Here is a 115,343-nt window from a genome sequence, read left to right as displayed (position 1 = left end):
ACCAGCTGGGACAAGCTTTACGAGGGTATCGAATACAGCAACAATGTAATCGAGCTCGTAAACAACTTCGACACACAGAGTGGCAATGAAACCAAGAGCAACATCAAACTGATGCATCGCTACCGTGCTGAGGCTATCACAGTAAGAGCACTCCTCTACTTCAACCTGGTAAGAAACTTCGGTGACGTGCCAATGAAGTTGGAAGGAACTAAGACAGACTTGAGCAACATCTACGTAGGCAAGACCGACCGTGATGAAATCATGGACAGCATGATCGTAGAGTTGGAGCGAGCTATCCCAGACCTTTGCTGGGTAGGCGAGAACTCATATACCACAGAGCGCATCACCAAGGGCTATGCTCATGGCTTGCTCGCACAGATTGCCTTGCAGCGTGCTGGATGGGCTATCCGCGAAAGTCAGAAAGACGGATATGAGACTGCTACAGAGAACAGCGACCCTACCTATCCTACACAGCGTCCAGGTGCAGCTGAGCGTACCAAGTATTATAAGTTGGCACAGACTCATCTCAATGAAATCATCAGTAAGGGCATTCACCAGTTGAACCCAAGCTATGAGAACGAGTGGTATCTCATCAACCAGAACAAGCTTGATGACAAGTACTACGAGAATCTCTTCGAAGTAGCACTGGGCGTTAACAGAAGTGGTGAGTTAGGCTATACCATCGGTGTTCGCATTAATGGTTCTTCTTCACGCTATGGTAAGAAGGGTAACTCATCTGGTAAGGTTAAGATGACAGCTCCTCTCTTCTGGTCATACGACCACAAAGATCAGCGTCGTGACATAACCTGTGTTCCTTACACCCTGAAGGAGACAGATGGTGTGATGAAAGAGTCATTCGACAAGAACGCACCATTCGGTATCTACTGCGGTAAGTGGGATATCCGTAAGATGAGTGAGGAATGGCGTCAGGCTGCCTTGGGAAGTACAGAAAAGGTATGTACAGGTATCAACTTCATTACCCTGCGCTACTCTCAGATTCTTCTGATGTATGCTGAAGTAATGAATGAGCTTAACGGCAATCCTGACGCTACTACAGGTGGCGTAAACGGATTAAGTGCCCGTGACGCTCTCGGCATGGTACACGAGCGTGCTTTCGCTGATGCCAACAAGGCTGATGCCAAGGCATACGTAGCTGGAATTTCTTCTGACAAGGATGCATTCTTCAATGCCATTGTTGACGAGAATGCCTGGGAGTTTGCAGGTGAGTGTGTACGTAAATATGAGTTGGAGCGCTGGAACCTCCTGAGCAAGAAGATAGACCAGTTTAAGGCTGACTATGAGGCTCAGATCAATGAGTATCCTGCTAAGCTCTATTACAAGACCATCAAGACTGCTACAGATGAAAAGATTGATATGAATTCTGTATGCTGGTATGAAGTTCCTGAGAATACAGCCGGCTACGAGAATGTAACCTGGTGGGGTGCAGAGGTAACCGATAAGGACCAGAAGAACCTTAAAGGCAAACTGCCATTCATCAGTTCATATCTCAATACAACTGTAAAGAACCGCTACCTACTCCCTATCGCTACATCAAGTATCGCCGATTCACAGGGCAAGTTGAGTAATTCTTATGGGTATTAATAAGCGATTGCTATAAAACAGCAATTCATCAACCATTCTAATAAAAGATAAAATTTGAATAATAATGAATTTATCTAAAATTAATAAAAGCGCAATCTCCGGAGCACTCATGCTCCTGGGATTTGCTTCATTGACATCTTGTACCGATGACAATGACTGGAGTGTTGACGCTAGCTACGACCGCTTGTTCCACTCTATCGAACTTTCGGTTACTCCTCTGGACGACCGCGCTGAGGTGAGCTTCAAGAAGATGCCAAACACCGACTATTACATCATTGAGTACAGCACAGACTCTTTGTACAACGATATTCCTATGGGCGGCACCGATCATAGCGTTGTTGACTCAACAATTGTAGATACTCCTGACAGCATCTACAATCTGGATGGAAACACAGAGTACTACATCCGTATCAAGGGTCGCAGCTTAGACGGAAAGTCTTCTAACTGGAAATACTTGGATAAGTTTAAGTTTAAGACCAAGGCTGAACAGATTATCACAGGTGTTGATGTTACATCAAGCACAGCTACCGTAAGCTTCATTGCAGGTAAGACCATCGATGCTGTTTACTATTACAAGAGTTCAGAAGATTCTACCAAGGTTGACTTCACTGCCGAGGACGTTGCAGCAGGTAAGCTGACCATTACTGGCTTGAAGGCTAACTCTTCATACAAGGTGAAGTTGTGGAACAAGGAGAATCTGAGAGGTACTTATTCATTCAAGACTACCGAAGCTTACCCTGAAGGCTTTGATGTCATGACTCTTGCCGAGGGCGAGGACCTGGGTACCATTTTGAAGGAAGCAACATCAGACAAGGTTGTCATTGTTATGCCTAAGAATGCAACTTACCAGATGACAAGTTCTGATACTGGCGAACAGAAGGGACTCACTATCCCAGCCAACATCAAGAGCATCTACTTCTGGGGAGCATCTGGTGCCGTTTCTACATGGAAGGTGAAGGAAATCAAGATTGAGGGCGAAAAAGATCTCATCCGTTTCTACAACCTCAACTTGGAGAATAAGGACAACAGCGCAGACTACATCCTCAACTTGAACACGGACGATAACATCGGTTCTATTCAGTTCGATAAGTGTAATATCAAGAATACCCGTGGTATTATCCGTCTGCAGAAGGAAATTAAACCTGCCATCGGTAGCATCAACTTCAACAACTGCTTAATCAATAAGATCGGTTCTTATGGTGTGTTGGCAGCAGGTAAAGATGCTCCAGAGGCACAGTTGGAAACAGTAAACCTCACCAACTCTACCATCACTAATCTCTCAGCAGGTTCTATGATTGCTGTAGCCAACAGCATGACAAAGGTAAATGTAGATCACTGTACATTGTATGACGCAGTTGTGGGCAGTAAGTATCTCATCGATACCAACAAGAACAACAATATTGTTCCTAACGTTAGCAACACCCTCATCGGTCAGAGTGCAGCGTTGGCAGATGCAACTGCAACAAGTTACAAGAACGCTCCATTCGTTGATGTATATTATACCAATGAATACACTTGGAAGTCAAAGTTGCATATTGGAGATCCTGCAGATATTTCATCTACAGAACTTTGGGTATCACCTTCAACAGGTGATTTCACTATCCAAGACAAATACCAGAGTAAGTATGGTAACTTCGGCGACCCACGCTGGATTGTACAGTAATAGTACTTACATCTGATAAATAATATGATTAAAGGTGCAATGTCCTCATCAAAAGTCGGGCATTGCACTTTTTTTTATTTTCTCTTATTCTCTATCTCATTTTTACAATTATTTTCTTGGAAGTTACGAAGAAAAAGCGTATCTTTGCAACGTGAACATAACATCGCAAAGATATGGCAAGATACATCAACCCATTCACAGACTGGTCGTTCAAACGAATCTTCGGCCAGGAATACAGCAAGGACTTGCTGATAGAATTCTTAAACCAGCTTCTCCTGGGAGAACAGCACATCAAGGATGTGAAGTTTAAGGACAAAGAGATGTTGCCAGAAACAAAAGACCAGCGAGGAATCATCTACGACGTCTTTTGCGAAACTGACACAGGTGAGCACATTATTGTTGAGATGCAAAACAAGAGTCAGCCCTACTTCATAGACCGTTCTCTTTACTATGCATCAAAAACGATAGTAGATCAAGGCGTAAAAGGACGATGGGATTATCATCTCACGCCTGTTTATGTAATCTGCTTCATGAACTTTAATGTAGATGAAAATACGCCAAAGAAGTTCAGAACAGATGTTGTGCTTGCAGATAAGGAAAGCGGAGAGGTTTATTCAAACAAAATCCGTTTTATCTACTTAGTGATGCCTCTTTTTAAAAAGAAAGAAGCAGAATGTACTACGTTTTTTGATTGTTGGATTTATAATTTAAAGCATATGGAGACTTTAGAACTAATGCCTTTTGAGGCTCAGCACAAGATATTCAAGAGATTGGCAGAAATCGCTGACTCCAAGACCCTGACAAAAGAAGAACAGGAGAAATATGATAACAGCATGATGGTCATGTGGGACAATTATGCAGCACTTGAGCATGCCGTTAACAAAGGCATAAAAGAGGGTATGGAGAAAGGTATGGAGAAAGGCATGGAGAAAGGCATGAAAGAAGGAGAAAAAAAGAAAAGCCTGGAAATTGCCAAGAAGCTTCTGACCTATAACACCCCTTTGGATATCATAGCTAATTCTACAGGCCTATCTATTGAAGAAATCAAGAAATTGAAATCATAAGAAATCTAGTGCAATGCTTATTTACTTGGAGCATTGCACTTTTTTGTTTCCTATTATAGTTCATAAAGATAAGGCTGATAAATTGCGTAATCGTTTTCGTGTTTTTTCTATACTGATTGCATCAGTAATCGAAAGAAAAGTAGTAACTTTGCCAAAAAGAAATTAAACCTAAAAAATATGAATAGAAAAATGATTAAAACCATCGTGCTCGCTGCACTCATGGCTGTGCCTTTCTTTGCCAAGGCACAAACTTTTGCCGGCATCACTGCTGAGCAGAACGCACAGAACACCCCTGCGGGTTGGACTGCAGTCAACTTACCTCAGTTGCCTGCTATCACTTCGGCAAATACGTTTAACATCAAGGATTATGGTGCCTCTACATCTGCTGCAGATAACACCAAGGCTATCCAGAAAGCTCTTGATGCGGTTCCTTCAACTGGCGGTATGGTCGTAATACCTGCAGGTACCTGGATGTTTGGTAGCACAGACCAGATGACCAGCAAGACCGAAGTGCTCAGCATCAAGGCGAAGACCATCCTCCACCTCTGCGCAGGTGCCACCCTGAAACTCGTGGAATATGGCAAGGCTCCTAATACCAAGACTGTCTTCATCGGCGGAAAGAACAAGGGCAAGAACGTTACCGACGTTGTTATCGAGGGTGAAGGAGAAACTTCCATCATCGACGGTCAGGGCGCACGCTGGTGGCTCGCAAGAGAGAATGGTGAAACCTTCAATCCTGGTGCCATGATTCGCTTCGAGCAGGGCAAGCGCTTCTTGCTCCGCAACTTCAAGATTCAGAATACTCCGGGTGTGAACATCACCATCAGCAACAGCGGTAAGGCTAGCCATGCAACCATCCATGATGTAACCATCAGTGAACCTTCATCTGAAGCTGGCAAGGGAAAGGCATCTCATAATACAGATGGTATCTCTATCTGGGGTCCATACGTTAATATCTACAACTGTAACATCAGCAACGGAGATGACAACGTAGTTTGCGACAACGATGCACAGTATATCCATGTATGGAACTGCTATTTCGGAACGGGTCACGGAGCTTCTATCGGCAGCTTCACCGAAAACATCAAGCATGTATGGTTTGATCAAATCACCATGAACGGTACTACTGCGGGCATCCGCATGAAGACTGGTCAAGATGTAGATAAAACAACTAACAAGGTAACTCTGCGTGGCGGTGGTGAGGAAGACTGGAAGTTCACCAACTTCACCATGACCAACGTGAAGAATCCATTCTCTATCGACTGCTTCTACGACAAGAACTACAACAGCGATCCTGCCGTAGATAAGGCAAATGCAAGAGCTTTGGATAGCACTACCCCAACCTACACCGACATTCTGCTTCAGAACGTGAAGACTACAGATGTTTGCGATGGCAATGCCATCTTCCTGGTAGGTCGCCCTGAGAGCCACATCAAGAACGTGACACTCGACAACGTGCAGATTTCAGCCAAGAAAGGCATCGATATCCGCTTTGTAGATAATCTCGTATTCAAGAACAACTCTAAGATTACCGTAAGCAGCGGTTCTATCTGGCTCAAGAAGTTTGATTCTACATGGGATGACCAGTGTGGTGCTACATCTACAGGTTCTACCGTAACAGACACAAAGGGTCCTTTCACTTTGAACTCAAAGACTTTGACTGATAAGAAAGCCGGTTCATTCAGCAATGGCTTCGCTATCAGCAACGAGAAGGGAAAGTCATACGATGTCGGTTCAGGTACTACTTATATCAAGTTTAGCGCCAACCAATACACCATCATCATTCCTGATGGAGTAAAGATAACCAAGATGGATATTGAGGGCCGTAACAACTATGATACTGCTGATGCCTATATCGGTGAAATTAATGGTACGAGCTATGATGCAGACACCTACATTTTCCCAAAGGACAAGAGCGTGAAGAACTATACTGTGGAGTTTAATTCACCAGTAGAACACACGCTTACTTTCACTCCAAAGGTAAAGCAGTGCATCTTGCAGTTCACTCTCTATACAGAAACATCTACAGGCATCAAGAATATAACAGCCATCACCCAGCCAGCCGACAACAACGTTTACGACTTGAGCGGCAGAGTGGTAAAGAGCAATGCTAAGGCTGATGATTTGAAGAGCCTCAACAAAGGTATCTACGTTTTCAACAACAAGAAATACGTAACTAAATAAGTTACTTAAAAATAGGTAACGGAATAGTTTACTTAAAAATTATCGGTAACAATGAAAATAAAATCTCATTCACTCTTGTGCCTTCTCGCAACCATCGCTCTGAGCTCTCCACTCACAGCGATGGGAGTAAACGCACAGAAGGCTGCTTCACATACATGGAATCCGAACGTGAAGAACGGAATGTATCGCAACCCGGTGATTGACGCCGACTACTCTGACCCAGATGTATGTCGCGTGGGTAATGATTACTATATGACTTCCTCTTCCTTCCAGTGTTTCCCAGGCTTGCAGATTCTGCACAGCACCGACTTGGTAAACTGGGAGATTATCGGAGCTGCCCTACTCAATGACTATCCTGTATTGCCAGAGTATCAGGGCACAGACTTGGACTGGCGCAAGAAAGTTCAGCATGGCAACTATGTGTGGGCACCCTCTATCCGCTATCACGACGGATGGTTCTACATCTATTGCGGCGATCCAGACCAGGGTCTCTTCATGACCAAGACACAAGATCCTCGTGGTCCTTGGGAGCCTATCACTTGGGTGATGAAGGGAAAAGGTTTGATAGACTGCTGCCCGCTGTGGGATGAAGACGGCAAAGCTTATCTTTCGCATGGCTGTGCCGGTTCAAGAGCCGGCATCAAATCGGTGCTCTTCGTGGCTCCTATGTCACCAGACGGCACCAAGGTGATTGGTCCTTCACGCATCGTATATGATGGTCACGAAGACCAGCCTACCATCGAAGGCACCAAGTTCTACAAGCGTAACGGCTACTATTACATCATGAGTCCTGCGGGCGGCGTGAAGTATGGCTGGCAGGTAGAACTGCGTTCAAAGAATCCATACGGTCCTTACGAGGAGTATGTGGGCATGGCACAGGGAAAGAACAAGAAGGTAAACGGTCCTCACCAGGGTGCCTGGGTAGATACACAGAACGGAGAGGACTGGTTCCTCCATTTCCAGGATAAGCATGCCTACGGACGTGTGGTGCATCTGCAACCAGCCAAATGGGTGAACGACTGGCTCGTTATCGGCGACGACAAGGATGGCGACGGCTGCGGCGACCCTGTTCAGCAATGGAAGAAGCCAAACTTGCCATCAAGCGGAAACTTCCAGCCTAAGGAATCGGATGATTTCAACAGCATAGATCTCGGTCTGCAATGGCAGTGGAATGGTCCTTACAGTCAGTACTGGTACTTCTGCGATGCCAAGAAATCCAAGTTGCGTCTCTATGGCGTGCAGCAGGCAGAAGATGTAAAGAACCTGTATGATCTGCCAAACCTGCTGCTCCAGAAGCTCCCTACAGAGAATTTCACAGCCACAGCGAAGGTTAAGTTCATTCCTAACCGTACAGAGGCTTACAAGGAGAAAGATAAGGTACTGGGCGAAAGCGCCGGTATGATTATGCAGGGCATGGACTATGCAGCCCTCAAGTTTGTTGATACCAAGGACGAAGGTGTTGTATTGCAATATGTAACCTGCGAGAAGGCTGAGAAGGGAAAAGCTGAGAAAGTGGTAGAACAGATTGCCATCAAGACCAGCAAGCAGCCTCAGCCTTACACGGTGAAATATGCCGTAGACGACATTCCTTCATCCCGCATCGCCACACAGGACGTATGGCTTCGTGTAAAGGTACACAGCAAGGGCATCGCCAACCAGATACAGGCTATCGCAGAATGGAGCTACAGCCTGGATGGCAAGAAGTTCATCAAGATAGGCAATCCGTTTACCGTGCGTGAAGGCAAGTGGATTGGAGCGAAACTCGGTTTCTTCAATACCCGCACAGCCAAGAAAAACGATGCAGCCTTCTTCGATATCGACTGGATTCACTTTGAAAAATAACGCTTCCTTCCGGATTCGTTATGATCAATGTATAATTTTTGGGAAATAAAAAATCCCCCTCACCGCAAACCAATGCAGCGAGGGGGATTAATAGTTATGAGTAATCTAAAATCTAATCCTTCTTTTCTTCTGTAGGCTCAGCCTTTGCTGTCTTCTTGGCTGGAGCCTTCTTGGCAGCAGGCTTTGCTGCAGGCTTCTTAGCTGAAGCCTTAGTCGCCTTCTCTCCACGGAGCTTAGCTACCTCTGCCTCAATCTTCTCAATCTTAGCCTGGAGACGGGTAATCTCCTTATCCTGCATCTCGATTTCCTGATCCTGGTTGGTAATGGTAGTCAGAAGTCCCTCCAACTGCTCATTATCCACCTCAGTAGGATAAAGGTTGTTTACTCGGGAGATGAAGTCACCAAGGATATTCATATAGTTGGTGAATGCATCGAATGGGCTAGAATAGATGCCACGATCCAAACCTACGTTGCTTGGCTTGGTGGTCATGAAGCGGAAGTTATTGCTTGCCTGCAGATAATCCCAGTCCTGATTGATTCGTGGGTCATTGGCAATGCGAACACGGTCGGCTACGCTATAGAGCTTGTTGAAAGCCTCACGCTGCATTGGGTTACCGAGCCAAGAGCTTACATCGCGTTCCTCATCTACCCAACTCAATGTATCAGGTACGTTGATCTCGCCAACAGACTTCATCTTCTGGCAAATCTCTGTAGGAGTAGAGAAGGTGATGCCACGATCCTTTGCACACTGAGGCAAAGCCTTCATAAACTCGAGGATATTGCTTGACAGAGGCTGAGCGATGCCCAAAGCAGACAACTCCATGAAGATATTGATTACCTGCTCCTCCTGTGGAGTGGCAGCAATTTCGTTCATGTAGTTATCAGCGAAGAGTGGATAGCCCTCCCAATCGCTGTTAGAGAAGCGGAGAGAGATATCGTCGCTCAAACGGATATCACGGAGCAAAAGCTTGAGTTTTGGATTCATCGCACAATGATAGACATAGTGAGGTGACTTCCAACCCAACACATGCTTAGCACCCTCGGTAAGCATACCGATGAAGCCCATATCAGCTACCTCGGCACCAATCTCATCGCTATAGATGAGAGAAGAGTTACGGAGCACAGTAGGTTTCTTGCCGAAATATTCCTCAATCTTGGTGCACTGGCGCTCTACCTCAGACTTGAAGCTCATCTCGTTGACCAAGGAAGCAAGACCATGAGAATAAGGCTCTGCAAGGAACTCCACGCAACCAGTCTTATTCAATTCCTGCAACTTCTCCAATACCTGAGGCGCATGGAGCTCCAACTGCTCCATACCCACACCAGAGAGAGAGAAGGCAACCTTGAAGTACTGGCCGTTCTTCTCAATCATCTCCTGAATGGCATTCAAGGCAGGCATATAGGAACGCTCCGCAATCTCATTGATACTACGATCATTCTCATAATCATCATAGTAATAATGATCAGTACCGATATCGAAGAAGCGGTAGCGTTTCAGATGGGTAATCTGATGTATCTCGAAATATAAACAAATTGTTTTCATAATTATTAATTATTAATTTTTGATTATTAATAGCCCACTATTTCCATCCCAATGTCTTGAGATAGAGATTCTTGATGCGAGCTCCCACTTTCTCCCAGGTAATCTGGTCTACCTCTTTTCTGCCTTCCTCCGAGAGATAGTCAAACAGGCTCTCGTTGTGGCAGATGCTGTAGATGGCATCAGCCAGGGCATGGATATCCCAGTAATCCACCTTGATACAGTTGGTGAGGATTTCTCCACAACCACTCTGCTTAGAGATAATGGTAGGTGTGCCACACTGCATCGCCTCCAGAGGAGAGATACCGAAAGGCTCACTCACAGATGGCATCACATAGACATCGCTATCCTTCAGGCACTCATATACCTGCTTACCACGCATGAAGCCTGGGAAGTGGAAACGGTCGGCAATGCCTCTTTCGGCAGCAAGATAAATCATCTGGTCCATCATATCGCCCGAACCTGCCATACAGAAACGCACGTTGCGGGTACGGTGCAATACCATATTGGCTGCCTCTACGAAATACTCAGGACCCTTCTGCATGGTGAGACGTCCCAGGAAGGTTACCACCTTCTCCTTACCCTTATGGTCAGGACGTGGGATATCCTGCCACTCCTGCTTCAATGGATACACTGCATTGTGCATGGCGAAGCACTTGCGTGGATCCTGGTGATACTGGTTAATCACGGTCTGGCGGGTCAACTCAGATACACACATGATGCAGTCGGCATTGTCCATACCATCCTTCTCTATAGAATACACGGTTGGGTTCACCTTACCACGGCTGCGGTCGAAATCAGTAGCATGCACGTGGATGCACAGAGGCTTGCCGCTCACTCTCTTGGCATGGATGCCGGCAGGGAATGTCAGCCAGTCGTGGGCATGTATAATATCAAATTCTTCGCTACGGGCTACAACACCAGCAATGATGCTGTAGTTGTTGATCTCGTCGTGGAGATTAGATGGATAACCACCGGCAAAGTCCATACAGCCGAGGTCATTCACATTCATATAGTTAAAGTCGGCATAGATGTGGTCACGATAGCGGAAATAGTCATCAGGATTCATGATGTTGCCCACACGCTGCTGCACATAGTCACGATTGACGTCGCGCCAGGCGATAGGCACACTGTTCATAGCCACAAATTTACATGCACTGCGGTCCTCATCGCCGAAAGGATGAGGCAGGCACAGTGTAATATCAACATCACCCTGGGCATGCAAGCCCTGAGTGATACCAAAGTTGGCAGTAGCCAAGCCACCAAATACATGAGGAGGATACTCCCAGCCAAACATTAAAACTTTCATATAGCGTCCTCCTTATATTAATATTGATACTTTTCTAGTAATTCGAGCGCACGGAGTATCTCTGCTACGTTCATAGCAAAAGATATGGCACCACGACCAGAGAATGGTGGATTGCCATCGAAGAGCTCGCTGATGGTACCGAGGCAGTGATAAGACATCTCATCCTCATAACCCACCATCTGGCGCTCTACGAAGCTCAAGCGAGTACGCTTGTACAGCTTCAAACTTGCCTCCATGTAGAAACCGCCGAGCCATGGCCATGCCGTACCCTGATGGTAAGCATAGTCGCGCTGAGTCTGAGGACCTACATAAATAGGATTGTAGCCACCGCTCTTAGGAGAGAGTGAACGCAATCCCTTAGGAGTCAGGAGTTCACGTGTACAGATATCAAGCACCTTCTTCTTCTGGTCTTGCGACAAAGGAGAATAGTCGAATGCTACAGGGAATATCATGTTTGGTCTAACACTCCAATCCATCATATTGCCATCCACGTAATCGTAGAGATAGCCATACTCATTGAGGAATGTATCTACAAACGACTTCTTGGTAACCTCTGCGCTAGCCAGCAATTCCTGCTGAGCAGCCTCATCACCTGCGGTTTCTGCCAAGGATGCACAGAAGCACAAGGCATTATACCACAGAGCATTAAACTCTACGATATAACCTGTACGAGGTACCACAGGGCGACCATTGGCAGTAGAGTTCATCCAAGTTACAGCCTTGTCTTTACCATTGGTATAAAGCAGACCGTTCTCCATCAGCTCCAGGTTAGGATGCTTGTTGTCTTGGATGAAATGAATTACGTCTTTGATAAACTGACCATACTTCTTGTAGCACTCCTCCTTAGAGGTCTCCTTGGCATACTGCTGCAGAGCCCAGATAGCCCAAAGAGGAACGTCAGGCATCTCGATTTCCGAGATATGAGCAGTAAGAGGCTTGCCCTCCATAAACTCATAGTAACCACGCATGGCAGTCTTCATCACCAACTCAAAGTAGTCGTTCTCCTCGATAGAGAGGGTAAGACCCGGCAGAGAGATGAATGTATCACGGGCACGACACTTGAACCAAGGATAGCCCGCCAAGATGTATCGGTCGTCGTTCTTTTCACGACGATGGAACTGATGCGCTGCATTCACCAGGCAATGGAAGAAATTATCACGTGGCGAACGCTCATCCACTTCTTCATCAAAGAGCTTCTTCAAGCTACTGGTCTTGATTTCAGAAGTAGAGGCAGCAAAGACGATAGTCTCACCCTTCTTGATACCCATCTCGAAATATCCTGGCACATAGAGGTCTTCGTTAGAAGCATAACCTCTCTCCTGCTCCTTAGGATATTCCACGCCACGATACCAATCTGGGCAGAATTTAAACTCGTTCTTCTTAGAGAACTGCATATAGAGATCTGGATAGCCAGCATACATGCAAGTCTTGATTCCGTTGTCTACTCCAGAATAGTCACGAGATGCAGTGGCATTCTCATGTGTAAACTGGCGGACGCTACGGAAAGCCAAGAATGGACGGAAACGAAGTGTAGTGGCTGAATGACCATCCACCAGCGTATAGCGAATCAGGATTCTGTTCTCATAATGCTGGAAAACTACCTCTTTCTTGAGGACTACACCACCCACGCGGTAAAGTGTTGTAGGCACCTTATCGCAATCAAACTCACGAATGTACTTATGACCCATCGGACTGTAGTTGTTGCCTTGGTACTTGTGCAATCCGAGATTGAACTCAGCGCCATGCTGAATCACTGTAACGTCGAGCGAACTTAAGAGCACGTGATTATCATCGTCCAGTTCTGGTACTGGAACGACAAGCAGTCCGTGATACTTTCGTGTATTACAGTCTACAATCGTTGAGCACGAATAAGCACCCGAGCGGTTTGTACGTAACAACTCTTTTGGCAATGACTCTTGCAAATTAGTCATCAGGGCCTTTTCGAATTTTAGATAACTCATAGATCTATATTAAGGTTTTGAATTTTTGTTGACCATTACTAATTGCATTCAAAGATACAACTTTTTTGCGTTATGACAAAAGAAAAGTCAATACTTTTTGGAAAAAAATGAGTTTTATATGTTATAAAACATATTTTTAGCCCTTTTTAGGAACGTATTTAATTTTTTTTGTGTAATTTTGCACCCGGAAATCCAAAATTGAACAAGTAAACATACCAGGATAATGGCCAAAAAGAAAGAAAGCAACAAGGAAAAAGCGGCTAAAGCAATAGCCAAACTATGGGGCGGTATCGAGGACGAACAGTTCGACTTACTGCTTGAGCATATTGAACTCAAAAAGTTCAAGAAGGGGGAACTCATCTATCAAAACGAGCAGCAGCCCACAGAAGCCATGTGCCTGCTCACGGGAAAGGTGAAGATCTTCAAGGATGGCATATCTGGCAAAAACCAGATTATTCGTGTCATCAAACCACTCGAGTTTTTCGGATTCAGAGCTTACTTCGCTGACGAAATCTACAAGACCGCAGCTATGTCATTAGACAATTGCGTGGTAGCTTCCTTCCCAATCGCAGTATTGATGAAGTTGTTGCAGAAAAGCTTCAACATTGGTCATTACTTCATCAAATACCTGAGCATAGAAATAGGAAAGTCGGATGATCGCACAGTGAACCTCACCCAAAAGCACATCCGTGCCCGCCTTGCCGAAGCCCTCCTGTTTCTACTCGACTCCTACGGGTTGGCAAAAGACGACAGCACCCTGGATTGCAGCCTGAGCCGAGAAGACCTGGCAAACATTGCAAACATGACAACGAGCAACTGCATCCGAACCCTTTCGGCATTCGTCAGCGAGGGCCTCATAGAGACGAACGTCAGAAAAATCAAGATTCTCAATGAAGAAGAGCTGAAGAAGATTGCAGATATGGGATAAAGAGATAAGAGATTAGAGATTAGAGATAAATACAAAACGGCAATGTGCCATAAGTCATTATTAGCATGACTTATGGCACATTATCATATTATACCCTTAATCTTATACCGGTATCAGGAAGTTAATGACTTCCTGGATAGCAGTCACCTTATAAGGCCCCACTGGCGTATTCATCAATCTTCCATCAATGCCTATCAAGGCATGCGGATCAGCCTGCACCTCCACTTCGCGGGTACGATAAGGATGCACACTCTTATGATTGAGGAACTTTCCCTTCACAAAGAGATAGATGCCTTCAAAAAGCTGCGTCATCTGCGGATGATAAACCACAGATACATCGAGCAATCCATTATACGGCACGGCATTTGGCGTCTGTCCATAGCCCGAAGCATTACCGATACACATGGTCATCACCCTGCGCTTAATCACATCCGCATTGATATGGATATTCATCTTGTAATCCAGACGCTGGAAAATCATCAGGATGAACGAGAGGACGAACGACAAGGTTCTGGAGCCGAAGGCATGATGAGTCTTGCGTCGCAAGTTCATGATATTGGCTATGAAGCCCACATTGATACAGTTCAGGAAATAGCGGATACACTTATCCCCCTTCTTGTTGGTATATCGGATGCACCCCAAGTCTATCTTTCTGATGCGGCGCTTCATGAGCCAACTCACAGTCTGCTCGATATTACTGTCGTCGAATCCCCAGAAATGAGCAAAGTCGTTCATCAAGCCGTTAGGTATCACTCCCAAAGCCACCTGATTACGCTCTTCCTCGTTTATCTGCATCAGGCAATTCACGGCATCATTGAGCGCAGAATCTCCGCCAACAATCACTATCGTCTTATAGCCATTGTTGACAAACATCTTCACCAGCCGCTCTACGCTTTTCTGGTTCTCGCTCTGCACAAAGTCGTAATCCACGCCTTGCTGCCTGAGCACCTTTTCTATCTTTTCCCAGCGCTTGTTGCTGCGCCAACCGCCTCGGGGACAGTAAAGAAGTCCCCACTTATTCTCATTAGCTGCCATGCTTTTTACTTTGAATTTTTAACTAATTCCATCACCTGCTCCACTTTCTGTTCCATCGGCTGCAAGGCATCTATCCAATGAATGGTGAAACCTCTCCGTTCCATACCCCTGAACCAAGTCATCTGACGCTTGGCAAACTGATGGATGGCTATCTCAAGACTCCGGAACATCTCTTCGTAAGAAGTCTTACCTATTACATATTCCGTAACAAACTTATATTCCAGCCCATAATAGAGAAGATTCTCGGAAGGAACACCTTTATCTAATAACGTAACGATTTCATCCACCATACCCTCTTTGAGGCGCTGCTTCAACCTGCGAGTAATCTTCTCTCGGCGCGCATCACGGTCAATACTTACACCAATGATGAGCGAATCCACTGCAGGAAGTTCACGTTCAGGCATCGGATGCTCCAAGTTAAAGGTTTCAATTTCGATAGCACGGATAGCTCGCTGCACCGTATCCACATCTGTGCGATTGTGCATATTCGAACCCGTCTTAGCCTTCAACTCCTTCAGCATCACGGTGAGTTCCCCCAGACTTTTATCTGCCAATCTATCTCTAAGTTCCTGGTTCTGAGGAACAGGAGACAAATGATATCCTTTGAGCACCGACTCAATATAAAGTCCTGTACCACCACAAAGTATCGGGAGTACTCCTCTTTTCTGAATATCAAGGTAGGCATTATAGAAGTCTTGCTGATATTCAAAGAGATTGTATTTCGTACCCGGCTCACAGATATCTATCAGATGATAAGGAATCTGTTTGCCATCAATGGTATAATCTTCCAGGTCTTTTCCTGTACCAATGTCCATGCCACGATACACCTGGCGACTATCAGCACTGATAATCTCCGCACCCTGCGTATCGCCTCCCCATGATGCAGCATCCAAGCTGTCGATCTTGGCGGCAAGGGCAGCGGCAAGACTCGTCTTTCCGCTCGCAGTAGGCCCCAATATGGTTATCATAGAATGTTTCATGCCGCAAAGATAAGGGAAATTATTGAGAAAACAAAATAAAACGAAAGGAATTTCTCACTTTATAACGTTATAAGCAGTTATTTGAGCCTTTTAGCACACAAGTTAAACCAGCGTAGGCATAAATACAAAAAGCCGCCCAGCATCAAAAATGCTAGGCGGCAATATCTTCTTAATCGTTAAGAGGCAACGAATTAACCGTTGTGCTTCTTCATGATCTTGATCAACTCAACAACCTTGTGTGAGTAACCAATCTCGTTGTCATACCAAGAAACAACCTTAACGAAGTTGTCTGTCAAGTAAACACCTGCGTTAGCGTCGAAGATAGATGTCAAAGCGCAACCCAAGAAGTCAGAAGAAACAACAGCATCCTCTGTGTAACCGAGTACACCCTTCAACTCACCCTCAGAAGCAGCCTTCATAGCAGCGCAGATAGCCTCCTTAGAAGCAGCCTTCTTCAAGTTAACAGTCAAGTCAACAACAGATACGTCCAAAGTAGGAACACGCATAGAGATACCTGTCAACTTACCGTTCAACTCAGGGATAACCTTACCTACAGCCTTAGCAGCACCTGTAGAAGAAGGGATGATGTTGCCAGCAGCAGCACGGCCACCACGCCAGTCCTTCATAGATGGACCGTCAACTGTCTTCTGTGTAGCAGTTGTAGAGTGAACAGTTGTCATCAAACCTGTCTCGATACCGAAGTTATCGTTCAATACCTTAGCGATAGGAGCCAAGCAGTTAGTTGTACAAGAAGCGTTAGAAACGATCTTCTGACCGTTGTACTTGTCAGTGTTTACACCGCAAACGAACATGTCAGCCTGGTTACCGTTAGCGTCAGCCTTAGAAGGAGCAGAAAGTACTACGTACTTAGCACCAGCCTTCAAGTGCTTCTCAGCCTTGTCGTAAGCGAGGAAGAGACCTGTAGACTCAACTACGTACTCAGCACCAACCTCATCCCACTTCAAGTTCTCAGGATCACGCTCAGCAGTAACACGGATGTGGTTACCGTTTACGATCAACTCGTTCTTCTCAACGTCAGCCTCGATAGTACCGTCGAACTGACCGTGCATTGTATCATACTTCAACATGTAAGCCATGTAATCAACTGGGCACAAGTCATTGATAGCTACTACCTGTACTTCCTTTGCGTTCTCAGCCTCAACTGTAGAACGGAATACGAAACGACCGATACGGCCAAATCCGTTAATACCAATCTTAATCATTGTTCTTAATATTTAAATTAATGGTTTAAAAATATTACTTTTTGTTTCAAAGAACGCCATCAAGCGAATCCGAAGGAGCTGATAACACCTTTTTTCTTCCCTATCAAGCTTTTTTCTTCTTTTCGAGCGCAAAGTTACAAAATTTTTTCTAACTTTGCAACTGGAACGAGTATTAAATAAGTTAAAAAAGAATGGTAATACTATAATATCACCTCATTTTTTACACTTATTATGACATAGTGCTAACTCCATATTGCAAAAAAGAAGTATTAATAAAAAAAACGATTGAGATTATGGGCAAATTTTTAAATGATTTCAAGCAGTTCGCCATGCGAGGAAACGTGCTCGACATGGCTGTCGGTGTCATCATTGGTGGCGCATTCGGCAAAATTGTAAGTTCCGTAGTAGATGACATCATCATGCCGCCTATCGGTTGGCTCATCGGTGGCGTGAACTTCTCTGATTTGAAATTCACACTTCCAACGGTAGAAGTAATAGGTGGAGAGAAGCTAGAGGCTGCTACCATTAATTATGGTAACTTCATCCAGACCACCCTCGACTTCCTCATCGTGGCATTCTGCGTGTTCATGCTGATTAAAGTGGTGAACAAACTTACTGCAAAGAAGAAGGAAGAGGAGAACAAGCCTGCCGAGACACCTAAGGCTCCGGAACCTAGCAATGAGGAGAAACTCCTGATGGAGATCCGCGACTTGCTGAAAGACAAGAAGGCATAAGAAAACGAGGAAACATAAGAAGATATAAGAAGACAAGCAGATATAAGAAGATGAAACAAGTCGCCCTGAAAAGGCTAAAGCTTCAAATTAACATAAGATGCTTTTGTCTTTTCAGGGCGACTTACTATATTTTGCATTTTATCCACGGCGTTCATACCTTATCTGCCCTGCCGTCCTCCGTTTCCATCTTTTTTCTGATGCCATCGCTTGGCAAAATGCTGCATATCCTGGCGTTCCAGGTCGTATACCCGCTGAATCTGCTTTGGCGTGAGGAACTTCGAATAAGCATAATAATACTTCTCGCGGATATCGAGCATCTTTCTGCCGTGCTTGAAATCTGCCTTGATAGCCTTATCCACTTCCGCATCGGTCATCTCTGATCTTTTTTTATGCGGATGACCTTTCATCGTTGCCGCCATCTCCTTGCGGCAATTGTAGAATGTCTGGATAAACCTCTTACTCTTCTCACCATCCAGGTTCAACGATTGGGCAATGCGGGTAGCCTGCGACTTCACGAATTGTTCCATGTTAGGGCGTGATCGCTTTCCGTCTCTAGGCTGTTCGCCATCGGCGGGGTTCTGCTGCACCAGCGCCATACAGGCAGTAGCCACCATGAGGAAGCATGCTACCATCATATACTTCAATTTCTGTACCATAACCTTTTATTTATTCATTCTTTTTTATACAAGCCTTCCAACATGCCACTACTCCATGCCGAGGAGCACATCGTTGGCATAGGTGGCATACACTTCCTGCTGTTCTTCCGCACTCAACTGGTCGTACGCCTTATCCACAGGAGCCATACTTGCCACTGGCTTCACCTCCTGAGAAGAATCATTGTCCCCAACAGCATTACCTATTAAGAGTAGCAAGGAAACGGAAGCCGCAACACTTGCCGCAGCCAGCCAGATTCGTCTCATCATCGCCTTGCGAGGATGCTTCTTCTTTTTCTGCTCCTCCAACGCCACTTGGGCTAGCACATTCGCCTGCACCTTGTCGAAGAAATCTTCCGGCATGGTAAAAGGCATCTTCTTGCCTACTCTATCCAAGTTGTATTCTCTATCCATATCTATCTTCTTTTAAAATTTTCTTTTAAATGTTCTAATTGTATTTCCACAGAATGAGAATTCTTTCATATTCCGCCTCTTATTCTATTGCGTTACGAATCGCTTCATCTGCTCTATTATCTTGGCTTTGGCAAAATGATAGTTAGCCTTGGCAGAACTTTCTGTCGTTTCATTGGCATCTGCTATTTCCCTGAAGCTCATCTCGTCGTAATAACGCATATTGAAAACCGCCTGCTGCTTGGGTGGCAGAGAATGGATGGCTTTCTGCAAAGCCACGGTCTCCTCATCACCAAACTCGAAATAGCGGTCAGACTCCACACCTCGAACTCCATCCAAAGGACAAGATTCCAGCTTCTGTACCCGAAGACTACTCAGCGTAACATTGGTTGCCACCCGATAGAGCCAGGAGAACAACGAGCTGTTGCCTTTGAAACTTGAGAACGAGCGATACACTTTCAGAAACGTTTCCTGCAGCAAATCCTGTGCGTCATCATGCGACACCACCAGACGCCGGATATGCCAGTAAAGCCTTTCCTGATATGTATCCATCAGCAATTTCATCCCCACGCCGGGATTCGATTGCATCTTCTCTATGATTTCCTGATCAGTACTATTCATTGTTCTCATTTTATAAGTTAGACTACCTAAATGTCAAAAGGTTAAATGGACAGGAATATTTTATCTACCCTTTTATATAATAAGGTGTAAATGTTTATACTTTTATGGTTCAACGAAATTGTTTTTAAGACTAGAAGAAAGTTCCGTTCAACGTCGCTGAACCTACATTCAACGTCGTTGAACGGACATTCAACGTCGCTGAACGGACATTCAACGTCGCTGAACGAAACTTTCAGCTAACTCTAGAAACATTTTCCTAAAAGTAAAATATAAAAGGAAAGGGGATTTGTTGACAACCAAGCTGTTACGTCAACGAATCCCCTAACTTATTGAGTTTAAATTAATTCATCTTTATTTGAGTGACTGCTTATCGTAAGCCATCGGTATTCCGACTATTCCCACTCAATTGTCGAAGGTGGCTTTGAAGAGATGTCATAGCAAACGCGGTTGACACCCTTCACCTTATTAATAATCTCGTTGCTTACCTTAGCCATGAAGTCGTATGGGAGATGTGCCCAGTCGGCTGTCATCGCATCAGTACTTGTTACGGCACGCAATGCAACAGGATGCTCGTATGTACGCTCATCACCCATCACACCTACTGAACGGACAGTAGAAAGCAATACGGTACCAGCCTGCCAGATCTGATCGTAGAGAGAAACCTCAATCTCACCATTCTGCATGTCAGCAGGAACACCGGCAGCCAAGACGCGGCGAGCTTCCTCACCACTCAGCTTCACCTTGTACTCACGCAAGCCACGGATATAGATATCATCAGCATCCTGAAGGATACGTACCTTCTCTGGAGTAATATCACCCAAGATACGAACTGCCAAACCAGGACCAGGGAATGGATGACGGGTAATCAGGTGCTCAGGCATACCCATAGAGCGACCTACTCGACGAACCTCGTCCTTGAATAACCACTTCAATGGCTCACACAACTGAAGGTTCATCTCCTTTGGAAGACCACCTACGTTATGATGGCTCTTGATTACCTTACCGGTGATATTCAAGCTCTCGATACGGTCTGGATAGATAGTACCCTGAGCCAACCACTTGGCACCTGTCTGCTTCTTAGCCTCAGCATTGAACACCTCAACGAAGTCGCGGCCGATAATTTTACGCTTCTCTTCTGGATCTGTAACACCAGCCAAGTCTGCAAAGAATTTCTCTGAAGCATCAACACCGATAACATTCAGACCCAAACACTTGTAATCCTCCATTACATCACGGAACTCATTCTTTCTGAGCATACCGTGATCCACGAAGATACAGGTAAGGTTCTTGCCGATAGCCTTGTTCAGGAGAACGGCAGCTACGCTGGAATCAACACCACCAGAAAGACCGAGGATGACCTTGTCATCACCCAACTGTTCCTTCAACTCTGCTACTGTAGTCTCAACGAAAGAGTCAGCACTCCAATCCTGCTTGCTACCGCAGATATCTACTACGAAGTTCTTCAGCAACTGTGTACCCTGCAAAGAGTGGAACACCTCTGGGTGGAACTGAACTGCCCATACAGGCTGCTTGGTAGAAGCATAAGCAGCATACTTCACATTGGCAGTAGAAGCGATGCACTTATAGTCCTCTGGAATCGCAGTGATGGTATCACCATGACTCATCCAAACCTGAGAGTTCTCGATGAATCCCTTGAACAAAGGATTCTCCTTGTCGAACTGCTCTAAGTTGGCACGACCATACTCACGGCTGTCAGCAGCCTCCACCTTACCGCCCTGAGCATAAGAGAGGAACTGAGCACCATAGCAGATGCCGAGCACAGGGATGCGACCGATAAACTGGCTCAGATCTACCTTGAAAGCTTCCGGATCATGAACGGAATAAGGGCTACCGCTCAAAATGACACCAATCACAGATGGGTCATCCTTTGGAAACTTGTTGTAAGGCATAATCTCGCAGAAGGTATCAAGCTCACGAACACGACGGCCAATCAGCTGTGTGGTCTGTGAACCGAAATCCAAAATAATAATCTTCTGTTGCATAATATCTAATTTTAATTTATAGTTTACAATTTATAGTTTATAGTTTATAGCAATCTTGCTATACGGCATAGCCGCTATTAACTATAAACTATCAACTAACGATTTTAGGAATGCTTCCGCCTCTTTCAGCGTCTCCTGCTTTCCCACATCCATCAGCTTGAGGTCGTTCTTTACATATCCCTCTATGCGCACCTTGTCGCAATGCTTCAGATAGAAGTCCATGATAGGGAACTTATCTGGCTCCTCCTCCATCAGCGGGAAGAGCGATGGGGCTACCATGTGAATGCCCGAGAAAGCATACATCTTATAATCTTTGGGATTGAGGTTCGGATAAGGACTCTTCACCTCGCCCGTCTCAATATTCGTCCATCCCACCAGTCGCATGCTGTCATCGAAGAGGAGATAACGTTTGGTCTTGCGCTCACTCACCATCAGTCGGGCAGCTATCATATCCTGGCTCTCCATCTGGTAGAACTTCTTCAGGTCCACGTTACTTAATATATCAACATTGTGGATGAGGATAGGCTCCGAAGATTCAAAGAGCGGCCATGCCTTCCTGATTCCTCCACCCGTTTCGAGAAGCTTGTCGCTTTCGTCGCTGATGCGGATGTCCATGCCGAAGTTATCGTTCTCTCGAAGATAATCGATGATTTGCTGGGAGAAATGATGCACGTTCACTACAATGCGAGTGAAACCTGCATCCTTCAACTGAAAGATGACACGTTTGAGCAAAGGTTCTCCTCCGACACTTACCAAAGCCTTCGGAATGCGATCGGTAAGTGGCTTAAGGCGAGTGCCCAAACCTGCTGCGAATATCATTGCTTGCATCATTGCTAAATAGCTATTTTAAAATGTGCGTGCAAATTTACTAACTTTTTGCGAGATAGCCAAATTTGCACGCTAAATATTATTGTTTTGCAGGCAAAACCTGCTCAATCTCTTGCTCACGGTGGCAAATTCGCACCTCCACGCCAAACTTTTCGTGAATGTGCTCTGCCAGATGCTGGGCTGAATAGACACTGCGATGCTGACCGCCGGTGCAACCGAAACAGAACATCAGCGAGGTGAATCCGCGCTGGATATATCGGTTTACATGATGATCAGCCAACGCATAGACATGTTCCAGGAACTGCAGTATCTCGCCATCATCCTCCAGGAATCGGATGACAGGCTCATCCAAACCGGTCAACTTCTTATAAGGCTCATACCTTCCAGGATTGTGGGTGCTTCTGCAATCAAACACATAACCACCTCCATTTCCTGATGGATCCTCCGGAATTCCCTTCTTGAAGGAGAAACTGAACACTCGCACCACCAGAGGACCCTTGCCGTCATACTTGGAATAAGTGGCAGGACCATCCTGCGGATGTGCCCGATAAATATTGTTATCCGTAATCCTAAAACCATCAGCACGGGTAACAGCCACGCTCTCAATACGCTTGAACTGCGGCAACTCGGTGAGTCGGCGCAGCATATCCATCATATAAGGATACGGGAACACCTTCTCGCCCATCTTCAGCAAATCGCGCAGGTTCTGAATGGCAGCCGGAATACTTTCCAGGAAATGCTTCTTGCGCTCAAAATAGCCACGGAATCCGTAGGCACCCAACACTTGCAGGGTACGGAAGAGCACAAACAGACTCAACCGATTCACGAAATGGCGGATAGATGGCACTTCTGTATAGTTTTTCAACGACTGATAGTACTCCCAAACCAGTTCACGGCGCAACTTGAACGGATACTTTGCCGAAGCCTGCCAGAGGAAAGAAGCCAGGTCGTAGTAGAACGGTCCCTTTCTGCCTCCCTGGAAATCGATGAAGAACGGATTGCCATCAGCATCGAGCATCACATTGCGTGCCTGGAAGTCGCGATAGAGGAAGCAGTCCATCTTTTCGGATGTCAGGTCCTTCGCAAACAGACGGAAGTTTGCCTCCAGTTTCAGCTCGTGGAAATCCAGATCGGTAGGCTTCAAAAAACAATACTTGAAGTAGTTGAGATCGAAGAGTACACTATCCACATCGAACTCCGGCTGCGGATAACAGTTTTCCCACTCCAGGCCACGAGCGCCACGCAATTGGATGTCAGGCAACTCACGAATGGTTTTCTTCAGGAGTTCCTTCTCCTTCTGGTTATATCTGCCACCAGCTTCCCGTCCACCTTTGATGGCATCAAAGAGGGATGTACCGCCCAGATCGGTCTGGATATAGCAGAGCTGATCCTCACTCACCGCCAAAACCTTAGGCACCGGCAACTGACGAAGATTGAAATGATTAGCCAGATAAATGAACGCATGATCCTCATCACGGCTCGTTCCGATGACACCTATCACGGTATCACCATCCTGCTTGATGATGCGGAAATACTGGCGGTTGCTTCCCTGCCCAGCCAATCTGATGACTTCGACAGGTTCCTCACCAGCCCATTGCTTATAAAGATTAATCAGCTTTTCCATCCTTATTCAATTTACGACGTTTTCTGTCATCATCTATTTTCTGTGCAAAGTTGTCACCGATAAATAGAATCAACAGCACACCTAGCGTAGTTAAGAATGAGTTTGTATTAGTCATTCCCAACTCAGCCTTTGTTATATAAATCAGTCCTCCTATAACTATCAGAAAGACCAAAGCTTTTTTCCAATCAATATTATTCATGCTATAAAAATGCTATTGTGGTGCAAAGATACAATAAAATTCTGATTTAGTGGAAAGAAAGAGAATTTATTTTAGCAGGAAAACGATGTATCCGCAAATCCTTAACTCCCTTTAACGCAGGACGCCTATAAACACAAAAAAATCGGATGTCTCACGACAACCGATTTTCAAAAACAAACTACTTAAAAACTAATCTACTAAAACAAATCAAAAAAAATATCTTTATCGACCTCTCGGTCGCTTTTATCAGCACTATTACTATTTCGATTGCAAAGTTACAAAAAAAGTCCAATACCACCAAACTATTTTGCTTTTTTTTGCAGCTTATAAACAAATTAAACACAAAAATAGGGATAATTCATTGAGAATCACCCCTATTTGTTATTTTCACTTTGCAAACCAGCACCTTTAGAGTATGCTTTGTTTGCACGAATCTGTAGAATTACCTACTATATTCTGCTAGATTACATCATGCCGCCCATGCCTGGAGCAGCAGCTGGCGCTGCAGGAGCTGGCTCTGGTTTATCAACCAATACGCACTCTGTAGTCAGGAACAAGCCTGCGATAGAAGCAGCGTTCTCCAAAGCTACACGCTCTACCTTGGCAGGGTCTACGATACCAGCCTGGCGCATATCCTCGTAAACATCCTTGCGGGCATTGTAACCGAAGTCACCCTCGCCCTCGCGTACCTTATTAACAACTACAGATCCCTCGCCACCAGCATTGGCAACAATCTGGCGTAAAGGCTCCTCGATGGCACGCTCTACAATGCGGATACCTGTTGTCTCATCAGCATTGTCACCCTTCATATCCTTCAATGCCTCAAGAGCACGGATATAAGTGGTACCACCACCAGCTACGATACCTTCCTCGATAGCTGCACGGGTAGCGCAGAGTGCATCGTCAACACGATCCTTCTTCTCCTTCATCTCAACCTCAGAGTTGGCACCTACATAGAGGACAGCTACACCACCGGCAAGCTTAGCCAAACGCTCCTGAAGTTTCTCCTTGTCGTATGAAGACTTGGTATTCTCAATCTCGTTCTTGATCTGAGCAACGCGATCCTGGATATTAGCCTTCTCTCCATGACCATTAACGATAGTTGTATTGTCCTTGTTAACAGTTACCTTGTCTGCAGAACCCAGCATATCCAAAGTAGCCTGCTCCAACTTCAAGCCCTTCTCCTCAGAAATAACAACACCGCCAGTCAACACTGCGATATCCTCCAACATAGCCTTGCGACGGTCGCCGAAGCCTGGAGCCTTTACAGCACAGATCTTCAAACCGCCACGCAAACGGTTAACTACCAATGTAGTCAAAGCCTCAGAATCTACGTCCTCAGCGATAACCAACAATGGACGACCGCTCTCTGCAGCAGGCTGCAGGATTGGCAAGAACTCCTTCAAGTTAGAAATCTTCTTATCGTAAAGAAGGATGTATGGATTATCCATTACACACTCCATCTTGTCTGCGTCTGTCATGAAGTAACCGCTCAGGTAACCACGGTCAAACTGCATACCCTCAACAACACCGATGTTGGTATCACGGCTCTTACTCTCCTCGATAGTGATGACACCATCCTTAGAAACCTTGCGCATAGCGTCAGCCAAGAGCTTACCAATCTCTGCATCGTTGTTGGCAGAAACAGTAGCCACCTGCTCAATCTTATCATAGTTGTCGTCTACCTGCTCAGCATGATCCTTGATGAAGGCAACGACAGCAGCTACAGCCTTGTCGATACCACGCTTCAAGTCCATTGGGTTAGCACCTGCAGTAACGTTCTTCAAGCCCTCTGTTACGATAGCCTGAGTCAGGATAGTAGCAGTTGTAGTACCATCACCGGCATCATCACCAGTCTTGCTGGCAACGCTCTTTACGAGCTGAGCACCAGTGTTCTCAAACTTATTCTCCAACTCTACTTCCTTAGCCACGGTAACACCATCTTTAGTAATCTGAGGAGCACCAAACTTCTTTTCGATTACCACGTTACGGCCCTTAGGACCGAGAGTTACCTTTACTGCATTTGCCAACTGATCAACACCCTTCTTCAAGAGGTCGCGGGCATCCATATTATATTTAATATCCTTAGCCATTTTCTTATCTATTAACTATTAACTGTTAACTATTAATTATCAATTACTCCTCCACTACAGCGAGTACGTCGCTCTGACGCATCATCATATACTTAGTACCATCAAACTCAAGTTCAGTACCAGCATACTTACCGTAGAGAACAGTATCACCTTCCTTGAGAATCATCTCCTCATCCTTGGTACCCTTGCCGGTAGCAACTACCTTACCGCGCTGTGGCTTCTCCTTGGCTGTATCAGGGATAATGATTCCACCTACTTTTTCTTCAGCTGGTGCAGGAAGTACCAGCACTCTGTCTGCTAATGGTTTAATATTCATGATTCTATATTTTTAAATTGTTATTATTCTTATCTTTTGTCTCTAGCGTAGCCAATGGTGGCATGCGTTCTCAACACCCACGCCCTATACGAAAAACGTGCCAAAGCATCAAGACTGACACTTTGGCACGTGTTTATACTGACAACCTTGTCAAGATTACTTTTTTTTAGCACCTTTTTTCTTGGCAGACTTCTTGGCTGCTGCCTTCAACTCCTTCTCTGGAGTAGTCAATGCCGTGTAGATAATATCTGCAATCTTACCGGCACCCTTGGCTGTAGGATGAATGCCATCACGCTGCATCATGTCTGCAAAAGTGAAAGCGGTATGCAAATCCACGAAACTGCACTTATTCTTCTTGGCAAGCTTCTGGATGACAGGCATTTCTCCATTTACGATGACACTGTCATTGATGGTCCAGGAATCCTTCAAGGCAGGAATCGGAGAACAGAGATAAATCTTCGGCTTGCTTGGCAACGCCTTCAAGGTATCAATCATCGCCTGCATGCTCTGCTTATATTCCTCTGCCCCCTTCGTCCAGTTATGGGTCTTGGTATCGTTGGTTCCCAACTTGATGATAACCACGCTAGGATTGAAAGCCTTGGCATCTCTCCAAGCCAACTCGTTCATATAAGGCAGATCGCCCTTGTTCATCATTGTACGGGCAGAGACACCAAAGTTCTTCACTTCATAGCCATCACCCAACTTTTTCTGCAACTGAGCAGGATATCCTTTAACCGGAGCCATTCCTATGCCAAAGCCATCAGTGATGGAATTACCAATGCAAGCCACACGGATGGCATCCTCCTTTGGAGCCTTGAAACCGTTGAGCCAACAGGTAAGGTCATTCAGCATCTGCTCATGATAAGGAAATCCATGGGCAGCATCACGGAAGCCCCAGCCATGACCGCAGGTTGGATAAACATGCATGGTGCACTCGTTGCCCTCGTTTCTCATCGCAGAATAATAAGCCACACCATTGGTTACCGGTGGAACCACCTCATCATCACTCGACATCAGGATGATGGCACGAGGAGTAAGATGGCGACGGACAGCCTTGTCGTTAGACCATTCCTTCACCAGCTGAGGATTGGTCTTGCGTTCCTCACCCAGGAAGTTGACGCAGGAGCCCTTATGGGTAATGCGCTCATCCATCGAAATCACAGGATAGAAGAGGATGGAGAAGTTAGGACGAACATCATATTCTGCATGGGTACTCACCGAAGAAGCCAGATGGCCGCCAGCCGAGAAGCCCATAATACCCACATCCTCCTTATTAATATGCCATACAGCAGCACTGTCTCTCACGGTACGCATCGCCTGATAGGCATCACCGAGCGGAATATTGCGGTCGCCATTCGGCATGCGATACTTCAGAACGAAGTAGGCAATGCCCTGCTTGTTGAAATATTCAGCCCACTGATGTCCCTCATGTTCCATGGCGAGATGAGAATATCCGCCTCCAGGACAGTCTACCACAGCACGACCGCTAGGATTCTGTGGCAGATAGCAGGTGAGTTCACTCTTACCATCCGCACTATTCTTAAGTACGAATTTGCGCGCTGTTGATTGCGCAAACATCGTCAAGGAGGCACAAGCCACCAATGACAAAGCTAAAAATCTTTTCATTACGTATTTAATTTTTAAGTTACGAGTGCAAAGTTACGCATTTTTTCGTTAATACAATGTTATATTTTCGCCAATTTTCGGTTATTTTGTTCAAAACCCTTTGCAGTTTGCTTCTTTTTTACTAAATTTGCAGAAAAATACAAAACTATTAGAATTATGAAGCAGTTTTTCAAAAATGTAGCAGCTACCATCATTGGTATTTTCGCCTCAGGAATCATCATGATGATCCTAGGATTCATCTGTCTGATGGGCATGGTGCTCAATGGCAGCAGCAAGCCTTCATTGGCTGACAACTCTGTGATGGTACTGAAACTGCAAGGTCAAATCGACGATAGAGCAGAAGACAACTGGTTGGGACAACTTACCGGCGACGACAAGTTCAACAACCTGGGTATGAACAATATTCTCTCAGCCATCAAAAAGGCTAAGACCGAAGATAAGATAAAGGGCATCTACCTGGAAACAGGTGATCTTGCCACTGATTACGCCACTCTACAGGAGATACGTGAAGCATTGGACGACTTCAAGAAGAGCGGCAAGTGGATCATCGCCTATGGAGACAGCTACTCACAGGGCGCCTACTACCTCGCTTCCATCGCCAACAAGGTGTATGTAAACCCAGAGGGACATATCGACTGGCATGGCATCGCTTCACAGTCACAATATATAAAAGATGTGGCAGCCAAGTTTGGCGTTCACTTCACCGTGGTAAAGGTGGGCAAATACAAGAGTTTCACCGAAACATATACCGAGGATAAGATGAGCGACGCCAACCGTGAGCAGGTAACCCGATACATCGGTGGACTCTGGAAGAAAGTACTCGCCGATGTAAGCCAGAGCCGTGGCATCGACAAGGATTCCCTGAATCACTATGCCGACGGACTGATGGTGTTTGACGATACCAGACAGCTGAAATCACGCAAGATGGTGGATGGATTCTGCTATTATGACGAGATTAAAAATGTGGTGAAGAAACAGCTCGGACTGAAAGAAGACGAGAAGATTCGCCAGGCATCTATGAATGATGTGAACGCAACTATCGACGATAGTAGTCTGATGGGCGAACAGATTGCCGTTTATTACTGCCAGGGAAGCATCGTAAGCACGGCTATTCCTAGCATCTACGGCAACGAACAGCAGATTGTGAGCACCGATGTCATCAAAGACCTGGAGGATTTGGGTAATGACGAGAGCGTGAAGGCAGTGGTTCTCCGCATCAATTCGGGTGGTGGAGATGCTTATGCTTCCGAACAGATTTGGCGTGCCGTAAGTCAGCTCAACAAGAAAAAGCCAGTTGTTGTTTCCATGGGAGGCATGGCTGCATCAGGCGCTTACTATATGAGCATGGGAGCCAGCTACATCATGGCACAGCCTACCACCCTGACGGGAAGCATCGGTATCTTTGGTGCCCTGCCAGACTTCAGCGAACTGATGACCAAGAAGTTGGGCTTCAAGTATGATGAAGTAAAGACCAACCGCAACAGCGGCTATACAGGAGCCGGATATTCCCGTCCTTGGAGTGCCGACGAACTTGCCAACCTGCAAGCCTACGTAAACCGTGGTTATGCCCTCTTCCGCCAACGTGTTGCTGATGGCAGAAAGATGAAGGTGGACGAAGTGGAGAAGATTGCGCAGGGACGCGTCTGGCTGGGAACAGATGCCAAGAACATCAAGCTGATTGATGGCTTCGGCAGTTTGAACGACGCAGTAGCCAAGGCAGCCCAACTAGCTAAGGTATCAGACTATGGCATGGTGGAATATCCTTTACCGGAAGATTGGACCACCCTGTTGCTGAAAGAAGTTTCAGACAATAGCGGCAACTATCTCGACGAGCAGTTGCGCCTTACATTGGGCGACCTCTACAAACCATTCATGCTGATTCGCAACATGAAGGAAAAGGAACCAGTACAGGCAGCCATGCCATTCGTACTGAACATCCAATAAGTGTGTGTGTATATATATAATAAGGTATAAGAAATAAAGGAGAGAGTGAAATGAGAACAGAAGGCGATCTTATCAAGATCAACGATTGGCTGCTACCACTCAGTTGGATATATGGTGGCATCGTGAGATTCCGCAACTGGCTCTTCGATATCGGATTGAAGAAAAGCCGGGCTTTCTCTATCCCCGTCATCTCGGTGGGCAATATCACCGTGGGCGGATCAGGAAAGACTCCGCATGTGGAGTATCTCATCAGATTATTACACGACAAGGGAAAAATTGCCGTGCTTTCTCGTGGCTACAAACGCAAGAGCCACGGCTATGTACTTGCCGACGAAAATACGGAAATGCCGGAGATTGGCGACGAGCCATTCCAGATGCACAAGAAATTCCCCGACATCTATGTGGCAGTAGATGCAAAAAGAGTAAGAGGTATCAACAACCTGCAGTGTGATGAAGCTACCAAAGACGTGGATGTGGTATTGCTCGATGACGCTTTCCAGCATCGCTACGTAAAACCGGGCATCAACATCCTGCTGGTAGATTACCACCGACTCATCATCTACGACAAGATGCTTCCGGCAGGAAGACTGCGCGAGCCTCTGAGCGGAAAGAACCGAGCCGACATCGTCATCATCACGAAATGTCCAAAGGATCTGAAGCCGATGGAATTCCGTGTGCTCACCAAGGCGATGAATCTCTACCCTTTCCAGAAACTCTACTTCACGTGCATTGACTACGATACACCTAAGGGAGTTTTTACGGAAGAACTGCTGCCTACCCAGAAAATCGAGACTACGGAAGAGGAAGAAATCATCGACCCGAATCTGGCAGGATTGAAAGATTATCACGTACTTCTCCTGACGGGCATTGCATCGCCTAAGCAGATGGAGCACGATCTCAAGCCGATGGTCAAGGATATGCAGTCACTCTCCTTCGGCGATCACCATCACTTCAAGAGCAAGGACATCGATCGCATCAACGAAACCTTCGAGGCAATGCCTCAACCTCGCATCATCATCACTACAGAAAAGGATGCCGTGAGACTGAGAGACTCTGAAGGACTCTACGAGAGTGTGAAAAAGAGCATGTACGAACTGCCTATCAAGGTAAGCTTCATGCTTGATCAACAAAATAACTTTAACGAAAAAATTATTAGCTATGTACGAAAAAATTCAAGAAACAGCATCCTGGCTAAAAGAAAGGATGACCACAAGTCCGAAGACTGCCATCATTCTGGGAACAGGCCTAGGACAATTAGCTTCAGAAATAACTGATAGTTACGAGTTTCCATACAGTGAGATACCAAACTTCCCTGTTTCCACAGTAGAAGGTCATGCCGGCAAGCTGATTTTCGGTAAGTTGGGTGGCAAGGATATCATGGCCATGGAAGGCCGCTTCCATTTCTACGAGGGATACAGCATGAAAGAGGTTACCTTCCCAGAACGTGTAATGTACGAGCTGGGCATCGAGACCCTCTTCGTAAGCAATGCTTCAGGCGGTATGAATCCGGATTTCGAGATTGGCGACCTGATGGTCATCGACGACCACATTAATTTCTTCCCAGAGCATCCACTGCATGGCAAGAACTTCCCTACCGGTCCTCGCTTCCCTGATATGCACGAGGCATACGACAAGCAGCTCCGCGACCTTGCCGACGAGATTGCCAAGGAGAAGGGTATCAATGCCAAGCATGGTGTATATGTGGGAGTACAGGGGCCAACCTTCGAGACTCCTGCCGAGTATCGCATGTATCGCATCCTTGGTGGCGACGCCGTAGGTATGAGCACTGTGCCAGAGGTTATCGTGGCTCGCCATTGCGGCATCAAGGTATTCGGTATCAGCATCATCACCGACCTCGGCGGCTTCGACGTACCTGTTGAGGTAAGCCATGAGGAAGTGCAGATTGCAGCCAATGCTGCCCAGCCAAAGATGACGGAGATTATGCGAGAGATGATTCGCAGAAGCTAATGGTCAAATATAAACTATAAACTATAAATTATAAATTATCTTGGATATAGCTAAGTTAGGTGAATTCGGTCTCATCGACCATCTCACCAAGGGATATGAAAACAAAAATGCCTCTACCGTCTATGGTGTGGGCGACGACTGTGCGGTGATGCACTATCCAGACAAGGAAGTGCTCATGACCACCGACATGCTCATGGAAGGTGTACACTTCGACCTTACCTATATCGACATGCAGCACTTGGGTTACAAGAGTGCCATGGTCAACATCAGCGACATCTTCGCCATGAACGGAACACCACGCCAGATGGTGGTAAGCATTGCCCTGAGCAAGCGCTTCAAGGTGGAAGACCTCGACGATTTCTACAAGGGTTTGCGAATGGCATGCGATAAATGGGGAGTTGACATCGTAGGTGGCGACACCACTTCTTCGCTCACCGGTCTTGCCATCAGCATCACCTGCATCGGTGAGGCTGCCAAGGAAGATATCGTGTATCGAAGCGGAGCCAAGGAAACCGACCTCATCTGCGTATCGGGCGATCTGGGCGGAGCCTACATGGGTCTGCAGCTCCTGGAGCGCGAAAAGGCTGTGTATTACGGACAGGTGGAAGACATCCGCAAGAAGATGGCAGAGGCTAAGGCAAACAACGATAGCCAGAAGCTTGCCGCTCTCAACAAGGACTTGCAGGAGATGCGCAATTTCCAGCCCGACTTTGCCGGAAAGGAATATCTGTTGCAGCGCCAGCTCCAGCCAGAAGCACGTGGCGACATCATGGCTCAGTTGAGAGAAGCCGGTATCCGCCCAACAGCCATGATGGATATCAGCGACGGTCTCAGCAGCGAACTGATGCACATCTGCGAGCAGAGCCATTGCGGTTGCCGTGTATATGAGAAGAACATTCCTATCGACTACCAGACAGCCGTACAGGCAGAGGAATTCAACATGAACCTCACCACCTGTGCGATGAATGGCGGCGAAGATTACGAACTTCTCTTCACGGTTCCTATCGGCGACCACGAGAAAATCGAGGCGATGGAAGGAGTGAAGCAGATTGGTTACATCACCAAGGAAAGCCTTGGCAAGTTCCTCATCACCCGCGATGGCCAGGAATTCGAGCTCAAGGCACAGGGATGGAATCCTTTAAAAGATTAGCTTAGCGCAACAGAAGCCCTTCAAGGAATCCTTCGAAAGATTGATTCACCCCATTTCGGGGGCGTTTTTAGTTAAAATACATTAAGCAAGAGAAAATATTTCGTTTTCTCTTGCTCAATTTAAAAATTTATTGTACCTTTGCAACCGCAAAAGAAAATGGTGCCATAGCTCAGTTGGTAGAGCAAAGGACTGAAAATCCTTGTGTCCCCGGTTCGATTCCTGGTGGTACCACTCCTCCTTTCATTTAGGCGGTTTCTAACTTCGGTTAGAGCCGCCTTTTTGGTATTTATATACCAAGGTAATAGGTGTTACAATCTCTAAATAGTATTATAACAAACAAACTAAACTTAAAAAGCTTATGAAGAAAATTTTAGTTTCTCTATTGGCATTCTTCGCCGTGACTACGGCTTTTGCCAACGATTACAGCAAGTATTATCAGAATTTGCCTGTGGCTATGCCGCAGCCTACTCTGCCAACCATCCCGAACAACCAGGTCAGCATTCTCGACTTTGGCGGCAATGGCGACGGACAGACTCTGAACACCCAGGCTTTCAACAAGGCTATCAGCAAACTCAGCAAGATGGGCGGTGGCCACCTCAATGTTCCTGCCGGCATCTATCTCACCGGTCTGATTTCCCTGAAAGATAACATCGATCTTCATCTGGAGAAGAATGCCATCATCGTATTCTCTGAAGATAAGAACGACCTTATCAAGATAGACGAGAAAACCGGCAAGAAGGAAGACCGCGCTACCGCTGCCATCAATGCCAGCAAGCGAAAGAACATCTCTATCACTGGCGAAGGTACCATCGACGGCAATGGCGAATGGTGGCGCCCTGTGAAGCGCAGCAAGGTGAGCGACGTGGAATGGAACCGCTTCAAGCAGATGGGTGGAACCCTGAACGAAAAGGGTGACATCTGGTATCCGCTCAACCTGAAGCATACACCTAATGTAGTAGACAATATCGATGCACAGGAGAAGGTACGCAACCACATGATTCGTTTCACCGATTGCGAGAACGTACTCGTCCAGGGTGTTACCCTGCTTAACAGTCCCCGTTTCCACCTCATCCCTACCAGATGCAAGAACGTGGTCATTGATGGTATCACCGTAAAATGCCCATGGAATGCACAGAATGGCGACGCTATCGACATCTCCAGCTGCAAGGACGTGCTTATCGTCAACAACATCGTTGATGCCGGTGATGACGGTATCTGCATGAAGGGTGGCGCAGGAGCAGCAGGAGTCAAGGCTGGCCCTTGCGAAAACATCAACATCCAGGACAACACCGTTTACCACGCTCATGGCGGTTTTGTTATCGGCAGCGAATTCAGCGGCGGCATGAAGAATATCCTGGTTCGCAACAACACCTTCCAGGGCACAGATGCCGGTCTGCGTTTCAAGAGTGCCGTAAAGCGAGGCGGAACATCAGAGAATATCTATATCGACCATATCTACATGACCGATATCACAGGTGATGCCATCACCTTCGAAACTACCTATTGGGACAACCACGTGGGAGCCAAGCAGCAGACACAGCCAGTAAAGCAGGAATACCTGCCAAATTTCCAGGACATCCACATCAGCGACGTCTATGTTCGTGGCTGCAAGAATGGCATCGTAGCCCACGGCGCAGAAGGTATGATTCACGATATAACCATCAAGAATACATACATCTTCTACGACAAGCAGGCACAGGACATCGACGCGACTTGCAAAATCAAGCTCGACAATGTTCACTTCGCCACTTTCAACAAGTAAGCCAGCGAAGACTATTATAGTAATCACTTCACCACAGTAAGCGTATGATCGCTCACAGAAAAGTGAATATCCATACCCTCATAAGGCATTCCATATACCTTATGAGGGTCTTTTTGATAACGAGGGCGAGGATCCTGAGCCAGCACCTCCTTCAATATCTCAATCTTACCATCCGTCAATCCTTGTTCTTTCAGATATTCATTCATCTCTTCCGATATCTCCACATCCAGTTTTGCCCATTTTCTATCATCCACGAATCCACTGCGGGCATCAGGATGACAATCGGCATAAACCACATAAGGCTTGATATCATAGATAGGTGTGCCATCCATCAGATCGGCTCCCTTCACATGAACCACAGGTCCCTTGCTGGTCTCCCACTCTATCCGGGAGATTCTCACGGAAGACAAGCCGATGTTGTTCGGACGAAACGGACTGCGGGTAGCGAATACACCCACCTTTTCATTGCCGCCCAAAACAGGAGGTCGAACCACCGGACTATTCGCCTTGTGCCTGTTTGCCGAAAATTCCCATATCAGCCACAAGAAGTCGAATCCCTCCATTCCCCTCAGGAAATCAGGATTTCGATATTCCGGTTCAAAAACTATCTGTCCTTCCAACTCAGCCACCAGTCCAGCCTGCTTGGGAATACCAAACTTGCTGCTGAATGGCGATCGAAATCTTGCTATCGGTTTTATTTCCATTCTATATACCTTATTTATATATTAACTTATTATAAGTACGCAAAAACTAGTTAATTATTTTGCCGTCTGCATAAAATAATGTACCTTTGCAGCCAAATTAGCAAAACAATACAATGAAAATAGAAAGACCAGAATATGAGATATGGCTCCAGAATCCTGGAGAACTCGGTGTCTATCAGCAGATAGAACGTGCCGGAAGAGTATGCTACAAGAGCGAGAATAACACCACAGAAGACTCTGCCAAACCTTTTGTGGAGCGCATGATTCAGAGCGAGCACTTCGCTATGCTGGAGCATGGCACCATCTATCTCGTCTGCAACCATGACGAACTCCCTCTCTACACCCACAACAAGTTCTCCCGCTGCAACACCATCGACGGCAAGGATTACATCACCACCAATCTCCGCGTATTGGCAGAGAACAAGGCGATGGACGACCTGAAGTATCTCAGCGATTACGAAGAGGGAAAGCACGAGCTCCGTATCACTGTGCACTTCACCACCCAGATTGCCATCACCCGAGAGTACAACCGCCATCGCGCCAATTCGATGGCAGAGCAGAGCACCCGCTACTGCAACTACTCAAAGAACAAGTTCGACAACGAGATTACCATCAACCTCCCTACCTGGGCAGAGGAAGCAGGGTTCGACGGTTCTCAGGATCCAGGCGATTACCGCCTGGAAGACATGTGTGCCGATATAGCAGAAGGCAGAGCGCAGGAGTGGAGCAAGCTCGACACCTGGATCTTTGCCAATCAGGCAGCGGAGTATGCCTACATGAAACTGATTGAAGCAGGCTGCAAGCCACAGGAAGCACGTGCCATCCTGCCATTGGATTGCAACACCGAGCTGGTACATACTGCCTTTATCAGCGACTGGAAGCATTTCTTCGATCTGCGTGCCTTAGGCACCACTGGTGCTCCTCATCCCGATGCCAAGGTTCTCGCCTTGCCATTGATGGAGGAATTCAAGAAGAAAGGTTATCTGAAATCAGAAGGATAACATTTAAAAAAAGTAAAAAATCGCAGTAGAAATGCAGATTTTCTGTTTTTTATACAAGACGAATGGATATATTTTGTATTTTTGCACTGTGTTTTTCATAGTATTAGATTTAAGGTTATCAAGGTTGGGGCTACGGCGGTAGCCCTTTTTTTATGCCTTTATCCGAGGATTTATAGCTATTTTCAAACATTCTACTGAGTTTACGCCATGAAAATCATCAAAAATCGACCATTTTCAAAAAAAACTTCCTTAAAAATTTGGTGGAATCAAAAAATAGTTGTACCTTTGCACCCGCTTAAGAAAACCAAGCTATAGTCATCCGACCGAATTTGGAGAGATGGTAGAGTGGTCGATTACAACGGTCTTGAAAACCGTCGTACCGAGAGGTACCGGGGGTTCGAATCCCTCTCTCTCCGCAAGAGCCTTCTGAAAGAAATTTCAGAAGGCTCTTTCTTTTATCCCCCTTCGTGATTATTTATCATAAAAAAGCAAAAACTAAAATTTTCCGAAAAAAAATCCCTAAAAATTTGGTGGAATCAAAAAATAGTCGTACCTTTGCACCCGCTTAAGAAAACCAAGCTATAGTCATCCGACCGAATTTGGAGAGATGGTAGAGTGGTCGATTACAACGGTCTTGAAAACCGTCGTACCGAGAGGTACCGGGGGTTCGAATCCCTCTCTCTCCGCAAGAGCCTTCTGAAAGAAATTTCAGAAGGCTTTTTCATTTATACAGCCGCCATTAGTATCAATCCATTCTTCTTTATTTATCCATCCTTCTTTATTTATCCATCCTTCTTTATTTATCCATCCTTCTTTATTTATCCATCCTTCTTTATTTATCCATCCTTCTTTATTTATCCATCCTTCCTTATTAACTGTTTATCCATTCTTGTTTTTCTCTCCTTCTTACAACTTTTAATCATTTCATTTGGTCAATTCGAATAAAAATTGTAACTTTGCAGCTATAAAAGCCGAATTATCGGCAAATTATACATTAATCATTTATAAAACATAATGAAAAAACTAATGACCATTATTGCCGCCATCTTCTGCATGGCGCAATTGTATGCAGCAAACCCTGTTAAGCAATGGGGACACCTGCAAGTAAAAGGTGCACAATTGTGCGACCAAAGTGGAAATCCTGTAGTATTGAGAGGCGTAAGCCTGGGATGGCACAACATCTGGCCACGATTCTACAACAAGCAAGCCGTGAAGTGGCTCGCTAACGATTGGCATGCCAACATTATTCGTGCAGCCATGGGCATTCAAATAGAAGACAACTATCTGGAGAATCCCGATTTTGCCATGAAATGCATCACCCAGGTAGTTGATGCAGCCATCAAGAACGACACTTACGTTATCATCGACTGGCATGCCCACAAGATGCACACCGAGGAAGCCAAGGCTTTCTTCGGAAAGATGGCACAGAAATACGGCAAGTATCCCAACGTTCTCTACGAACTCTACAACGAACCTATCGAGGACAAATGGGAAGATCTCAAAGTCTATGCCAAGACCATTATCTCAGAAATCAGAAAGTATGATCCCGACAACATCATCCTGATGGGCTGTCCTCATTGGGATCAGGACATCGACCTCGTGGCGCAGAGTCCTATAGAGGGAGTAAGCAATGTAATGTACACTCTTCATTTCTATGCTGCCACCCACAAGGATTATTTGCGCGACAAGTTGGAAGCTGCCGTCAAGAGCGGTCTTCCCGTATTTGTATCGGAGTGTGCTGGCATGGAGGCATCTGGCAATGGGCCTCTGGCACCCGAAGAATATCAGAAATGGCTTGATGTGATGGAGAAGTATAAGGTGAGCTGGGTAAACTGGTCGGTAAGCGATAAAGACGAAACCTGCTCCATGCTCCTTCCTCGTGCCAAAGCCACCGGCAACTGGACTCCAGACCTTATCAAGCCATGGGGCAAAATGGTGAAGGAAGCGCTGACAAGATACAATCAATAGAAATTATCACGCAGCATGAATGTTTAAACATCACGCACGACCAAAGCCTGAGCACTCTGTGAACAAGGTGTGAGCACTCAGTGAACAAAGCCTGGGCATCGAGAGACCAAAGCCTGGGCATCGAGAGACCAGGCTTTGGGCACATAGTGCCCATTGTACGGGCAACGAGTGCCCAAAACAAACTGCAAGAATTGGGCAATATCACTACATGAATTGAGTAATATCAGACTGTCTTTTCAGTAACTGTCTGTCCGGCTCTCCATTCAGTAGGAGTACAACCTTCCTTAGCCTTAAAAATACGGTACAGATAGGTGCGGGAAGAGAAGCCGCATTCCAGGGAAATGATGTCATTGCTATAGTCTGGCCTTTCCAGCATCATCTTCTTTGCCACATCGAAACGTATCTCACTGAGCCATGTTCTGAAAGTAGACTTCAGACAGTGCTCAAAGTAGAAAGACAAATCATACCTGGAAATACCAAGTTCACGGCTGAGAGTCAGTATATTCACCGTACAGTCCTTATATCCCAAATGCGCACACCATTCATCAAGCTTGTTCTGTATCAGAATTCTGCGCTCTTCAGTTCCCCCATAATTCATTTCTTCCATTTCCACCACCCCACTGCTTTCAACTTCCGCATCCAGAAGTTCGTCCGTAGGAATATAGCTGCAGCCGAGGGCTACGAACGTAAGGTTGAAGAACAATACGGCTAGCAATGCCAGAGGACCTACTATAAATAATAAGGAAGTAGACAGGATAGCAACCGGCATGATGAGAGATGCAAGCAAAAGAATGAAAACACCGACATGCGAAAATCTCACGTAGGGCAACATATCCGTTGCCGTCATTGTTTCCAGCATTTTCCTACGTCTTAGTATCTCTCTCATTATCATGGATATGCAATAGACTACACTTCCACCAAACAGGGCGAGCATCAGATAGAGTCCTTCTCGGATAAACAGACTTTGATGGAGATAGATACTCACGCAAAAGACCAGGAGGATGACAGCATAAATGCCACCGCATACCCGGTTCATCTTCCGGCAACTGATACGGGGAGCCTCTAAGTTATAGATACCCATCGAGATGAGCGAGAAACAGGGGGTATAGACGAGGATGTTGATGACCGCCCCCAGACCATCGTCTGCAGCACGGAAACCAAAAAACATCTGCATCATATATTGTATCGCCAGTCCTATCATGGCGGCAACAATCATCCAGCGTGAACGCTCATAACGCTCGCTCTCCCATTTTACATGCAGATGAGAGACTGCCACGATGGCGGCATTGAGGAGCATGAATATGAAACATGCAAACTGCAGTAGAAATAACGAATCCATACGCTTCTTATCTAAAAATTTATCTTAAATATACCAGCCTTTCTTAAAAAAACTTCTGCAAAAGTACAATAAAATTTTAAACTAAGAGTGAAAATCAATCAAAAAAGTTACAGAAACCACATAAAAAACGGGAATTTTACCCAAGTGCAACTACTCGGCACCCAATTATTTGGAGTTTACAAAAAAACAACGTATCTTTGCCAACAGATTTTAGATGAATCAAGGATTAGAAGAATAATCAAAGATAAATAAGTAAATCAAGGATAAAAAGGATAAAGATAAAGAAGATATGAAATACTATACAGCATTGACTATTGCCGGATCCGACAGTTGCGGAGGAGCCGGTATTCAGGCCGACATCAAGACGATGTCGGCTCTGGGCGTTTATGCCAGTTCGGCCATCACAGCCATCACCGTGCAGAACACCAAAGGAGTATATGGCATACAGAATGTAGAGCCGGAAATTGTAAAGGGACAGATTGAGGCAGTGATGGATGATATCCATCCCGATGCCATCAAGATTGGCATGGTGAACGACTGCAACACCATACGCGCCATCACCGAAACCCTCAAGAAATACGAGGACCAGTTCCAGCATCTCGTTATCGACCCCGTAATGGTATCTACCAGCGGATGCAGACTGATGCAGGAGGACGCCCTCAAAGTCTTCATCCACGACCTGCTGCCACTTGCCACCCTGCTCACCCCCAACATCCCGGAAGCAGAGATTCTTGCCGGCATCAAGATTCAGAATGTGGAAGATACCAAGAATGCAGCCTCAGCCATCAGTAAGCTGGGATGCAAATACGTGCTCATCAAGGGCGGACACTTCGAAGGAAACGAGAAGATTGACTATCTCTTCGAAGATGGAAAACTCATTACCAGCTATCGCGGCATGAACATTGATACCCGAAACACCCACGGCACCGGCTGCACCCTATCCTCTGCCATCACCTCTTATCTGACCAGAGAAATGGATATGAATACCGCTATTGCAATGGCGAAGACCTATCTTTCGGGCGCCATCCTTGCCGGAAAAGACGTAAAGATTGGAGAAGGACATGGACCTGTGAACCATTTCTACGAACCGAAAGCCCTATTCTTTAAATAATCATGAAATGGATTGTTATTACCATGCCTGATTTCATAGAGAATGAGGCAAACTACATCAACCAGCTCTTCGAGGCAGGACTCGAAGAGCTGCATCTGCGCAAGCCTGATTCCTGCATCGAAGACTGCGAGCGACTGCTGCAGGAAATCAACCCGAAATGGTATCCGGGAATCGTGGTTCACGACCACTTTTCGCTCTGCGGGAAATATCATCTCCACGGCATCCATCTGAATCGCCGAAACAATCAAGTGCCAGATGGCTTCCAGGGAAGCCTGTCACGTTCCTGCCACAGTTTCAAGGAAGTAACAGAAGCGCAGAATGAAGGAGTTTTCAGCTACGTTTTCCTCAGTCCTATCTTCGATAGCATCTCCAAAAAAGGCTACAAGCATTGCTTTTCAAACAAGGATTTGGAGGATGCCGGCAACAACGGCATCATCAACGAAAAGGTGATTGCCCTAGGTGGCGTTATTCCGCAATTCATCCCACAACTGCGAGTCTGGAACTTCGGCGGCGCAGCCTTCCTGGGGGATATCTGGAACCGCCGACAGGATGCCGACTGGGCAGAATATCTTACCAACGTAAGAAAATGCCTATTGCATGCTACGCGAAAAAATACACTTAAAGGCTCAAATATTTGGTAGTTAGCCAAAATAGTTGTAATTTTGCACCCATGATTTATCCAGATAATTTTGAAAATAAGATAGGGTTCAACGAAATCCGAAAAATGCTGCGCGAAAGATGCCTATCACCACTCGGCAAGGAACAGGTGGACAAGATGGCTTTCAGCAGCGACGCAGAACAGGTGAATGAGTGGCTCATGCAGGTGCGTGAGTTCAGACGACTGATGGAGGAAGTGGAAGACTTCCCCCTGCAATATTTCTATGACGTAAGAGAGAGCATCCTCCGTATACGTGTGGAGAATACCCACCTGGAAGAGGACGAACTGTTTGACCTGAGACGTTCGCTCGCCACCATCGCCGGCATGGTGAAGATTCTGAACCACAGCGATGAAGACGATGCTCACGCCGAACAGGAAGATGGATGGCGTAGAGAAAAGAAATATCCCTATCCTGCCCTCCACCGTCTTTCAAAAGACGTGATGACTTTCCCGCAACTGATTCAACGCATCGACCAGATTCTCGACAAATTCGGTAAGATACGAGACAATGCTACCCCCGAACTCCTCCAGATTCGACGAGAACTGGCGAAGACCGAAGGAAGCATTTCACGCACCCTATACAGTATATTGCGAGCTGCCCAGAGCGAAGGCGTGGTGGAGAAAGACGTAACCCCTACCCTGCGCGACGGTCGACTGGTTATCCCGGTAATCCCTACCCTGAAGCGAAGAATCAAGGGTATCGTGCACGACGAGAGTGCCACCGGTAAGACCGTGTTCATAGAACCAACCGAGGTGGTAGAAGCCAACAACCGGGTGCGCGAGCTGGAAGGCGAGGAAAGAAAGGAGATTATCCGCATCCTCACCGATTTCACCAACAAGGTGCGCCCATTCTCCAAGGAAATTCTGGAGAGCTACCGCTTCCTCGCCATCATCGACCTGATTCAGGCGAAGCAGAAAATAGCCGATGTGTTCAAGGCGATAGAGCCGGAAGTGGCCGACCATCCACACGTAGACTGGATCCGTGCCATCCACCCATTGCTCCAGTTGTCACTGCAGAAGAAAAACGAAAAGGTGGTGCCACTCGACATCACCCTGACGCAAGACAAGCGCATCCTCATTATCTCGGGTCCTAATGCCGGAGGTAAGTCGGTGTGTCTCAAGACAGTAGGTTTGCTTCAGTATATGCTGCAATGCGGACTGAGCATCCCGGTGAGCGAGCGTTCGAAGACGGGTGTCTTCCAGAACATCATGATTGACATCGGCGACGAGCAGAGTCTGGAGAACGACCTGAGTACCTACTCTTCCCATCTTCTGAACATGAAGAACATGATGAAGGCAGCCAATGGCGACACCATCATATTGATAGATGAGTTTGGTACCGGTACCGAACCGGGCATCGGTGGAGCCATCGCCGAGGCAGTGCTCGACAAGTTCTGCAAGCAGCAGGCTTACGGCGTCATCACCACCCACTATCAGAACCTGAAACATTTTGCAGATAGTCACGAGGGCGTGGTAAACGGTGCGATGCTTTACGACCGCCACGAGATGAAGGCACTCTTCCAGCTTGCCATCGGCAGACCAGGATCTTCCTTCGCCATCGAAATCGCAAGAAAGATCGGTTTGCCGGAAGAGGTAATCAAGGAGGCTTCGGATATCGTGGGTTCAGAATACATCCAGAGTGACAAGTATCTGCAAGACATCGTCCGCGACAAGCGATACTGGGAGAACAAGCGCCAGAATATCCATCAGCGCGAGAAGGATATGGAAAAAACCATCTCCAAGTATGAGAGCGACATCGAGGACATCGAGCGAAGCCGAAAGGCTATCCTCAAGAAGGCGAAGGAGGAGGCTGCCGAACTCTTGAAGGAGAGCAACAAGAAGATAGAGAATGCCATCCGAGAGATTCGAGAGAGTCAGGCGGAGAAGGAGGAAACCCGCCGCATCCGCCAGGAACTTGATGCCTTCAAGCAGGAGGTTCAGGAGATTGACACCAAGGAATCGGATGACAAGATAGCCAGGAAGATAGCCCAGATTCAGCAGCGCAAGGAGCGCCATGCCAAGCGACAGGCTGAGAAGAAGGAGAACCAGGAGAAGGCTGCGGCTGTGCTGCGCAATGCCCAGAACAAGGTGCAGGCCGACGGCAAGCGCGAGATTCAGGTGGGCGATACCGTGCGCATCAAGGGCTTGACCACCATCGGAAAGGTGGAGAGCATCAGTGGCGATACAGCCACTGCCGTTTTCGGAGGCATGAGAACCAAGATGCGACTCAACCGACTGGAGCACGCTGCTGCCACCGTGGAGAATGTGGATAAGACCGAGGAGCGCAAGGAGAATCTGGCATCTTACGGCATCAGCAAGGAAACAAGAAAGACCATCGATGCCCACAAGACCAACTTCCATCAGGATCTGGACGTGAGAGGCATGCGTGGTGATGAGGCTCTGAATGCCGTGCAGTATTTCATAGATGATGCCATCCTGGTGGGTATGCCACGAGTAAGAATTCTGCATGGCAAGGGCAATGGTATCCTTCGCCAGCTCATCCGCCAGTATCTGAGCAGCGTTCCAAATGTTACGCATTATGCCGATGAACATGTGCAGTTCGGCGGTGCCGGAATCACAGTTGTGGACTTTTAAGGGAAGAACGAAGAGTGAAGAATTCATTTGCTTCTTTCTCTTTATATAATAAGGTGAAATAGGAAAAAGGAGGCAAAAAGCGCCTCCTTTTTCCTAAATAAACGTTAACGACTAAAACTTTTTAGGCAAAAGTTTTGGTGGGTTCAGAAAAAAGCAGTACTTTTGCACTCGCTTAAAAGCAATAACCGCTTTCAAGTATATGAGACGGACAAGTCTCATACGACCAGCTCCCTCGGAATCCCCCAGGATGGGAACATAGCAAGGGTACTTGGTTGTAGCGGTGCGATATGAATCGCTTGTCCACCCGCCTCTTTAGCTCAGTTGGCCAGAGCACGTGATTTGTAATCTCGGGGTCGTTGGTTCGAATCCGACAAGAGGCTCAAAAAGGAATCTTCTTTCAGAAGGTTCCTTTTTTGTTTTTCATCCCATTACATACTCGTCACAGCAAGGCGTTGAATCTTCCTGCAAGGGGCAGAATCCCACTCCAAGGCATAACAAACAAAAATTTTTCTGAAATTCAGGGCATTCTATCTTTAATTATATATAAATATTCTCCCCCTTTACACCTTATATAATAAAAAAGTTGTATTTTTGCAAATTGAATATTAGATTAGTAGAAAATACAAATAAAAATATGAATACAGACAATAAAGAGAACCAAGAAGAAAAGAAGATGAACGGACAGGAGCAGACGACGAAGTTCTACGTCATCGACACTGGCAAGATTAAGCAGACCAAAGCTTTCGCCCGTCAAGACGGCACCATCCTCGGCACCGTATGGGTCATCAGTTTCGTTTGCACCATGCTGGCGGTAGATCCGAAATACCACATCCTGGGCTTGCTTTCCAACCTGCTCATCGTTGCCACCCCTTTCATCGTGGCCAAGCGACTGAGGATTTTCCGCGACCAGGTGAGAGGCGGGCACATCTCCTTCCGCCATGGACTGTACTATTGCATTCAGACTTTCTTCTATGCCACCCTCTTGCTCACCATCACGCAATACCTGTGGTTCCGCTTCATGGACACCGGCATGTTCATGAGCCAACTCCAGGAAAACTATCAGACATTGGCTCAGGTCTACCAGCTGACGGCTGAGGAATCAAAGATGCTCCTCGATGCCATCTCGATGATGAAGCCAATTGCGTGGGCATCCATGTTCATGTTCACCGACCTGGTGACAGGAGCCATACTGAGCCCTATCATCGCAGGTATCATGGCAAAGAAGCTGAAGACAGCAAAACAGCAATCACATTAACATCAATAAGAAAATATCAATAACATCAATATAAGAAAATGGATATTTCAGTTATCGTTCCTCTTTTCAACGAGGAAGAATCGTTGCCAGAACTCTTCGCCTGGATCAAGCGAGTGATGAACGCCAACGATTTCACATACGAGGTTATCTTCGTGAACGACGGTTCTACCGACCGTTCATGGGACGTTATAGAAGAACTTGCCGAGAAGAACGAGCAGGTGAAGGGCATCAAGTTCCGCAGAAACTACGGCAAGAGTCCGGCACTCTACTGCGGATTCAAGGAGGCTCAGGGCGACGTGGTCATCACCATGGATGCCGACCTGCAGGATTCACCGGATGAAATTCCGGGACTCTACCAGATGATTACCAAGGAAGGTTACGACCTGGTTTCAGGCTACAAGCAGAACCGCAAGCAGGGTGACCCGCTGAGCAAGACCATCCCTACCAAGCTCTTCAATGCCACGGCACGCAAGGTGAGCGGCATCCACAACCTGCACGACTTCAACTGCGGACTGAAGGCCTATCGCCGCGACGTGGTGAAGAACATCGAGGTATATGGCGAGATGCACCGCTACATTCCATATCTTGCCAAGAACGCAGGATTCGCCAAGATTGGCGAAAAACCGGTACACCACCAGGCACGCAAGTTCGGCACCTCCAAGTTCATGGGCTGGAACCGCTTCGTTAACGGCTATCTCGACCTGATGACCCTCTGGTTCCTCAGCAACTTCGGCAAGAAACCAATGCACGTATTCGGATTCCTGGGCAGCGTGGTGTTCTTCATCGCCTTCCTCTCGCTCATCGGACTCGGCATCGACAAGATCATCGACCTGCACAACGGCATATACGGTCATCTCATCACCGACTCGCCTTACTTCTTCATCGCCCTCATCGCAATGGTACTGGGCAGTCAGTTCTTCCTGGCGGGATTCCTGGGCGACCTCATCAGCCGTCAGAATCCAAACCGTAACGATTATCAAATAGAAAAGGAAATAAGATGCGGAAAATAATACCAATGGTTCTCGTCATGATGGCGATGATGATTGTGGCTGGATGCTCATCCATCGACTGCCCGCTCAACAACACCACTTATACGAAATATAAGCTGATGGGCAACGTCACCACACTCGCCGACACCATGACCATCTCAACCACCAAGACCGAAGGCCAGGACAGCGTGCTCATCAACAGGGATGTGAACGTAGACAGTTTCATCCTGCCCATGAGCTACCAGCAGCCCGAGGACGTGTTCTACTTCGAAATCAGAAACCGCGACCACAAGGTATGGAAAGATACCGTGACCGTGAAGAAGGAGAACTTTTCGCATTTCGAATCGGTGGATTGCAGTCCGTCGTTCTTCCACACCATCACCGGTGTGCAGACCACGCGCCATTTCATCGACTCGATAGTCATCAACAAAAAAGAGGTAAATTATGATGCATCCAAAGCGCATTTCTATATCTATTTCGGCAACCGCCACTAAGGTTCTCGCAGCAGTGATATTCCTGCTGATGGGTGGGGTTACTGCCCATGCCCAGAATCAGCAGAAGAAGATGGATGCTGTAACCGAAGATACCATCCCTCTGTTTCGCGGCATGGCAGTAGGCGTAGATATCATCGGTCCGGTGCAGTTGATGGTGAGCGACTACGGTCAGTATGAGGCATCGCTGCGCATCAATCTGAAGGATAAGTACTACCCTATCTTCGAGTTGGGTTACGGCAAGGCAGATGCCAGCGACGAAAGTACCAGGATTAATTACAAGACCAGTGCCCCATACTTTCGTATCGGTGTGGACTGGAACCTGCTCAAGAACAAGCACGATGTCTACCGTCTCTTCGGAGGATTCCGATATGGCTTCACATCGTTTAAATATGATGTGAGTGCTCCACCGGTAAGTGATCCCGTCTGGGGCGGCGAAGCTTCTTATGGTGCAGAAGATGTATCAGCCAACTTCCAATGGCTGGAAGGCGTGTTCGGAGTGGATGCCAAGATATGGGGTCCCGTCCGTATGGGGTGGAGTTTCCGCTACAAGCGCAAGCTGACCCAGAAGAAGGGTAATATCGGCAACAGTTACTATGTGCCAGGCTTCGGCAAGCAGGGAGGAACCCGACTCGGCGGCACCTTCAACGTTACCCTGGAGATATAAGTCACCTATTATATATAAGTCACCTATCATATATAAGTCACCTTATTATATAGGGAAAGATAGAGAAAGAAATGAAAAATAAGAAACTGATATGGCAGATACCCTTTCTGCTGATTCTGATATTGGGCAGCATCTACGTGATACGCCAGCAGCACAACACCCCTTATCAAAAGGATGAGGGCATGGTATTCGGCACCATCTATCACATCACGTACCAAAGCGACACCGATTATCAGAAGGAGATTGAGGCTGAGTTGCAGAAGGTGGATAACTCTCTTTCACCCTTCAACAAAACCTCTATCATCTCCCGCGTCAACCGCAACGAGAAGGTGAAGGTTGACGAGATGTTCACGGAAGTGTTCCAGCTTGCCGAAAAGATTTCAGGCGAGACCAACGGAGCCTTCGACATCACCGTTGCCCCAATGGTCAATGCCTGGGGATTCGGATTCAAGACAGGCAATCCACCTACCAAGCAGTCCATCGACAGTCTTCGTGCCATCGTAGGCTTCCACAAGGTTGCCCTGAAGGATGGCTTCGTGAGCAAGGAGAATCCCAAGACCATGCTCGACTGCTCCGCCATTGCCAAAGGTTACGGCACCGACGTGGTGGCAAGATTCCTGAAGAAGAAAGGCATCCAGAACTTCATGGTGGAGATTGGAGGCGAAATCGTGGTGAGCGGCAACAGCGAGAAGCAGGTGCCTTGGCGCATCGGCATCAACAAGCCAACCGATGACTCGCTCAATACCAGCCAGGAGCTGCAGGATGTGGTCAACGTGAGCGACATCGCCATGGCCACCAGCGGCAACTATCGCAACTTCTACTATAAGAATGGCAAGAAATATGCGCACACCATCGACCCGAAGACGGGTTATCCTGTGCAGCACAACATCCTGTCAGCCACAGTTCTTGCCAAAGACTGTGCCACTGCCGATGCCTATGCCACTTCATTCATGGTGATGGGATTGAACGGAGCGAAGAAGGTGCTGGAGAAACATCCAGAACTCTGCGCTTATCTGATTTATGCAGACCACAAAGGCAATAACAGAATCTGGTATTCGCCATCTCTGAAGAAAATATTAGAAGCTCAAAGTTCAAAGTAAGAATATGCCGGAAAAGAGATTATACGACAGTCTTTTGGGACTTCCCCTATTCCTGGGAATGACCCGTTGCGACCTTCTTGAGATTGCAGGCACGACCAAGTTCTACTTTCAAAAGTTGAAAAAAGGTCATGTCATCGCCCAGGAAGGCGAACCCTGTCTGCACATAATTTTCCTGATTAAGGGCGAAATCAAAGTCATTACAGAGGCTGACGACCATGGTTATCAGATAGAGGAGACCATCAAGGCACCAGAAGTGCTTCAGGTGGAACGTTTCTTCGGATTCAACCAGCACTATACACATACCTATATTGCCGGTGACGACTGCAACATCATGAGTTTCAGCAGAAAGGAATTGATGAAGCTATCCGATAACTACGAGATATTCCGCATCAACCAGCTCAACATCCTCACCACGCAGACACAAAAGAGCGAGCGTCGACTCTTCAGAGTACCTCCCAAGACATTGGAAGAACGCATCATCCGCTTCTTCGAAAGTCACTGTCTCCGACCAGCCGGCGAAAAGACCTTCCGTATCAAGATGACCAGACTCGCCGAAGAGATGAACGTGAAGCGAATCTATGTATCGAATGCGCTCAACGAGATGGAAGAAAAAGGACTCATCCAACTCTATCGAGGCATCATCGTCATCCCATCATTGGAAAATCTCATTGCTAAAAATTAAAAGTTGAAAGTAACAAGTTCAAAGTAATAAAATGCAAGATACAACCATAAACGAGAAAAAAATTGAGAAGAGAGAGAATCCTTTCTTCCTGCCATACGGCACCCCACACAATACAGCCCCATTCGACCGCATTCAGCTCGGCGACTATGAGGAGGCTTTCATGGAAGGTATCCGCCGCGACGACGAGGCAACCGACAAGATTGTAAACGACCCGGCAGAGCCAACGTTCGAAAACACCATCGCCCGTGTTGATACAGAAAAGGGCGAACACTATTACGACCTCTTGAGCAGAGTGTCTAACGTATTCTCTTGCATGATGAGTGCCGAGACCTGCGACGAAATGGAGGAACTGGCACAGAAGATGAGCCCTATCCTCACCAAGCATGCCAACGACATCACATTGAACAAGAAGCTCTTCGAGCGCATCAAGTTTGTTCACGACCATCCTAACCGTGAACTGAATGCAGAAGAGAAGATGCTGCTCGAAACCAGCTACGACGGATTCGTACGCAGCGGTGCCCTCCTCGACGAGGAAGGCAAGGAAAAACTGCGCAAGCTCACCGAGGATGCAAGCATGCTCACCCTCCAGTTCTCGCAGAACCTGCTGAAGGAGAACAAGGCGTTCACCCTTCACATCACAGACAAGGCGCAGCTCGAAGGTCTGCCAGAAACAGCCATCGCTGCAGCTGAACATACAGCCAAGGAAAAGAATGAGGAAGGCTGGATTTTCACACTCGACTATCCTAGCTATTCTCCGTTCATGACCTACTCTACCCAGCGCGAACTGCGCAAGCAGATGTACATGGCTCGTAACACAGTCTGCACCCACGACAACGAGCAGAACAACCTGGAAATATGCAAGAAGCTGGTGAATCTGCGCCGTGAACTGGCTCAGCTCCTGGGCTTCGAGACCTATGCCGACTACGTGCTCCGCCATCGCATGGCAAGCAACACGGAGAATGTGTATAAACTCCTGAACGACCTCATCGATGCCTACAAGCCAACAGCTATCGAGGAGACAGAAGAGGTGAAGGCACTTGCAAAGAAACTGGAAGGTGATGACTTCGAGATGGAGCCATGGGATTTCGGTTTCTATTCTCACAAGTTGCAGATGGAGAAGTATAACCTGGATGCAGAGATGCTCCGCCCATACTTCCAGCTCGACAAGGTGATAGCCGGCGTGTTCGGTCTTGCCAACAAGCTCTACGGCATCACCTTCAAGGAGAACAAGGATATTCCGGTATATCATCCAGACGTAAAGGCATACGAAGTATTCGACAAAGACGGCAGCTATCTCGCCGTATTCTACGCCGACTTCTTCCCTCGCAAGGGCAAGCAGGGCGGTGCCTGGATGACAGAGTTCCAGGGACAATGGATTGACCATAAGGGCGTTAACGTTCGTCCACACGTGAGCGTGGTAATGAACTTCACCAAGCCAACAGCCGAGAAGCCAGCCCTTCTCACCCTGGGCGAGGTAGAGACCTTCCTCCACGAGTTTGGCCATAGCCTTCACGGCATGTTTGCCAACACCCGTTTCGAGAGTCTCTCCGGAACCAACGTATGGTGGGATTTCGTAGAATTGCCATCTCAGTTTATGGAAAACTATGCGGTAGAAAAAGACTTCCTCCGCACTTTCGCCTTCCATCACGAGACGGGCGAGCCATTGCCTGACGAGCTCATCGAGCGCATCGTGAAGAGCCGCAACTTCATGGCAGCCTATGCCTGCCTTCGCCAGGTAAGTTTCGGTTTGCTCGACATGGCATACTACACCAAGAAAGATGAATTCACCGCCGATATCATCCCATTCGAGAAGAAGGCTTGGGAGAAGGCGATGGTTCTGCCACAGAGACAGGATACCTGTATGACCGTACAGTTCTCCCACATCATGGCAGGAGGATATGCAGCTGGCTACTACAGCTACAAGTGGGCAGAGGTGCTCGATGCCGATGCCTTCAGCGTATTCAAGAAGAATGGTATCTTTGACCAGGCAACCGCCCAGAGTTTCCGCAACAACATCCTCTCGAAGGGTGGAACCGAGCATCCGATGACGCTCTACAAGCGATTCCGCGGACAGGAGCCAACCATCGATGCCCTGCTCGAACGCAACGAAATCAAGAAGAGTTAATTATTAATTGTAAATTATAAAAAGTGATGGCAAACGAACTTTCCAAACAGCAGAAACTTGACCTGCGATACCTTCGCATGGCACGCATCTGGGCAGAAAACAGCTACTGCAAGCGCCGACAGGTGGGAGCACTGGTAGTGAAAGACAAGATGATTATCAGCGATGGCTACAATGGTACACCCAGCGGATTCGAAAATGTATGCGAGGACAACAACGTGACCAAGCCATACGTTCTCCATGCCGAGGCCAATGCCATCACCAAACTGGCCCGCAGCAGCAACAACAGTGAGGGAAGTACGCTCTATGTCACAGCCTCTCCTTGCATCGAATGCTCCAAGCTGATTATCCAGTCGGGCATCAAGCGAGTGGTCTATGCCGAAAAGTACCGTCTCACGGATGGCATAGACCTGCTCAAAAGGGCTGGGGTTAAAGTGGAATACATGAATCCGGAAGAAATGGGAGATTCCTTGGATAAGCCGGATTCATCCTCCGAAAAATAAGAGAGAAAGAAACGTTAGTATATTAAAAGTTAGTAAGTTATGAACATGAATAAGAATAAGAGCAACCGATTCATGCCCTTCATCATGGCGCTCTGCGTAGTGATTGGCATTATCATCGGTACATTCTTTTCGAATCATTTCGCCGGCAACCGACTCAACGTCATCAATAGTGGCAGCAACCGACTCAACAACCTGCTCCACCTCATCGACGACCAGTATGTGGATGCCGTGAACATTGATTCCTTGGTGGATAAGGCGATACCTCAGATTCTTGCTGAGCTGGACCCTCACTCCGTATATATCAGTGCAAAGGATGCGGCTCAGGCTAACGACGACCTCAAAGGCTCCTTCTCGGGAGTGGGAATCGAGTTCGTCATCCGCCAAGACACCATCCATGTGCAGAATGTAATCCAGAACGGACCTGCCGAGAAAGCAGGACTTCTGGCTGGCGACAAGATTGTGGCCGTGGATGGCAAGCCATTCGTGGGCAAGATTGTTACCAACCAGGAAGCCATGCGCCGACTGAAGGGTCCGAAGGATACGAAAGTGAAGATTGGCGTGGTTCGCTATGGAAGCAAGAAGGTGCAGACCTTCACCGTGACCCGTGGCGAGATTCCTACAAAGAGTGTGACTGCTGCCTATATGCTCGATGACCAAACGGGCTATATCCGCATCAAGAACTTCGGCGAGAACACCTATCCTGAGATGCTCATCGCCCTGGCAAAGCTCTCGCAGCAGGGATTCTCTAATCTCTGCATCGACCTGCGCGATAACTCGGGCGGTTATCTTACTGCCGCTGTCAACATGGCAAACGAGTTCCTGCCAGCCAAGAAGCTGATTCTCTATACCGAAGGCAGAAAGTCGCCTCGCCAGGAATATCCGAGCGACGGCAAGGGTGCTTATCAGAAGATTCCACTGGTGGTGCTCATCAACGAGGGTTCTGCATCTTCTGCCGAAATCTTCGCCGGTGCCATGCAGGACAACGATCGTGCTACCATCATCGGCCGCCGATCGTTCGGTAAGGGTCTGGTTCAGCAGCAGATTGAGTTCCCTGACCACAGCCTCATCCGCCTCACCATCGCCCGCTACTATACGCCATCGGGCAGATGCATCCAGAAGCCATACACCCTGGGTGATGACAAGGATTACGAGCAAGACCTCCTCACCCGCTATCAGCACGGCGAGTTCTTCTCGCAGGATAGCATCAAACATACCGGTCCGGCTTACCATACAGGCATCGGTCGCGTGGTTTATGGTGGCGGTGGTATCACTCCTGACATCTTCGTACCGGAGGATACACTCGGCATGACTTCCTACTTCAAGGAGGCTAGCATGAGCGGACTCATCCTTCAGTTTGCGTTCACCTATACCGACGACAACCGTCCGAAGTTGAACAACTTCAAGGAAATGATGCAGCTTGCCGACTATCTTGAAAGTCAGAATATGGTAGAGCAATTTGCCAACTATGCCGACAAGCGCGGCTTGAAGCGCAGAAACCTGCTCATCAGAAAGTCGCACAAACTTCTGGATAGAGTCATCGACAGCCGAATCATCTATAACATGCTGGATGAACAGGCCTGGACCCAATACATCAACCAGGACGACCCAGTGATTATGAAGACCCTGGAAGTGTTTGAGAAGCACGAGGCATTCCCAAAGAAGCCAGTGTCCGCAGCCAAGCCAAAGGCTAAAAAGCCCATTGCAAAAAAGCAGAAATAATGGATAAAAAAGAATTAAGACAATTCATAAGAAACAAAAAGCGACAGTATTCCTCAAGTCAACTTGAGGAACTGTCGCTTTCTGTTTTATCCCGACTCAACGGGAATGAGCATCTGCAAAGAGCAGAAACGATATTGATGTACTATTCCCTGCCCGACGAGGTAAACACCCATGCATACATCGACCAGCTACTGACAGAAGGCAAGAAGATTCTCCTGCCTGAAGTGATAGACGGAGAGAACATGGTGATTCGGGAATATACGGGAAAGCACGACCTGAAGGAAGGAGCCTTCCATATCATGGAACCCATCGGAAGCCTATTCCCCGAAGAGAGGTATCAGGAGATAAATCTCGCCATCATCCCCGGCATGGCATTCGACGGGAACCACAACCGACTGGGCAGAGGCAAGGGATATTACGACAGATTCCTCCAGAAGATTCCCCAGGTATACAAGATAGGAATCTGCTTTCCTTTCCAACTGGTGGATGAGATTCCAACGGAGGAAACGGATATAAAAATGGATGCAATCATGGGATAAAGCTTCAGTTTTCTCCCGCATTTTCCCCGAAAAAACAAAAAAAGCTAGTTTTTTAGCGGAAAATACAATATCTTGCATCAGAAATCGTTAATAAAATAAAAACAAAGCGTTTTTAAGAGATTTCCATTAAACCTTTCGGGGTTTTAGGGGTCTAAAATTATGATTAGAATTCATAAACTGAACTTTTATTATATCGTGTAAGATTCAATAGGAAATTTATTAGTTAGTATTTAGGTATCCGAAGGCACTGGCTTGTGAAAGTCGATGCCTCTTTTTTTTGTCCATACGAAAGCAAGTTTGATAGAAAAAGACAAGGGCTTTCGGATGATTTTTTGTTTTTTAACGGGCATCTATCCCAAATCTTGTTTTTTTTTACTAATTTTGTAGCATCAAAACAAGAATAGCAATGAAACGAATCAATTACATATTCATGGCAATAGCGGCAGCCGGACTGATGGCATCCTGTGCCGAAAAGAAAAAGAGCAATATCATCATTGCTCCTAAACCTGCAGCCAAGGTAACCAACAAGGCAACTCAGAAGATGAGCGACTATGAGCAGGCAAGAGACATAGAATGGCTTGGCACCACCTACAAGATTGTGGTTAAAAGAGCTTCTGACAGCGAATTGCCTATCATCAAGCTTGATGAAACCACCAAGTATTACGACAACAAGATTACCGTTAGAATCCTCAGAAAAGACGGTACGGAGTTCTTCAACCGCACCTTTACCAAGAGTGATTTCGAGCGTTATCTTGACAAGCACACCAAGGAGACAGGTGCCCTGCTGGGCATCGTCTATGTGAAGGCAGAAGGCAACAACCTCTGTTTTGCCGCAAGCGTGGGTTCTCCTGATATCACCAGCGATGAATATGTTCCGATGGTACTGAAGATTTCCAACCTGGGAGCCGTCAACATCTCTAAAGACCAGATTCTTGATACGGAATCTGGCAGCAACGGTGCTTCCAGCAACAAGAACAAAGGTGCTGCAGAAGAAGATGATGACGAAGAAGGGGTATAAATCCTTTCTCTCCACAAGAAAATGTCTATCCGCCACTGCCGGATAGACATCCAGCAGTGGCGGATGCATATACGGCAATGGCGAATACACGTCCGCCATTGCCGTATACATTTTATATGAGTACACCCAAATGTTTCTATCACCTGCGTAAAAACACCAGAATTCCTCTTAATAAAACCTAATGTCAGCGATGACCTGTGCTCCTACCTGCTCGTTGAGCCGGCGAACCAGGATAGATCGGTTCATCGTTAAATCGGCACGAAGTGCTGGGTTCTGCAACTTCACAAACAGGGTTTGGTTCTTGATGAACTTTTCACCACAATAAGCTGCGATGGGAGCACCCACCACTGCATCCCAACTATCAATCAGGCGCTTTTGCAGCAAAGGGGTTTCCAAACCCTCGTTTCGCAGAAACTCCGGCAGCAATTCACCTATCGAACGAACTTTCTTTCTAAACACAATAATATCTATTTATATCTATTATACCCGTTTTATATCTATTATACCCGTTAACTCCTCACATTCATCTCTCCATTCTCTACGGCGAAAATCTTGTAGTCACCATCCAGACGATGGAGTATCTGGTCGAGATGATCACGATTGGTATCCGTGATGAATATCTGACCGAAATTATCATTTGAAACCAGTTGCACGATTGCCTCAACACGCTGGGCATCAAGCTTATCAAAGATATCATCGAGCAGGAGAAGAGGCGTGGTATTAGAACAGGTCCGCTTCAGAAAACTAAACTGAGCCAGCTTCAGGGCAATGACAAAACTCTTGTTCTGTCCCTGGCTTCCCTCACGCTTCATCTGATAATCGCCTATCGTAAACTCCAGGTCATCACGATGTACACCATGAAGCGAATAGCCCACAGCCCTATCCTTGAATCTATCGCGCTGAATCACCTCCAGCAAAGGTCCTCGCTGGCAATGGGAGATGTAATGCAAACCCACCTGCTCCTTATCGCCCGAAATATGCTGGTAAATCTGCTGAAACAGAGGCACCAGTTCGTTGACGAAAGCCTGGCGGCGCACGAATAGCTGCTCCCCGTTGATCGCCATCTGCTGCTCCCAGAGTTCCATCAGCGTAGCATCCGGCTCCGTTTCCATTTTCAACAAAGCATTGCGCTGCTGCAACGCCTTATTGTAGTTGGAAAGATACTCTATGTAAGTATGGTCATACTGCGAGATGACCACATCCATCAGTTTTCTCCGCTCCTCGCTTCCCCCCTCGATGAGCGAAACATCCGAAGGCGATACGAAGATGAGCGGAATCAGTCCGATGTGCTGCGACAGTCGCTTGTACTCCTTCTTGTTGCGCTTGAAGTGCTTCTTGGTGCCTCGCTTCATACCGCAGTAGATGTTTTCCGAATCCCCATTATCATTCTCGTAATTACCCTCAAGCATGAAGAAAGCCTCATCGTGAGTGATGATCTGTGAGTCTATCGGATTGCTCGCACTCCGGCAAAACGAAAGATAGTAGATGGCATCGAGAAAGTTGGTCTTACCCATGCCGTTATGGCCGATAAGACAGTTAATTTTTGGCGACAACTCCATGTTGGCGCTCTTGATGTTTTTATAATTAATAATGGAAATATTCTTTAAAATCATACACACTTTACTGATTATTGCCTGCAAAGTTAGTAGAAAAAGCGCAAAAAACGAAAAAAGTGGGCTAGAAATTTCAATAATTGAATAAAATTGCGTATTTTTGCATCCTAAACTGTAGAAATAATAAAAAAATAAAAAATAAAAAATGGCAAACAACAACTTACAGGCTCAGGAAATCGAGAGCCTCAACATGAAGGAAGCCTTCTTCATGAAGAACAAGAAGGCTATTATTATCGCTGTGGTAGCACTGGTTGTTATCATCGCAGGTGTGTTCGGTTACTTCTCTCAGATTGCCGGTCCTCGTGAGGACAAGGCAAGCACATTGCTCGGCAAGGGACAGACTTACTTCCAGAACGAGATGTTCGAGCAGGCACTCAACGGTGATGGCGCAGGTTACGTAGGTTTCGCAAAGATTGCTAGCGAGTACAGCAGCACAAAGGCAGGTAACCTGGCTAACCTCTATGCAGGTCTCTGCTATGCGAACCTCGGCAAGTGGGCTGAGGCAGAAAAGAGCCTCGACGCTTTCTCTTCTAAGGACGACCAGATGATCAGTCCAGCAGCTCAGGCAGCTCTCGGCGATGTTTATGCTCACCTCAAGAAGAACGACCAGGCTGTTGACGCTTTCAAGAAGGCTGCTTCTATGGCAGATAGCAAGGCAGAAGATGATGCCAACAACTCTCTTTCTCCTGCATTCCTCATCAAGGCTGGTGAAATTCTGGAGAGCGACGGCAAGAAGGCAGACGCCTTGAGCCTCTATCAGGACATCAAGAAGAAGTATGTGAACTCTATGCTCGTTCAGAGCGGTGAGATTGACAAGTACATCGAGCGTGCTTCCAACTAATCTTCTTCCCGGAAAGCAGATATTCAAAAACAGAAAGAAAGGAAGAAAAAGATATGGCTACAGCACTTCATAACTTATCGGACTACGATTTCTCCAAGGTACCTGATGCCAGCAACATGTGCTTCGGCATTGTAGTGGCAGAATGGAATCCAGAAATCACCGGTGCTCTGCTCGACGGAGCCGTTAAGACCCTCGAAAAGCATGGCGCACTGCCAGAGAACATCCACGTGAAGACGGTTCCTGGAAGCTTCGAGCTGATTTACGGCGCTCATCAGATGGTTCTCAATGGCGGATACGACGCTGTCATCATCCTGGGTAGCGTGATTCGTGGTGAGACTCCTCACTTCGATTACATCTGTGAGGGTGTTACCTATGGCATCGCACGCCTCAATGCAACACAGGAGATTCCTGTTATCTATGGTCTCCTGACCACCAACGACCTGCAGCAGGCCAAGGACCGCAGCGGTGGCAAGTTGGGCAACAAGGGTGACGAGTGCGCTATCGACGCTATCAAGATGGCTAAGTTCTAATCGCGAAAGGATTTTTGTATCATATATATATAAATAAGGTATCATATGAAACTCTATCAGTTATTTCAGTCATTCGAGTTTGAGGAGATATTCCCAACGCTCAATGCGATGTTTCCTAATGCTCAGGTGCATCGCGATGTGTTTGAAAAGGCATTCAATATGCTTTGCGACATCCAGCCTATCAGTTCAAAGAAGGTGATTCGCTTCGAACTGATAGAAGATCCAAACTCCAGCGATATGTTTGTGGGAGCTAACGACAGTTGCTTCTTTTGTAACTGGGATGTATGTCTGGGTAAGGAAATCAAGAAAGGAAAGGGAGCTGACCTCAACGATGTTGAGATAGCTGCCAACTGCCTCTTGAATATCCTATTCACCGGTCGCCATCCACAGGGATTTGACAAAGAATACAAGAAACTCTTGAAATAAAAAGAGAAGCTCTTGAAATAAAATGAAACACCAAAAGCTCTTGAAGTTACTTTTTAGCTTCAAGAGCTTTTATTTTTTACATTTTTCTTTGGTTTTTCAAACAATTTGTCGTACCTTTGCAACGAATTTAAAACATTTTGCATGAAGAAGTTATTAAATATCATATTATCTGCCATGATTCTCGTCTTTTCTGCCTGCTCACAGAAGCAGCCAACAGAAGAAAAGGCAAACGTCATCGACACCATTCCGGTGATGGTGATGCAGATACAGAAGTGCAGTCGTCTCTACACAGCCGAAGCGCATGTTCACAAAATCATCACCCACGATGACCAGTTGAACCTGAAAGGTTCTTTCATGAAGAAGGATTTCAACATCCATATTCCGGGATCCAACCGCAAGGTAGCCATCCCGATGGATGCCACCATCAAGGCGTATGTGGATTTCGAGGGATTCTCTCAGAAGAACGTATCCCGAAAGGGCGACAAGATTGAAATCATCCTGCCCGACCCGAAACTGGTGCTCACCAGCAGCAAGATAGACCACAAGGCAGTGAAGCAATACGTTTCGCTGACACGAAGCAACTTCACCGATGCCGAACTGACGAAGCTGGAACAGCAGGGCCGACAGAGCATCATCAACGATATTCCGAATATCGACCTGATGGAGCAGGCACAATTCAGTGCTGCCAACACGCTCATCCCGATGCTCATCGACATGGGATTCAAGGAAGAGAACATCAAGATCAGTTTCCGCAAGAAGTTTACCCTGCAGGATTTGAAGGGATTCATCTCCAACGGACTGAGCGACAAGACAACCATAGAAAAGAAGAACGCCCCTGACCAGGTATCAAAATAGGAGGACTCAGACATGAAGAAATATGGAATTATGCTTATCGTGCTCCTTGCCGTGGTGACAGGCGGAGCATTATACTGGCTCAATAAAGACAATACGGTGGAGGTGGCTGCCGAAGAAAAGACCACCCTCTCGCCTACCCTGGTGGAGAGTATCGAGGCGATAGGACAATGGGAATTTCTCGCCATCAACGACGAGGAACTTGTTGATACCGTGCGCCGCGGCTTCTTTGGCGACGACCAGCTGGTACGTATCTACTACGGAACCCTCAGGCTGGGCATCGACATGAAAGACGTGAAGGAAGGATGGATGAAGGTGGATAAAGAGAAAGACTCTATCACCTGCACCCTGCCGCCAATCCGTCTTCTCGACAACAATTTCATAGACGAAGCCCGCACCAAGAGCTTCTTTGAAGAAGGAAAGTGGACCGGAGCCGACCGCCAGGCGATGTACGACCGTGCCTACGCCATGATGAAGAAGCGTTGCATCACCCCCGTGAATATCCAGACGGCACAGAGAAATGCCAAGCAACAGTTCAGGGAAATGCTCAAAGCCATGGGCTTCAAAAATGTAAAGATTGAATTCGAGAAATAAAAACAAACAATAAATATTTAAAGAGATAAAGAGAGATGGAGACTATCAACGATTTTTTCACCACATTCAGTTCATTCCTCTGGGGATGGCCAATGATTATCCTTTTGTTAGGAACCCACATTTTCCTGACCATTCGCCTGCGCTTTCCACAGCGCAAGATATTCAAGGCGATAGCGCTGTCAGTAAAGAAAGACAAGGATGCCACAGGAGATGTTTCACAGTTTGGTGCTTTGGCTACTGCCCTTGCTGCAACCATCGGTACGGGTAACATCATTGGTGTGGCCACCGCCATTGCCCTTGGAGGTCCAGGTGCCGTGCTCTGGTGCTGGCTTACGGGTGTATTCGGTATTTCAACCAAATATGCCGAGGGCTTGCTTGCCGTGAAATATCGTGTGAAGACCAAGCGTGGACGGATGCTTGGCGGTCCGATGTATGCCCTGGAGAAAGGTTTGGGCTGGAAGTGGCTAGCCATCCTCTTCGCACTCTTTGCCGCCCTCGCCTCTTTCGGCATCGGAAGCACCGTACAGGCTAATGCCATCTCTACCCTGGTAGAGAACCAGTATGGCATTTCTCCTTATATCACGGGTGCCATTGTCACAGCACTCGGAGCTGCCGTTATCATCGGTGGCGTGAAGACTATTTCTAAGGTATGCGGCATGCTCGTGCCATTCATGGCACTCTTCTATGTGCTGGGCTGCATCTACATCCTCATCGTCAACCATGCCTATCTCGTGCCTGCCATCAAGGTGATCCTTGATTCGGCATTCACCACCAAGGCAGCAGGTGGCGGTTTTGCGGGCAGCACCCTGATGATGGCAGCCCGCTATGGTATCGCCCGTGGTCTGTTCTCCAACGAGAGCGGTTTGGGTTCTGCCCCTATCGTTGCTGCAGCGGCACAGACCCGCAACCCTGTACGCCAGGCGTTGGTTTCATCCACCGGTACCTTCTGGGATACCGTGATTATCTGTGCCCTCACCGGACTGGTCATCACATCGAGCATCATCGCTTATCCTGATATCGACTATCACAACGGTGCTGCGCTTACCAAGGCAGCGTTCAGCAAGATTCCATATATCGGTGCCCCATTGCTTACCTTCGGTTTGAGCACCTTTGCCTTCAGCACCACCCTGGGCTGGAGTTATTACGGCGAGCGCTGCGTGGAATATCTCAAGGGAAAGAAGTGGATGCTCTGCTATCGAATGCTCTACATCATCAGTATTTTCATCGGTAGCGTCATCAGTCTCGGATTGGTATGGAACATCGCCGACTGCATGAATGCCCTCATGGCTATCCCTAACCTCGTTTCCCTGCTCTGTCTCAGCGGCATCATCGTCCACGAAACGAGAAAGTATCTCTGGAGAGACCGACTCGACCGAGATATGGACGAGAGTGAGATTGAGGAATTGGAATAATATACAACATTGTGCAAACGTTTACTCTGAAAAAAAGAAGATATTGCAGCAAAAATAATGAAATATCAAACAATATACGTATCTTTGCAACGAAATTAAGATAAAAGACATTTCATACGCAAGGTTATATAGGTTTAATAATATTTTATTAGTTTTTGTTGATTAGTGATAAAAGCCCGGCCCGCAGTGATGCGATGCCGGGCTTTTGTATATGTGATAAACGAGCCAATCGTTTATTTCTTCATACTTATCGCCATATTTAGATGGTGTATTGCAGGTGTCTCATGCCGTGACCTCCCCATACCGTATCGTTGACATATTTAAATCCGATGCTGGCATAGAGCTTCTCCGCTCTCGGATTCCCCTTGTCTACGAGCAGGCCCACCTTAGGGATACCCAACTCTCTGGCTTTCTCGATGGCAGCAGCCAGGAGCTGCTTGGCGATGCCCTTGCCACGGAAACTGCTCGAAACAGCCAGGCTGTCGAGATAAAACTCGCCTGCTTCTGTCTCTGCATCCATTGCTGAATAGTCGATGCCGAAGCTTACGATAGCCTCCTTGATAAACTGTCTGCGCAGTTCCTTCAATCGGGCACCATCGTATGCCACAAGGATACCGGTGATGATACCCTCGCTGTTGCTAGCCACCAGCGTGTTAAGATAGCTGTACTGACTATCTTCCATCTTTACCAGACGTTCCATCATCTGATGAAAATCCACCAAAGTATGATGCGGACCAGCGAAGTTCTGGCAGCAGTCTGTGTTCATCGCTTCCATGATGAGCGATGCGATATGTGATGCCTTATCAGGCGTACCTTGCTCTATATGTACTTTCATTTTTCCTTTTAGTTATTTATGAAACAAGCGGAAACAACCCGAAAGTCGAATCCGCTTGCAAAGATAGTAAAAACAAACGAGAAAAACGAATTTTTATTGATTTTTAAAGACTCAATGTTGCATCTTTCAAATCAACAGCCTCCGCTTTCAGCGTGCCTTTACCTTTCAAAACAACTACACACTTACCAAAGAATGCCTTGCGATGGGGGTCGGTGAAGCGCTCCAGCGAGGTTTGGCATCCATTATCGGTGCCCAGAATCTTGAGTTCAGCCTTATTATCAAGCCCTTTCGAAGTTGCCATTTCTGCTTCCTTTCCTTCTACAGAGAAGAATATCTGGTTGCTGGCATTCGGACAGAGATTTCCATCCTTATCCACCACATTCACCTCTACGAAAGTGGTTGGTTCTGAGGCGCCAAAAGCCAGATTACCCTGATAGGTTTTCTTCAATACGAGATGATGAGGGGCACCAGCCGTTCTGATGGTCTGTTCTGCCACCTGCTTGCCATCCTTTCTTGCCACCACCTTCACCTCTCCCGGTTCAAAGTTTACACGCCACATCACGTGATACTCCGTACTCTTCAGGAAAGCATCGCCTTCGTTCTTCGCCCCATAAACAGTCTTCTTGCGAACGCCCTGGCTCTTGCCATTCACAAAGAGTTCTACCTCGTCGGCATGGTTATAATAGCACCACATATCGATGGTCTGACCTGGGAGCCAGTTCCAGTGAGGGAAGAGATGGAGCACATCCTTGCTAGTCCACTCGCTCTGATACATATAATAACTGTCCTTCGGAAGACCCGCCAGGTCGATGATGCCAAAATAACTACTGCGTGCAGGATAAGCGTAAGGCGTAGGTTCTCCGATGTAATCGAAACCGGTCCAGATAAACTGGCCTCCCACAAAGTCGTTATGCTTCACCACATCCCAGGTTTCCTCGTGGGTACTGCTCCACGAAGCATGCATGTTGTCGTATGCCGAACACATGAAGGATGGGTCGGTATAAGGCAGCCACCATTCCTTCGGTGCCGTATAGATATGGTCACTCGGCATCATGTAGTAGCCTCGGGTCTGCAGGGCAGAAACACTTTCCGAAAAGATGAAAGGCTTATTAGGGAAGTTCTTGGGCACATCCTTTACCCACTGATGGTGATAGTTGAAACCGATGACATCGATGGCGCCACTCTTGAAGAGATGGTTCTTTGGGTCGGGTTCGTTGCAACCAGCCGTAACCGGACGGGTTCCCCAAGGGTCATTCTCCTTCACCAGCTTGGCAAGATGCTGCGTCAGGAGCGAGTTTACGCTCAGTTCATCGCTATGCGCCAAGGCAGAAGCATCGTGCCCGGCATTCAATATCAGATTCGCCTGCTCCAGCGAAAGCGTATCGGCAGCGGCATCCGACCACTGTTCCAGCACCTCGTTGCCGATACTCCACATGATGATGCTCGGATGGTTTCTATCCCGTTTTATCAAATCAGAGAGATCGCGCTTATGCCATTCATCGAAGAAGCGGGCATAGTCGCCATTCGATTTCTTGCGACGCCACATATCGAAACTCTCGTCCATCACGAGGAGGCCCATCGAATCGCACATGTTCAAGAGTTCCGGAGCCGGAGGATTATGACTGCTTCGGATGGCATTCACACCCATATCGCGAAGGATGGTGAGCTTGCGATGCATCGCATCCTCGTTTACGGCTGCACCCAGACAGCCAAAGTCGTGGTGCTCGCAGACACCATTGATCTTGATGTTCCTGCCATTGAGGAAGAAACCCTTCTGCGCATCAAACTTCACATCTCTGAAACCTGTGGTGGTAGTAGCGGTATCCACCACCTTACCATTCACCACCAGCTCGCTCTTCACGCTATAGAGATAACCTTTTGCGATATCCCAGAGCTGCGGATTCTTTACCTTAAGCTGCTGCACCTCGTTGCCCTGGCTCTTTGCCACCATCTTGCCTTTCGCATCGTAGATGGTGTTGCGGATGGAAAGTTTCATCTTGCTGCCCTGGGCAAGGAAATCCACCTTTACCTTCACATCACCCTGCGGCGTGGTAGATACATACTGTCCCCACTGAGGGATGTACGCCTTCTTCATGGTCTTGGTGAGCCATACATGGCGATAGATGCCGCAGCCAGAATACCAGCGGCTGTTGGGCTGGTCGCTGTTATCCACCTTTACGGCGATGACATTATCACCCTTCCTATTAATATAAGGTGTAAGGTCGTACTCAAAAGTGCTGTAACCATAAGGTCGGGTGCCCAATTTGTGCCCGTTGATATAAACGGTAGAGTTCATATACACGCCATCGAAGGTGATGATAAAGCGGTCGTACTTCTCCTTCGGATTCACGGAAAAATGCTTGCGATACCAGCCGATGCCTCCAGGCAGAGCGCCACCGCTGGCTCCCGAAGGATTGGATGGAGCGAAATCGCCCTCTATCGCCCAATCGTGAGGGAGATTCAAGCGGCGCCAATGTCCGTCAGCATACTCCGATTTCTGCATACCGGCACTATCGGCTAAAACGAAAAGCCAGTCTTTATCAAAAGACTGATGTTCGCGGGCGTTCACCGGATGAGCTAAAAGCCCACTCATAAAAACTACACCCAATAATATTTTCTTGTTCATTCCTATCATATAAGAAATCCCACAGATAGCACAGATTTACACAGATTAATCTTTTCTGAGAATATAAAAAAATCTGTGAAATCTGTGTCATCCGTGGGAAATTAGACTACTTCAATTTTACAGTAACAGCCTGACCAGCATACTTCACCTTCTTGCCCTTAGGCGCCTTGGCGAGGCTGATGCCCTGCTGGTTATCTCCACTTACCAATACCACGTTGAAGCGGCGCTTCTGAAGCATGCCATCAAAGCTACCCTTGCGGGCACCGATGGTCAGGGTCTTCTGAGCATCATCATACTGGAAGTCAATGGTAGCATACTTGCCCTTCTCGTAGTTGTAGTTGGTGCCCTCATCCTCATAAAGCGTATAAGAACCGTCCTTGCCGGCATATACATAGAGGTCGATAAGCTCAGGCTTCTTCTGGTCGCTCCACTCCATTTCCGGACCGACAGGAAGGATGGAACCCTCCGGCACGAAGACAGGAATCTTCTCGTATGGCGCATCGGCTACGATGGTCTGACCACCGGCATAATGCTTGCCTGTATAGAAATCATACCAGCCCTTCTGCTTAGGAAGATACACATTACGGCTGTACTTCTGATACTCGCCCACCGGACAAGCCATCAGAGCAGAACCGAACATCCACTGGTCCTTGATGTCGTAAATCTTGTCATCGCCATTGAAGTCCATCACCAAGCCACGCATCATGGTGTAGTCCTTGAAGTGAACCATACCAGCCATACTGTAAAGGTAAGGCATCAAGCGATAGCGGAGCTTGTCGTAAGCCACAATGGTCTTGTAAGCCGGATGATTGGCTGGCGCGATGTTCCAAACTTCGCGGGTAGGCCACTGACCATGGGTACGATAGAGCGGAACGAAGCAGCCAAACTGATTCCAGCGAGCCTGCAGCTCACGCCACTCCTTCAGGTCGGCATTTTCCTTACCGGTTTTGTCAAACTCCTGCTGGGCAGCCACATAGCGATTCTCCACGCAGAAACCTCCCTGGTCCATGCCCCAGAAAGGAAGACCAGCCATGGAATAGTTCAAACCGGCAGTCATCTGTGCACGCATATCCTCCCAGCGGGTAGCAATATCGCCCGACCAGGTGGCGGTGCTGTAGCGCTGCTCACCTGCAAAACCGGAACGGGTCAGGAGGAAGACACGCTGGTTAGGGTTCACGCTGCGCTGACCATTATAGATGGCATCGGCATTCACGATGCTGTAGGCATTGAAATATTCGGTAGATGTACCCAGGGCTGTAGGACCCGAAAGTGCCTTGCGATACCACATCGGAGTACAGTCGCGAACATTTGGCTCTGATGCATCCATCCACCAGGCATCGATTCCGAACTTATATTTAGAATAGAGATTCTCGTCCATCTGTCGCCAGAACATCTTTCTTGCTCCGTCAGAATAAGCATCATAGAAAGAACCACGGAAGCCGAGCCAGTCGTGGATATCATCCTTGATAGCCTGATGATACATCCAGCCCTTGGCATCAAGCTCCTTATAGTTCTTCACGGTGTCATAGAACTTAGGCCATACGGAAATCATGAATCTTCCGTTCATGGCATGAACGCTATCGAGCATCGCCTGCGGGTTCGGATAGCGTGCCGCCTCAAACTCATGGCTTCCCCAGGAATCCAGCTTCCAGTAGTTCCAGTCCTGCACGATGTTATCCACAGGAATCTTCAGGTCGCGGAACTTCTTCAGATTGTCCTCGATGTCTTTGCTGCTCTGATAGCGCTCACGGCTCTGCCAGAAACCGAGTGCCCACTTTGGATAAACCGAAGCCTTACCTGTCAGGGTGCGATAGCCCGAAATCACCTCGTCCAGATTCTTACCGGCTATGAAGTAGTAATCCATATCCGGCGACATCTCGCTCCAAATGCTCAACTGGTTCTTTTCTGCCTCAGAACGGGGAGCTGCCACGCGGAGGCCACAATAGGAAACGTCGCCATCTGGCTGCCACTCGATGCGGATAGGAGTCTTTACCCCCTTCTTGATGGCTACATCAAACTTATAGGAGTTCGGATTCCAGGCTGTACGCCAACGCTCAGGTACCACCAGTTTGCCGTCGATATAAATCTTCGTGTAGCCGGCATAGTAGAGGATAAACTGATAGAAGCTGTTGGTTGGCGCCTCCACGTAACCCTCGTAAACCACCTTGGAACCATTCAGGGCAAAGCCCTTTGGCAGGTTCTGTATACCGCCCTTATCTGTCTTGTTGCAGATTTCAGAAGTCTCAGGCATCGCATACTCAAAGTAGATGCTGTCTTCGCCGCGAACTATCTTCTGTCCGTTCTTATCCACGTAAGTACCGGTGAGCTGTCCTTCCTTGCCCTCCTTATCATAGAGTTTGAAGGCATGGTTCAGCTGCAGATAATCATCCGGATTACCCCAGCGGCAATAAGAGTAAGAATCCCAGAGGATACCATAGTTCTTGTTGGAGATGACAAAAGGCACACTCACCTTGGTGTTATACTGGAAGAGGTCTTCGTTCTTGCCCTTCATGTTGAGTTCCTCACTCTGATGCTGACCGAGACCATAGAAAGCCTCGTTGTCGGGAGAGTCGAAGAGGGCACGCCATGACCAGCCGTGCTTCTGCGCCTCAGGCACCTTGGCGATATCAACGCCAATCTCACGGTCGGGCACGGTGAAAGGCTTGAAGGTCTTTCCACCCTGCGCCACCTCGTTGAGGAGAACATTATCTTTCAAATCATAGAAAGTAATCTGACCGGTAGCCTCGTTCAAAACGGCACGCATGGCAGCTGTGGTGATGATGAGCTTGTCGCCCTGCTCCTCCACCTTGTAGTTTGCCTTGCTGTTCTGAGGCACGATAATCAGGCTCTGCTTGTTGCGGAAGCTCTGCTCGGCAGTGGCCTGCACACGGATTATCTGATCGTTTACAACCTGTAAGCGAATCTGACTTGGACCATAATTCTGGTGCTCTTTCAACTGAACGGTAAGATAATTACCCTTCTGGATAAATCCCGCTGCCTGGAGGCCTGTGGCGCTCATCAGCAGCACTGCTGAAATGAATAAAGTCTTAGTTATTCTCATTCTATATTATTTAGAGGATTGTTTGTTGTATTACTTAAATCTGTTGCAAAGATACGAAATTATTCCGATTCCATGGTGTGCAAATGTTTAGGATGAGGGTACAAAATGTTAACCCGAAACAAAAAATCCCCGAAGCAGGTAAACGAGACAACATTTTAGCAGTCTTGTTTACTTGCTTCGGGGATGAAAGGATGTTATTCCTGAGCCTCCAGGTTCTTCTTGTATTGCGAAGGAGTAACGCCATACGCCTCCTGGAAATACTTGGAGAAGTAGCGAGGATTGTTGAAGCCCACCTTGTAGGCTATCTCGCTGATGTTATACTCATCGGAGTGGAGCAGATACTCGGCATACTTGATTCTCTTGGCACGAAGATACTCCGAAGGCGTGATGCCCATGAGCGAAATCATGCGCTTATATAACTGTACGCGCGAGATGCAGAGATGAGCACTCATCGATTCCACGGATGTATCAGGGTTGCTCAGGTTGTCGCGGATATAGTTGTCGATATCCTCAATCAACTTCTGGTCGGCTGTTCCCAGCACGAAGTGACCGTTGTTGAGCTGCTTCTCCTTGACCACTTCGCCCGTAGGCTTCGCCACCGTTCCCGTGCGCTTCACGAGATTCAGGAGATTCTTGAGTCGCAGATTGAGCATGTCGATATTGAATGGCTTGGTGATATATTCATCCGCACCGCTCATCAGTCCCTCCTTGCGATGCTCATCGGCAAGACGGGCCGTCAGCATCACGAATGGAATGGAAGCAGTCTCGTCGTTCTCCTTCACCTGGCGGCAGAGTTCGTTGCCATCCATCACAGGCATCATCACATCGCTGAGGATGATATCCGGACGATGGTCGATAATCTTGTTCCAGGCATCCTGACCGTTCACGGCCTCAACCACGGTATAATCAGAAAGCAAGTCGTGCATAAACTCGCGGAAGTCGTCGCTATCATCCACCAGCAGCAAGGTTGGCTTGTGGGCAGATGAATCTCCCGCAGCAGACTGCACCTTTTTGCGGGCCATGCCATAGAGGGAAGCCGATGCATCATCTATCAGCTCCGGAACATCATTCTCCACAGCCTTATGCACCGTGGTGATGACTGGAGCCGAACGCAAGGTACCCAGATGGGCATTCACCTTGGCAGAACCATCGTCTGCGATAGGCAATTCTACCACGAATATCGAACCGCCAGCTTCGTTGTCACGCACATAAACATTGCCGCCATGCAACTCGGCATATTTCTTCACCAGGTTGAGTCCGATGCCACTGCCTCCGGCAGGCTGCATCTCGGTGCCGTTCACCTGATAGAAGCGGTCGAAAACATTCTTCTTCTCTTCATCGCTGATACCCTTGCCGGTATCAATCACATAGATGCAAAGCATATCGTGCTCACCGCCCTTCATCTCGAAACGGGTCTTGGCACGCAGCGAAACTACAATCTTGCCGCCATCAGGGGTAAACTTATAGGCATTGCTCAAGAGGTTGTTCACTATCTTGCCCACCTTATCCACATCCACCGTCATGTTCAGCTTAGGGAATTCCGATTCGAACTCCAGCGTCACCTTGTTGTTGGCAAGGATACGGAAGGAAGCACAGATATTATCCACGAAACTCACTACCTCCGTTTGCGAAAGATTCAGCTTCTCCTTGTTCTGGTCGAACTTGCGGAAGTCGAGAATCTGGTTCACCAGATTGAGCAGACGGGTGGCGTTGCGATGAATCAGCTCCAGCTTTCTGCGCTTGGCAGGGTCGGCTTCTTCTCTTATCATCGTCACCAGAGGCGAGATGATGAGGGTGAGCGGAGTGCGGAGCTCATGGCTCACGTTGGTGAAGAAGTTCAGCTTCAGCTCGTTCAGTTCCTTGGTCTTCTTCATACTGTCTTCCATGCTCTTGCGCTCAAACTGATTACGCTGGCGTTCTATCATTCTGCGACGGTAGAGGAAGAAGGCTGCGGCTATCAGGGCGATATATACCAGGAATGCCCAGATAGAGAGATAGAAAGGTGGAGCTACGTTGATTTCCAGCTCACTGATCTCGTCGTTCACGGTTCCGTCGCCGTTCACCACCTTCACCTGCAGGATATAGCTGCCCGAAGAGAGATTGGTGAAGGTTACCTCCGGACGGTCGGCTGGTGTGAGCAGCCACTTGTCGGTGACACCCTTCATGCGATAGAGGAATCGGTTGCGCGATGGCACCGTCACTTCGCTGGAAGCCAGCTGGATGGTGAAGGCATTGTCCTTATAGCTCAAATCAAGACGATGGCTGGCATCAAGCGACTCCTCCAGAATCACCCTGCCTTCATACTCCTCGCCTGCCGTCAGGGCATGATCGAAGAGAACCACGCCGCTGAAGAGCGCACACACATGGTTCTTGGCATTCTGTGCCGAACGGGGACTGATGATATTCACACCATCCTGTCCGCCGATGGCGATGTCGCCATTGCGCATCAGGCATGCCGAGCGATAGTTGAACTGGCGCTCCTGCAAGCCATCCAGCGAATTATAGTTGGTTATCTTCAGGTTCCATTTGCCGTCTTCATCCTTATCCACCTTCACGTGGGTAACCACAAACTCTGAAACCAGCCACATCGTATGGTTCTTGTCCTCGATGATGGAGCAGCCTACGGCTCCCGGCGTTCCGTTCAGATTATTGATGTTCTCCACCTGGTTCGACTTCAAATCATACATGGCGATGCCCGAAGGAGTGGCTATCCAGAGGAGTCCACGACTGTCTATCATCGAATAGTTGATAGATGGACTCAAGAAAGCCTTTCCGTTCGACAGCTTGCTCAAATCCGTAATCTTCCGGTCATGGAAGTCGAAGACCGACATGTTCTGCGAATGTCCCAACAGCAGCTGGTTGGCATTCTGCATGAAGAGTGAGTTGATGAAGTTGCTCGTAAGCTTGGAGTTACTGGTGTTGTAGGTTTCAAATTTTTCCGTATTCGGGTCGAAAATCTGGAAACCGCCGCCCAGGGTTCCTATCAGAAGCCGATGGTCGGGAGCCTCGGCAAGACACCAAACGCTGTTGTTTGCCAGTCCGCTGGTTCCGGCATGATAGGATTTCCACACGCCGTGCGACAAGCGCGCCAATCCGCCATTGAAGGTTCCGAAATACAAGGTTCCATCCTTCATGGTGGTACTGCTCACCACCACCTCAGAACCCAGTCCGGTTTTCGCTCCATAGAAACGAGAAGACTGGCCCGTTGTCGGATTGTATGCCACGATGCCCGCATCGTTGGTACCGCACCAGAGATTACCGTTCAAATCCTGCGTAATGGTACAAACATCGCCTAGCGGAATGGTATAGAATTTGGTGGAAGATGCAGAATAATAGTTTACTCCGTTCTTGTAGGTACCCACCCAGAGAGCATCGTTGTCATCCACGTACAACTCAGGAAGCGAATTGTCGGAGATAGACCCCTTATCATTAGGATTGTACATAAACTGGCGGCAGATTTTCTTGGCATAGTCCAGATAAATCAAGCCGTTATGGTCGGTTGCAATCCACATGTGTCCCTGCTTGTCTCTCGCCATATCACGGATAATGACTTTGCGCCCCGGATAAGCCGGCACATTAAAGCCGAAGGTGGCCAGATAGCCCTTCGCCCCGACAAACCATTTCTTCAGATTCTTATGATACACATAGATGCCCAGATTGGTATTCACCCAATAGTTGTTCTTGCTGTCTACGAAGGTGAAGACCGAATGGTCGTTAGAGAGTCTGTTGTTAAGGATAAAACGGTCCATCCACACCACTTGCTGGGCGTAACCATCCAATCGGCAGATCACACCATTGTCGAAGGTAACCACCGCCTGTCCGTTGTCCTCGCGGATACAGCTCACCTGATAATCAGGCAGCGAACTGCGTGATTTCGTCTTGGAAAAAGGGAAGAGAAAAGCTGTCATGTTCTTGACATCCACAAAATAGATGCCCTGACCATACACACTCATCCACATGTTTTTCTTCGAGTCGATGAGCAGTTTGTAAGGAGGACCATCCACGCCGATGGTCTTGAGCCATTCCTCTGGCTTGCGGTCGAATCGCTCCTTGTCATACTGGTAGATGCAATATCCCACCCCGGTATGAATCCACAGCGATCCGTTGATGGCCTGCTGAATTTCATCCACCGAATTGTTGGGGATGGAATTGGGATTGCCATCATCGTAGAGGAATGCCTTCATACGAAATCCGTCGAAACGGTCGAGTCCCGACTGGGTGCCAAACCATACATAGCCCTTCTGGTCTTTGAATATGGCATTCACCTGACTGTTGCTCAATCCATTTCTGTTGGTCAGCCGATTAAAATCCACTGCCCCATAAGCACCGATTGCATTACAGGGCAGCGACTTCATCGCCAGCAAAAGCATCACCAGGATGCCTTTCAGAAATAGTTTTAGTTCTTGTTTCATTTTAGTTTGTTATATTTATAGGTTCATATATTCAGATTGATATTCATCTTTCTTCCTCGTTCTTTTCCGAGCTTTCTCTGATTTTGAGAATCATCGGCACCACCTCTTTATATATCTTCTCATCGCCGTTGATGCTTCTCATCAACAGTTCGCATGCCTTGGATCCCTGCTCGTGTGCCTTATCCATGATGGCGGTGAGTCTTGGAGTAACGAAGGCAGCGGTATCTCCATCGGTAAAACCGATGATGGCCACATCCTGCGGAATGCGCAGTCCCTTTGCCTTGATGGCATCGAAGGCGGCATAGGTGATGATATCGTTGAAGGCGAGGATGGCATCAGGCGGATTCTCCCCTTCCAGCAGTCGGAGCGTAGCATTGCGTGCCACATCGAAATCGATTTTATCGCAAACCACCAGCGAGCGGTCGATAGGAATCCTGTTCTCGCGGAGTGCCTCCAGATAGCCATGCTTGCGGCGGCGCACCATGTCGAGATGGTTAGGACCACCGATGAAGGCAATGCGGCGGGAACCGGTCTCTATCATGTGCTGGGTGGCCTCCTGTGCTGCCACGTCGCCATTGCCCACCACCTGCGAGAACTTGTCTTCCAGGCAGCAGCGGGCAAAGAACACCAGCGGTATGCCCATATCATGAAGCTGCTCGAAGTGCGAATAGTCGGTGGTATCCTGCGCCAGACAGGCGATGATGCCTTCCACATGCATGTTGAGAAAGTTGTCCAGCGCCTTCGCCTCGCGCTCATGGTTCTCATGACTGTTGGCGCTGATGACTGAGTAGCCCAACTTCGACGCATAGTCCTCAATGCCATCGAGCACGGCGGCATAATAATGGGTCACCAGGTTAGGTACTATCACGCCAATCACTCTCGGAGCCTCCTTTCGAAGACTCTGAGCAAAAGGATTAGGCCGGTAATTAAGCTCCTTGGCAAGTTGCTTCACCTTCTGGGTCATTTCCTCACCCACCTCGTGGCTATTGCGCAAAGCACGCGATACCGTGGCTATGCTCACACCTAGTTTATCAGCCAGGTCTTTAAGTGATGTTCTACGCTGTTTCATGAATCTCGTTCTCGATACTAGTGTATCATTTTTCTATAAGTTAACCATCTATTTATGCATCTCTTGATAAGACACAATGCAAAGATAATGCCAACGAGCGCAATGAAAGCTTGCTTTCAAATTGCCGAGTGCAGCTTATCTTATGCAAAGATAGTGATTTTATCCGAAATTGCAAACGTTTACGTGTGTTTTTTCATGGAAAAACATCATTTTTTCAATAAAAACTTGTAATTTTGCAGCCGAAAGTAATGAATAGTTGATAATAAGTTAGTTAGAAACAAAAAGCTTCAGAATGTCGGGAGGACAATCTGAAGCTATTTTTTATATATCATACTTATATTGAATTTACTTTAGACACAATACTAAATCTTCTTTAGATATAATACTCTGCCGAATCTACCAGGCCAGCTCTGAGTGCATACTTGGTTGCTTCATGCACATTGTTCACGCCCAGCTTTCGAAAGATATTCTTGCGGTGGGTGTTCACGGTATGGAAACTGGAGAATCGCTTTTCGGCTATTTCCTTGGTGGTCATTCCAAGGGCGATGTCCTTCAGGATTTCGGTCTCGGTCTTGGTAAGGTTCACCTTCTCTTCCGGCTCCTGCTGCACGGGCGCCAACAGAACCTCCATCATGCGCTGGCAGACAAAGCGGTTGCTTGCCACGCAGAAACGGATGGCCTCCTTAATCTCCATCATCGGACTCTCCTTAAGAAGAACACTAAACATGCTGCTGCTGGCAATGAGCACCTTCACGAAGTCGGTACTCAAATCTTCACTGAACAAAAGCCATCGGGTATAGGGAAAACGCTGGTTGAGGATGAGGAGCTCGGCGGCATCATTGATGTCGAAGAGCGTGTAGTCTAATATCACTACCGTATTCTCGTTCTCTTTCAAGGCGAGCATCAGCTCCGTCTTGTCTTCCACGTACTTAGTCTCAAACCCTTCCATTTTCTCTATCACGTAGGTCAGTCCGGCGCGCGTGATGTCCTGCTTGTCTGCTAACAGAATTTTCATGATTCAATTCTCCTATTCTTTTATGTTGTTATACTCTCTTCTATCTCTTATTATATGACCTGTTTTTATAAAAAGTTTGCCATGGCAGAAACGCCACAGCAAACTTATCTGTTTCTAGATACCTAGCAAAACGCTAAGTATCAACATCGTCTTTTTTTTAGAATGTCATGAGGAATCCGAAGCGGATACCCCACTTATCCACGTTGGCGTGGTCTAAGTAGTTCAAGCGGCGCACATAATCGATCCCAAAGAACTTGAAGATGTTGTGCACACCTGCCACAAATTCCCAATATGGCGTATTGCCGAAGGTATAGGAATTGTTAGGGAACTGGAAGATGACGTCATCCGTAGGATTCTTCACCGGATTGTTCTTGTCAGTCAACTGTCCCCAGACTCCCTTCACTGCCACGTATTCACGCCACTTCAACTTCTTGATCAGCGGAATGCGGTTCAGGAGCTTGCCGTTCATATCCCAGGCCACCGACCAGAACACCTGGCGGTCGCTGAGGAATTCCCAGTCTTTCATCATACTGATGGTTGCCTCCTGCTCAAAGTAAGAGAGGTTGACTGGTGGCTGGACGAGCATGGTGAATGGCACCTTGTTCCACTGCATCTTGCCCACGATATTGAAATCCACATAGCCGAAGCTTCCCAGCCACTGGCGCTTGTAGATGCCCAGGCGGGTGATGTTGCTCTGATACTGACCGCCCATGAAGCCATCCAGTCCCATGGTGTGCGAGAGCATCAGTTCCGGACTATCCAGGTTGATAGGCAATCGCTGCTGCTTGGTGTTCACATAGGTGACACCCGGGTTGTAGTCAATGCCCACGGTGGCCTCCGTGGTGCGGATCTTCTTCACTTCCGTGCCGTCGAGCTTGAAATAATGAAGATGGCCCACAGGGCGGTTGCTCTGCCACTTGATGCTCGTGTCGAAGCGGAAGCCCCAATCGGTCTCGTAGGTGAAACCCAGCTTCTGGCGCTGATACAGATACATCTGGTCTTGCGTGGTGGCACGGATGGTCATAAACAAGTTGTCCTTGTTGTGCAGCAGGTTATCATCCGAAGGCGAGGTGATATCATGACCCACCTCGAAGGTGAACTTGCGCATCGGGAACTCAAACGGACTGTTCTTCTTCTTATTCAGCGAATAGGTGAAAATGTGACCGTAATACCATTCATGACTCTTCGTACCGTATGCCCCGTAACCATCCCAGAAGAAATGAGGGTTCAAGGCTGCCATCGTACGTCCGGCAAGGCGCAGGCGCAAGCCATCCACGAAGTTATTGGAAATGAAGGTATTCACCGGACCCAAGTCGAAGATGCTTCGCTTGTCGTCCTTCTGGTTCTTATGAGCCACCTCCACATAGTTCTCCATCAGCGCACGGATGCCGAAGATGATATATTTAAAGCCCTTGGAGTTCTCCATGCGATGGATAAAGCTGTCCATCGACGATTCACTCTTGGTCAGGTCCACCTGTCGGTATTTGTTCCAATAAGCCTCATCTCGGTTCATGGCATCCATATCGTGCCTTACCTTTGCCTTACCCTTGAAGAGCATCTTAGGCAGCGGGTCGAAGGCATAGTCGGTGAGTCGCGTATTGCGCACCACCAGCAGGTCCTGCAGCAGCTTGTTCATGTGCATCTCTGCTATCATATCGTCCTTAGTGAGTACCCACTCGCCATTGTCGAGCTTGGTATATTCCTGCTCTATCTTCATATCCTTCACCCAGTTCACGTCGGAATTGTGAGGCATATAGAGATTACATTTCTTCACGTGCAGACTGCTGTCGGCAAGCACATAGAGCTCGCCACGGAAGCCAAAGTCCTGACTGTTGGCTGGGATAAACTGCAGGTGATAGCACAGGTCGCGCTCCACATACACCGTGTCTTCTATATAATAATGGTAGAAGCTGATGGCAGTCTTGCCGATAGGTGATGGGAACGGATACTGCAGCAGGCGCACATAGTCGTCGTAGATATCCACGTCGGTGAACACTTCCTTCAGGGCAGTGTTCAGGATTTCTCCGGTCTGTATCACCTGTCCGATACCATTGCTCTGCTGACCCTTGATGATATCCTTCTCAGTCTTCGGATCCTTGCGGTAGATGTGCTGCGAAACGGTCTCGTCGATGCTTACAGGCAGGGTGAGCTTGCCGTTGTAAGGCGAAGTCTCCACCTGGTCGAGCAGATACTGTCGCTTGCTGAAGAACTTGCTCTCCAGCTGTTCCTTGCTCAGGTCGTTGAGGGCGAGGGTGATTTTCTGATATTTATCATATTGATAATAATCATGGTTGCTCAGGTCGCTCTTCTTCTTGGCAGCGATGACACGGCGCATGAGTTCCACGGCAGGATTATCCTTGCGCTTGTATCTGCCTTTCTTCGATTTCACGACCACTTCGCCCAGTTTATGGGTATCATCCTTGAGTTTCACCTCAATGAAGTTGGTCTTCTCGTCAATCTTCACGGTCTGGGTTTTGTAGCTCAGCGCGCTCACGGTGAGCACCCATGCAGGATGCTTCTCGATGGTGAACTTACCTTCTCCATCACTAGACACGCCGATCTTGTGGCCCTTGTACTGCACACTTGCATAAGGCACCGCAAAGCCATCATCATCGATGACCCTTCCCGTTATCTTCTGCTGCGCCATCATCTGCAGGGTAGAAACCATGAAGAGGATGAGCATGAAATACAATTTTTTAATACCTTTCATTACCTTAATTATATATAGGGGCTTTCAGCCCGTTATTAATTCATACTGGTTTTCGGGCTGCAAAGTTATAAATAATCTCTGAATTTCGATGAAAAACCGATTATATATTTCAGTTTTTTATGAGATTTTCAGAAATTCCTCCATTTCTGATAGATTTCGGATGATTCCATCGGGGATGGATTCGTCCACCTGCTTCTCCTCCCACTGCAATCCCTTGATCCAAAGGGTATGGCAACCCAGCTTGTGGGCAGGGATGATATCCTTGCCGTAGGTATCGCCCACCACCAATACCTGAGAGGCTGGCAAATCCAAGGCACACACGCCCAGGGCGAAGATGGCCGGGTTCGGTTTGCGGACGCCCACCACGGCGGATTCTATCACATCCTTGAAATACCCGTCAATCTCCGCATCCTTCAACACCTGGTTGATATTGCCGTAGAAATTGGAAACGAGCACCATCGGATAACCCGCCTGCTTCAGATGCTCCAATACCTGCTTGTTCTCTTGCAACAAATCCAAGGTCTTGGCATTAATGTAATGTGCCATATCCACCGATATCTGATGAATTTCTGAATCGGAAAGGGAGAGCAAAAGACTTTCTGAAGATGCATCTGAATCATTTCCAAGCTTCGCCTGTTTCTCAGCATCATCCTTTCCGGTCTCCAGCAACTCCTTTCCTGCCAGGAAATTCAATTCCAGAATCAGTTTTTCTCTGAGAATATCCTCGAAATGGAAATCGGGAGTCACGATAGGGTTCACCGCCAAGGCTCTCTCGCCATACACATAGGCATCGCGGAAAGCCTGCTTGTGGATACTCACTCCTGGCTCCACCTCTTCATCAGCAGCCACACCGATGCCGAAGTGCTCATAGCCCTGCCACAGCACTTCCGACCAGTGGTCGCCCCTGGTATCGAGCGTACCGCCATAGTCAAAGATAATTCCTTTTATATCTAGTTTCTTCATTTTTTCCTTTATTAATTGGTTTTCTGCTTGCGCTTCTGCTCTTCCTCGTATTCCGCCTGAATCTGCTTCAGGTCCTTGTTTCCTACTTTGATGAGCAGGATGCCGATGGCTATCCATACCAGCTCACGGATGCGGGTGATAAGACCCGTGTATACGCCCAGGGCTCCCGTAAGATGCAGACCATCCACCGCCAAGGCAAGACCGCCTTCTCGGGCGCCCAACTGCATCGGAGAGAAGAAGATGAGGTTACTGAAGAGCGAAGAAAAGGCGAGAATCAGAATACTGTCTGCTATGCTGATATCTGCTGCAAACGCCTTCAGAATCAGATAAATTTCCAAGCTCTGCAACACCCTTGCCATCACCTCAAAGGAAAGAGAGGCATAGAACGTGCGCTTGTGCTGACCATGCAGTAAGGCTATCTGCGAATCAATCTGCTCCAAGGTATCCTGTTTTTCCTGCTCAAATCTCCTTGCCCAGTTCTTCACAAAAGGAATATGGGTAAGAAGACGGATGCCTTTCTGCGCCATTCCCGTCTTGTAACCTCTTACGAAGAAATAGATGGCAAGCATGCAGAAAGCGGCAATTACGCCCAGCATAATGCCCATCGATACACCCACCGGATACAAGGCGATGTAAAGAAATACCGACAAGAACCAGAACCAGAAATGCGAGAAGATGTGCATCATCACGTAGAGAATCACCGATGATGTTGCCTTGCTCACACCGGTAAACGGCTTCAGCTCCATGATGCGGTAAGGCTCGCCGCCCATCAGTCCGCAAGGCGTGGTATAGTTCAGGGCGAATCCGCTCACGGTGAGCTTATACACTCGCCAGAACGACAGCCCCTTCACCCTGCCCTCGTCGTTGATGATAAGCCACCAGGAACAGGTGTTCACCCAATAGATCACGAGCCACAAACCGAGAATCAGCGGGAAATAGATGCCCGCCTGCTTCAGATAGCGCCAGATATCGGTATAGTCCATATCCATCGTGCAGAGCATGATGATAATGGCGATGATTCCGAACGCCATAAAAATATTTCTGAATTTATTATTCATAAGATACGATTTTATGCCTCATACTCTCCCTTCAGAACCTTCTGGTTGAGCTTCAGACAAAGGCGCTCGTGGGTTCCTCGCATATAGAAGAAAATCAGACTGAACACGGTAATCTCGACAACAGGATAGAGCCATGGCTCACCTATCAATATGGATACAAACAGCGTGATGCTGCGCCAGTTGAAGGTAAGAACGTTGGCAAATTTCATCAATGGAAGACTACCTGCACGGAAGTCGGCACGCAACTGCTCAGGCAACTGCTGCGGATATCTTTCGCGCAGATTTCTCTTGAATATCTGGAAGATAGGAGTATCTCGCTCCTGACCCAAGGTATAGTTCTTGTAAAAGAACTGGAAGAGTTTCTGCACAGGCTCCTTCTTCCATTTCATCTGCTTCCACAGTTCCACCTGCTTGCTGGCATCATCCAGTTCGCTGCCTTCCTTGCCTTTCAGGAAGAAGAGGTGAATCTGGCGGTAGTAGTCGGCAAGACGGCTCTGAATGGCATGGCAACCGAAACCGGCAACGATGCAGAGTGCCCAGATTTTCCAACCCCATTCCGGCATCAGACGGAAGGAGATGGCGAAGTAGATGCTGACAAACCAGAAGTCGCCAGCAGCACCATCCAGGATTCTACCCAGGGCACTCTTCTGGTTGGTAAGACGCGCCAACTGTCCGTCACAACTGTCATAAACATTTGCCCAGATGAGCAAGAAGATGCCCAAGATGTTGATTGCCAAATCGTCGAAATAGAAGCAGATGCCCGCTCCTACGCCGAGGAAGATGGAAAGAATGGTCACCACATTTGGGGTGACGTGAAGTATGCGGAAGAATCGTGCCCACTGGTAGCCAATGGGACGATAGAAATAAATATCAATGTGCTCCTCGGTATCCGCTGATTTCAGAGAAGCCTTAAATTCCTGATTCATCTTTTTATATTTTTTATTCCTGTATCTTTTATCTTTTTTATTTTATTGTTATTCCTGTATCATTTTTGTGGCGATATAGAACGCAGCCTCATCACGGCATGGCGCAAAGCTAGGCCAGTCGTTGAAGTCGATAATCTTCACGCTGCCATCCTCGCCTACCACGCAGTCGCCGCCATATACTGGCACACTTAGCATATCAGCAGCCTTGTCAGCCTCAGCCTTCAAGGCATCGGCATCGAAGGCGATGCCCTGCGCATCACCATTGATCACCTCCAAACCGAACTTGGAACGATGACCGCATTTCGAAGGATAGAACCAATAGAAGAAATCGGTACCCGATACGCCATAGAACTTGATGAGGTCGCCCTTCAGATGCTCGTTCACCACCACCGAAGTAATGCCGCGCAGCCAGAAATTCTTCAGCAGCGCCTCAGCCTCCTGCTCGTTCTGCACATAGCAGGTATCCTCCTTCTGCTGCGCACAGCCGTCGCCACGCTTCAGCCAGCAAGGATAGTGGATATCCTTCACCATCTCCCCGTTTCTGCCGATGATGCGGCTCTCGGGAGTAGCGATGCCTCCGGCGATGAAACGCTCGGTCATGATGCGGCGGATGCAGCGGTTCACGCCCAGACTGGAGTTCACCACCAACACACCTTCTTCCTCAATTCTGCCCAGCACATCCAACGCCTGCTTGCTGCGTGCCATCGAGAAGAAGCCGTCCACGCCCACGGCCACACGGCAGCGAGGCCATCCGTAGGCTCTCTCCAGCACGGCTGCCTTGCGGCAGAACTCCTTCTCACACATCAGCATCACCTGCGCTCCCAGCGCCTCCAGCTGCTCTTTCACAGCGTTCATGATGGCAGCATCGTTATCCACGCAATTAGGAGAAAACTCGTTGCCACGGCACACGCCCACCAGGGTCTTACCCTCCAGCGGATGGATAAAGGACTCAGCCTTGGCGATATCTTCCTTGTGGTCAACATCCAGAATCTTGTTGATAGGATAAGCCTCCAGCTTCAAGCCCTCCACCACCAGCTGGCGCTGGAAGTTGCGCATGCGGCTCATGCCCTGCTCCATGCAATGGTCGAGCACATCCAGCGCCTTGTCGCCCAGGCAATAGATGCCACCCGAAATCAGATGGTCATCGCCCTCCTGCTTATCGTGGAAGCCCGTGATGCGAAGGGAGTTAATGCCTACCCACAGCGGTTTTTCATCGTCCACGTATGGTGTAACAGCCATACATCCGTCAATATCTTTCGCATTCTGAAAGTAACGGATATACTTTTTGAACTCCTCCTCACGGAAGATGGTATCCACGGTGGTGAGACAGAAACGCTCACCCCTGAGATAAGGCGAGAGGGCATGCAGACTGTGCATGGAACTAGGAGTGGTCTTCACCACCAGGCGCAAAGGCACTGGCAACTGCATCTGCTCCAGATGTTCGCGCACCGCTGTGCTCCATTCATTGACAATCACAACAATTTCCGTGGCACCGCAATCTACGAAGATGCGCAAAAGGCGCTCTATCATGGGTTCGCCACACAATGGCACCAATGGTTTAGGCTGTTCCACGCCCTCCTGTGCCAGTCGGCTTCCCTCGCCTGCGGCAATAACTGCAAATCTCATTCTATTTTTCCTTTTTTATTCAAGTATGGCATGTTTTAGAACATGCTTTATTCAAGTATGGCATGTTTTTGGAACATGCTGAAGTTCTGTTTATAATTTCTGTTTGTAGCAGCGGCGGCGGCGATGCTGCACGCTCTCCAGATACTGCCACTGGCTCTGTACGCCCTTGTTGGTTTCCATCTGCGGCATCGCCTCTGCCCACTTGAAGCCGTAGCGGTGATATTGCTCGATGAGGTCGGCAAAAATCAGGGCATTGGCACCCTTGCTACGATATTCCGGCAGCACGCCGATGAGCACCAGGTCTACGGTGTCGGTCTTGTGCAATTTCAATGCCTTCACTATCTGCCACCAGCCCCAAGGCAGCAGCTTGCCGTTGCCTATTTTCTGCAGGGCATCGGTGAGCGACGGGAAGGATACGCCGAAGCCTATCAGGCGGTTGTTATCGTTGCCATCCACCACACCGGTGATAAGGTTCGTATCGGCTATCTTGATGTAGGAATCCACATAACCATCAATCTGATTCTCGGTGAGCTGCTGGAAGTCGTAGAGGTCCTTGTAGGTCTCGTTCACGATGTGGAACACCTCTCTGCCCATGCCCTGCTTCACCAGTTCGTTCTTGGTAAACTTACGCACGTGCAGGTTGTATCGCTTCTCTATCATTTCGGCAGTCTTGGCGAATTTCGGCGGTGTCACCTCAGGCACCTTGATGCGATATTCCACCCAGTCGTTGTCTTTCTTCAGGAGATTGAAGCCTTCGATGTGCTGCGGATAGTAAGGATAATTGTAGTTCACGTACATGGTAGATTTCTCGTGAAAGCCCTCTATCAGCATACCTTCTCTATCCATATCGGTGAATCCGAGCGGTCCCACCATCTCTTCCATCTTGTGTTCTCTTCCCCAATCAGCAACGGCATCCAGCAACTTGCACGATACCTCCATATCATCGATGAAATCGAGCCAGCCGAAGCGCACCTGCTTCTTGTTCCATTGCTCGTTGGCACGGTGGTTGATGATGGCAGCCACTCTGCCCACCACCTTCGGCACACTATAGTCGATGGCCAGGAAATACTGAGCATCGCAGAATTCGAAAGCCGGATTCTTGGCCTTGCTCAGCGTGTTCCATTCGTCAAGCCGCAGGAAGGGCACGGCAAATTTATTCCCCTTATAGAGGTCGTAATAGAACTGGATGAAAGCCCTCAACCCCTTCTTGGTGGTAACCGGTACGATTTTTATATCACTCATTTAACTATCTATTTTTCTTTTTCTATTTCTTTAAAACGGCATTTATGTCTTATCAATTAATAGAGTTCATCTCTTTTAAATCAATGGAATTCATCTCATTTAAATCAATGGACTTCATCTCTTTTTAATTAATGTATAAGAGAAAACCGCTGCAAAATTACGAGTTTTTTTCTACTCTGCCAACTAATAGCAGATTTTTTTTCAAATAGATAGTTAAAATGCCCGAATATTTAGTTCAAAAGAAAATAAAACAGTACCTTTGCACACTGAATTTGGCAATTCTGATAGAAAAAGTAGTTTCGGAAAATATGAAGAAAACGAGAGATAATTATACTTTCCTCACCCATGCCCCCGTGCACAGGGTGGTTTTCACGATGGCGATTCCTACCATCATCAGCATGTTGTCGACGAGTATGTACAACCTCGCCGACACCTATTTCGTGGGCAGCATCAACACCCAGAGCGTGGCTGCCGTGGGCGTATCGTTTGCCATGATGGCGGTGATTCAAGCTGTGGGTTTCTTCTATGGTCACGGATCAGGAAACTACATCTCCCGCATGCTGGGCGCCAAAGAGGAAGAGAAGGCGAAGAAGATGGCTGCTACGGGCTTCGTACTGAGTTTTCTTACGGGTCTCATCATCGCCGTTTTAGGACAAATATTCCTTACACCTCTCTGCATTCTTCTGGGTTCAACACCTACCATCCAACCCTATACAGAGCGCTATTTGGGCATCATTCTGCTGGGTGCTCCTTTTATGACTACATCCTTAACGCTCAACAACATGATGCGCTTTCAAGGCAACACAATGTATGCCATGAAGGGCATCATGTCGGGCGTATTACTCAATCTGATTCTCGCCCCGCTGCTCATCATTTATTTTGCCTTAGGCATCACGGGTGCAGCCATTGCTACCCTCATCAGTCAGTGCTTCGGATGCGCCATGCTTTTCTGGATGACGCACAAGGGACAGAACATCCGGATTCACCTTCGCAACTTCACGCCAACCAAGGCATACGCCAAGGAAATCATCTTTGGCGGCACCCCATCCTTGTCAAGACAGGGCTTGGGAAGCATCGCCACCCTGGTGCTGAATGTGGCAGCAGGAGCCTATGGTGACGCGGCCATTGCGGGCATGAGTATTGTAACAAGAATTTCCTTCTTCACCTATGCCGTTGTCATTGGTCTGGGACAGGGATTCCAGCCCCTCTGCGGTTTCTGCTATGGTGCCAAACTGTACTCCCGAGTGAAGGAAGCCTACTATTTTTGCATCAAATGCGGCACGGTGTTCCTGGCAGTATGTGCCGTCATCGGCTTCATCTTCTCAGAGCAGATCATCGAACTTTTCCGTGATGACCCTCATGTAGTGGCCGTAGGTTCCGTAGCCCTGAAGTGGCAGGTAATCAGTTTTCCGCTGATAGCCACCATCGTGCTTACCAACATGCTGATGCAAACCATCCGCAAGCCTATCCGAGCCAATATCGTAGCGGCAGCCCGAAGCGGACTCTTCTTCATTCCGCTCATCTTCATCCTCCCTCATTTCTTCGGATTGCTGGGTGTAGAGATGTGCCAGGCGTGGGCAGATGTCTGCTCCTTCCTCGTGGCGGTTCCGATAGCTTGGAGTGCATTCAGGGATATGTCAAGATAGTTTTTCATTTTAACGCTTATCACCACCCCCACTTTTTCCACTCCATCTTTCCATTTCTACAAAAAAAATCCAAAAAAGCTCCTTTATTTCTTTGCAGTTCAAGAAATTAATCGTATCTTTGCACTCGAATTTTATTGATACATTAAGAACATGAGTAAAGATACATTAACTCATCAGCTGACAGAGACTATCGATGAGCTTTCTAGCGCCGAATCATTGAAGGGTCTCTTCCATCAGCATCGAGACGGAAATCCACTTCCTTCGGGCAAGGCGCTCGAAGACATCATCAATCTGTCTCGTTCTATCCTCTTTCCGGGATATTTCGGAAACTCTTCCGTCAATATTTCAACCATCAAATATCATATCGGAGTAAGAGTAGAAAAACTCTACGAGATGCTCGCTGAGCAGATTCTCGCCGGACTGTGTTTCGCCAATGACTGCGAAACGGAAACTCAGGCTGAACTGCAGCACCAACGTGCCAAGGCAGGTGTCATAGCGGCAAAAGCCATCATGGAATTTCCTAACCTCCGCAAGATTCTAGCCACCGACGTGGAGGCTGCCTACAACGGCGACCCGGCAGCGATGAGCCACGGAGAAATCATCTCGTGCTATCCCGTAATCAAGGCGATAACCAACTATCGCATCGCCCATGTTCTGCACAAGCTCGGCGTGCCACTCATCCCAAGAATGATGACGGAGCTGGCACACTCGGAGACGGGTATCGATATCAATCCTGAGGCTACCATCGGTCACCACTTCACCATCGACCACGGTACGGGTGTGGTTATCGGTGCCACCTGCATCATCGGCAACAACGTGAAACTCTATCAGGGTGTCACCCTGGGAGCCAAGAGCTTCCCGCTGGATAAGGACGGCAATCCTATCAAGGGAATCCCTCGCCACCCTATCCTGGAAGACGACGTCATCGTGTATGCCAACGCCACCATCCTGGGCAGAATCACCATCGGAGAGGGCTGCATCGTGGGCGCCAACGTGTGGGTGACCAAGGATATGAAGCCGAAAACAAAGAAATATAGAAAAGAAAAACAAAGTTTATTAGATATAGAATTCAATAATGGAACAGGAATTTGAACTCATTGCCAAGACCTTTATGGGTCTGGAGCCAGTCTTGGCTGAGGAGCTCACCCAACTGGGTGCTAACAATGTACAAATAGGTCGCCGCATGGTATCTTTCACTGGCGACAAGGAAATGATGTATCGTGCTAACTTCCAGTTGCACACAGCCATCCGTATCTTGAAACCTATCAAGCACTTCAAGGCACGTTCTGCCGAGGAGGTGTACGACGAGATTCAGAAGATTAAGTGGGATGACATCTTAGACGTGAAGAAGACTTTCTCGGTAGATTCTGTAGTCTATTCAGAGGAGTTCCGCAACTCACGCTTCGTGACTTACAAGGTAAAGGATGCCATCGTGGACTGGTTCCGCGAGAAGCAGGGCACACGTCCTAACATCAGCGTGTCTAACCCTGATATCCGCCTCAACATCCATATCGCAGAGGATAACGCTACACTGAGTCTCGACTCAAGTGGCGAGAGTCTACACCGCCGCGGCTACCGCCAGGAGCAGGTAGAGGCACCTCTGAACGAGGTTCTCGCTGCAGGTATGATCCTGATGACTGGCTGGAAGGGCGAATGCGACTTCATCGACCCAATGTGCGGTTCGGGAACCATCGCCATCGAGGCTGCCCTCATCGCCCGCAACATCTCTCCAGGTGTATTCCGCAAGGAGTTTGCCTTCGAGAAATGGAACGATTTTGACCAGGATCTCTTCGACATGATCTATAACGACGACTCTCAGGAGCGTGAGTTCGAGCACCACATCTACGGATATGACGTAGATATGAAGGCGGTGAACACAGCTAACCTCAACGTGCGTGCTGCCGGTCTGAGCAAGGATATCACCATCGCCCAGCAGGACTTCAAGGACTTCACCCAGCCTGCCGAGAAGAGCATCATCGTGATGAACCCTCCTTACGGCGAGCGTATCTCTACCCCTAACCTGCTGAATACCTACAAGATGATAGGCGAGCGCTTCAAGCGAGCCTTCGCCGGCAACGAGGCTTGGGTATTGAGCTACCGTGAGGAGTGCTTCGAGCAGATTGGCTTGAAGCCATCTATCAAGATTCCGGTATATAACGGAAGTCTGGAGTGCGAGTTCCGCAAGTACGTGATGTTCGACGGCAAGATGAAGGAGTTCCGCTCTGAGGGCGGTATCGTGAAGACTGAGCGCGAGAAGAGCGAGATGGCGCAGAAGCACCGTTTCAAGAAGGAGCGCGAGTTCAAGAAGCGTGTGAGCGAGGAGACTGAAAACGAAGATGCTGATATCCGCAGCTTCCAGTTCCACAGCCATCGCCTGGAGGACTTCGAGAAGCGCCGCAATGAGATTCGCCGTGGCGGACGCCCACGTGTGGGTGCCGGAAGACGCAGCGATGAGGATGATGACCGCAAGGGCGGCCGCAGCTTCGGAGGAAAGCGCAGCGGCGACCGTGACAACCGTGACAACAAGCGTGGCGGTTTCAAGGGCGACCGCAAGGGCGGCAGAGACTTCGGAGGAAAGCGTGACGGCAAGCGTTTCGAGAAGGGCGACAAGCGCGGTGGCTTCAAGGGCGACCGCCGTGGCGGCAAGGACTTCGGAGGAAAGCGTGGCAGCCAACCTAGCTTCGACACCGACTTTGATGACGAGGATTAAGAATTTCTAGCGACACGGTAAAACGCAGTGTCGCTAAAGATAAAATCTTAGTTATCAGATAGATAAGTCTAGTGACACTGTAAAACGCAGTGTCACTAGAAATAAAAAAGACAAGAAAAAACAATGATGAATCTTAAGAATTCAATTCATAAATTATCTTTCGCTGCTATGATTTCCATGATGGCTATGAATGCAACCGATATACAGGCGCAGGGCGTGGTTCCGGCGCAGAAGGGCGAGAAAGCCTTCACACTGGAAGACCTGAACTTCGGTGGCAACAACTATCGCAACATGGTGGCAAAGAACCGCTGGTGCACCTGGTGGGGAAATGAACTCATCCGCCAGGACGTGGAGGCTTGCTATCTCGTGAACAAGACTACCGGCAAAGAGACCAAACTCTTCGGCATCAACGATATCAACCAGTGGATTGCTCCTACCAAGGACATCAAGGTAAGAGCCCTCTACAACGCTCAGTTCCCTTTTGCAGGAAAGAGCATCGTGATGGTGAACAACGGCAGCAAGACCTACACCATCGACTTCAAAAAGCATAAGCTGGTAAGCGAGATGGATTTTGAAGACGGCGAAAACCTCCTCGAGGCGAACGCCCAGCAGAATGCATTCGCCTATCTGAAGGGCAGCAACCTCTACGTGCGCACCTTCGACGTAACCAACAATGCCATGACCCGAGAGAAGAAATCGCACGATTTCCAGATTTCAAAGGATGGCAGCCGAGAAATCGTTTATGGTCAGAGTGTTCACCGCGATGAGTTCGGCATCAGTAAGGGTACCTTCTGGAGCCCTAACGGCGAACTGCTCGCCTTCTACCGCATGGACCAGAGCATGGTGACGGATTATCCGCAGGTGGATATTCCGGAGATTGATTACTTCAATCATCCTGAAACCCAAACCTGCTGCGCCAAGCCTGCACCAGACAAGTATCCGATGACGGGCGAAACTTCGCACAAGGTAACCGTGGGCGTGTTCGACTGCATGACAGGCAAGACCATCTATCTGAAGGCGGGCGACCCTACAGACCGCTACTTCACCAACATCGCATGGAGCCCAGACAGCAAGACCATCTATATGTTTGAGCTGAACCGCGACCAGAACGACTGTCGCCTTACTGCCTACAGCGCAGAGACTGGCGAGAAGACTGGCGAACTGTATCGTGAGACCGACGAGAAATACGTGGAGCCTTGCAACCCAATCCAGTTCCTGCCTTGGGACAGCAACAGCTTTATCATGCAGAGCCGCAAGGATGGCTATAACCACCTCTACCTCTGTAAAGTGAAGAACGAAGAACGAAGAACGAAGAATTCAAATGCTGAATCTTCATCCAAAAAGCAAGAGAATTCTTCACTCTCCACTCTTCACTCTTCACTTTCAATCCGGCAGTTGACATCGGGCAAATGGGAGGTGATGGAAGTACTCGGCTTCAACGCCAAGCGCAAGAGTATCATTATCGCATCCAATGAAAGCTCGCCTATCCAGCGAAACATCTTCGTGGTGGATACCAAGACTGGCAAGCGCACCATGATGGACGATTGCGGCAAGGGCTGGCACAACGCTACCCTGAGCGAGAACGGACAGTTTATCTATGATAACTACTCTACCCCTACCGTGCCTCGCAAGATAGCCATCGTGAATGTAGAAAACGGCAAGCGCACCGCCTACTTCACAGCCGAGAACCCATGGAAGGGATACGACGTGCCGGAGTACAGCTGCGGTTCAATCAAGGCAGACGACGGCGTAACCGACCTCTACTGGAGAATGGTGAAGCCTGTGAACTTCGACCCTAACAAGAAGTATCCTACCATTATATATGTATATGGTGGACCTCACGCCCACAATGTGGATGCCCGCTGGAACTACAGCAGCCGTGGCTGGGAAACCTACATGGCAGAAAAGGGCTATCTGCTCTTCATTCTCGACAACCGTGGCAGCGAGAACCGTGGCAAGGCTTTCGAGCAGGCTACCTTCCGCCAGCTGGGTCAGGTGGAGATGAAGGACCAGATGAAGGGTGTGGAGTATCTGAAGACCCTGCCTTACGTAGATGCCGACAAGATTGGCGTACACGGCTGGAGCTTCGGCGGATTCATGACCATCTCATTGATGACCAACTATCCTGACGTGTTCAAGGTAGGTGTAGCCGGCGGTCCGGTGATCGACTGGCACTGGTACGAGGTGATGTATGGCGAGCGCTATATGGATACCCCACAGACCAACCCAGAGGGCTACAAGAAGACATCCCTGCTCTATCAGGCCAAGAACCTGAAGGGTAAGTTGCAGATTATCCAGGGCTTGAACGATGTGACCGTGGTGCCACAGCACTGCCTCACCTTCCTGAAGGCATGTATCGCAGCCGGTACCCAGCCCGACTTCTTCGTCTATCCTGGCGAGCCTCACAACATGCGAGGTCATCAGAGCACTCATCTGCATGAGCGCATCAGCAACTATTTCTTCGATTATTTGAAATAACAAACAATAACTTACAGCAAATGAAAATTTTATTGTTAGGAGGCGGTGGCCGCGAGCACGCCTTAGCATGGAAAATCGCTCAGAGCGAGAAGTGTGAGAAACTCTTTATCGCTCCTGGTAATGCCGGTACACAGAATGTCGGCGAGAACGTTGATATCAAGGCCGACGACTTTGAGGCTCTGAAGAACTTCACAGTGGAAAATGGCGTTGATATGGTGGTAGTTGGTCCTGAAGACCCATTGGTAAAGGGTGTTTACGATGACTTCAAGAACGATCCTCGCACCCAGAACATCCCTGTAATCGGTCCATCAAAGGCAGGTGCCGTATTGGAAGGCAGCAAGGACTTCGCCAAGCAGTTTATGAAGCGTCACAACATCCCTACCGCCCAGTATGAGACATTCGACGGCGAGCACGTAGAGGAAGGTTTGAAGTTCCTGGAGACTCTGAAGGCTCCTTACGTACTGAAGGCAGACGGTTTGTGCGCCGGTAAGGGCGTTCTCATCCTCCCTACCCTGGAAGAGGCTAAGAAGGAGTTCAAGGAGATGCTGGGCGGTATGTTCGGCAACGCTTCTGCACGCGTGGTGATTGAGGAGTTCCTGAGCGGCATCGAGTGCTCTGTATTCGTATTGACCGACGGCAAGAACTACAAGATTCTGCCAGAGGCTAAGGATTACAAGCGCATCGGCGAGCACGATACCGGTTTGAACACCGGCGGTATGGGTAGTGTTACCCCTGTGCCATTCGCTACCAAGGAGTGGATGCAGAAGGTGGATGAGCGCATCATCCGTCCTACCGTTGAGGGTCTTGCCGAGGAGAACATCGACTACAAGGGCTTCATCTTCTTCGGCTTGATTAACGTGGAGGGCGAGCCAATGGTGATTGAGTACAACTGCCGTATGGGCGACCCAGAGACTGAGAGCGTGATGCTCCGCCTGAAGAGCGACATCGTGGATCTCTTCGAGGGTGTAGCTGCCGGCGATTTGGACAAGCGCAGCATCGAGTTTGACGAGCGTGCTGCAGTCTGCGTAATGCTCGTAAGCGGCGGTTATCCAGAGGCTTACAAGAAGGGTTATCCTATCAAGGGTATCAACGACGTAGAAGGCTCTGTGGTATTCCACTCTGGTACAGCGATGAAGGATGGCGAGGTAGTAACCAATGGTGGTCGTGTCATCTGCGTAAGCAGCTACGGCAAGGACAAGGAAGAAGCCTTGAAGAAGAGCTTTGCCGAGGCACAGAAGATTCAGTTCACCGACAAGTACTTCCGTTCTGATATCGGACAGGATCTTTAAGATGAGTTAATAGTTAATAGTTTATAATTAATAGACATTCATGCATTCTTCGATTATTAATTGATTATTTTTAGGTATGCAAGTCCATTTATAACGGCGCAAGCCTCTATAAACTATTAACTATAAACTATAAACTAAATATAGATGTTAAGAAAGAAAACTTTTCAAAATAAAGTAGCGTCAAGCCGCTACGCTTTACCTATCACAGCAACCCTTGCCGCCTTGGTATGGGTTGCTGTAGGTTTTTTGGTATCCAATATCTGGGTACAGTTTGCCTTTACCATCATCTCTACCCTGCTGATGGTAGAGCTCAACAACCATAATTCCCTGATGCGCACCTACAGCCGCATGGTTTCGTGCAGTTTCCTGGTATTCATCACCATGACCAGTCTGCCTGCGCCATCGTTCAAGGCAAGCATCGTGACGATGTGCTTCATCGCCTTCTATCTCATCATCTGGAACGGCTATCAGGACAAGCAGTCGTCGGGCTGGACTTTCTATGCCTTCTTCTGCATCGGCCTCGCCTCGATGGTCTTCATCCAGATAGGCTATTTCCTGCCTGTACTCTGGCTGATGATGATGGTATTCACCAATTCATTCAGCATCCGCAACTTCTTTGCATCCCTCATCGGCGTGGTGATGCCCTACTGGTTCTCAGCGGGTTACTATGCATACACCGACAATATGCAGGGTCTGGCAAACCATTTTTTGGAGTTCGTGAACTACAAGGAACTGTTCGACTATTCGCAAGTTACCGACCATGAGGTAGTGAATCTGGTGTTCCTTACCATCCTGGGCGTCATCGGTTCCATCCACTTCCTGCACACGTCATACGCCGACAAGATTCGCACGAGAATGATCTACGACACCTTCACCATGGTGAACTTCGTGAGTCTGGCATTCATCATACTGCAGCCTCAGCATATCAAGGAGCTCGGCGGCATCATGATTGTGAATACAGCGCCACTCGTGGCTCACTTCATCACCTTCACCCGTGGCAAGATTACGAACATCATGTTTATCTCGATGCTGGTTATCGTGGTACTGATTTTATTATATAATATTTTCATCCCTGAAACGATACTGATGCAAGCGATAAACATATAAATAATATTCAATGAGTTACATGATAGACTTTTTAATCAACTGGGGCTATTGGGGTATGTTTGTGTCCGCTTTTCTTGCCGGCAGTTTCTTCCCCTTCAGCAGTGAGGTGGTGATGTCGGGCTTGCAGGCGGCAGGATTGGACCCGATTCCGCTCGTGATATATGGCAGCATAGGAAACGTGCTGGGCTCACTGTTTAATTATGGCGTGGGAAGACTCGGAAAGATGGAGTGGATAGAGAAATATCTGCACGTAAAGAAAGAGAAACTCGACCAGGCTGAAAGATTCATGGCGGGTCGTGGTGCCTGGATGGGCTTCTTCGCCTTCATCCCGATATTGGGAAGCGCCATCACCATCGTATTGGGTCTGACCAGAGCCAACATCATCATCTCTACCATCAGCATCACCATCGGAAAAGTGCTGAGATATGTTTTGCTGGTATATGGCCTGAGTTTCATCGTTTAAAACATAAAGAGATTTGAATATATGAAGAGATTTGAATATATGAAGAGGTTTCTATACCTTATAATATTAGGGGGAATATTTGGGGGATGTCTTGCCGGCTGCAAGGGCACGCCTCAGAAACAGGCTGAATCGGGGAATTCTGCTGGAACAGGCAAGCCTATGGTTACCGTGACCATCCCGCCCTACAAGTATTTCGTGGATAAGATTGCTGAAAACAAGGTGGATGTCAACGTGATGGTATCCAACGGCAACAACCCGGAGACTTACGAGCCATACGCCGAACAGATGATGGAACTCTCGAAGAGTGCCCTCTATCTGAAGGTGGGCAGCATCGGTTTTGAACAGACCTGGATGAAGAAGCTGCAGGACAATGCTCCGGATATGAAGGTGATAGATACATCCGCAGGCATCAAGCCTGCCAAGACACCGGGCGGCAACATCGACCCGCATGTCTGGATGAGTTGCCAGAATGCCCGCATCATCGCAAGCAATATCTTCAAGGCACTCTGCAATCTGGAGCCGAAGAACAAGGCGTTCTTTGAGAAGAACTATCTGTCGCTGCTGAATATCATCGACAAGCGAGACAGCACCATCAGAAAAAGTTTCAAGGATCATCCCGAGATGGTTCGCAAGTTTGTGATCTATCACCCTATCCTCACCTACTTCGCCCGTGATTACCAGTTGGAGCAGCTTGCTATTGAGGAAGAAGGCAGGGAGCCGAGTGCTGCCCAGCTGAAGAGCCTCATAGAGAGAGCAAGAAAAGAAAAGATAAAATATTGCCTCATTCAGGCTGAATTTGCCAACCGCAACACCAATACTTTCATCAAGGAAAGCCAGACCAAGCCAATGAATATCAACCCATTGCTGGGAGAATGGAGCTGGGCAATGCAGGAAGCGGCAGCCGCAGTGCAAGGCAAGGAAATTGTGGTTGGGAAGTAGGCTCGCCAATATTTTATAAAAAGTATAAAGAACAATAACTAATAATAAAGTTCAATGTTCAAAGTTCAAGGTTCAAAGTTGGAAGTTCAAAGTTCAAAGTTGGACGTTCAAAGTTCAAAGTTAATCGAAATCGAGCATCTATCTGCCGGATACGACGGAAAGCAGGTGCTCAATGACATCAATATCACCGTCTATCAAGACGATTATCTTGGCATTATCGGACCAAACGGTGGTGGCAAGACCACCCTCATGCGCCTCATTCTGAGACTGATGAAGCCCACGGAGGGCAACATCCGGTATTATAAAGACGGGAAGGAAGTAAAGGAGATTTCGATGGGCTATCTCCCACAATACAATCAGCTCGACAAGCAATTCCCCATCTCCGTATACGAAGTAGTGCTCTCCGGCCTCAGCAAGACCAAGAGCCTATTTTCCAAATACAGCCAAGCACAGCACCAGCAGGTGCTCGATACCCTGGAACGCATGCAGCTGATGGAATTCAAAGACCGCCACATCGCTGCCCTGAGCGGCGGACAGCTGCAGCGAGTGCTCCTGGCACGCGCCATCGTATCCAAGCCCGATGTGGTAATCCTCGATGAACCGAACACCTACATCGACCGCCGATTCCAGAAGCAGATGTACGAGATGCTGGAGCAGATTAACAAGGAATGCGCCATCATCATCGTGAGCCACGATGTAGCCGAAGTGCTCAACAACGTGAAGCACATCGCCTGCGTAAACCATCACCTGCATTATCACGATACGGCGGATATGCCAAGAGAAAAACTAGAAGAACATTTCCTGAATGTTTAGAAGCTTATTTCCTAAATGTTTAGATAGATAATATAATAATGCCTAAAAAACAAGAAAGAACTTCTAGATTATCTCATCTTTTTAGTATCTTTGCAACGTTTTATACACATTATTAAATAAGAAATAAAGAAATATAATACATTAAAGTTTAAACAATAATGAAACAGTACAAATTGGTGGACAATATCTTCGGATGGGTCGCATTCATCATTGCGGCTTTCGTTTATTGTTCCACGATTGAGCCGACAGCCAGTTTCTGGGACTGTCCTGAGTTTATCACTACTGCTTATAAGCAGGAAATCGGTCACCCACCGGGGGCACCGTTCTTCATGCTCATGGGCAATTTCTTCACACACTTCGCCAGCGACACCACTCAGGTGGCCAAGATGGTGAACACGATGAGCGCACTCCTCAGTGCCGTCTGCATCATGTTCCTCTTCTGGACAATCACCCATCTGGCACGCAAGCTCATCATCGGCGACTGGAAGGAAATGACCACCAGCAAGCTGATTGCCATCGAGGCATCAGGTATGGTGGGCGCACTCATCTACACCTTCAGCGATACCTTCTGGTTCTCGGCTGTAGAGGGTGAAGTTTACGCCTTCTCTTCTGCCTTCACCGCCGTAGTATTCTGGCTGATATTGAAGTGGGAAGACCACGCCGACGAACCTCATAGCGACCGATGGCTCGTGCTCATCGCCTATATGACCGGTTTGAGTATCGGTGTGCACTTGCTCAACCTGCTCTGTATCCCAGCCATCGTATTGGTTTACTACTACAAAAAGGTGCCTCATGCCAACCTGAAGGGCTCGCTCCTGGCGTTGGTTCTCTCCTTCCTGGTAGTGGTAGCCGTATTGTATGGTGTGGTTCCAGGTATCATCACTGTAGGCGGATGGTTCGAGCTGTTCTTCGTCAACGTGCTCGGTTGTCCATTCAACACCGGTGAAATCGTATATATCATCTGCCTCGTTGCCTCTGTTATCTGGGGCATCTACGAGACTTACAATGCTTCCGAGAAGAACGAGAAGAAGCAGAACATCGCCTTCGTTCTCGGTTTCGGTATGCTCGGTATTCCATTCTATGGATATGGCTGGACAGCCGTAGTCTGCGGCATCATCGTCCTCGCCGTTCTCTGGCTTGCCCTTACCTACAAGCGCAAGAAGGAAGTGGTAACAGGCGTTGACGAGGTTACCGGCATCGCCAAGAAGAAGATGCAGCGCGTGCCGCTGGTTACAGCCCGCATCAAGAACACAGCCTTGCTCTGCATGCTGATGCTCATGATCGGTTACTCAAGCTATGCGCTCATCGTAATCCGTTCATCAGCCAACCCTCCTATGGACCAGAACTCTCCTGAGGATATCTTTACCCTGGGCAGTTATCTGAGCCGTGACCAGTATGGCGACCGCCCACTGCTCTACGGTCAGGCATACACCTCTCAGGTAGCCCTCGAAGTGGATGGCAACATGTGCAAGCCTGTGATGCAGGAAGGTGCACCTGTATATCAGCGCAAGGAGAAGGCTTCTGCCGACGAGAAGGACTCTTACTTCGTAGTAAGCCACAAGAACAAGTATATCTATGCACAGAATATGCTCTTCCCTCGTATGTACAGTTCGGCTCATGCCCAGGCATACGAAGACTGGATGGGCGGCGTGGATGGCACCGAGGTGCCTTACGACCGCTGCGGAGAGAATATCATGGTGAAGATGCCTTCACAGATTGACAACATCCGCTTCTTCCTCTCCTATCAGTGCAACTTCATGTACTGGCGCTACTTTATGTGGAACTTTGCCGGACGTCAGAACGATATCCAGGGCAATGGTGAGCCAGAGCATGGCAACTGGATTTCCGGTTTCTCATTCATCGATGACCAGCTCTATGGCGACCAGAGCAAGTTGCCAGATGATCTGAAGGAGAACAAGGGTCACAACGTGTTCTACTGCATGCCGCTGATTCTCGGCTTGATCGGTCTCTTCTGGCAGGCTTGGTACACCCGCAAGCGCAAGATAGTGAAAAACGGTGTGGAAACAGAGGAGGTTCTCCCTGTAGGTATCCAGCAGTTCTGGGTGGTATTCTTCCTGTTCTTCATGACGGGTCTTGCCATCGTTATCTATCTGAACCAGACTCCAATGCAGCCACGTGAGCGTGACTATGCTTACGCCGGTTCATTCTATGCATACGCTATCTGGTGCGGTCTTGGCGTAGTAGCCATCCTCGATATCCTGAAGCAGAAGATGAAGCTCAACGGTACAGCCATTTCAGCCATCGTTGCCGTAATCACCCTCCTCGTGCCTATCCAGATGGCATCGCAGACTTGGGACGATCACGACCGCTCTGGCCGCTACACCTGCCGTGACTTCGGTCAGAACTATCTGATGTCTCTCCAGGAGAAGAGCCATCCTATCATCTTCACCAATGGTGATAACGATACCTTCCCACTCTGGTACAACCAGGAGGTAGAGGGCGTTGGAACCGATGCTCGTGTATGTAATCTGAGCTATCTGCAGACCGACTGGTACATCGACCAGATGATGCGTCCTGCCTACGACTCCCCATCCGTGCCTATCACCTGGCCACGTCTCGACTTCTGTTCAGGCACCAACGAGTATGTATCTGTTCAGCCTGAGGCTAAGCAGCAGATTCTGGAATTCTACAAGCAGGACCCAGAGAATGCCAAGAAGCAGTTTGGCAATGAGCCATTCGAGCTGAAGAACATCCTGAAATACTGGGTACGCAGCAAGAACCCAGATATGCACGTTATCCCAACAGATACCCTCTACGTCACCATCGACAAGGAGGCTGTGAAGAAGAGCGGCATGATGATGGCTTCGGATTCCATCCCAGACAAGATGGTGATTTCGCTTGCCGGCAAGAGTGCTCTCTACAAGAACGACCTGATGATGCTCGAAATGCTGGCTCAGAGCAACTGGACCCGTCCACTCTACGTGGCTTTGACTGTGGGTCAGGAGAATTACATGAACCTTGGCGACAACTTCGTTCAGGAGGGTCTCGTCAACCGTATCACTCCGTTCACCACCAACAAGCCGGGAGCCAAGAACTTCGACACAGAGAAGACCTATCATAACATCATGACCCGATTCAAGTTCGGCAACTTGAAGCAGAAGGGGCTCTACATCGACGAGACCACCATGCGCATGTGCTATACACATCGCCGTCTGCTTGCCCAGACTGCCCTGCAGCTCATCGCCGAAGGCAAGAAGCAGAAGGCTATCAACATTCTGAAGAAGGCTGATGTGGAGATTCCTGCATACAATGTGACGCTCGACTACATGAGCGGCGCTCTGGATATGGCTCGCGGCTGGCTGATGACCGGTCAAAAGGCTAAGGGTAAGGAGTATGTGGAGGCAGTTTGGAAGAACGCTTCACAGTATCTCAACTATTACCTGTCGTTGTCTAACGACCACTTCCTGCAGAGTCAGAACGACTGCATCCGTCAGATCATGATCATGCAGAGCACCTGCGATGTGGCAGGCATGGTAAGTCCTCAGTTGGAACAGAAGTATCAGAAGCAACTCAACAACCTCTATACCCTGTACCACGGCAGAGGCGGCAGAATGCCAGAAGGCAATCAGTAATCAGAATACAAGAGATGGCCTCGCGTTTTGCGAGGTCATCTTTTCATTATTTCATAAAAATCAATATTTCCCATGTTCATAGAGCAACCAGCCAAGTGGCTTAGATGGCTATATCCAAAGGCAATATGGCGAATGGACAAGAACGACCATTCGGTGTATCTCACGTTCGATGATGGTCCGATTCCCGAATCCACCCCATTCATCCTGGAAACCTTGAGAAAGTACAACATCAAGGCCACCTTCTTCATGGTGGGCGAAAACGTGCTGCGCAACCACGACCTCTACAACCAGATTGTGGCAGAGGGTCATCAGATTGGCAACCACACCTTCAACCACATCGGTGCCTTCAAGCATCGAGTCATCTCCTACGTGCTCAATACCAACAAGGCGAACGAGTTGATCCACGCCCATCTCTTCCGCCCACCCCATGGATGGATGCGACAGAGTGAGTACTGGTGGCTGCATCGCACCTACAAGGTGATTATGTGGGATGTGGTGACCCGAGATTATTCCAAATGGATGACGGCAGAAGACGTAGTGAACAACGTGAAGAAGTATGCCCGCAACGGCAGCATCATCACCTTCCACGACTCGCTGAAGAGCATCGACAAGCTGAAGACGGCGCTCCCGCAATCCATAGAATGGCTGATGGAACAGGGATATGAATTCAAGATTTTTGATTAAATCATTCTTTGATTAAATCTTTGATTAATTCATTTTTTTGATTAATTCATTTTGATAAACAATGAGCAAAAGAATCAATAGTTACCAGGCTGTGGCTTCGTTTGTAAGAGCTTTCTTCGAGGCGTATGCCCGTGGCATCATGGATGCGGCAATCGGCGGCGACGACTTCAAGAAGAAGAACGACCCGAAGGAAATCAAGCAGATGATGCTGGAGCATTATGGCGAGGTGAACCAATATTTCTTCGACATCATGTTTTCTACCCTCGTACGTCTCAACTACAAGAGTGCGGATGAGGCGAACGACCGCATGAAGAAGAATTTCGAGAGCATGAAGAAGGCGGATCCTTCCTTTGAGCCTACAATGCTTGATTATCTGCGCATAGCCTGCAAGTCGAATCCGCTTTACAATGCGATGGAGGCTGAATACAAGCGCAACTTCACCTGGCTGCTGCAGGGTAAGTTTACCACCATTGAGGAGCATCTGCGCGATTACACCCACGGCATCCTCATCAGCCTTGCCGATGAGCCGATGGCTATCCATCTGCTGGTACGCATCATCGTGAAGGCGTATGCCGCCGGCTTGAAGTGTGGCAGCAAGGAGGGCACTCAGTCTCAGCTCCACATGCCTACTCTGCACGGCATGCTGCTGAACAATGTAAATATCCTTCTCAACGAGGCTCCGCTGAAGGGTGACCCGGAAGACCCCGTAGCCTTGTTCAAGGAAGCCTGCAAGAACGAAGAAGAAAACATCAATGTTTTGTTCAATACACTGAACGATGCCATGAAGGAACTGGCAGAGGAATAAAAAGAAGCTGTTTCAACTGTTCCAAGCGTTGGAACAATTTGTTCCCAGAAGGGAAACCTTTTGTCCCCTTAAGTGAAACCCGGTGTTCCCTTAAGTGGAACAAAACGCAATCAACTACTGCGGATTTCCTATGATTGGAAAGCGAAGCGTGAGGGATGCGTGATGGATTCGTGATGGATATTGTAAACAATCCGTCAATCCATCACGCTATATGTATAGAATAAATCCTTCATTCTCAGCATATTAACTTTTTTAAATCGGAAAACGTGAGGGATGTGATGGATAAAAAGAAAAAAAAATCTATACCCCACCAGTTCATCGTGGCATATAGACTCTTGTCCTGTCACATAAAAAACGCAATCTCTCACTTTTTCCGTAACTTTTCCCAGAAATCCCTTGCAGATATGAAAATAAAGTCGTAACTTTGCGCTAGAGAATTTTAAAACAGATGGTTATGAAGTACTTAGATCCTAAGGCAGACCTCACGTTCAAGAAGATATTCGGCAATCACCCTAAAAGACTGATCAGCCTTCTGAACGCACTCCTGCCACTCAGCGAAGAAGAGCAGATACACGAGATAAAGTATCTGCCTACAGAACTAGTGCCCCAGCTCGAAGGGGGCAAAAACACCATTGTGGATGTACTCTGCACCGACGTCAGAGGCAGGAAGTTCTGCGTGGAAATGCAGATGGAATGGTCTGATGCATTCCAGCAGCGAGTACTTTTCAATGCATCCAAGCTCTATGTGAGTCAGGCTAAAAAGGGCGGAAAATACAGCGAACTGCAACCAGTGTATTCTCTCAACCTGATAAATGATATCTTTGCGCATGATACTCCCGATTTCATCCACAACTACCGCATCGTGCACGATAAGGACAGCAATAAGGTCATCGAAGGCTTGCATTTCACCTTCATTGAACTCCCTAAGTTTACTCCTCATTCCATTGCCGACAAGCGCATGATGGTATTGTGGCTCCGTTTCCTCACGGAAATTAATTCCAATACGAAGGATATTCCTGCCGATTTGCTTAATGATCCGGAGATAGGAAAAGCCGTAGAGGAGCTGGAGATTTCCGGCTTCTCTGATGCCGAACTCAGAGCCTATGATAAGTTCTGGGATTCCGTAAGCGTTGAAAGAACCCTCATAGATGACAGCTACCAGAAAGGTAAGGAAAAAGGTAAGGAAGAAGGAATTGCTGAAGGTATGGAGAAAGGTAGAGCAGAAGGCAAACATGAGGCCAACACAGAAACAGCACAACGTTTGTTGGCAATGGGACTTTCTGCCGAACAGGTTTCCAAAGCTACCCAGCTACCTTTGGAAATCATTAAGAATCTGAGCAATTCATAAAAAACAGGAAGCGGAGATGTAGATTACGAATATCACCATATAATCAAGGGTCTATACGCCACCTGTTCATCGTGGCATATAGACCCTTGTCGTTTCCCGTGAAAAACGGGAGATTATATATGTATCTTACTGCATATCATAAACCACCTGCATAAGCTTCTTGCCCAGCTCATCAGCCTGCTCCATGGTAGAAGCCTCGCTGTATACGCGGATGATTGGCTCGGTGTTACTCTTGCGCAAGTGAACCCACTTATCAGGGAAGTCGAGCTTCACACCGTCGATATCGGTAACGGTTACATCCTTCTCCTTGCCATACATCTCCTTCACCTTGACGAGGATAGCATCTACATCGGTAGAAGCAGTCAGGTCGATGCGGTTCTTGGCGATGAAGTAGTTAGGGAAGCTGGCACGAAGTTCGCTCACCTTGCAGCCCTTATGAGCCAGACTGCTCAGGAAGAGGGCGATACCTACGAGGGCATCACGACCATAGTGGCTCTCTGGATAGATAACTCCACCATTGCCTTCGCCACCAATCACAGCGTGAACATCCTTCATCTTGGTAGTTACATTCACCTCGCCTACGGCTGAAGCGCAATATGAACCACCATGCTTCTCGGTTACATCACGGAGCGCACGGGTAGAAGAAAGGTTGCTTACGGTGTTACCTGGAGTCTTGCTCAATACATAATCAGCTACACTTACCAGGGTATATTCCTCGCCAAACATCTTACCATCCTCGCAGATGAATGCCAGGCGATCAACATCAGGGTCAACGACGATACCCATATCATAACCACCCTTCTTCAACTCGTCCATGATACCACCGAGGTTCTTCTCCAATGGCTCTGGATTGTGAGCGAAATCACCTGTTGGCTCCCCATTCAGGAATGTATATTCTACGCCAAGTGCATCGAGCAACTCAGGGAGAATGACACCACCCACAGAGTTGATGGCATCAACGCAAACCTTGAAGTGAGCGTTCTTGATAGCCTCAACATCTACGAGTTTCAATGCAAGCACTGAGTCGATGTGACGCTTGTTGAAGGTATTATCCTCTGTATATTTACCAAGGTTGTCAACATCAGCATACTCGAAGTCTTCCTTCTCTGCGATGCTCAACACCTCATTACCGTTAGCTGCTGTAAGAAACTCACCCTTCTCGTTGAGAAGCTTGAGGGCGTTCCACTGGCGTGGGTTGTGAGAAGCAGTGATGATGATACCGCCAGCCGCACCACTCATGGTAACAGCCAACTCGGTGGTAGGAGTAGTAGCCAAGCCGATGTTCAACACATCGTAGCCCATACCCATCAAGGTGCCACAAACCACATTCTTCACCATCTCGCCAGAGATACGTGCATCACGACCTACTACGATGGTGTTGCTCTTAGAAGCACCGCTACGACGGATGAAGGTAGCGTATGCAGAAGTAAACTTGACAATGTCGAGCGGATTCAATGTATCGCCCGCTGGACCGCCGATTGTTCCACGGATACCAGAAATTGACTTAATCAGTGTCATAAATATATCTTTTAAAGTTAATAGTCACACTATATTATCTGCCTCGCTGCAAGGTCATGTCGTAGAGGCAGGCATAAACGCTTCCAGAAGCGGCTGTGGTACCGTATGAATGAGGAACCAGGATACGCACATGGGCTACATGCTCGCTATCTTTCTTAGGACGACCAATCTTCACCCAGCTGAACGGAATCAACCAGCCGCTTGGCACGGTACCACTGGTACCATAATAAGTGCTGCTGTTATATGTGGCAGCCATCAGACTGTTGGATGTATCGAAAGAGCCTGTGAAGGTTCCCGAGTTGTTGGTTACGCTCATCTTGTCGAGCATATAGGAATAAACCACGGTGTTGTTAGTCAACTGCAATGACTCATTGCAGATGGCAGCCTTAAGACCCAGGTTGTACTCATAGAAACGGACGAGCACATCGGTGGTTTCACCCTTCTGGATATAATCGCCGCAGCCCATGTCCAACACCTGCATGTAGATACCATTACTGTTGAAGAGCACATACTCGTTGTTGTTCTTGGAAGTATCAGTAAGAACCACGCTATTGTCCTTCTGCTTCTTTTCCCAACGACTCTTGAACTCTTCCTCAGAAATCACCTTCACATTCTCGTGGCGCAGGAAAGAGCTGATAGAGTCCAACTCGCGGTCACGCTGCTCCTTATAAGTCTCCGTATCATTACATGCGGCAAGCGAGAAAAGAGCCGCAAAAGCCATTATAGCAAATAAAAATTTCTTCATTATTATTATAAAAATCTGATTTATTCGGCAAAGGTACAAAAAAGAAAAGACAACACCGAGAGGAAGAGGACGATTTTATTATTATTTATCACTTATTATCATCCTGACACCCCTTTCAGCGTTGTTTTCTTATTTTTTAAGCTATTTCTAACGAAAAAACAAAAGCATTCTTATGTCAATAAGCCAGCATTCCTACTTCAATAAATCAGCAAAAGCCAGAATGGCTTTCTGTGCTATCTTCTCTGCCTCCTCGATGCTGCAAAGCAACTTGCCACCCGAAGCATTGCGATGGCCACCGCCATTGAAGAACTGCTCTGCCATCTTGTTGCATGGGAAATCATCCACCGAACGGAGACTTACCAACACGCGGTTGTCAATATCCGTATCCTCACGAAGAGAGATGGAAAGCTTGTGGCCCTTGATGGTAAGCGGCACATTCACCAGACCCTCCAGGTCGCCCTTGATGAAATCATACTGCTTCAGTTCCTTGCGGGTTACCGTATAGTAACTGGCATGGAGCGACTCGATGACCTGCAGTTTCTCGTTCATCAGATGACCACGGAATCTTACTGCAGATACACGGGAATTGTTGAAGACATTGCGATAGATCTTATCCTTGTCGATGCCCTTGGTAAGGAGCTGGCAGATGATGTAGTAGATATCCGGATTAGAGGAATTATAGGTGAATCCACCCGTATCCGTCATCATACCGCAGTAAACGCAGGTAGCCCAGGTCTTATCCAACTCAGGGAAACCGCCCAACTGCCATATTACCCGGAATACCAACTCGCTGGCACTGCTGGCATGCGGATCAGAAATTTTCAGATCCACCTCCAGGTTAGGAGCCAGATGATGGTCTATCACCAGTTTTCTTGCCTTGCATCCCATCAGCACAGGGTCCATCTCGTCGAGACGGCCAACACTTCCGAAATCAAGACAGCACACGAGGTCGGCCTCATCAAAGGCCTTCTGCACCAGCTCAGGACGCTTGTCATAGCGCAGAATATCATCACATCCCGGCATCCAGGAAAGGGCATCCGGAATCATATCAGGCACACAGATGACAGGAGCCTTGCCCAGAGAACGCAAATAATAGGCCCATCCCAGGGACGAACCGATGGCATCACCATCCGGCGACTTATGTGCGCAAATGACAATATGCTGAGAAGCCGCTATCATCTCACGGAGAATAGCGGCTTCCTGATCTGTTATCTTATTTAAATTGATATCCATCTACTTGAATTAGAAGAGCTTGTTTGGATATACACCCTCGTCGATGAGGCTCTGGATCTTGTCAACCACGCTCTGACGGTCAGCAGCGTAAGTTACACCAAACCACTTACTTGTTGTATCGAGCACCTTCACGGTAGATGTACCCTCGTTGATGAGCTTGTTAACCATCAATGGGATAAAGAACTCAGCCTTCTTGTTCTCCATGTTCTTAGGATCGCTCAAGAACTCCTTGAAGTAAGCCTCGCTGTGCTCGAAGTAGTCTGGAGTGAAGCCCCATACGTTCATGGAAACAGGAGTGTTGTCGCCGATGGCAACCCACTTGCCTTCCTCGTCCTTGTAAGAAACCTCACCGTTGATACGCATAATCTCGGTGCGCTCTACACAAGTAGTCAGGTTCTCGTTCTCATCTTTAGAGCAGATACCACGAGCCACGGTACCATTCTCGCTCAGGGTGTTACCTACGCGGAAACCTACCATAGCATACTTGTTGGTGCTACCCTCTGGAAGCTCAGAGAGGAACTTGCCGATAACCATGAAGCAGTCACGGTTGTAGAAGTCATCGCAGTTGATAACGCAGAATGGCTCCTTGATGATGTCCTTAGCCATCAACACTGCATGGTTTGTACCCCATGGCTTCTCACGACCTTCTGGTACGCTGAATCCCTCTGGCAGATCGTCCAATGCCTGGAAGCAAAGCTCTGCAGGGATATGACCCTCGTACTTAGAGAGGATTTTCTCACGGAACTGATCCTCGAAATCCTTGCGGATAACGAAAACAATCTTTCCAAAACCAGCCTGAATAGCATCGTAGATGCTGTAGTCCATGATTGTCTCACCATTTGGGCCCAGACCATCGAGCTGTTTCAAACCACCATAACGGCTACCCATACCGGCAGCCAAAAGCAATAATGTAGGTTTCATATAATCTTTTTTTATTTAATAGTTGATAGTTTATATCTTAAACACTGCAAAAGTAATAAAAAAAACGCACCTAGCGGCATCTTTTCTCTACTTTTTTTGATTTATATCAACATTTAAACGTTTTGTGGAGTTTTACATACCAAAATGGGAGGCTTTTGCCCTTTCTATCCATAAATTCTAGAATGGATAACCCACGGCAAGATGAAGACTCTGGTTCTTCTTGAAGCTTGGGATATTGTAGAATCCGCTCTTGCCGGTATCATACGGCAGATGCAAACCGATACCCCAATCCACACGCACCACAAACATGCCCATGTCGTAACGGATACCCAGACCCGTGCCCACGGCAAGCTGCTTATAGAACCTGTTGAACTTGAATGCCTCATACTCCGAGAAATCGGCATCCTTCATCCATACGTTTCCGGCATCCAGGAACAAGGCGCCATAAAGGTCGCCCCAGATTTTAGGACGATACTCCAGGTTTGCCTGCAACTTGATGTCGCCCGTGCGAAGGATGTTGGCATACTTGTTTCCTACGGCACTGTAGTTCTGCTCTCCCGGACCAACGCCACGCACATTGAAGGCACGGATGCTGTTGGCACCGCCCACATAGAACATCTCGGTATAAGGAGCAGTATCTGAATTGCCATAACTCCAGATAACGCCGCCGTTCAAATGTCCCACCAACGTAGAGTTCTCGTTGATACGCCAGTATTTCACGAAATCCGTCTCCACCTTGAAGAACTGGGAATACTCGTTCTTAAAGAGCGTCTTGCCCTCCTTGTTCCATTTTCTGCCACTGGCAAGATAACCCAGCGACAGGATGTTACCCGCCTCACTCACCGTGGTAGACCATACGATAGGACTGCGGTATTTCTGCGCACTGCGATAGGTATAGGTGTAACTCATCTTAGGCACAAAGCGGTCGGCCATCGTGGTTGCGATATACGTATTGTTCGCCAGGATACTGTCAAACTTTGCCGAAGAGGAGTTCATATACTCATACGAGAGAATCAGCGGACTGAACGAATGGCGATGCTGATAAGAAGTGGCCCAATCGTAGGTCAACTCGCCTCCTGCCACATGCCTGCGGAAATAGCCGGCACGATTCAATACGTTCATGGATGCCTTCACGGTGGTGGTTGGCGTACCGTAATATCTGCGTGGGATATGTCCCCTGCGAAACCTGCGCTCGTTCTGCGCCATGGTGCGGAAGGCATTCCAAGGCGTGATGATGCTTGGGAAGGATACGGAGACATCTGAACCGAACTCATAGGAATTGATCTTGTTAGAACTGCCGCCCTGTCCGGTGATGGTCTGCCACTCGTGCGCTCCATGAAAGTTGATATCCAGTTTCTCTCCTCCACGAAAGGCATTGCGTTTGGTTAAACCCACCACGAGCTCCGGTCCTACTCTACCCGTGGTCTTGCCCTTGGCATTCGCCTCGATATAGAAATCGTATGGCTTGTCGAACACCAGGTCGATGTTGGCATCCAGGGTATCGCAATATTGCACATTTCCCAAACTATCCAAGATCTGGGTAGATCGGGGCACAAACTGCAGGTTGGTATAACTGAAGAGTCCCATCGACTGCAATCCTGCCTTCGCCGTGGTCTCATCATCCACCATATAGAGCTTGCGTGGTCGCAGCTTCAGCTCGCGGAGCACCACGCCAGCACGAATCGGCATTTTCTTGCCCGCATACCGGAAACTCAGATAGCGACGCACGAAGGAATCGGTCATCTCCTCCATAAACTGTTTCTTGAAGTTGATGTTGATGTTACCGATATACCACTGTCGCTTGGCTTCCGGTTCGATGCTGTCAACCATCGAGAGACGCACGTTCACCTTGCCCGGCACATTCACCGTATCGGCAAGATAGGAAGCATAACTGTTCTGATAGAAATAATAGCCATGATTGCGGAAAAGTCGGGTCAGTCGCTGGCGCTCCTGCTCCAGTTTCGAGACATTGAAAGGACTTCCTTTTCTGATAACCGCCTGCTCCATGGTAGAGTCGATGAGCTGCTTGCCATGATCAGGAAAATTGAGATAAGCCACGGAATCCAGGCGCCAGAGATGGCCCATATCAACCTTATAAGCCACCTTTGCCTCCTTCGGATTGCTCTGGGTCTGCACCTCATAATCCACCTTTCCATTGAAATAGCCGTATTTATCTAACTGGTGCTCAGCCACCTGCGCACGCAACTGCGGATTCACATTCTCCATCAGCTTAGGCTTGGATCCGAACACCTTGGTAATCCATCGGGAAAGTCCATTATCCGATGGCGAGAAAGCATTCCATATCCACAGACGCACCGGGAATGGGGTGCGGTAATAGCTGCTACCCATAAAGGCACCCGTAGGAGCGGATGCCAGGGCATACTCCATCTCCTCCTTCACAGAGTCGGCATAGCTGTTCTCCTCGTAGTTGGTATATTCGATAGGCTTCAATCCCGCAAAAAGCTGCTCGCCTTCCTTCAGGGCACTCGTAGAGGAGCACCCCGTAAAGAGGAAGGATGACAGCATCGTGGATGCTGTCATATATATAATAAGGTGAAGTCTATTCTCTTTTCTCATGATTACTTGTTTTTAATTGAATCTTTACTGACGGAATCCTTCTTCATTCTTGAATTCGGCATGAGGTTGGAATCCTGCCTGTCTGCCTTCAAACGGAAGATATCCGTGAACTTCGAGAGCTTTCTGCGCCAGGTGAAACCGGCACCATATTCGCCAATCTGTCCTTCCAGCCAATCGTAGGTGTTGGCGTTGTAGAAGGCACGGACATACATGCTGGCACCTTCGTTCAGACGATACTGCACCTCGACATTGTTGAAGAACGATTCGTTCTTGTTGTAATTCGCATTATCCAACTCGGCACCGGTGGAAACCTGTCCACCCACCGTGAAGCTCAGACGATTGTTGAAGAATCGCTTGGCAAACTTGAAGTTGTAGTCGGTATGCACGGAACCCGCCGCATTGGTCTGGTTATCTACCGTCATGCCCACATCGAGTCCGATGCTTCGCATGGCTGTACCTGCGATATTGTTGATTTCCGAATTGAGGAAGGAAGTCAGGGCACTGTTCATCGAGAACGAACTCGTTGAACCACTCGCCAGATACATGCCGGATGCCAACATCGTGATGGCTATCTTGCCCCGCTCCTCTACGCTCATCGAATTCAATTCATCCTGCACGGTCTGGTCGTTCGACGCGGAGATGATAAACTGGATGCCCGGCTTTTCCAGAGTCTGACTCAGTTTCACACCACAGATGAAATCCACCGATCGTCCACTGCCCTCACCTTCATTCACGGTAGTCTTGATGTTCTCCGTAGCCGTGATGCTCAGGGTAGGATTGAATGGATCGCCGGTAAACTGGATGTAACTTCCATCCTGGATATCAAAGGTCTTCAGCGGAATGATAGGCAGCGAGTATTTCATCTCGCCATCACTCAGGGTGTATCTACCCGTCAGACGGATGCCATCCACCGTATTATATCTCATCTGCAAGTCGCCACCACCCAACAAATCCACATAGTTGGTCTTCTCTGCATTCAGGGCACACAGGATATGGGCTGACTCATCAATGGAGATGCTCATCAGCATATCGAAACCCTCCAGGGTTGGCTTGGCTACCACCACCTGCTTACCGCTCTTGAAATCGGTGAACTTCACCAGTTCTTCCAACTGGGTATCGGTGGTCAACTCCGACTCACGCAGCACGTAGGTCATATCGGTCTTGCCCAATACATCAATCTTACCCATCATCTTCAGATTGTTCAAGGCTCCCTGCATACTGCCATAGAAGTTGACATACGCCTTTCCGAAAGCCTCCGAACGGGCATTCTCCTTGGCATCGATGAGCAGGAAGTTCTGGGCACGCATGCGCACATTGAGTTTCATGTTCTCCACATTCGTGAAATCCAGGTCACCCTGAATATTCAGCGGGCTCTCGTTGTTGGCATACATCATGAAGTTCTCGAAGAGCAGCTTACTGTCGATGATGCGCACTGGGTCATTGGCAAATCGCATGGAGATGCCGTATGGCACACTCACCAGATAAGCAGAATCCAGATATACCTCGCCATCCATATCCAGGTTGCTCAACGCTCCCTTCATGGTCAGCTTGCCTTCTCCATATCCCTTCAGACCCATCAGCTGGTCGGGAATAAAACCGTTGATAAAGTGCAGAGGCAATCGCTCCAAACCGACTTCTGCATCGAGTTCGCCTGCGCCTCCTGACTTGTAGGTACCCGTAACCGTGGCTACTTCCTCGCCATTATAGGTCAGGATACCATCCACATAGTGCGATCCGTCGCTCTTTGGCATATAGGTGAATTCAGAACCCACATCGCCCATCGGACATTTCTCGTATACCATGTTGTCTATCTTCAGGTTAGAAGATACCGACAACTCATCCTTGGTCTGTATCACGTGGAAGTCACCATCCATGATACCCGAAATATCCGGCATATAAGGAATCACACTCAGCACCTTGTCGAGATTAAACTGGCTCATGCTGACAGTGATATCCTGCAATGCATCTTCGTTCTCATCGTTGGAATAAACACGCATACCCATTCCGCCCGACCCTCTCAACACCAGGTTGGCAGATACACGGCCATCGTCAGCCAACATCAGATAGTTATCCTCATTGGCTGTAAATTTCTTGTATCCCAACACCGGATGTGGGTCAATAAGGGTAAGCTTCACACCGTTAGGCTGCAACATGGCAGCCAGACCCACATCCACCCCCAGGCGGTTGTTGGCATCATAGATACGTGCCTTCAGGTTGGAGCCCAAATCCTGCACCTCTCCATCCACCAGGGCACGGAACACATACTGCGGATTATTCCTGTTGTTCTGTATGTGAGCCGAGTAGCGGATGGTATCCGACTGAGTATGAACCGTGGCACGGATGGTATCTATCTGCATGCCGCTGGCCACCAGCGAATCGATGTTGAGATAACCCTCAAGTCCGGCTACAGGAGAAGAATTGAAATCCATCTCCGCCGACTTGAAGTTGTATCCCATATACTGGATGAAGCGCGAGATGAAATTATTCTTACCCGTAGTGAGATAGATATGACCAAGAGGGAAACTGTTTCGAATCTTCACCTGGTCAATATGATGGTTCTTGAATTGGGAAACCAGTTCTTTCTTCAATCCCATCACCTGGTCCAGAAGCTTCTCATAGCCACCATGTGCATCCATGTTCAGACGGAAATCGCCACATGCGGCAATGGCATGGGTGGTATCCCTGCTGGTCTTGATGTCCACATTCATACCGCCCGGACGATAGATACTGTCTGGCGTACGTATCGTGATATCATCCATCAAAGCCCAAACCTGATGACTGTCCTTCAAGTCAGAATTCATATCAATATGCCCGCAAAGCGATGCTGAAACCGGCTTCTTGGTAACCTGCAACTCATACATATCAGCATGGCGCACGTCGGCTACCAAAGTAGCCTGCAATTTCTTGGTACTAGCCAGGGCATCTACCGAAATCACGCCATCCAGCAGTTCGTTCTTGCTATCCAGCTTGGCGTGAATCTTACCATTAGCTATCTGTGCGTCTGCCAATACATGATGGAGATGATGTTTGCCATAATGCAACTGGCTCACCTTTGCCTTTGCCAACAATCGGGTTCTTGGCGATAGGAAGTCGGTGCCCATACCCCTGGCCTCCACATCTCCGGTAAAGGTATAGAGTTCCTGTTTTGGCAGGAAATGCTGCGCATGGATATTGCGCGCATGGATTCTAGCCTGATAAGCCAGGCGATTCATGTCGATACTTCCATCCTTGCGGGTCTTGACATCGACGGTAGCATCCACCTTCATGCTTCCCCTACCCTCGGTAAGCGCCAGCCTGGCTCCATACTTCGTACCGTCCATCTTCAGATTGCCCTGGATGCCGATGCCGTTTGGTATGCGGATTTCCTGCATCAAAGAAGGATCGAGCATGGCGGTAACCATACCAAGATGATAGGTTTTTGCCTTCAGGTTGATGTTCGCCTTGATGCGATCCATGTCGTTTATATTGGCGATGGTTCCATCGGTAGTCAACCGGAATACAGTAGGCAAATCTATCTTCACTCCCGAGAAAGCGGCACGCTGCAGGTTGCCCTTGAAGGTGCCTTCCAGTTTCATCGGATAGTAAGGCCAACGGTTCTTCATTGGCTTCGGCAACGCATCGCCCACGAAGAGGAAGAGGTCTGAACGTCCCAGGGAGCCCTTCAACTGGGCCATCAGTTTTCCAGGTGCTTTCTCGTCGAAGGCATTCAAATCCATATCTACAGAAGCCTGCAGGTTGGAAACCGGCGTACGAAGCGCCATATCAAGCAGCTGCATCTTCAAAGAATCCATCACAAAGCGGCCAGCAAGCTGGTCTATCTTCAAGCCACACTTCTCTTTCAGTTTGGCTTCCTTTATCTTGATGTCAAGCTTGGAATCACAGAAATAGAAGGAATCTGCCTTCAATGCCATATCCGAGAAGGCAAGATGGTTGAAGTCCATTCCCGAAACAGGACGCACGTAATTCTGATCGTAGTTCACCCTGCCGTTCTTCCAATCCAGATGTCTTATCTGGTAGAGACCTTTATACAGGTCGAGATAGGTGGTGCGAGCCAGCGCATCACCCATGTAAGCATTCACCTGGAGGGTATCTCCAGGCATGTGTAAGGTAAAGTCGGTGTTCTTTAGTTTCAGCTGCTGTATGTTGATCTTCCAGTAATTGCTGCTTGGCGTGGTATCTGGCGGAACGGTATCGCTCAGTTCCACCGAAAGTCTGGCATCAGCTATAAGCGCATGGTTCACGTTCACACGCTCCTTGCCCAGATCTATGCCATGTGCCTTCAACTGGAGTTTGCCCACATCGCCCTTGATCCGGGCCTCGTGGATGAAATTGGTGGTATTCACCTTCATCTTCGTGAAGTTCAGTTCATCAACCATCACCTGATTACTGAAGAGGGGAAGCAATTGCACATCTACCACCATCTTCTGGATGTCGGCTACGGTATCTTTTCTGTTTCTTAAAGTTAAGTTAGGGCTGTTTCTGAGCGAATCGACTGGTTGCAAAACCTTTACACCTTCCACTCCCAGCTTAAGAGGGAAGACAAGCTTTACTTCCTTTACAGAAATATCCATGCCCGTCGATTCAGAAGCATAAGAAGCTACTTGCTTCACCGCCCAATTCTGTACAGGAGGGAAGTAAAGCAACACAGCCAACAATATGATAAGCAGGAATGGAATCAGAAGTGCCACACCCACCCACTTCGCATACTTCTTCATAAGCATGTTATTTTACTAAAAATATTCAGAACGAATCAACAAGTTAGTATTTGGAGTATGATGAATTCCTAGGGATTCCATCATCTCTGTGAGAATCATGAGAAACTAACTCCCCCCGACATTCATCAAGGGGCGATAGCTCTCCATAAGTTGTCATCTGGCAGAGGAGCCTCCACCACGATGGTTTCCTTCGATACGGGATGCACAAACTCTACCCTGTGCGAAAGAAGCGAGATACTGCCGTCAGCATTGCTGCGAGGGGAACCGTATTTCAGGTCGCCCTTGATAGGGCATCCCATCTTAGCCAACTGACATCTGATCTGATGATGTCTTCCCGTCATCAGGTTCACTTCCAGAAGTGTATAATGATCGGTATGACCTATCACCTTATACTTCAATATCGCCTTCTTCGAGTTCTTCACCTCATGGTCGTAAGCGTAGCTCTTGTTCTGCTTCTCGTTTCTTACAATCCAATGGGTCAATGTCGCCTCGGTCTCCTTCGGCATGTTCTTCACAATCGCCCAATAGGTCTTGTGAACCTCACCATCCCTGAACATGGTGTTCAGTCGGCTCAGTGCCTTCGAAGTCTTGGCAAACACCACGAGTCCCGAAACCGGACGGTCAAGTCGATGCACCACACCCAGGAATACATTACCCGGTTTCTGGTATTTCTCCTTGATATACTGTTTTACCGTCTCAGAGAGAGGCTCATCGCCGGTCTTGTCGCCCTGCACGATTTCACCACTTCTCTTAGAGACGATAATTATATGGTTGTCTTCGTAAACTACCTGCATTTTGTTGTTAAAACAGATGCCAATAGATTACATGTTCATACCACCGTCGATCTGAATAACCTGACCACTTACGTAGCTAGACATATCAGAAGCGAGGAAGAGACAAACGTTAGCGATATCCTCTGTCTGACCACCACGGCGCAAAGGAATCTTCTTCATCCAGTCCTTACGGATTTCCTCTGGCAACTGAGCTGTCATGGCAGTCTCAATGAAGCCAGGAGCTACAGCGTTGGCACGAACACCCTTAGGACCCAACTCCTGAGCGATAGACTTAGCCAAAGCAATCATACCAGCCTTAGAAGCTGCATAGTTGCACTGACCTGCGTTACCATGAACACCTACCACAGAAGCCATGTTGATGATAGAACCGCTGCGCTGACGGAGCATGATAGGAGAGCAAGCGTGGATAAAATTGAAAGCAGACTTCAAGTTTACGTTCAATACAGCATCCCACTGAGCCTCAGACATACGGAGCATCAAGCCATCCTTGGTGATACCAGCGTTGTTAACGAGAATATCGATAGAACCGAAATCAGCATGAATCTGCTTCACTGTCTTCTCAGTCTCCTCGAAGTCAGCAGCGTTACCAGCGTATGCACGGCATGTTACGCCGAGAGCCTCAATCTCCTTGCGGGTAGCCTCCAAACCTGCAGCCATATCATCATTGAGTACGAGGTCTGTGAATGCGATGTTAGCACCCTCAGAAGCAAATTTCATTGCGACAGCCTTACCGATGCCGCGAGCAGCACCTGTTACAAGGGCTGTCTTACCTGTTAATAATCCCATTTCTTTTTGTATTTATTAAATTAATGATCTATTTGAATAATCAATGAATGATCAATTTGATTTTCTCATGAACGATTGCACAATCGGGAAAAATCTATCAACCTTGAACGATTGAGATTACAGTTTCAATCCCGATTTACCCAAGGCGCCATAAACCACCTTGGCAACCAATGGTTTGCTTGCCTCCACATTCATGCCATGTCCCAAACGGCCATAGATGAAAGGTACTTCCAAGCCCTTGATACAATAATGAGTAATGTCGGCAACCAGATCTACATTGTCGATATCAAACTCACCTGCATCCTTTCCCTCACGATAGATACGACGGAGGATTTCGATTTCATCCTCATCAAAGTTCTTTCTCACCTTCTCCACCATCCAGATGTTGCGGAAGAATTCAGCACGCAAATTACCATTACGTACCACCGTCTCCTTAATCATACTGAGATGAGTATAGATAAGTTCGATAATCTTATCCTGTGGACGCATCTTGCAGTTGGCCACCTCATCCAATCTATCGGAAAGGCGTTCCAACTCTGACTCTATTACAGCGTAATAGACGTCTTCCTTTCTACTGAAATAAGTATAGAGCGTACGTCGTCCCTTCCCCGAAGCTACAGCAATATCATTCATGGTTGTATTTG

88 protein-coding genes and 4 tRNA genes (2 of these 92 only partly in view) are annotated in these 115,343 nt (G+C 48.0%); 51 read left to right on the top strand and 41 right to left on the bottom strand.

Annotated features, from left to right (window positions below):
- The 5 genes from KUA49_RS00920 to KUA49_RS00900 all read left to right on the top strand — a co-directional run.
- A protein-coding gene (locus KUA49_RS00920; protein ID WP_203051428.1) for a RagB/SusD family nutrient uptake outer membrane protein crosses the window boundary here: on the top strand, positions 1 to 1,602 show its 3' portion. Its footprint begins 336 nt before the window's first position; the window shows 1,602 of its 1,938 coding nt (coding positions 337-1,938); its start codon lies off the left edge, out of view; it ends in the stop codon at positions 1,600 to 1,602.
- A gap of 64 nt (positions 1,603 to 1,666) precedes the next feature.
- Positions 1,667 to 3,265, top strand: a complete 1,599-nt coding sequence (locus KUA49_RS00915; RefSeq protein WP_203051426.1) for a DUF5123 domain-containing protein — start codon at positions 1,667 to 1,669, stop codon at positions 3,263 to 3,265.
- A 173-nt stretch (positions 3,266 to 3,438) separates the two neighbouring features.
- A complete protein-coding gene (locus KUA49_RS00910) occupies positions 3,439 to 4,329 on the top strand; it encodes an Rpn family recombination-promoting nuclease/putative transposase (RefSeq protein ID WP_203040853.1) in 891 nt (296 codons plus the stop codon).
- Positions 4,330 to 4,506: 177 nt separating this feature from the next.
- The gene (locus KUA49_RS00905; RefSeq protein WP_218412090.1) at positions 4,507 to 6,513 is read left to right on the top strand and encodes a glycoside hydrolase family 28 protein; all 2,007 of its coding nucleotides are present in this window, start codon (positions 4,507 to 4,509) and stop codon (positions 6,511 to 6,513) included.
- 51 nt (positions 6,514 to 6,564) lie between these two features.
- Entirely contained in the window at positions 6,565 to 8,355 is a 1,791-nt protein-coding gene (locus tag KUA49_RS00900; RefSeq protein ID WP_218412089.1) for a glycoside hydrolase 43 family protein, read from the top strand.
- 112 nt (positions 8,356 to 8,467) lie between these two features.
- On the opposite strand, the gene KUA49_RS00895 is transcribed toward KUA49_RS00900, so the two are convergent.
- Genes KUA49_RS00895 through KUA49_RS00885 form a run of 3 tightly spaced genes read right to left on the bottom strand, consistent with a single transcriptional unit; the run spans position 8,468 to position 13,165 of the window.
- Positions 8,468 to 9,898 (bottom strand): glycoside hydrolase family 57 protein, encoded by a 1,431-nt coding sequence (locus KUA49_RS00895; RefSeq protein ID WP_203051420.1) that lies wholly within the window; start codon positions 9,896 to 9,898, stop codon positions 8,468 to 8,470.
- A 37-nt stretch (positions 9,899 to 9,935) separates the two neighbouring features.
- Entirely contained in the window at positions 9,936 to 11,204 is a 1,269-nt protein-coding gene (locus KUA49_RS00890; protein ID WP_203051418.1) for a glycosyltransferase family 4 protein, read from the bottom strand.
- Between the two features lie 17 nt (positions 11,205 to 11,221).
- Positions 11,222 to 13,165 carry a glycogen debranching enzyme N-terminal domain-containing protein gene (locus KUA49_RS00885; RefSeq protein ID WP_203040858.1) on the bottom strand — a complete coding sequence of 648 codons (1,944 nt, stop codon included), beginning with the start codon at positions 13,163 to 13,165 and terminating at the stop codon, positions 11,222 to 11,224.
- 223 nt (positions 13,166 to 13,388) lie between these two features.
- Here KUA49_RS00885 and KUA49_RS00880 point away from each other — a divergent pair, with 223 nt between their 5' ends.
- On the top strand, positions 13,389 to 14,093 hold the full coding sequence (locus KUA49_RS00880) for a Crp/Fnr family transcriptional regulator (RefSeq protein WP_203040859.1): 705 nt from the start codon (positions 13,389 to 13,391) through the stop codon (positions 14,091 to 14,093).
- Between the two features lie 102 nt (positions 14,094 to 14,195).
- On the opposite strand, the gene KUA49_RS00875 is transcribed toward KUA49_RS00880, so the two are convergent.
- The 3 genes from KUA49_RS00875 to gap form a co-directional block, all read right to left on the bottom strand.
- Complete coding sequence (locus KUA49_RS00875) at positions 14,196 to 15,128, bottom strand: diacylglycerol/lipid kinase family protein (protein ID WP_218412088.1); 933 nt, start codon at positions 15,126 to 15,128, stop codon at positions 14,196 to 14,198.
- Between the two features lie 5 nt (positions 15,129 to 15,133).
- The gene (gene miaA, locus KUA49_RS00870; protein ID WP_218412087.1) at positions 15,134 to 16,108 is read right to left on the bottom strand and encodes a tRNA (adenosine(37)-N6)-dimethylallyltransferase MiaA; all 975 of its coding nucleotides are present in this window, start codon (positions 16,106 to 16,108) and stop codon (positions 15,134 to 15,136) included.
- 191 nt (positions 16,109 to 16,299) lie between these two features.
- Positions 16,300 to 17,331, bottom strand: coding sequence for a type I glyceraldehyde-3-phosphate dehydrogenase (gene gap, locus KUA49_RS00865; RefSeq protein ID WP_117662844.1), 1,032 nt, complete (start codon positions 17,329 to 17,331; stop codon positions 16,300 to 16,302).
- A gap of 293 nt (positions 17,332 to 17,624) precedes the next feature.
- Between gap and mscL the strand changes: the two genes are divergently transcribed.
- Positions 17,625 to 18,065: a large-conductance mechanosensitive channel protein MscL gene (gene mscL / locus KUA49_RS00860; protein WP_218412086.1), complete on the top strand. Its 441-nt coding sequence runs from the start codon at positions 17,625 to 17,627 to the stop codon at positions 18,063 to 18,065.
- Positions 18,066 to 18,223: 158 nt separating this feature from the next.
- Here the strand turns inward: mscL and KUA49_RS00855 are convergent, their stop codons facing one another.
- The 10 genes from KUA49_RS00855 to axeA1 all read right to left on the bottom strand — a co-directional run bounded on the left by KUA49_RS00855 (position 18,224) and on the right by axeA1 (position 28,439).
- A complete protein-coding gene (locus KUA49_RS00855) occupies positions 18,224 to 18,721 on the bottom strand; it encodes a hypothetical protein (protein ID WP_218412085.1) in 498 nt (165 codons plus the stop codon).
- Between the two features lie 48 nt (positions 18,722 to 18,769).
- On the bottom strand, positions 18,770 to 19,132 hold the full coding sequence (locus KUA49_RS00850) for a hypothetical protein (RefSeq protein WP_218412084.1): 363 nt from the start codon (positions 19,130 to 19,132) through the stop codon (positions 18,770 to 18,772).
- An 84-nt stretch (positions 19,133 to 19,216) separates the two neighbouring features.
- The gene (locus tag KUA49_RS00845; protein ID WP_217764025.1) at positions 19,217 to 19,750 is read right to left on the bottom strand and encodes an RNA polymerase sigma factor; all 534 of its coding nucleotides are present in this window, start codon (positions 19,748 to 19,750) and stop codon (positions 19,217 to 19,219) included.
- Positions 19,751 to 20,142: 392 nt separating this feature from the next.
- Entirely contained in the window at positions 20,143 to 21,753 is a 1,611-nt protein-coding gene (gene guaA / locus KUA49_RS00840; RefSeq protein WP_118310983.1) for a glutamine-hydrolyzing GMP synthase, read from the bottom strand.
- A gap of 81 nt (positions 21,754 to 21,834) precedes the next feature.
- On the bottom strand, positions 21,835 to 22,584 hold the full coding sequence (locus KUA49_RS00835; RefSeq protein ID WP_218412083.1) for a nucleotidyltransferase family protein: 750 nt from the start codon (positions 22,582 to 22,584) through the stop codon (positions 21,835 to 21,837).
- Positions 22,585 to 22,660: 76 nt separating this feature from the next.
- A complete protein-coding gene (locus KUA49_RS00830; protein ID WP_218412082.1) occupies positions 22,661 to 24,205 on the bottom strand; it encodes a phosphotransferase in 1,545 nt (514 codons plus the stop codon).
- Positions 24,189 to 24,404 (bottom strand): transporter, encoded by a 216-nt coding sequence (locus KUA49_RS00825; RefSeq protein ID WP_203040524.1) that lies wholly within the window; start codon positions 24,402 to 24,404, stop codon positions 24,189 to 24,191. Before KUA49_RS00825 ends, KUA49_RS00830 begins: the two co-directional genes overlap by 17 nt.
- Positions 24,405 to 24,868: 464 nt before the next feature.
- The gene (gene groL / locus KUA49_RS00820) at positions 24,869 to 26,497 is read right to left on the bottom strand and encodes a chaperonin GroEL (protein WP_218412081.1); all 1,629 of its coding nucleotides are present in this window, start codon (positions 26,495 to 26,497) and stop codon (positions 24,869 to 24,871) included.
- Positions 26,498 to 26,540: 43 nt separating this feature from the next.
- Positions 26,541 to 26,813 (bottom strand): co-chaperone GroES, encoded by a 273-nt coding sequence (gene groES, locus KUA49_RS00815; protein ID WP_117662833.1) that lies wholly within the window; start codon positions 26,811 to 26,813, stop codon positions 26,541 to 26,543.
- A 156-nt stretch (positions 26,814 to 26,969) separates the two neighbouring features.
- Positions 26,970 to 28,439 carry an acetylxylan esterase AxeA1 gene (gene axeA1 / locus KUA49_RS00810; protein ID WP_218412080.1) on the bottom strand — a complete coding sequence of 490 codons (1,470 nt, stop codon included), beginning with the start codon at positions 28,437 to 28,439 and terminating at the stop codon, positions 26,970 to 26,972.
- A 156-nt stretch (positions 28,440 to 28,595) separates the two neighbouring features.
- On the opposite strand from axeA1, the gene sppA reads away from it, so the two are divergent.
- The 6 genes from sppA to KUA49_RS00780 all read left to right on the top strand — a co-directional run bounded on the left by sppA (position 28,596) and on the right by KUA49_RS00780 (position 35,263).
- Positions 28,596 to 30,383, top strand: coding sequence for a signal peptide peptidase SppA (gene sppA, locus KUA49_RS00805; protein ID WP_218412079.1), 1,788 nt, complete (start codon positions 28,596 to 28,598; stop codon positions 30,381 to 30,383).
- A gap of 50 nt (positions 30,384 to 30,433) precedes the next feature.
- Entirely contained in the window at positions 30,434 to 31,657 is a 1,224-nt protein-coding gene (lpxK, locus tag KUA49_RS00800; protein ID WP_218412078.1) for a tetraacyldisaccharide 4'-kinase, read from the top strand.
- Positions 31,542 to 32,351, top strand: a complete 810-nt coding sequence (locus KUA49_RS00795; protein WP_218412077.1) for a purine-nucleoside phosphorylase — start codon at positions 31,542 to 31,544, stop codon at positions 32,349 to 32,351. The genes lpxK and KUA49_RS00795 overlap by 116 nt, the downstream gene beginning before the upstream one ends.
- A 37-nt stretch (positions 32,352 to 32,388) precedes the next feature.
- Complete coding sequence (gene thiL, locus KUA49_RS00790) at positions 32,389 to 33,501, top strand: thiamine-phosphate kinase (RefSeq protein ID WP_203051436.1); 1,113 nt, start codon at positions 32,389 to 32,391, stop codon at positions 33,499 to 33,501.
- Between the two features lie 158 nt (positions 33,502 to 33,659).
- Positions 33,660 to 33,732, top strand: a tRNA-Phe gene (locus KUA49_RS00785).
- Between the two features lie 127 nt (positions 33,733 to 33,859).
- Entirely contained in the window at positions 33,860 to 35,263 is a 1,404-nt protein-coding gene (locus tag KUA49_RS00780; RefSeq protein ID WP_218412076.1) for a glycoside hydrolase family 28 protein, read from the top strand.
- Between the two features lie 23 nt (positions 35,264 to 35,286).
- On the opposite strand, the gene tsaA is transcribed toward KUA49_RS00780, so the two are convergent.
- Positions 35,287 to 35,967, bottom strand: coding sequence for a tRNA (N6-threonylcarbamoyladenosine(37)-N6)-methyltransferase TrmO (gene tsaA / locus KUA49_RS00775; protein WP_218412075.1), 681 nt, complete (start codon positions 35,965 to 35,967; stop codon positions 35,287 to 35,289).
- A 113-nt stretch (positions 35,968 to 36,080) separates the two neighbouring features.
- Here tsaA and KUA49_RS00770 point away from each other — a divergent pair, with 113 nt between their 5' ends.
- The 4 genes from KUA49_RS00770 to KUA49_RS00755 all read left to right on the top strand — a co-directional run bounded on the left by KUA49_RS00770 (position 36,081) and on the right by KUA49_RS00755 (position 38,936).
- Positions 36,081 to 36,968: an FAD-dependent thymidylate synthase gene (locus KUA49_RS00770; protein ID WP_218412074.1), complete on the top strand. Its 888-nt coding sequence runs from the start codon at positions 36,081 to 36,083 to the stop codon at positions 36,966 to 36,968.
- Positions 36,969 to 37,299: 331 nt separating this feature from the next.
- Positions 37,300 to 37,384, top strand: a tRNA-Ser gene (locus KUA49_RS00765).
- 185 nt (positions 37,385 to 37,569) lie between these two features.
- Positions 37,570 to 37,654: transfer RNA gene (locus KUA49_RS00760), tRNA-Ser, on the top strand.
- Between the two features lie 328 nt (positions 37,655 to 37,982).
- Positions 37,983 to 38,936 carry a glycoside hydrolase family 5 protein gene (locus KUA49_RS00755; protein WP_218412442.1) on the top strand — a complete coding sequence of 318 codons (954 nt, stop codon included), beginning with the start codon at positions 37,983 to 37,985 and terminating at the stop codon, positions 38,934 to 38,936.
- A 223-nt stretch (positions 38,937 to 39,159) separates the two neighbouring features.
- Here the strand turns inward: KUA49_RS00755 and KUA49_RS00750 are convergent, their stop codons facing one another.
- Positions 39,160 to 40,275: an AraC family transcriptional regulator gene (locus tag KUA49_RS00750; RefSeq protein WP_256624816.1), complete on the bottom strand. Its 1,116-nt coding sequence runs from the start codon at positions 40,273 to 40,275 to the stop codon at positions 39,160 to 39,162.
- Positions 40,276 to 40,564: 289 nt separating this feature from the next.
- Here KUA49_RS00750 and thiD point away from each other — a divergent pair, with 289 nt between their 5' ends.
- The 15 genes from thiD (at position 40,565) to KUA49_RS00675 (ending at position 55,724) form a co-directional block, all read left to right on the top strand.
- Complete coding sequence (gene thiD, locus KUA49_RS00745) at positions 40,565 to 41,386, top strand: bifunctional hydroxymethylpyrimidine kinase/phosphomethylpyrimidine kinase (RefSeq protein ID WP_218412441.1); 822 nt, start codon at positions 40,565 to 40,567, stop codon at positions 41,384 to 41,386.
- Between the two features lie 2 nt (positions 41,387 to 41,388).
- A complete protein-coding gene (locus tag KUA49_RS00740; RefSeq protein ID WP_218412440.1) occupies positions 41,389 to 42,027 on the top strand; it encodes a thiamine phosphate synthase in 639 nt (212 codons plus the stop codon).
- Between the two features lie 29 nt (positions 42,028 to 42,056).
- Positions 42,057 to 44,639: an endonuclease MutS2 gene (locus KUA49_RS00735; protein ID WP_218412439.1), complete on the top strand. Its 2,583-nt coding sequence runs from the start codon at positions 42,057 to 42,059 to the stop codon at positions 44,637 to 44,639.
- 306 nt (positions 44,640 to 44,945) lie between these two features.
- Positions 44,946 to 45,019 (top strand) — tRNA-Thr (locus KUA49_RS00730).
- Between the two features lie 254 nt (positions 45,020 to 45,273).
- Complete coding sequence (locus KUA49_RS00725) at positions 45,274 to 45,894, top strand: DUF4199 domain-containing protein (RefSeq protein WP_218412438.1); 621 nt, start codon at positions 45,274 to 45,276, stop codon at positions 45,892 to 45,894.
- A 38-nt stretch (positions 45,895 to 45,932) separates the two neighbouring features.
- Positions 45,933 to 46,904, top strand: coding sequence for a glycosyltransferase family 2 protein (locus KUA49_RS00720; RefSeq protein ID WP_218412437.1), 972 nt, complete (start codon positions 45,933 to 45,935; stop codon positions 46,902 to 46,904).
- On the top strand, positions 46,892 to 47,377 hold the full coding sequence (locus KUA49_RS00715) for a DUF6452 family protein (RefSeq protein WP_218412436.1): 486 nt from the start codon (positions 46,892 to 46,894) through the stop codon (positions 47,375 to 47,377). Before KUA49_RS00720 ends, KUA49_RS00715 begins: the two co-directional genes overlap by 13 nt.
- Entirely contained in the window at positions 47,328 to 48,041 is a 714-nt protein-coding gene (locus tag KUA49_RS00710) for a DUF6048 family protein (RefSeq protein WP_256624814.1), read from the top strand. Before KUA49_RS00715 ends, KUA49_RS00710 begins: the two co-directional genes overlap by 50 nt.
- 71 nt (positions 48,042 to 48,112) lie before the next feature.
- Entirely contained in the window at positions 48,113 to 49,141 is a 1,029-nt protein-coding gene (locus tag KUA49_RS00705) for an FAD:protein FMN transferase (RefSeq protein WP_218412435.1), read from the top strand.
- A gap of 4 nt (positions 49,142 to 49,145) precedes the next feature.
- Positions 49,146 to 49,823 carry a Crp/Fnr family transcriptional regulator gene (locus tag KUA49_RS00700; RefSeq protein ID WP_218412434.1) on the top strand — a complete coding sequence of 226 codons (678 nt, stop codon included), beginning with the start codon at positions 49,146 to 49,148 and terminating at the stop codon, positions 49,821 to 49,823.
- A gap of 31 nt (positions 49,824 to 49,854) precedes the next feature.
- The gene (locus tag KUA49_RS00695) at positions 49,855 to 51,948 is read left to right on the top strand and encodes a M3 family metallopeptidase (RefSeq protein ID WP_218412433.1); all 2,094 of its coding nucleotides are present in this window, start codon (positions 49,855 to 49,857) and stop codon (positions 51,946 to 51,948) included.
- A gap of 26 nt (positions 51,949 to 51,974) precedes the next feature.
- On the top strand, positions 51,975 to 52,448 hold the full coding sequence (locus tag KUA49_RS00690) for a deoxycytidylate deaminase (RefSeq protein ID WP_218412432.1): 474 nt from the start codon (positions 51,975 to 51,977) through the stop codon (positions 52,446 to 52,448).
- 45 nt (positions 52,449 to 52,493) lie between these two features.
- Positions 52,494 to 54,167 (top strand): S41 family peptidase, encoded by a 1,674-nt coding sequence (locus tag KUA49_RS00685; protein WP_218412431.1) that lies wholly within the window; start codon positions 52,494 to 52,496, stop codon positions 54,165 to 54,167.
- On the top strand, positions 54,167 to 54,706 hold the full coding sequence (locus KUA49_RS00680) for a 5-formyltetrahydrofolate cyclo-ligase (protein ID WP_218412430.1): 540 nt from the start codon (positions 54,167 to 54,169) through the stop codon (positions 54,704 to 54,706). Before KUA49_RS00685 ends, KUA49_RS00680 begins: the two co-directional genes overlap by 1 nt.
- Before the next feature lie 406 nt (positions 54,707 to 55,112).
- The gene (locus KUA49_RS00675; RefSeq protein WP_203050861.1) at positions 55,113 to 55,724 is read left to right on the top strand and encodes a DUF4738 domain-containing protein; all 612 of its coding nucleotides are present in this window, start codon (positions 55,113 to 55,115) and stop codon (positions 55,722 to 55,724) included.
- A gap of 168 nt (positions 55,725 to 55,892) precedes the next feature.
- On the opposite strand, the gene KUA49_RS00670 is transcribed toward KUA49_RS00675, so the two are convergent.
- A complete protein-coding gene (locus tag KUA49_RS00670) occupies positions 55,893 to 56,183 on the bottom strand; it encodes a DUF721 domain-containing protein (RefSeq protein ID WP_203050859.1) in 291 nt (96 codons plus the stop codon).
- A 50-nt stretch (positions 56,184 to 56,233) separates the two neighbouring features.
- Complete coding sequence (gene recF, locus KUA49_RS00665) at positions 56,234 to 57,337, bottom strand: DNA replication/repair protein RecF (protein ID WP_203040549.1); 1,104 nt, start codon at positions 57,335 to 57,337, stop codon at positions 56,234 to 56,236.
- A 145-nt stretch (positions 57,338 to 57,482) separates the two neighbouring features.
- Here recF and KUA49_RS00660 point away from each other — a divergent pair, with 145 nt between their 5' ends.
- The 6 genes from KUA49_RS00660 (at position 57,483) to KUA49_RS00635 (ending at position 61,992) form a co-directional block, all read left to right on the top strand.
- Positions 57,483 to 58,178, top strand: coding sequence for a tetratricopeptide repeat protein (locus KUA49_RS00660; protein WP_217764271.1), 696 nt, complete (start codon positions 57,483 to 57,485; stop codon positions 58,176 to 58,178).
- A gap of 53 nt (positions 58,179 to 58,231) precedes the next feature.
- Positions 58,232 to 58,708: a 6,7-dimethyl-8-ribityllumazine synthase gene (gene ribH / locus KUA49_RS00655; protein ID WP_217764270.1), complete on the top strand. Its 477-nt coding sequence runs from the start codon at positions 58,232 to 58,234 to the stop codon at positions 58,706 to 58,708.
- 45 nt (positions 58,709 to 58,753) lie between these two features.
- Positions 58,754 to 59,134, top strand: coding sequence for a DUF6557 family protein (locus KUA49_RS00650; RefSeq protein ID WP_218412429.1), 381 nt, complete (start codon positions 58,754 to 58,756; stop codon positions 59,132 to 59,134).
- A gap of 141 nt (positions 59,135 to 59,275) precedes the next feature.
- Positions 59,276 to 59,989 carry a DUF4230 domain-containing protein gene (locus tag KUA49_RS00645; RefSeq protein WP_218412428.1) on the top strand — a complete coding sequence of 238 codons (714 nt, stop codon included), beginning with the start codon at positions 59,276 to 59,278 and terminating at the stop codon, positions 59,987 to 59,989.
- Positions 59,990 to 60,001: 12 nt separating this feature from the next.
- Entirely contained in the window at positions 60,002 to 60,580 is a 579-nt protein-coding gene (locus KUA49_RS00640; RefSeq protein ID WP_218412427.1) for a DUF4230 domain-containing protein, read from the top strand.
- Between the two features lie 35 nt (positions 60,581 to 60,615).
- Positions 60,616 to 61,992, top strand: a complete 1,377-nt coding sequence (locus KUA49_RS00635) for an alanine/glycine:cation symporter family protein (RefSeq protein WP_218412426.1) — start codon at positions 60,616 to 60,618, stop codon at positions 61,990 to 61,992.
- Between the two features lie 259 nt (positions 61,993 to 62,251).
- Here KUA49_RS00635 and KUA49_RS00630 read toward each other — a convergent pair whose 3' ends face one another.
- The 12 genes from KUA49_RS00630 to KUA49_RS00575 form a co-directional block, all read right to left on the bottom strand.
- The gene (locus KUA49_RS00630) at positions 62,252 to 62,827 is read right to left on the bottom strand and encodes a GNAT family N-acetyltransferase (protein WP_203040556.1); all 576 of its coding nucleotides are present in this window, start codon (positions 62,825 to 62,827) and stop codon (positions 62,252 to 62,254) included.
- A gap of 103 nt (positions 62,828 to 62,930) precedes the next feature.
- Entirely contained in the window at positions 62,931 to 65,453 is a 2,523-nt protein-coding gene (locus KUA49_RS00625; protein ID WP_218412425.1) for a glycoside hydrolase family 2 TIM barrel-domain containing protein, read from the bottom strand.
- Positions 65,454 to 65,559: 106 nt separating this feature from the next.
- Complete coding sequence (locus KUA49_RS00620; protein WP_218412424.1) at positions 65,560 to 68,514, bottom strand: TIM-barrel domain-containing protein; 2,955 nt, start codon at positions 68,512 to 68,514, stop codon at positions 65,560 to 65,562.
- A gap of 194 nt (positions 68,515 to 68,708) precedes the next feature.
- Positions 68,709 to 72,926 (bottom strand): hybrid sensor histidine kinase/response regulator transcription factor, encoded by a 4,218-nt coding sequence (locus KUA49_RS00615; RefSeq protein ID WP_218412423.1) that lies wholly within the window; start codon positions 72,924 to 72,926, stop codon positions 68,709 to 68,711.
- Between the two features lie 43 nt (positions 72,927 to 72,969).
- On the bottom strand, positions 72,970 to 73,995 hold the full coding sequence (locus KUA49_RS00610) for a LacI family DNA-binding transcriptional regulator (protein ID WP_203040560.1): 1,026 nt from the start codon (positions 73,993 to 73,995) through the stop codon (positions 72,970 to 72,972).
- 373 nt (positions 73,996 to 74,368) lie between these two features.
- Positions 74,369 to 75,010: a response regulator transcription factor gene (locus KUA49_RS00605; protein WP_218412422.1), complete on the bottom strand. Its 642-nt coding sequence runs from the start codon at positions 75,008 to 75,010 to the stop codon at positions 74,369 to 74,371.
- A 157-nt stretch (positions 75,011 to 75,167) separates the two neighbouring features.
- Complete coding sequence (locus KUA49_RS00600) at positions 75,168 to 77,720, bottom strand: DUF5686 and carboxypeptidase-like regulatory domain-containing protein (RefSeq protein WP_238405238.1); 2,553 nt, start codon at positions 77,718 to 77,720, stop codon at positions 75,168 to 75,170.
- Between the two features lie 117 nt (positions 77,721 to 77,837).
- Positions 77,838 to 78,683, bottom strand: a complete 846-nt coding sequence (locus KUA49_RS00595) for an HAD family hydrolase (protein WP_218412421.1) — start codon at positions 78,681 to 78,683, stop codon at positions 77,838 to 77,840.
- 11 nt (positions 78,684 to 78,694) lie between these two features.
- Positions 78,695 to 79,741, bottom strand: a complete 1,047-nt coding sequence (locus KUA49_RS00590; protein ID WP_203040563.1) for a lysylphosphatidylglycerol synthase transmembrane domain-containing protein — start codon at positions 79,739 to 79,741, stop codon at positions 78,695 to 78,697.
- 11 nt (positions 79,742 to 79,752) lie between these two features.
- Positions 79,753 to 80,667 (bottom strand): CDP-alcohol phosphatidyltransferase family protein, encoded by a 915-nt coding sequence (locus KUA49_RS00585; protein WP_218412420.1) that lies wholly within the window; start codon positions 80,665 to 80,667, stop codon positions 79,753 to 79,755.
- 48 nt (positions 80,668 to 80,715) lie between these two features.
- The gene (locus KUA49_RS00580) at positions 80,716 to 82,293 is read right to left on the bottom strand and encodes a nucleotidyltransferase family protein (RefSeq protein ID WP_218412419.1); all 1,578 of its coding nucleotides are present in this window, start codon (positions 82,291 to 82,293) and stop codon (positions 80,716 to 80,718) included.
- A gap of 90 nt (positions 82,294 to 82,383) precedes the next feature.
- A complete protein-coding gene (locus KUA49_RS00575; protein ID WP_218412418.1) occupies positions 82,384 to 83,535 on the bottom strand; it encodes an N-acetyltransferase in 1,152 nt (383 codons plus the stop codon).
- A gap of 308 nt (positions 83,536 to 83,843) precedes the next feature.
- Here KUA49_RS00575 and KUA49_RS00570 point away from each other — a divergent pair, with 308 nt between their 5' ends.
- The 13 genes from KUA49_RS00570 (at position 83,844) to KUA49_RS00510 (ending at position 101,410) form a co-directional block, all read left to right on the top strand.
- Positions 83,844 to 85,181: an MATE family efflux transporter gene (locus KUA49_RS00570; RefSeq protein WP_218412417.1), complete on the top strand. Its 1,338-nt coding sequence runs from the start codon at positions 83,844 to 83,846 to the stop codon at positions 85,179 to 85,181.
- 150 nt (positions 85,182 to 85,331) lie between these two features.
- Positions 85,332 to 86,273 carry a serine O-acetyltransferase gene (locus KUA49_RS00565; protein ID WP_203050816.1) on the top strand — a complete coding sequence of 314 codons (942 nt, stop codon included), beginning with the start codon at positions 85,332 to 85,334 and terminating at the stop codon, positions 86,271 to 86,273.
- Positions 86,257 to 87,891, top strand: a complete 1,635-nt coding sequence (locus KUA49_RS00560; RefSeq protein ID WP_218412416.1) for a THUMP domain-containing protein — start codon at positions 86,257 to 86,259, stop codon at positions 87,889 to 87,891. The genes KUA49_RS00565 and KUA49_RS00560 overlap by 17 nt, the downstream gene beginning before the upstream one ends.
- Before the next feature lie 180 nt (positions 87,892 to 88,071).
- Positions 88,072 to 90,369 carry a S9 family peptidase gene (locus KUA49_RS00555; RefSeq protein ID WP_218412444.1) on the top strand — a complete coding sequence of 766 codons (2,298 nt, stop codon included), beginning with the start codon at positions 88,072 to 88,074 and terminating at the stop codon, positions 90,367 to 90,369.
- 20 nt (positions 90,370 to 90,389) lie between these two features.
- Entirely contained in the window at positions 90,390 to 91,658 is a 1,269-nt protein-coding gene (gene purD / locus KUA49_RS00550) for a phosphoribosylamine--glycine ligase (RefSeq protein ID WP_203050813.1), read from the top strand.
- A 144-nt stretch (positions 91,659 to 91,802) separates the two neighbouring features.
- A complete protein-coding gene (locus KUA49_RS00545) occupies positions 91,803 to 92,765 on the top strand; it encodes a hypothetical protein (RefSeq protein ID WP_218412415.1) in 963 nt (320 codons plus the stop codon).
- Positions 92,766 to 92,775: 10 nt separating this feature from the next.
- Positions 92,776 to 93,228, top strand: a complete 453-nt coding sequence (locus KUA49_RS00540; RefSeq protein WP_218412414.1) for a YqaA family protein — start codon at positions 92,776 to 92,778, stop codon at positions 93,226 to 93,228.
- A gap of 39 nt (positions 93,229 to 93,267) precedes the next feature.
- A complete protein-coding gene (locus KUA49_RS00535) occupies positions 93,268 to 94,167 on the top strand; it encodes a metal ABC transporter solute-binding protein, Zn/Mn family (protein ID WP_218412413.1) in 900 nt (299 codons plus the stop codon).
- 54 nt (positions 94,168 to 94,221) lie between these two features.
- Positions 94,222 to 94,980 (top strand): metal ABC transporter ATP-binding protein, encoded by a 759-nt coding sequence (locus KUA49_RS00530; RefSeq protein WP_256624813.1) that lies wholly within the window; start codon positions 94,222 to 94,224, stop codon positions 94,978 to 94,980.
- Between the two features lie 158 nt (positions 94,981 to 95,138).
- Positions 95,139 to 98,573 carry a DUF2723 domain-containing protein gene (locus tag KUA49_RS00525; RefSeq protein WP_218412412.1) on the top strand — a complete coding sequence of 1,145 codons (3,435 nt, stop codon included), beginning with the start codon at positions 95,139 to 95,141 and terminating at the stop codon, positions 98,571 to 98,573.
- A gap of 72 nt (positions 98,574 to 98,645) precedes the next feature.
- Positions 98,646 to 99,257, top strand: a complete 612-nt coding sequence (locus tag KUA49_RS00520) for a polysaccharide deacetylase family protein (RefSeq protein WP_218412411.1) — start codon at positions 98,646 to 98,648, stop codon at positions 99,255 to 99,257.
- Between the two features lie 61 nt (positions 99,258 to 99,318).
- Positions 99,319 to 100,062, top strand: a complete 744-nt coding sequence (locus tag KUA49_RS00515; RefSeq protein ID WP_217764977.1) for a hypothetical protein — start codon at positions 99,319 to 99,321, stop codon at positions 100,060 to 100,062.
- Positions 100,063 to 100,510: 448 nt separating this feature from the next.
- Positions 100,511 to 101,410, top strand: coding sequence for an Rpn family recombination-promoting nuclease/putative transposase (locus tag KUA49_RS00510; RefSeq protein ID WP_218412410.1), 900 nt, complete (start codon positions 100,511 to 100,513; stop codon positions 101,408 to 101,410).
- Positions 101,411 to 101,536: 126 nt separating this feature from the next.
- Here the strand turns inward: KUA49_RS00510 and glmM are convergent, their stop codons facing one another.
- The 9 genes from glmM to KUA49_RS00465 form a co-directional block, all read right to left on the bottom strand.
- Positions 101,537 to 102,928 (bottom strand): phosphoglucosamine mutase, encoded by a 1,392-nt coding sequence (gene glmM, locus KUA49_RS00505; RefSeq protein WP_203041795.1) that lies wholly within the window; start codon positions 102,926 to 102,928, stop codon positions 101,537 to 101,539.
- Positions 102,929 to 102,962: 34 nt separating this feature from the next.
- Positions 102,963 to 103,673: a DUF4827 domain-containing protein gene (locus KUA49_RS00500; protein ID WP_218412409.1), complete on the bottom strand. Its 711-nt coding sequence runs from the start codon at positions 103,671 to 103,673 to the stop codon at positions 102,963 to 102,965.
- 192 nt (positions 103,674 to 103,865) lie between these two features.
- On the bottom strand, positions 103,866 to 104,900 hold the full coding sequence (locus KUA49_RS00495; protein ID WP_412178602.1) for a DHH family phosphoesterase: 1,035 nt from the start codon (positions 104,898 to 104,900) through the stop codon (positions 103,866 to 103,868).
- Positions 104,901 to 104,915: 15 nt separating this feature from the next.
- Positions 104,916 to 105,827: a nucleotidyltransferase gene (locus KUA49_RS00490; protein WP_218412407.1), complete on the bottom strand. Its 912-nt coding sequence runs from the start codon at positions 105,825 to 105,827 to the stop codon at positions 104,916 to 104,918.
- A 177-nt stretch (positions 105,828 to 106,004) separates the two neighbouring features.
- On the bottom strand, positions 106,005 to 108,404 hold the full coding sequence (locus KUA49_RS00485) for a BamA/TamA family outer membrane protein (protein ID WP_218412406.1): 2,400 nt from the start codon (positions 108,402 to 108,404) through the stop codon (positions 106,005 to 106,007).
- 2 nt (positions 108,405 to 108,406) lie between these two features.
- Entirely contained in the window at positions 108,407 to 113,119 is a 4,713-nt protein-coding gene (locus tag KUA49_RS00480; RefSeq protein ID WP_218412405.1) for a translocation/assembly module TamB domain-containing protein, read from the bottom strand.
- Positions 113,120 to 113,244: 125 nt separating this feature from the next.
- Entirely contained in the window at positions 113,245 to 113,913 is a 669-nt protein-coding gene (locus KUA49_RS00475) for an RluA family pseudouridine synthase (protein ID WP_203051776.1), read from the bottom strand.
- A gap of 27 nt (positions 113,914 to 113,940) precedes the next feature.
- Positions 113,941 to 114,699 carry a 3-oxoacyl-[acyl-carrier-protein] reductase gene (fabG, locus tag KUA49_RS00470; protein ID WP_089544922.1) on the bottom strand — a complete coding sequence of 253 codons (759 nt, stop codon included), beginning with the start codon at positions 114,697 to 114,699 and terminating at the stop codon, positions 113,941 to 113,943.
- Positions 114,700 to 114,816: 117 nt separating this feature from the next.
- Positions 114,817 to 115,343, bottom strand: the 3' portion of a protein-coding gene (locus tag KUA49_RS00465; RefSeq protein ID WP_203051777.1) for a TetR/AcrR family transcriptional regulator. It continues 70 nt past the right edge of the window; only the last 527 of its 597 coding nucleotides appear in the window; its start codon lies beyond the right edge, outside the window — the gene reads right to left on this strand; its stop codon occupies positions 114,817 to 114,819.

This window comes from Segatella copri, assembly GCF_019249655.2.
In the GTDB taxonomy this organism is placed as follows: domain Bacteria; phylum Bacteroidota; class Bacteroidia; order Bacteroidales; family Bacteroidaceae; genus Prevotella.
The sequence above is the reverse complement of the archived record's forward strand: the minus strand, read 5'-3'. Positions and strand labels throughout refer to the sequence as shown.

Excerpts from the sequence above, each read along its gene's own strand:
- KUA49_RS00915 (WP_203051426.1), top strand. The coding sequence starts at position 1,667 with ATGAATTTATCTAAAATTAATAAAAGCGCAATCTCCGGAGCACTCATG.
- KUA49_RS00910 (WP_203040853.1), top strand. The coding sequence starts at position 3,439 with ATGGCAAGATACATCAACCCATTCACAGACTGGTCGTTCAAACGAATC.
- KUA49_RS00905 (WP_218412090.1), top strand. The coding sequence starts at position 4,507 with ATGAATAGAAAAATGATTAAAACCATCGTGCTCGCTGCACTCATGGCT.
- KUA49_RS00900 (WP_218412089.1), top strand. The coding sequence starts at position 6,565 with ATGAAAATAAAATCTCATTCACTCTTGTGCCTTCTCGCAACCATCGCT.
- KUA49_RS00895 (WP_203051420.1), bottom strand. The coding sequence starts at position 9,898 with ATGAAAACAATTTGTTTATATTTCGAGATACATCAGATTACCCATCTG.
- KUA49_RS00890 (WP_203051418.1), bottom strand. The coding sequence starts at position 11,204 with ATGAAAGTTTTAATGTTTGGCTGGGAGTATCCTCCTCATGTATTTGGT.
- KUA49_RS00885 (WP_203040858.1), bottom strand. The coding sequence starts at position 13,165 with ATGAGTTATCTAAAATTCGAAAAGGCCCTGATGACTAATTTGCAAGAG.
- KUA49_RS00880 (WP_203040859.1), top strand. The coding sequence starts at position 13,389 with ATGGCCAAAAAGAAAGAAAGCAACAAGGAAAAAGCGGCTAAAGCAATA.
- KUA49_RS00875 (WP_218412088.1), bottom strand. The coding sequence starts at position 15,128 with ATGGCAGCTAATGAGAATAAGTGGGGACTTCTTTACTGTCCCCGAGGC.
- miaA (WP_218412087.1), bottom strand. The coding sequence starts at position 16,108 with ATGAAACATTCTATGATAACCATATTGGGGCCTACTGCGAGCGGAAAG.
- gap (WP_117662844.1), bottom strand. The coding sequence starts at position 17,331 with ATGATTAAGATTGGTATTAACGGATTTGGCCGTATCGGTCGTTTCGTA.
- mscL (WP_218412086.1), top strand. The coding sequence starts at position 17,625 with ATGGGCAAATTTTTAAATGATTTCAAGCAGTTCGCCATGCGAGGAAAC.
- KUA49_RS00855 (WP_218412085.1), bottom strand. The coding sequence starts at position 18,721 with ATGGTACAGAAATTGAAGTATATGATGGTAGCATGCTTCCTCATGGTG.
- KUA49_RS00850 (WP_218412084.1), bottom strand. The coding sequence starts at position 19,132 with ATGGATAGAGAATACAACTTGGATAGAGTAGGCAAGAAGATGCCTTTT.
- KUA49_RS00845 (WP_217764025.1), bottom strand. The coding sequence starts at position 19,750 with ATGAATAGTACTGATCAGGAAATCATAGAGAAGATGCAATCGAATCCC.
- guaA (WP_118310983.1), bottom strand. The coding sequence starts at position 21,753 with ATGCAACAGAAGATTATTATTTTGGATTTCGGTTCACAGACCACACAG.
- KUA49_RS00835 (WP_218412083.1), bottom strand. The coding sequence starts at position 22,584 with ATGATGCAAGCAATGATATTCGCAGCAGGTTTGGGCACTCGCCTTAAG.
- KUA49_RS00830 (WP_218412082.1), bottom strand. The coding sequence starts at position 24,205 with ATGGAAAAGCTGATTAATCTTTATAAGCAATGGGCTGGTGAGGAACCT.
- KUA49_RS00825 (WP_203040524.1), bottom strand. The coding sequence starts at position 24,404 with ATGAATAATATTGATTGGAAAAAAGCTTTGGTCTTTCTGATAGTTATA.
- groL (WP_218412081.1), bottom strand. The coding sequence starts at position 26,497 with ATGGCTAAGGATATTAAATATAATATGGATGCCCGCGACCTCTTGAAG.
- groES (WP_117662833.1), bottom strand. The coding sequence starts at position 26,813 with ATGAATATTAAACCATTAGCAGACAGAGTGCTGGTACTTCCTGCACCA.
- axeA1 (WP_218412080.1), bottom strand. The coding sequence starts at position 28,439 with ATGAAAAGATTTTTAGCTTTGTCATTGGTGGCTTGTGCCTCCTTGACG.
- sppA (WP_218412079.1), top strand. The coding sequence starts at position 28,596 with ATGAAGCAGTTTTTCAAAAATGTAGCAGCTACCATCATTGGTATTTTC.
- lpxK (WP_218412078.1), top strand. The coding sequence starts at position 30,434 with ATGAGAACAGAAGGCGATCTTATCAAGATCAACGATTGGCTGCTACCA.
- KUA49_RS00795 (WP_218412077.1), top strand. The coding sequence starts at position 31,542 with ATGTACGAAAAAATTCAAGAAACAGCATCCTGGCTAAAAGAAAGGATG.
- KUA49_RS00780 (WP_218412076.1), top strand. The coding sequence starts at position 33,860 with ATGAAGAAAATTTTAGTTTCTCTATTGGCATTCTTCGCCGTGACTACG.
- tsaA (WP_218412075.1), bottom strand. The coding sequence starts at position 35,967 with ATGGAAATAAAACCGATAGCAAGATTTCGATCGCCATTCAGCAGCAAG.
- KUA49_RS00770 (WP_218412074.1), top strand. The coding sequence starts at position 36,081 with ATGAAAATAGAAAGACCAGAATATGAGATATGGCTCCAGAATCCTGGA.
- KUA49_RS00755 (WP_218412442.1), top strand. The coding sequence starts at position 37,983 with ATGAAAAAACTAATGACCATTATTGCCGCCATCTTCTGCATGGCGCAA.
- KUA49_RS00750 (WP_256624816.1), bottom strand. The coding sequence starts at position 40,275 with ATGGATTCGTTATTTCTACTGCAGTTTGCATGTTTCATATTCATGCTC.
- thiD (WP_218412441.1), top strand. The coding sequence starts at position 40,565 with ATGAAATACTATACAGCATTGACTATTGCCGGATCCGACAGTTGCGGA.
- KUA49_RS00740 (WP_218412440.1), top strand. The coding sequence starts at position 41,389 with ATGAAATGGATTGTTATTACCATGCCTGATTTCATAGAGAATGAGGCA.
- KUA49_RS00735 (WP_218412439.1), top strand. The coding sequence starts at position 42,057 with ATGATTTATCCAGATAATTTTGAAAATAAGATAGGGTTCAACGAAATC.
- KUA49_RS00725 (WP_218412438.1), top strand. The coding sequence starts at position 45,274 with ATGAATACAGACAATAAAGAGAACCAAGAAGAAAAGAAGATGAACGGA.
- KUA49_RS00720 (WP_218412437.1), top strand. The coding sequence starts at position 45,933 with ATGGATATTTCAGTTATCGTTCCTCTTTTCAACGAGGAAGAATCGTTG.
- KUA49_RS00715 (WP_218412436.1), top strand. The coding sequence starts at position 46,892 with ATGCGGAAAATAATACCAATGGTTCTCGTCATGATGGCGATGATGATT.
- KUA49_RS00710 (WP_256624814.1), top strand. The coding sequence starts at position 47,328 with ATGATGCATCCAAAGCGCATTTCTATATCTATTTCGGCAACCGCCACT.
- KUA49_RS00705 (WP_218412435.1), top strand. The coding sequence starts at position 48,113 with ATGAAAAATAAGAAACTGATATGGCAGATACCCTTTCTGCTGATTCTG.
- KUA49_RS00700 (WP_218412434.1), top strand. The coding sequence starts at position 49,146 with ATGCCGGAAAAGAGATTATACGACAGTCTTTTGGGACTTCCCCTATTC.
- KUA49_RS00695 (WP_218412433.1), top strand. The coding sequence starts at position 49,855 with ATGCAAGATACAACCATAAACGAGAAAAAAATTGAGAAGAGAGAGAAT.
- KUA49_RS00690 (WP_218412432.1), top strand. The coding sequence starts at position 51,975 with ATGGCAAACGAACTTTCCAAACAGCAGAAACTTGACCTGCGATACCTT.
- KUA49_RS00685 (WP_218412431.1), top strand. The coding sequence starts at position 52,494 with ATGAATAAGAATAAGAGCAACCGATTCATGCCCTTCATCATGGCGCTC.
- KUA49_RS00680 (WP_218412430.1), top strand. The coding sequence starts at position 54,167 with ATGGATAAAAAAGAATTAAGACAATTCATAAGAAACAAAAAGCGACAG.
- KUA49_RS00675 (WP_203050861.1), top strand. The coding sequence starts at position 55,113 with ATGAAACGAATCAATTACATATTCATGGCAATAGCGGCAGCCGGACTG.
- recF (WP_203040549.1), bottom strand. The coding sequence starts at position 57,337 with ATGATTTTAAAGAATATTTCCATTATTAATTATAAAAACATCAAGAGC.
- KUA49_RS00660 (WP_217764271.1), top strand. The coding sequence starts at position 57,483 with ATGGCAAACAACAACTTACAGGCTCAGGAAATCGAGAGCCTCAACATG.
- ribH (WP_217764270.1), top strand. The coding sequence starts at position 58,232 with ATGGCTACAGCACTTCATAACTTATCGGACTACGATTTCTCCAAGGTA.
- KUA49_RS00650 (WP_218412429.1), top strand. The coding sequence starts at position 58,754 with ATGAAACTCTATCAGTTATTTCAGTCATTCGAGTTTGAGGAGATATTC.
- KUA49_RS00645 (WP_218412428.1), top strand. The coding sequence starts at position 59,276 with ATGAAGAAGTTATTAAATATCATATTATCTGCCATGATTCTCGTCTTT.
- KUA49_RS00640 (WP_218412427.1), top strand. The coding sequence starts at position 60,002 with ATGAAGAAATATGGAATTATGCTTATCGTGCTCCTTGCCGTGGTGACA.
- KUA49_RS00635 (WP_218412426.1), top strand. The coding sequence starts at position 60,616 with ATGGAGACTATCAACGATTTTTTCACCACATTCAGTTCATTCCTCTGG.
- KUA49_RS00630 (WP_203040556.1), bottom strand. The coding sequence starts at position 62,827 with ATGAAAGTACATATAGAGCAAGGTACGCCTGATAAGGCATCACATATC.
- KUA49_RS00625 (WP_218412425.1), bottom strand. The coding sequence starts at position 65,453 with ATGAACAAGAAAATATTATTGGGTGTAGTTTTTATGAGTGGGCTTTTA.
- KUA49_RS00620 (WP_218412424.1), bottom strand. The coding sequence starts at position 68,514 with ATGAGAATAACTAAGACTTTATTCATTTCAGCAGTGCTGCTGATGAGC.
- KUA49_RS00615 (WP_218412423.1), bottom strand. The coding sequence starts at position 72,926 with ATGAAACAAGAACTAAAACTATTTCTGAAAGGCATCCTGGTGATGCTT.
- KUA49_RS00610 (WP_203040560.1), bottom strand. The coding sequence starts at position 73,995 with ATGAAACAGCGTAGAACATCACTTAAAGACCTGGCTGATAAACTAGGT.
- KUA49_RS00605 (WP_218412422.1), bottom strand. The coding sequence starts at position 75,010 with ATGAAAATTCTGTTAGCAGACAAGCAGGACATCACGCGCGCCGGACTG.
- KUA49_RS00600 (WP_238405238.1), bottom strand. The coding sequence starts at position 77,720 with ATGAAAGGTATTAAAAAATTGTATTTCATGCTCATCCTCTTCATGGTT.
- KUA49_RS00595 (WP_218412421.1), bottom strand. The coding sequence starts at position 78,683 with ATGAAGAAACTAGATATAAAAGGAATTATCTTTGACTATGGCGGTACG.
- KUA49_RS00590 (WP_203040563.1), bottom strand. The coding sequence starts at position 79,741 with ATGAATAATAAATTCAGAAATATTTTTATGGCGTTCGGAATCATCGCC.
- KUA49_RS00585 (WP_218412420.1), bottom strand. The coding sequence starts at position 80,667 with ATGAATCAGGAATTTAAGGCTTCTCTGAAATCAGCGGATACCGAGGAG.
- KUA49_RS00580 (WP_218412419.1), bottom strand. The coding sequence starts at position 82,293 with ATGAGATTTGCAGTTATTGCCGCAGGCGAGGGAAGCCGACTGGCACAG.
- KUA49_RS00575 (WP_218412418.1), bottom strand. The coding sequence starts at position 83,535 with ATGAGTGATATAAAAATCGTACCGGTTACCACCAAGAAGGGGTTGAGG.
- KUA49_RS00570 (WP_218412417.1), top strand. The coding sequence starts at position 83,844 with ATGAAGAAAACGAGAGATAATTATACTTTCCTCACCCATGCCCCCGTG.
- KUA49_RS00565 (WP_203050816.1), top strand. The coding sequence starts at position 85,332 with ATGAGTAAAGATACATTAACTCATCAGCTGACAGAGACTATCGATGAG.
- KUA49_RS00560 (WP_218412416.1), top strand. The coding sequence starts at position 86,257 with ATGGAACAGGAATTTGAACTCATTGCCAAGACCTTTATGGGTCTGGAG.
- KUA49_RS00555 (WP_218412444.1), top strand. The coding sequence starts at position 88,072 with ATGGCTATGAATGCAACCGATATACAGGCGCAGGGCGTGGTTCCGGCG.
- purD (WP_203050813.1), top strand. The coding sequence starts at position 90,390 with ATGAAAATTTTATTGTTAGGAGGCGGTGGCCGCGAGCACGCCTTAGCA.
- KUA49_RS00545 (WP_218412415.1), top strand. The coding sequence starts at position 91,803 with ATGTTAAGAAAGAAAACTTTTCAAAATAAAGTAGCGTCAAGCCGCTAC.
- KUA49_RS00540 (WP_218412414.1), top strand. The coding sequence starts at position 92,776 with ATGAGTTACATGATAGACTTTTTAATCAACTGGGGCTATTGGGGTATG.
- KUA49_RS00535 (WP_218412413.1), top strand. The coding sequence starts at position 93,268 with ATGAAGAGGTTTCTATACCTTATAATATTAGGGGGAATATTTGGGGGA.
- KUA49_RS00530 (WP_256624813.1), top strand. The coding sequence starts at position 94,222 with ATGTTCAAAGTTCAAGGTTCAAAGTTGGAAGTTCAAAGTTCAAAGTTG.
- KUA49_RS00525 (WP_218412412.1), top strand. The coding sequence starts at position 95,139 with ATGAAACAGTACAAATTGGTGGACAATATCTTCGGATGGGTCGCATTC.
- KUA49_RS00520 (WP_218412411.1), top strand. The coding sequence starts at position 98,646 with ATGTTCATAGAGCAACCAGCCAAGTGGCTTAGATGGCTATATCCAAAG.
- KUA49_RS00515 (WP_217764977.1), top strand. The coding sequence starts at position 99,319 with ATGAGCAAAAGAATCAATAGTTACCAGGCTGTGGCTTCGTTTGTAAGA.
- KUA49_RS00510 (WP_218412410.1), top strand. The coding sequence starts at position 100,511 with ATGGTTATGAAGTACTTAGATCCTAAGGCAGACCTCACGTTCAAGAAG.
- glmM (WP_203041795.1), bottom strand. The coding sequence starts at position 102,928 with ATGACACTGATTAAGTCAATTTCTGGTATCCGTGGAACAATCGGCGGT.
- KUA49_RS00500 (WP_218412409.1), bottom strand. The coding sequence starts at position 103,673 with ATGAAGAAATTTTTATTTGCTATAATGGCTTTTGCGGCTCTTTTCTCG.
- KUA49_RS00490 (WP_218412407.1), bottom strand. The coding sequence starts at position 105,827 with ATGAAACCTACATTATTGCTTTTGGCTGCCGGTATGGGTAGCCGTTAT.
- KUA49_RS00485 (WP_218412406.1), bottom strand. The coding sequence starts at position 108,404 with ATGAGAAAAGAGAATAGACTTCACCTTATTATATATATGACAGCATCC.
- KUA49_RS00480 (WP_218412405.1), bottom strand. The coding sequence starts at position 113,119 with ATGAAGAAGTATGCGAAGTGGGTGGGTGTGGCACTTCTGATTCCATTC.
- KUA49_RS00475 (WP_203051776.1), bottom strand. The coding sequence starts at position 113,913 with ATGCAGGTAGTTTACGAAGACAACCATATAATTATCGTCTCTAAGAGA.
- fabG (WP_089544922.1), bottom strand. The coding sequence starts at position 114,699 with ATGGGATTATTAACAGGTAAGACAGCCCTTGTAACAGGTGCTGCTCGC.